Origin of the sequence: Marinicrinis sediminis (genome assembly GCF_042685085.1) — a bacterium.
In the GTDB taxonomy this organism is placed as follows: Bacteria; Bacillota; Bacilli; order Paenibacillales; family KCTC-33676; genus Marinicrinis; species Marinicrinis sediminis.
The window spans coordinates 57,672-173,014 of record NZ_JBHUMM010000023.1; the positions used below are offsets into that span (position 1 = coordinate 57,672).

Consider the following 115,343-nt stretch of genomic DNA (forward strand, 5'->3'; position numbering starts at 1 on the left):
GTGCCTCTTGCTGGATTAGACGTCCCTGTCACCACTTGAACATGGAGCCGTGGTTGATCCTGGGCGACTTTCTCCACCGCATCCAGTGCTTTCATGGTTTCTCCAGTTGGATCACTGCCTCCGTAAAACACCAGCAAACGAAACGCATCTGAATCTGATCGCGTGACATCATGAAGTTTCAATTCTTTTCTCGCTTCGAAAAATTCCTTCCTTAATAACACAAAGCCGGGGCCCAGCAACTGCATACAATGTTCAGGTACAAGTGCCTGGTAACGGTGATCGGCATTCTGATGCAAGTTCTGATCCAAAAGCAAGTCACAATCATGCTTCCGGTTAGCCAGATCATCGATTACCATGATTTTTTTCGTGAACTTTCGCATCTCAAGTTCCCATACGATATCCAGCTGATAATGATCCACGACCAACCAGTCCCATTGATTGAAGCTGTCCGGCCTCCGTCTTTCCTGCATCAGGCGAGCGGTATGGACTGCATCAGATAGTGGATCAGAGACGGCTGGCATACTGGCGACTTCAAAGCCTTGTGATTCGAGCCAATCCATCATATGACCTGGCACACGCTGACAAATAAATAGCACCCTGGCCTCCGGCATTTTGCGAAGCACATCTTGTGCAAGTGCAGCACATCGCATCACATGTCCTGAACCTATATTTACAGAAGCATCCGTACGTATAGCCATCTGCATGTCAACAGACCGGCTTTTGCTGAATATGGGCATTCAAGCGAGCGACCTCAGGATGTTCCAGCAAATATTGTACAATCTGAGCAGAAGGAACTTGAACAATATCCGGAATATGTTGAGCCAACGTCTGGCACAATTGATAATCTTCCACGGTATCGACGGTCATTCTCAGATGAGGATGATGAAGAACGTCCGGCACATGCACGTATGCGAGTTTGAACTGCTCTGGATGCTCATAGGCATAGTAGGTGACGTGTTCACGATGACGGGCTTCCGTCCCCCGTTCATGTACGGCGAGCAATGCCGAATAACGCATCACTTCCACAGCCAACCCTCGGGGCAGATCGCGATCAAGTGAGATGAGATCCGCGTCTGTATGTGCGAGTACGCCCATCATTTTGTTGGCTAGCTGAACATCAAGAAATGGACAATCTGCGGTTACCCGTATCACCCAATTTGGTTGATACAACTCCGCACACGCCGCATATCTGGACAACACGTCTTCTTCCGAGCCACGAAAACAGGCCACCTGATTCATCTGGCACCACGACGATATCGCATCATCGGCAGGCAATACAGAAGTGGCCAAGATAACTGCGTCCCCATTTATTTGTCTGCATCGCTGAACCACATGGTCAAGGATGCTGGTTTGACCAAGGGACTTTAGTACTTTGCCCGGCAATCTTGAAGAGCCCATTCTGGCTTGTATAATAATCAACTTATCTACGCTCTTTTCCATAAGCAAGCCCTCACCCTTTCTCCACTGTGATCCAGCGAACAAATCGGTCCAGTACCAGCATGCCATCCCATGGCAATTGATAATGATGGGCTTTGCCGACGGGTACGATCCGACTCACTCCTTGAAAACGGACACTGTCCAGCAATCGCAGCATATCCTCTTCCTCCAGTTTGTGAGAAATTGTCTGTATGGAAGGAGGCAGAACGTGTCCAATTTCACTCATGTCCTTACTGGGATATACATGTAAAATATGCAAGCCCTCACCTGTTAGCGGCTCTAACCGGTCGTGGAAATGCAACGTCCATTCCGCTCCTTCGGAGACAAGCAACCGCTCCCCCTTCAGCCATGCTCGCGTCCGATAATGAACCACCTTCATCGTTTCCCCGGCATCGAAAGGCTGGGACACATGGCTGCGTAACGGTTTCTGTAAGGCTTCAGCCAGTCGCCCCCCAGCATCCAGAGAAACTTGTTTGTCTCCTTTTACAATCAAGGCATGCGGAGACGAGCACGCCAACTGATTAAATAACAGCATATCTTGAGCAATCCTAGTCCAGTCTGCTGTATCCATTTGTGCAGGATCGATTACCGCACAGCTGTATTTGGGTCCGAATATCAATGTTTCACTCTCTGGCTTTCCCGGCAGAGAGGATACAGCATGCACAGCTTCCCTGCCTCCCCAAGCTACACGCACGTCGCATTGAGCGGCTACCTGTTGATTCCATATCGTATCCTTTCCAGGATAGGAGACGACCATAACAGACTCTGACATGACTTGTCCGGCTTGTCCGCACTTCGAAAGCTCAGCAAGAAAAGGGCTGATATAATCGATTTGTCTGCTGCTTAATTTCACAATCGAGTGATTTTTCGTGAGTATTGCCTGGATAACAGAGATAAGACTTAACAGAGGGACATTTCCAGCCATCCAGTGACCGATCATGCCTCTGGGAACGGCGGTAACGCTCATCCCCGTCAAGTCCACCACCTGATCAAGCACCTGCTCGTGACGCAGACCTCGTTTCAAGAAACTTCGCAAAGAATCCGGGTGGATAAAGGTTAATAAATAGGCCAGGCCCACATGGCGAAGTTGACGATGGACGGGATGTTTGGGAGATGCCAAGCGCTGATAAAGCGTGTAGAAAGCTTCGACCATGTCGTTGAACTTCAGGTGCCGCACTTGACGCGGTTGCTGTCCAAAATGCTGAAGCCGCTGCTTGAATTCCTCATCGGACAGGGGTTGTTCCTGCTGCGTTCGCCCCTCTATAAAATGAATGGCATTTACCATCCCAGCGTCACCCCTTCCACGGTTTCAAACGGCCATACAGGTGGAGGTTCCCATGCTTCAGCCTGTTTGGACAGCGGCTTATACAAGGGAGTCCACATCTCGGTTTGTGCCGGATTCTTTTCTGTCATTTTTCCACTGATTCCCTCACGGGTTCTGGCCATATAATGAAAGGTCTTCTCATTGAGCTGCACTGCTTCTGCCATGAAATCTTCAACGGGAGAAAGCAGCCATTGACTCTCTGTGAACCAATAGTGCCTTTCCTGGCCTTTCATATAATGATATCTTCTTGGAGAAGCGAGGAACCGCCAAGCTTCATAAATAGAAGGATAGTCTGAGTTTGAACAGGAGGTTTGCTGGTCCGCCAGGCTTGGAGATAGGCTTAGCCTCTCCTCTCCTCTGGCATTTCCGTTCGTTTGTGCCGCCTGATAAGTTCCGAAAGGCTGCCATCCCAGTAATCGCTTCACTGGTCCCATTTTGTTATTTGCAAACGCCATTACGGCATCCAGTTTGGCTTCATCTCGTGCCCAATGCAAAGCGTGCTCCAACATGTCAGCTATAAATGGAAGGGTCGTCCTTTCCGGATGAAAGATCCCGTCCACAGCGAAGGCTACCCTTGCTTTCGGCTTGAAAGGCATTTCAATCATGGCATAGTGAGCATAGAGGACCCCTTCTTCTTCGGCCACCCAGCTCATTTGGACCGGCGCCTGTTTCTTCCATTGAAACAAGGATGGATCAAACTGAAGTCCCCGTGCCTCATATAAGGTCCGAACTCCCTCTATATCATTTGGCATGTAGCTTCGTATCTGCACCCATTATCTCCTCCGCATACACATCCCCGCATCCGCGTGCCTCAGCCTTTGGCGCCCGGCCTTTAAATCGGAATGCTTTTCCCTTCCTTCCACATGGGCACTCATCGGTCCCCACCCATTCCCCGAGATCATCGGTCAGTACCGAAAAGTTAGGGGAAGAAAGCGGCAGCAACGAAATGAGCTGAATGAGTCCCGTTTCCCCGACTGGCAATGGTTTCAATGTGTGAGGGGCCCTGATGATGACATCAGCAAAGTAAGGAACATGTTTATTTCCTGCTGAACAATCCGGATACACGACGCCCGTTTGTTCTACTAATCCATAGAAATCAATGACCTGAGAAGGTTCAATGCCCCAAAACTGAGAGATTTGCTGGTTAAATGTTTCTTTGTGCACACGCATATGCTCCAGGCGTTTCCAGCCTCCGCTATGAATCAGAAACGTTTGGGAATCAAAGCCCTTCTGCGCCTCATACAATGTCATCAACTGCTCATGGGCCTGATGAAGCAGATAGGTAAATCCATAGGCGATGAATTGTCCCGCTTCTCTGGCTGCTTGCAGAGCCTGCTCGAATCGCTCTGGATTGAGTCTCAGCTCACCGTGTATGTCATCCATAACAAAATGAAATTCCGATGCATAACCCATTAAGGACATGATCGCAGCTCCTCGAGCGGACATTACCTGCTTGCCACGTGCAGTTTGCATGGTATCAAAGATAATATAAGGTCTGCGTTCCACGCCTATATGATCATTCCAAATGGCCTGCAACGATTGACGTTGTCTGGCAGAGGTTCTCTCATCGATGAAAACCTGTGAGGGAACACCTGAGGAAGTGCTGCTGGACTGTACCGTCTTCATTTTCACATCTTTATTCGCAGCGGTTTTTAATTCAAATTCCTTAAAGATGGATGTCGGCAGAAAAGGAAGGTCCGTCAATGCTGCATATTGTCCGTCTCGGGCCTGAGCCTCTACCAAATGACGGTACGGTTTGCAATGCTGGACATGCCACTGAAGCAAATGCCGAAATTCCTTCAACAGATAGGTTTCTTTCTCGGCCTGTTCCATTTCGTAAGGCCTGACTTGTTCCATCAAGCAATCATGTATAGACATTTATATCTGATCCTCTCCGGTAAACCACCATGTCTGCAGCCATGTGTCTAGCTCTTGTCTGGATATGTACGCAGCATTTGTACGGAAGCATGGGTCCAATTGAATACGCTTGAGCATCTCCTCGCGATTCATTTGCATCTGATCAACAGGCCGAAAGGTTCCGACTGTCTGCTTGGTTTTTTCCTCCAGCCAGGCTATCCCCTCTATGGCATCCTCAAATCCACACGCCTGCCAAATGGAATGAAATTTCTCCTCCGCCTTCGTCATATGAAAGCGTGTCACGCTTGCGATGATTCGACCACATGCTTCTCCATGCCATTGCTTTCGATGTTCAACCTGATGCGCAAGGGCATGAATCAATCCCGCAGAAGCCACACTTTGCGCCTTTCCAGCCAGCACACTATTCCACTGTAAGTCCGAACTTGCCGATTGCTTACTTTCCGGAGCAGGTTCCAATCTTGTGCTGGTCAGTTTATCCACGTGTTCTTTGCAATTTCTGATAGCATCCAGTGACAATCGCTTGCTGGCCGGCGTAGCCAGAGGAGACACATAGGACTCCAGTGCATGGGTGAATACATCCCATATCCCGTTCCACAATACCCGATCAGGAGCAGTTGCCACGATCTGCTCATCGAGCAGCACTTCATTTGGCAGTAAAGAAGCATGATGCAGCGGAACTTTTTGACCATCAATGGTCAGTACAGCCGTCTCACTGACTTCGCTGCCGCTTCCTGCCGTACTTGGAATGGCGGTTAACCGATACGGATGACTTTCATTATATGTGATCCATTTTCGCTTCCTTAACTGCGCCTTGCCCGCTTCATCCAAACGACCCAGTCTAACGGCCAGCTTGGCTAAATCAAGCACCTTGCCGCCGCCAAATGCTATGATCCATTTGCTTCGATTCTGGTACACCCATTCCTGAAGGGCTACCAAGGTGTCCCAATCTGCAGAATCAACAAGAAAACAGGATCGTTTAGCTAATACTGGATATTGATGCTGTAAGGAAGGCGAGGTAATCCATATCGCTTCTTCTACTCTCATCATTTCCACCACGACGTCTTTCACCTGGCGGATACGAGGCCATTGAATCATCGACATTTCTTTATTCTCCTCTCCATCGACTTCGAGCTTCGAGGCGTTTCGGTTTACCGCTGTCGGTAAGGGGGATGGCATCCCATGCTTGTATGGTTTTCGGAATTTTATATATTTCAAGCTGCTGTTTACAGTGTTTTTTCATTTCTACTTCCAGCTTTGCTGTCCAGATTACGCCCTCTTTTAGGACAACTGCGGATACGACTTTCTCGTGTGTCATGTTGTCCGGGACAGCAAATACAATGCACGCCTGAATAAGAGGATGCATAAGCAGGACTTTCTCTACTTCCGCGGGTGCCACTTTTAAGCCATCTACGTTTATTTGCTCTTTCAATCTGCCGCTCACGTACAAGAAACCGTCTTCATCCATCCATCCAATATCCCCTGTCGCAAACCAACCATCTGAGAGAAAGCTGTCTGCATGATTCAGGTAGCCCATCATGAGATTGCGTCCGTTCACCTGTATTTCAGAGGTTGTCGCATCCAGTCGAACGGCAACTCCCTCGGGTGCCTGGCCTGCGCTCGACAGCTTGTCAGGAAAATCCCTGTAGGAGATATAGGTGGTTCGGCTCGCCTCTGTCAGACCGTAGTACATATAGATCCGGGTATGAGGCAATACCTCCAACAGCTCCTGTACAACTTCTTCCTCGATCGGCGCGGTATTAATGATGATGTAGGACAAATGACGGCAGGTTTCTATAAATTCCTGTTTATACATAGACAGCAGCACTTTAATCAAGGCTGGTGTTGCAGGCATACCTGTGGCCCGCATGTTTTTAATCCGTTGAAGCATATGCGAGATATGTTGGGCAGATTCGTGGAGTATGATCTGCGCACCGAGCAACACATAGCTGTGAATGTGACCTAATCCAAACGAATGGGTCAGCCTTAACACGGTCAATTCCCGATCATCTCTGTTCATGCCAGACCACTCAATGATTCTCTCAGCTGTGAACAGGATGGAAGAATGGGAAAGCATCACCCCTTTAGGAGCTCCGGTTGTGCCACTGGTATACATAATTAGAGCGGGGTGATTCTGGTTGTCTCCCTCCTGAGTTGATGCATCTTCATCCCATGAAATATCCCTGTATACTTTATTGGAAGGAAAAACAGCTGTGGAGACTGCTGAATCTTCAACAAGTTGCTTTCTTGCGCTGTGCAAAATCAATTTGGGCTGCGCATCTGCCACGATTTGCACCAAAACGCGTGGTCGGCAATCGAGATCTACTGGAATCACGGTAAGACCTAAACACCAGCTTGCAAAATACGCAAGGAGATACTCCAACTCATTTCCAAAACATAACACTACCCTGTCTCCGCGTGACAAGCTAAATGTCTGTTTCAGATAGGTCGCTGCACGCCGCACTTCATCGCTGAACTGCCCATAGCTGATGTCTTCTCCCTCAAGCGCAATGAAAGGGGCATCCGGCTGATTCTGTGCCTGTTCCACCAGCTTGTGCCAAATGGTCATTAGATCTCCACACCTTTGGAGCGTAGGTACGCTTTGATATCCCCAATAGTGTGTATGCGAGTCACTTCTTCTACACTCATATGATGATGAAAGGTCTGATGAAGTGCAACCGCCATGGAAACGGTGGCCAGACTATCCCAACCTTCAATTTCCTCGGGACCATTGTCGTCCTTGTATTCTTCTTCTTCCATTAGAAATATATCCATTAAAAGCTGCTTAAGCTGTTCATCGGCTGTCAACTTGTCCATTTATTCCTTTCCTCCTGTAAGACCATATGGTTTTCTATCTATATATCGGCATCCCCGACTGAAAAATTCAGCATGAACCTTCTATGTTTCGCCCCTATTATACCACACGCATCTGCGAGACCACCCTACCTGCACCATCAAAAAAAACCAGCGACAATCTCTGTCTCCGGTTCTTCACTCTTCAAAGGAGGCCTCACAATCTCCATACCGCTTCCCTAGCTCTTTCCACTGCGTATCCAGCATTTCGAATACATAAACATCATGATAGTTCCCGTACTTGTAAATATGATCGCGAAGGATTCCCACTTCCCGACATCCTTGCAGGAGATGGATCTTTCGTACATTTTCGTTACCTTCCATCACCTCTCCCATTACTTTTTTCATTTGGAGTTGATGAAAGGCATAGTTGTATACGTATGGAGCCAACATGCCGCCGATCAGGCGATGTTTAGCTTCCCCTATATAATAAGCCCAGCTGCATCGACGATGATGCCAGTCAATATGATTCAGGGACACCACCCCAATCAACTCATTCTGAATAGAAATGAGCCAATATTTGTGAGTGGAGTCCTGTTCCACGCGATTAAACCATGCAGTATGCTTCTCCATATCAAAAGGAACGTCAGTGAACATATATTGAGTCACTTCCGGAAGTGTGCGCCATTGTAAAACCTGTTCCAGGTGCTGCTCTTTCAGTTTTATGAATCTGAGCATGACAGTTGCTCCTTGTGCACGGCATGTTTCATATACCACTCATACGTTTTTCGGACTCCGTCCTCCAAGGAAGTCTTGGCTGTCCACCCCAGCTTCTCCATTCTCGACACATCCAGCCATTTTCTTGGGGTACCGTCCGGTTTGTCTGTATTGAATACCAGATGCCCTTCATATTGAACAATCCGTTGAATCAGTTCTGCCAGTTCACGTATCGCAATGTCCTGACCTGTTCCAATGTTCACAAATCCGTCTATCTGCTTACGATCTGCATGCTGCATCAGATAGACACATGCATCAGCCAAATCATCGGCATACAAAAATTCCCTTCGAGGAGTACCTGTTCCCCAGATCTCTACCGATGGTTGATCATTGACTTTAGCTTCATGGAATTTTCTTATCAAAGCCGGGAGTACATGAGACTGCTGCAAATCGAAGTTGTCGTTTATCCCGTACAGATTCGTCGGCATTACAGAGAGGAAGTCGGTGCCATACTGCTTGTTGTACGCTTCACACATCTTGATTCCGGCAATCTTGGCGATGGCATAAGGTTCGTTGGTAGGCTCCAGGATACCCGTCAATAAATGTTCCTCTTTCATCGGTTGCGGTGCGAATTTTGGATAAATACAGGAGCTGCCCAGAAACAACAGCTTGTTCACTCCATAGGTGTAGGCGGCGTGAAGGATATGGGTTTGAATGGCCAGGTTATCATAAATAAACTGAGCCGGGTAGGAATCATTCGCCTGAATGCCGCCCACTTTGGCTGCCGCAAGGAATACATATTCCGGTTTTTCATGCTGGAAGTATTGCGTGACGGCCTGCTGATCCCGCAAGTCTAATTCAGCACGGCTGCAAGTAAGGAGATGATCATAGCCATCCTGCTGTAATCTGCGCATGATGGCTGATCCTACCAGGCCACGATGTCCCGCCACGAAAATTTTAGCTCGTCTGTCCATGATGCAGCTCCTTTACTCATAATAATTGCGAATCGGGAAACCTTCCCTTTCCACCACGATGTCTTTTTGTGCGCTTTCCAGATCAGCCTGCACCATCATTTTGACTAATTGAGAGAACGTCATTGCCGGTTCCCATCCGAGCTTTTCCTTCGCTTTCGCCGGGTTTCCCAGCAACAACTCTACCTCAGTGGGACGGAAATATCGGGGATCAACTTCCACGATAACCCTTCCGGTCTTCTTGTCTATACCCTTTTCATCTACACCGCTGCCTTGCCACTGTATGTCTATATTCAACTCGTGAAAAGCTCTGTCTACAAATTCTCGTACCGAATGCGTTTCTCCCGTTGCAATAACAAAGTCTTCGGGCGTTTCTTGCTGCAGCATCAGCCACATCGCTTGCACATAATCTCCTGCAAATCCCCAATCCCGCTTCGCGTCGAGATTCCCCAGGTACAGCTTGTCCTGCAACCCGAGCTTAATACGAGCGGCTGCGCGAGTTATCTTGCGTGTGACAAAGGTTTCCCCTCTTAACGGTGACTCGTGATTGAATAAGATCCCATTGCATGCATACATGTTGTAGGCTTCCCGATAATTGACGGTAATCCAGTAACCATATAGCTTCGCCGCTGCATAAGGACTTCTTGGATAGAAAGGTGTGGTCTCGCTTTGTGGTGTTTCCTGTACTTTCCCGTATAACTCGCTTGTTGATGCCTGATAGAATTTTACCTTCTCCGTCATCCCGAGGATGCGGATTGCTTCCAGCAGTCTCAATGTACCTAATGCATCCGAGTTTGCTGTATACTCCGGTGTCTCAAACGAAACCTTGACGTGACTCTGTGCTGCAAGATTATAAATTTCGTCTGGCTGGGCTTCCTGAATGATCCGGATTAAATTTGTGGAATCCGTCATATCTCCGTAGTGGAGAAAGAAATGAACATTCTTTTCATGACGGTCCTGATACAAGTGATCAATGCGATCTGTATTAAATGAGGAGGCTCTTCGCTTAATGCCGTGCACTTCATAGCCTTTGCTCAATAAAAATTCGCATAAATAAGCTCCGTCCTGTCCGGTTACACCGGTGACCAGTGCCCTCTTTTTCACTTTCTATCCCCTCCAACTAATGCACGAACGCGTTCAAGTACATGACTTATTTTACTTTTTGAATATACAGGCTCCCACCTGTGTTTTGCTGACATATTGGCAATTGGCTGAATAAAGCCGGAGCATGTTTTGACGCTAGGTAATGATTCCATATCAATATTCGAAACGTATCGTTATATTGCAAAAAGGCTTTTAATAAATAAGCTTCATTCCAGGCTCTTCCTTCCATGATCCATGGCTTGGGGTATTCAAATGGATAAAATATATCATGAAAATGAATGACAACCCCTTTATTTAGTCGAGGCAACACTTGAAACAAAATATCGTTCACATCGCTTCCGATTTTTGAGACATGAGAGCTGTCGATAAATAATATGTCATTCTCCTCTAACGTATCAAAAAGACTGAAGTCCGTATCCTGCAATCTTTGATTGTAGATTTTCACATGATCCTGATCCTCTTTGGTCAAGAGGGAATGAAGACGTTCAGGGTGAGGTTCAATAAAGGTTAACTGAATATTTTTCTGAAAAAAACGCTCATTTACATCCAGCATCACAGCCGAAGAAAACCCTGAACCAACCTCAATCATTCTTTTTGGTCGGAGCTTTCGCATCATGCTATATAAAAAATACGCGTCTGACTGTTCAAAATATAAATTATTGAATCGGTATCTTGTAGGCTCATCTTCAAAATAAGGAAAGTCATGATAGTAGACGCTCAGTTCACCAAGTAATTTCAATTGATTGTTCTCTTCACAATCTACACCAGGGAGAGAGGTGACAGTGTGGTCGAATAGATCTTGCTCTCTGACAATCACATCATGCAAATCAGGAATAGGAGAGTAAAAATGGCCCGGTTCAAACATTTGTGCCGACCCTGCAATTCGATTCAGAAGATGACCGTGATCAAAGTGCTTGCCTTCCATAAATCCCATCGCCGTTAATTGTTTAGAAATTTCATCAAAGTAACTGCTGCACACTAAGATAAAAATATCTTCTTTGTTTTCCTTCCCTAATTGATCTGGACTTAGGATCGGACAGTCATTCAAGGAAGTTCCCCATAATGTACGGTTATTATCTACGAAGTATGCAACGGTAAGTCCAAATGATATATGGAGATGATACAGTTTCTTGGCTAATTCTCCGGTACCGAAAAAGATAACTCGCTTATTGTTTAATTGTTGTACATTCATAGCCTACTCCTTCACAATATGGCATAGAGGGTTTAATGATCGTACGCCAACAAAACCTGTCGCAACTCTCTGGTTGTCATTTTGAGATCTGAGAAGTGTAAATGGTTCTTGTTCTCTATCTGGTGTATATTATGTGCTGCGTCCATATAACCTGGCTGCAGCTGCAAGGCTTCCTTAAAACAGGCCATCGCTTCCCTCTCGCTACCATTTAGTGCCCAAATGACGCCAAGATTGTTCATTGCCGCACCATGCGACGGGTTAATCTGCAAACATGCAACCATATGCTTTTTAGCCTTCAACAGCTCCTGCTTGTACAGATAATAAACACCTCGAAAAAAACAAATTTGCGCATGTTCTTCATGATCGTTAGAAAGTTCCTCATAGGCTTTGTCCCATTCGTCTAATCGAAATAATACCGATACATAATCTGCCACATTTTGCTCATTAGGCAGATCTCGTTTGAAGATACCTTCTCTTAATCGGCTATATGAATAACCGCGCAGAATGTCTCGTTCAGCTTCCAGGCTTTTGCTAATGTCATTGGTTGCGTTATGCTCATGCCTCCTCACCCTAACAAGAGGGTAATCAATATAATGGAAACCGCCCCGTTCCGAGAGCTTCAGCCATAATTCCCAGTCTTCGTTGATTTTCCTCTGGATATTAAATCCATTGAGCTCTAAGACGGTTTGTTTATGTACAATTACCCCTGAAGGAGAGATAACCTGATTTCGAACGATTTCATATCCAAAGGCCTCTGATGGCGAAAGCTGTTTCGCACGAATTGGATTGTGCAACGGGCTCCCCTCTGCATCAATTTGCTGATAGGCACTGTAGCTTAAAATCCAATTGTCAGTATGCACATTTAGCATGGCCAGTTTCTGTCCATGTTTCTCTACCAGCTGTGGATGGGCTGCATCATCGGCATCTAGAAAAAGGATCCACTTACTTTGAGCCATCTTTATCCCACGATTTCTTGAATAAGATACGCCCTGATTCATCGTATTTTTCCATACTTTAATCTGTGGATGCTGCAATGATAATTGCTGCGTTTTCTCAAAGGTACTGTCCGCACTGCAATCGTCAATGACAATAATCTCATCCACAGGTGATGTCTGATTAAGCAGTGATTGTATCGCCTCTTCCACATAGCGCTCGGCATTAAATGCGGGTATGACAGCAGAGATATTCGATCCCATTCCTACTCCTTCCCTCCTGCTAGACAAGCTCTTTCCATGAAATGACCTGTACAGGACCACAGACGCCTTTCAATTCATTCATTATCTGTTTATCGTTGGCGTTTTCCACCGAAACGATTACGGCATCTAATTCTGAACCATGTACCGACAGCCATTGTTGTGGAACAATGTTTATGCCTTTTAACTGCCTGCCCTGCATGTTTGTATTATTATCAATAAAACATAGCACCTCTATCCCTTCCTTCTCCAGATCCTTCAATAGATAGAGTGCTGTATTCATCGTGCCGAAAATGGCAACTCTCTGAACTCCCTGTTCTTTCAATGTACTTGTCACTCCATCCCCATCAAGCAAGAGACGTTCAAGCCACTGGCGATATCGGGCATTGTTCTCCACTTCCGCAGATGAAAGATCAGCATTTATTTGAAATCTATCCGCAATAATTCGTTCCGTTTCCCTCATTCCCATTATGCGAGTATGATAACCTGTAGACAAGCCACCGATTTGAAAGGCCGCCACAGTTCGGTTAATATATTTCATTTTCTCTTGTTCACCAAGAAATACTTCTAATATGAAATTAAAATCCCCCGAGCTCTTGTACTTCAAATTGAACAAACCATATTTATCAAACATTTCTCTGCGAACAAAAAAAGCTTGATGAGGCGGCATATACCCCCGTTTGAAATCTTCCAAAGAAAATTCTCTACCATAAACTTGATCGATTCCATTCATCGCATCGATCCTTAAGATATTTCCGTATACAGCCGCAAGATCTGACTCGTCCATATAGGTGGCCATCTCATCAACCACATCGGAATCCAATAAGTAGTCATCGGAGTTCAGAAAGTAAATAATATCACCAGTTGAAGCTGCTATTCCCTTGTTGAAAGCGTCATAGATCCCTTCATCTGGCTCAGATATAACTTTATCCAACTGTGATTGATACTGAGCTATAATTTCCATCGTTCTGTCCGTCGAACCTCCGTCAACGATGATATACTCGGTATTTGCTCTTATTTTTTGATTCAGTACACTCTTCATGGTTCGTTCGATACTGTCTTCACTATTATAGCAAGCTGTAATAATAGAGACCTTGCTCATTCGTGATCTCCTTTCTACACCTCTTCGCTACTTTCACCACTATCCCCTTAATGTGGAGAACTAAAAATCCAGGCTCTTACAAAATGTTTTCCCTCAAGAAAGCCCATACACTCCAATTGATGTTTCATCATTCCATAATAACTAGATGCAACGAGTATAAACACTTCTTCTTTATGGATGTGGGACAGCACGTCTGGAGAATTTATAGGGATTTGATCGACTTCCTGCCCCCATTTGTTCTGATCGTTATCTATAAAGCATTCAATATCCACCTCAAATTGCTCGAGTACAGGCCTTACATAGTATTGATAGCAATTCCCCGTTCCGAAAATATAGATTTGCTTCTTCTCCAAATCGAAGGAATGAATGTCACCTGATCCTGAATGCATCGCAGCAACCCAGTCCTCAAAACTAGCCGTTGATCTTGTCAGCATGTTGTTTACAAGGGTTGGCAATCGTTTTATCCACTTGTCTGTGTCACAAGCGAGCTCCCAAGATCCTTCTCCTGTCTGCTCCTGATTCGCTGGTACGGCTGTAAATATGTCTTCCCCAGATTTTAATACCCACTCCGGCAGCTTCAGCTCATTCAGTCCCCAGTTGTTATGATTAAAAGAAAATGATTGATGCTTAAACATATACTCAACCAGCGCATACATTTCAACATTGCTTAATGAAGGGATTTGATTCTCCGAAAACTTATGGAGAATCGCACGCTCCGTAGCCGGTGACCAGCTACCTTCATGATCAATATGGTAAATGTTCATATTTACATTTAAGATTTCTTCCTGAATACCGTGTTTCAAACATATAAATTGCAAAAGGGAATCCATATGAACTGGATAGATATCGAATTCTGGGTACCCTTTTGTTTCTATCCATTTTTTTCTGGACATCAACTGAAAATCGCCGCATGCATTCGTAAAGGGATGCACCATTTTTCTGCCAAGCGAGTTATGAGTCCATCCCTCTGTTGCACCAAATAATTCAGAATCTGTTGCGCATGATGTTGAAAACGTTCCCTCTTTCTTGTATTTCCGAATGACATTGTTCTTACAGTACCTCTGCTTCTCTTCAAAATTCATATTTACAGAAATACGATGATCGATATCATATCTTTCCGCTCGGTAGACTTTATCCGACTCGAGCTGTCTCTTCGCTAAATATTGAAAAAGAGATTTTGAAAATAAAATATCAATATTGGTGGCTAAGATGAAGGGTGCCCTTGCTCTTTGCACGCCTACATTTTTACCAATCATTTGATGCAAAGGAAGTTTGTCTGGCTTACGGTAATGCTTATGAATGTCTGAATTCACTTCAATGATCCTGACTTCACAGTATGAGTGTTCCTTATTCCAGTACAGTTCTTCTGCCAATTTCTTCTTTTCATCAGGTGCATTCCATTCTACAATGATGAGTTCAGTTGGCAATTGAAAAAAGGTGGAATGCTCAAATATCCCGTCGATAAACAACTGCATACGCTTAAGAAGTTCTCCACCATGATTGTCATTTCTAGAAACCGTTACGATGCTTAGATAAGGAGAGAAACCTATCACTTCAGCTCCTCCTTTACTGATAGTAGTTCTTTTTTTATAAAGAACAAATCAACTTGTAAAAGTAACCTGCCTCCATGATCATACAATGGCGCACAGATATCGACACATTTAAATCCTAACTGTTCCATGTATGTACACATTTCATAAAAATTGCGTCCTTGCTGAATTCGATTCGTGTAAGCCTCCATGATCACCACACTTGTATCTCGCAGCATATTGGTTGCTCCTTCTAGTATAGGGACTTCAAAGCCGTGCGTGTCCAATTTAAGCAAATATGGTGGTTTGCAACCGAATGTTTGTATGGCTTCATCTATCATAACCATAGGGACTTTCTTTGAATGTTCGCTCGCTCTATCCACAACAGCTCCCCCATACTTATCCTTTGTAAGAAGCAAATGGGCGCTGCCAGTATGATTGCCTGCAGCTGCAATCATATATTGGAGTTGTTCTGGATAGTGTTGCTGCAATCGTTTTAGTGCATGCTCATGCTCATCATAAGCTTCTATTAAACAGTAAGCAGCCTTCTCATAATACTTCATTGCCATCGTAGACCAGCTTCCATCCGATGCCCCTACATCTATGACCGTATTGATCGAAAATTTATATTTATTCAGTCTGTCCATCGCGGATGTAAGAGCAGGATCTAATCCCGCTTCGAGCTGCTCGAGCTGCTCGACCATTTTGAACGCATCCCAGAAATGCACATTTTCCTGGTATCCCATATCAAGTAACTGAATGGCAATTTCATTATAGTAGCTGCTAGCAACCAAAATGGATATATTCTCTTTGTTTTCATTCATCAGACATGATGGAGGATAGACTTGACGTCCTTGAAATATGGTATTCCAAACAGCTTGATTGTTATCGACGGAATACTTAATTTGAGGTGAAAGATACTGAACCACTCTTGTTGCTGCTCTTCCTGTTCCAAACATAATTACTTGATGCTCTTTAACAACTCGCAATAGACGTTTCATCCGTATCAATCCATTTCACATTTGTTTAACCGTTGTATATCCTTATGATTTTTTCTCTACTTATTCCGCTAAATTCTAATTGATCTGCAATTTGCTCCTCATAAGAGGCAGATGAAATCAATATACAATCTATGGATAATTCATGAATTCGATTAATATGATAAATGGGGATGCCCCCCAGATGCTTGTTGTCCAGTTCCTTGTTTCGATCCAAGATGCCGCATATATTGAATTTGGAAATATCTATATTTTCGATCAGATCTGTCGTATGTTTTCCTGCCCCATATATATAGACAGCATGTTGGGCATGTAAACGTAATACACCCAATATATAAGTTTGTAAATCAGCGCTCAACAGGTTCGCCCTTAGATCTAAGCTCCTGTTTATTGGCAGGTCCATTCTCTTTATTATTTGGTGTCTATGCTTTATAAAATACTTCTTTTGATATAACACTAAAAAAGGGTGAGTGCCTCGAAGCAAGGATTGCTCGTGCTCTATAAAGTAACCAGCAGATATGGGACTGTAGAATATATCGCCATCTTTTCGCAATGCCTTCATATCAAAAGTGATGACTTCCTCTCCCTTATAATTATACAACAGCATTTGGAGAGAATTTTGCTCTAGGTTCCATCCCTCTTCAATAAAATAAACAAGCTCAGCATCTTCGGCATTAAGATCTATATTGTGCATGTTGCCCATTACACATTTGTAATTCGGATACGTGAGGTTTTCGATGCTTTGATACGTTGAAGAATCTCCAATATTTTGACCTTTCGGGTCATAGGCGATTAATACTTTAGGGAGTGGGTATTCAACAGCATTCGCCGGTAATGTTTTACCTTTACTTCGGTTCTCATATAATTGGTGATAAAGATCCTCGTATAATCGAAGTGTTTTTGAGTGATCGAATCTTTGGCATGCCACTTCTCTAGCCTGGATTGAAAACATTTTCCTTAATTCGGAATCAGTGATTAGTTGCATTAAGTGACACACAAGAGCCTCTATATCCCCAGCATTTCCGATGAAGCCTGTCTTTCCATGAGCCACCAATTCAGGAATTCCTCCTGTATTAAAAGTAACTACTGGCACACCACAAGACAGAGCTTCCATTACTACCAACGGGCAATTATCCGCCTTGGATGGAAACAAAAAGATATCAAGTGTTGAATAGATTTCTGCAAGATCTTCCTCATGATCAATATATCCTGTGTTTATGAAATTTTGGTCTTCTCCCGCTTCATTGTTCGATCCAATATTTACAAAAAGGAAATTTTGTGAGCGTTGATTTAATATTTCTAGAACCTGCTTGATATAATAACCGCCTTTTCTGGGGTCCGCAAATGATCCACCATTCGCTACACAGCCAATCGTTACTTTATTTTTTGGAATTCCCCATTTTCCTCTCATTGCCTCGCGGTTTAAAGGTTTAAAAGTATCGATATCAATACCATTATAAATGAGTTCAATAGGATGATCCTTCAAAACACTCTGTTCAGCTTTCTTTTTTAACCACAAGGATGGAGTAATGATGGTCATCTCAGTCTGCGCATATATTTCCTGCTTATCCTTCCATAATTGGGAGGTGGAGTCATGTCGTATGCGAGCATATGTATCCAAATCTGGACAATGACCGCATCCTGTTTTCCATCGGTCGCAATCGAAGGAGTAAGCACAATGCCCAGTGAATGCATGCATATCGTGCAAAGTCCAGACGATGGGTTTCGCAGATGATACTTTGGCAAGTGAATAAGGATGAAAATAGCCACCATGCAAATTGTGGAGGTGTATTACTTCACTATGTTGGAACAATCTGTTATTGGGCAAGTTCATGCTTCCTCGATATTCGTAATCCAAAAGCCCATTCTCCCTAAAGCGATGTACGTTGAGTCGATCCATATCCAAATCAAACGGATACACATGATCAAGTTCACTTTCTTTATAACCAACAAGCATGTTTGAATGATATTTTAAATCTCTTTGACCTTCACACAAACGCAGGGCAACCTTGGCCGCCCCTCCTTTCAAATCATTGGTGTTGATATGGAGGATATTTTGCAATGGTCTTCTCATCAATATTTCTCCTTGGTTCCTCTAATTAATGTAATTCTTGAATCGATTCGATAAAATTCAACCTATAAGATTGAATCCTTAGATATGAGAATTATACATTACTGAATGGAACACGTATGGGAATTGCTAGACAGGCTGCGTTTCAAAAATTCAATCATTTCATTATTTTCATGAACAATCTTCTTGTTAATCATATCCCAATCACATTCCTGCTCTGTAACATATTTGTGACCGGACACACCTTCCTCGATAAACTGTTCCATGCTCAGAACGTAAGAATCCATTCCGATCTGTCTCATAAAACCACTAATTTTTCCTTGCCCATAGTGATAGTCCAGTGCAAGAAATGGAGTATTGCAGGTAGCGGCAAAAACTACGGAATGAAATCTCATACAAAATGCAAATGTAGCGTATTTAAAGTAATTCACAGCTTCCTGTGGTGTATAATCCTTTGTAATTATTTCAAGCTGCTCAGGGTAACCAAGTTGCTCCACAAGTTGTAAGTAATATTCCCTGTCATCGTCACCTAAATAAAAATTATTCATCGGAAATAAAATAATTTTCGTTCCTTTTTTTAATTCATTTTTCAATGTCATATAGACTTGATGCTCAAATTGCTTCTGTTTTTCTCCATAATCTTCTTCACTTAATCCATCGGCATACATCTTCGGCCATTTACGGAGAGCAAACAATACATATTCTCCGTTAATTAAAGGAGAATCGACCCTATCTTTCATTTTCAATAGATAATACGTAGCTGGATCAATGTAACCATTTACATCTTCTTTTAAATGAGAGAGTTTAGTTGAATACTTTTCCTTCGAAAATGTATCCCTTAACGAGATAAAATCAGCGTGCTCCAGTAATTTATCACAGGCTTTCAAATATCTTTCCTCTTGAAGAGGACCTATGCCACAACCATATACCAGGGTGCGTTTGCCTAGCTCCCGAGCTTTCATAAATATCGCAAGCATATCCACTAATTGCTCAACATCACATAATGGCCCTCCACCAAACATTATCATGTCAAATTGCTCGATTAGCTTCACATTTCTCTTTAAATCTAAGGCAGAAATCAATCTAACATCATTTAAACCCATCTCGAGTAGCGTCAGTCTGGAATAGGTGGTGTCAAAAGAGACTAAGGTTATCTGCTCAAGTGCTATTCCATTCTTCATTAACTGATCAATTATCCCTCCTAAAATGGCCTTGTCCCCTAGTGTTTCCGTACCATACCATCCAACGATCGCGACTTTGTTTACTCGATCCATGTTCATCACATTTTTTATCGATGCTTTAATTAAAATGTCGTCGTTCTCTTTTCTTATTATTCTTTCATTGACAATCGATTCATAATAATTATTCATTCCTTCATAAGTCATGGGACCGAAATAATCGTGTGTACAACGGTCACAATGATTTAATGCATCTTCCAGTATGTGATTGTTATCCCTAAGAAGCTTCAGGTCAAATGGTTCTTCCGATGAGATATTTCTTATTTTTTTACTTTTCGGAAAACAATAATGCAGGTTTCCATAAGGATCTAATGAAACACCCTCACTAGTTTGCCAATGGCACCCTACTTTTCTTTTGTCACCTTTCAGCTGACCAATCAAAGATCTATAAAAAAACTGCTTCTCTTTATTCTCTTCATAATAATAGTTAATATTCTCGAAAAACTTAATGATTATAAGTCTTTCCTCTTCCGAAAACATGAAATTATCAACCAAATCATCATTATACAGACGGTCAATAGAACTAGCTAAACGAAAGCGAATATAGACATTATTTTTCCTAGCAAATTGGTAAACATCCCACAAAGCATGACAATTCTTTTTCGTAACTGTCGTGCTAATTTCCGATACCAATCCTTCTTGATTAAGTATAGAAAAGTTCTGCCATAGCTTATTGAATGTACCTGCTACCCCACGGTTTGCATCATGAACTTCATCTACTCCATCTATAGAAATTTGAAGATTAAAATGAAGTTTTTTTTGCTTCATTTTTTCTGATATCAGTCTTACTTTTTCAACTGTCCATGGCAAGGTTGCGTTTGTAATAATAGAAACACTCTTTAAAGATGGAAGGGCATCACAAAATGCATCTATGACTTCTAGAATATCCTTCCTAACGAATGGTTCTCCTCCGCTTATGCCCACATGCTCTAGCTTTTTAAATAAAGGCTTGTTAAATAATGTATAAATTTCTGCGGGGGTTAAGTCTTTTTTAGCAGCATATTCCGGTTTCCATACATTACACATTGCACATCGTAAATTACATTTATTCGTAATTGGATAATTTACTACTTTGGGATACATGATTCTAGATCCACTTTTATTTTCATTTACATCCATCGACAACTCTACATAAATAGAATCAACGAAATGGACACCTTCAAACAGATCCATTTCATTTAACTGATGACTAATTTCATCGTAATACATGCTTGCGATGATAATGAATACTTCATTTTTCGGTATAGAAAGTACTTGATTGGGATGTAATACCGAATAATTAAGGAATGAGGAACCCCATTTTCCTTTATCGTTATCCACAAAAAACTCTATCTGAGGTTGGACTTCCATCATAAATTCCTTCGCTCGCAACCCTGTTCCAAAAACTACTATTTTTTTAGACCGCCATTCTTCATTATGCCAATTCATAATCTTTTCACTTCCCATATCCCTAACTTTTAAGGATAAAATCTCCTAGTAATTGAGGATTCATGTAGCTCACTCAATTATTTAGTCTGAAATTTATGTTAGCTTCGGGCCTCTTCTTGGATCATCCGAATTCCTTTTTAATCACCAATCTAGATTTATTAGTTTTTCTTCGGAAAACCATTTCTTTATATCAGGAACAGAGATGACCTGATCTATTGATGGAATAGTCGACTTCACGCGTTTCTGAACAAACTCCCCACTTTTTGGTATATTTTGTACAAGGTGGGAATATAGAACATACAACTCATCTAATTCGACCGCAATTTCCAACTCATCTTCCGTCATTAATTCTTCATATCTCTTCTCTCCTGGTCTTAAGCCTACTACCTCTACTTGAACTTTCTTAATTCGATAATGCTCTTCCATAAAAGTAACGATGACTTCCACCAAATCCCCTAATCGAATCACAGGCATTTTTAAAACAAAAACTTCTCCTCCTTCAGCCCTTTCATTTGCCTTTAATATCAGAGAAATAGCTTGACTAGGCGTCATCATATATCGAAGCATGTCCGGGTCTGTAACCGTTACTTTTCCTTCCTCTAATATCTGTCTTTTAAATAATGGAATAACAGATCCCCGAGAGCCCATTACGTTGCCAAAGCGGACAGAAGAAAACACCGTTCGCTTTGCTCCTTTTTGATATTCTGCTGCCGAAATGAGCCTCTCTGCTGTCAACTTAGTAGCTCCGTAGGTGTTTGTTGGTGAAATAGCCTTATCCGTACTAGTAAACAGTACTTTCTTTACTTTTGCTGCAATGGCAGCCTGAATGACATTTTGCGTACCAATTACGTTCGTCAGCACCGCTTCGAACGGGTTATACTCACAAGACGGGACGTGCTTCATGGCAGCGAGGTGAAAGACATAATCGATATTTTCCATCGCTCGCAGCACTCGATCGGCATCTCGAACGTCTCCAATCAGGAATCTCAAATTACGGTGTTCTTTTAGATCTTGCTGCATTTCCCACTGCTTATGCTCATCCCTGCTGAAAATTCGAATGACAGCCGGATCAGCTTCCAGCAGTCTGCGGGTAAGTGCATGTCCTATCGTCCCAGTTCCGCCAATAATCAAGATCTTTTTCCCTTTATACATGTTCTCGCAACCTCTTCAACGTTTCTTCATAGTACACCTGCAAGCGAGGGAAATGTCTAACCAATTGATTGACAAATCGGCCTAAGTGCTCCTTCATGAGGGAAGCTTTTTGAATGATATTTTTCTCGGTCGCAATATTCCCTACCTGTTGATCGAAGGCTCTGACGGCAGAAGGCAAAAAGGTTTGAATGATCTCGTCAAACCAGGTTTGCGTGACAATCGCTGTCCATTGCTCTTCAATTTTGACCATATCATTTGCACATTTCGAAGGCTTCGTTCGACTTCGTTCCGGTAGTTTATCCAAAAGTCTCTGAATCTGTCTCAATGAATGGTGCGCAACTGACAGTCCATCAGCAACTTCCTGACATCTCCGATAAACTTCTGCCTGCTTCGGCGCATAATCCCGATTTTCATATTCGTCCAATAGGTGTTTGATCATACGTTCATCAATGAGCGAAGGATACAAATAAGAATGGGCCTCTTCTGCCGGCAAAGAAGTTGTTCCGGCAATGACAGCACCTATTTTAGATAAATTATAAAACGTGATTTGCGGATATAGTGCAATCACATTTTCGATATCACGCAGAAGCACGGTCATGTTAAGCGTGGTGCGGTTCAATGAACCTTGCACATTTTCCACATATTGATCTGCCCCTGCATACACTTTGTCTGTTATGCTCTGGTCCAAGTGCTTCACATTCGCCGCATAAACTTGATCATTGGGATAACTCAAGTCTTGTCCTATCAACAGAACCGTTTCACAGCCAAAATAAGCTGCTGCCTGAATAGCCGTCCCTGTAACGGTGGCCGTGGAATGAAAGATCACTTCCTCTTCAGCCTCACCTAAATGATAGGCCGTTACAGCATCGCTATTAAATAACACATGGATGAGACCTGATTGTTTCTGATCAATCACGGAATAATGCACGGTAGGTGCATAGAGCAGTGGAGCTTTCCGGGTTTCCGGATCAGCATATACATTTCCATTCACTTCTCCCCCATCAATACTTATTGCCAAATGGGGCTCTATGCCGTGCTTCACCAGAGCTTGAATACTGGAGCCTGCTGATATGATTATAGCATGCTTCTTAAACTCCTTTAACCAGACAATGTCTTCCTCCAATGAAGGACCGGAACCCACGATGATGGCTGGCATGCCCGACATCCGGCCTTCCAGTTCCCGAATGGAAGGGGTCATTAAGGTGGCCTTCAGGTTATAGAGTGCATTTTGGGTCCAGTTGTGCTGATAGATGGTTCGGGTGTCCAGATTGGCCTTGTATTGGAACAAAGTTTCCCTTGCCTGCTCCAGATAATCCTCCACTTCATCGTACGTATGATCCAGATAAAAAGGCAGGGTCACAACCGACAGGCTGTCGTTCACATAAGTGTGAAGATAATGCACCATTAATCTGAACTGATTGGCATCATTCCCAACTGTCATCATTTTCAACCTGGGGTGATGAAGGATTGATGTAATATCTGTATAGGAGATAGACCGTGACATCATTTGCTCATCCGGTTCGTGTATAAAAATCCACTTCTCCGGATACCGCTCAATAAAAACGCGGACATGATATCCCAGCCCAAAACCATAGAACAAAATGTATGGATGATCTTGGACCACTTCGTCAATAGAAGATAGCCATGCTTGAAAATTAGATTCATATTCATGATCATGGTAAAAAGGCAACCCCTCCTGATTGCCTGACCCTTTTACTTGCATATATTCATTTTTACCGGCATCGACTACTTCATTTGCATCATCAGCTATATGGCTTGTCCCGGACAGCAAGTGTGGAAATCTGGCATTCACAAGCTCAATATTCTTTTGCTTCGTCATCGGTTACTCCTGTCTATTGAAAAATGAAAAAGCTGACACATCTATATCCCCTCTCGAGTCAAGTTTGGTGCCAGCTCAAAATTATATCATGCTTCTTGAAATGGTTTATTTCCTTTTATCCAGAAACATGCTTTCTCCGGTGTACATTTGATTGTACGCTTTTTTCTGGATTTTCTTTTCACTGTTCTGCTTCAGCCAGATCCCCGCTTCTGAACGCAACATGGTCATCCTGCTCAGGATAGCCTCATCGTAGGCTTGTGCCTTCTTCAGCGTCTGCTTTTCCTCAGAATTAAGTGGAGTGTACCGGATATATTCTTCTAGCTCATCCAAAACAGATTGCCGATAAGCAATGAAGTCAACAAATTCATCCATTGTCGCATTCTCAAGCCTTTTGCTAAACTCCTCTGTCTTCACAAGAAATGGATGCAGCGTCTTATGCATTCGTTTTACCTGCAAAGGCTGTGCTTTCTGCACGGCTTTGGGCACTGGCCTGAACCCATGTCTCTCTCAATTCAATTAGTTGCTGAAGCACTTCCTCAGCAGGCCCCTTTGTCTTTTTCATGTTGGCCTGAATCAGTTGGTGAAGCATATATTCATAAATTTGGAGCAGATTTTGCGAAATGGGGATGTCAAAATTCAACGTGCCAATAAATTCATGAATAATGGACTGTGCTTTGCACAAAAACGTATTCGCTTTTTCTATGTTTTTTTGCTCAATGCCTTCAATACCTAATTTCACAAAGCGAATCGCTCCATCATAGAGCATAATCAGCAGCTTGTCTGGAGATGCTGTTTGAGCTTGATTCTGTTGATATTTCTGCTGTGGAGATATCATAAGACATTCTCACTCCTCTACTGGAACATTTGGGCAAAAGATGCTGACTGAGAATTAAACCGATTAATCGCGGTTTCCATGGCAGTGAATTGCTTGTAATATTGATTTTCCAGCCGTACCAGCTTATCTAATCCATTATCAATTCGCTGGTCGAGTCTGCGCAGCATATCACCAATCTGACTGTCTGCATTGAAAGAGAAACTGATATCAGAACTGACCATTGAAGTCCCTGCTTTATTCGCGAGATCGTTCAGCGCTACATCCATCACATTGGTCAATCGACGCATCAAGCCATTGGTTTGACTGGTGGCAGAAGTATCGGATGTATCTCTTGCAGTAAATAGGTTAACCACTGCATCCAAATCGTCCTCAATGGCTTGTCGCAGCTTGTTCTCGTCCTTTAGAATCAGCTTGCCACCCTCAAACCATTGCCCCGTCTCAATACCGAGGGATGTGATGTCGATCTGATCGGCGCCTGTACCGAATAATGCCGTTGTTGCGCTCCTCATGTCTGTAGCCGCTTTTGAGAGAATAATATCATTTCGCAGCAATCCACTTTTTGCTTTCTCTTCCCACAGTTTTATGTCCGTTTCCGTCATTTCCTTCTTCTGATCTTCTGTCAGCGGCAGAAATTTTCGGTGACGTTCTTCTTTTAATTTCGAGTTGAGTGAAGTCAACACCTCATTATAATCACTAATAAAAGATTTTAGGGTATCCACAATCTTGTCCGTATCAGCAGTAGCGGTGATGGTTGCGGTTCCCGTTGCATTGACATTGATCGTATAGCCATCATAATCAACTTTATTCGAATTACTGGTTACCATCGGTCCACCCAGATCTTTGTTGATCCAATACTGAGCATCCACGCCACTTGCTGCATCTACCGCCACATTAAACGTGGAAAACAGATCCCCTGAGAAATTCAAGGCTAAAGCACCAGTTTCTTTATTGGTAACCGTAATCGATTTGGACGCGGTATCAAATGTCGCTTTCACTCCGGCCCCAGCTTCGGAACTGATCTTCTTTAATACGGTAGCCACATCATCCGTACCCGTGAAATTAATAACGGTTCCGTTAACCGTGACGGAATTATCTGCAATCCCCAGCTCGCTCATGGTAGTCGTAGATTTGACATCGACCCCGCCTGTATATTGACCAAATGCTTTCTTCGCAGTGGCCACCTGGTCTACCTGTAACACGACTGGATTGCCCGTCGCCTGATTCGTCGCTGTTACGGTTCCAACTTGGTCTCCGGTTACCACAGCTTTTTTTGCCAATGAAGTGAGCGTATTGATTTGGTTAAACATCTTCTCGTTTCGAAGTGAAACGAGCTTCGTACTAAACTCCCTATACTGCTCCCGCTGCCATTCCACTTGTTGTTTTTCCTGTTTGACCCGATCTACAGGGATGCGATGGGCCTTCATTAAATCGACAACCAGTGAATCTATATCGAGGCCAGTGGAAAAACCGCTTATTCTTAGCATATATTCATGCACCCCCTATATCTTCTCATCAATTAAAATTCCCGCAATCTCCATCATCTTGGCGACAAGATCCAATGTTTTTTCTGGCGGGATCTCGCGAATCAATTCGCCCGTATCCTTGTTCAAAACCTTCACCGTAATCGCATTCAGCTTCTCATGCCGAGAGACCTCGAAAGTGGTATTTGGTCCTTGTAACGCCATAACCGCTCGATCGATTGCTTTGATCAATTGTTCTTCCCCCACAGGAATTCTGTCCCCTTGCAGTTCAGCAAGTTTCAATTCATACCCGGTCTGGATGTTGGATGTCGTCTTGATGTTTGCGCCGGAATGCTCTGTGCTGCCTTCTGATCTTGCAATCAGACCAGAAGTGAGTGGCTTGCCTATGTTTCTGGATATGGAAACATCACCATTCATACGCTCATTCCCCCGTTAAGTCATGTTACTTCTTATATCGGTGCAGGAATGCGCAGATGTTATAGATGCCATCAATTTTTAATGATAACGGAAAGCACACTTATATCGAGAATATCATTATTCTTTAAGGCATTTGTTATCACTTTGAAAATCTGTGTATTATGCTCGTACGACTTGGCAAAAGATTGAATCAGTTTAACTAAATGTTCCTCACTAAAAAACTGCTTGTAGTGTGCGCTCATGCCAACCATGTGAAGTTTGACCAGCATAAAATGCACCACCATTTTCAAGTACACATCCATCACATCTTCATGATGATTCAATGGAAACATCGTTCTGAACATATAATTAACCAAATAATTTTCCAGTACATATTCATGTTCTGGAATGAACGAGTCATAATACTGACTTTTGGCTTGTACATACCTTTGCTCGAGTTCCATTGCTTCATTAGATCCGTTATACCCGATTCCATTGAAACAATCTTCTACACATTGAGCGTATCTGACTGAAGATACACCATATTTAATTCTCTCCACAATCAAGGGCAACACCAGGCGAATCTGGAACTCACAATTTTTATCCACCTCACCCAGGGCATCTTTCAGATCTCCCCTGTCTAAGATGCCCTTGCACTGCTCAATAAAGCCTGGAACGATCTTGTGACCATGCTGATCAGCCTGAGCCACAATGTTTTGCAAGAAGACCCCAAGCATAATCAGCCGGTCCTCAATGGAATACCTGCGATCCTGCAGGGTTTGAATAGCCAGTACTCTCATTTCCCACAAATGTCTGCGATGATCTTTAAACCCTTTCGTTTCAACTTGCAAAGTCGGTTGATTTCTCTTGTCTTCCTCTACCATCTCTTGATTAAAATCTATACCGTTTTTATTCAATATGGCCAATCTGGCTGCTTCCGGACATGACACACTTAATGACCTTTCCATGACAAAATCGAATTGGTTGGTAACACGCGGATATGTATGACAGGTGTGGGACAAATAATCCTCCCCTATTTTCAACTGAATTTTGCACAGCTTATCCTCGTTGAGAAAGGGGCAACTTCCACAGCTATCCAGCTTTACGGTAGCGTATTGTAATTGACTGCTCTCTGAAGGTTCTTTTTTGATCACGTAACTATCCATTAGAAGGCTTAGCTCTTCATCTTCTACATTCTTGTATTTATGATAGGTCTTCACATCAATCGGAACGGTCCAGCCTGCACAGCATGTATCTTCACAATCTGAACCAATACATGCAAATTGCTCGTAATAAGCAGGCGATAACTGAGTAATAGGTTTAGCTTTCATGTTCCAACCAGCCTTTCTAATCTATATTCATACGTGTCTGACGATTGATAGAAAGAGACCTTAAATTTCTAAGGTCTCTCTTTCATGATTCTTTCCAGATAGACAAGGAAAGTGATAATATGTATATCGACATATTACTCCTTTTTTTTAAGTTAAGCATTGTGTTAAATTTTACCTAAAAATAGAGTCTCAACATCACACCATTTTAGCCTCTCGCTTGCAACAAAAAGAGACCCTAGATAAACTAAGGTCTCTAATAAGTCACTGATTTGATTAACGAAGCAGTTGCAATACGCCTTGCGGCTGCTGATTCGCTTGGGCCAGCATCGCTTGTGATGCCTGCAAGAGAATATTTTTCTTCGTCAGATCAACCATTTCTTTTGCCATATCCGTATCACGAACACGGGATTCTGCAGCAGACAGGTTCTCAATGGTGGTTCCCAAGTTGTTGGACGTATACTCCAGACGGTTCTGAACCGCCCCTAGCTTCGCACGCTCAGTTGAAGTTGCTTTAATTGCCGTTTCAATGACTGATGTAGCACTTGCGGAGGTCAATCCTTTAATACTTGTAGTTGTAATTCCGCTAATTTGAATTTTAGTAGAGTCATTATCCAAAACAACAATGCTAGCACCAGTTGTGATAGCCGTACCATTAAATTTCGTATCATCAACAATGCTGTCAATTTGTTTACCCAACTGATTCAACTCAGCATCAATGTTTGCCTTGTCTTCAGTAGAGTACGTACCGCTTGCTTTTTGTACGTTCAGCTCTTTCATCCGAACGAGCATAGCAGAGACTTCGTTCATTGCACCTTCAGCGGTTTGGACGAAGGAAATTCCGTCCTGAGCGTTACGCTGTGCTTGCTGAAGACCACGGATTTGACCTCTCATCAATTCGGATACAGACAAACCTGCTGCATCGTCTGCTGCACGGTTAATCCGAAGACCGGAAGACAGTTTCTCCATGCTTTTACCAGAAGCAATGTTGTTGATGGACATGTTACGGTGATTGTTCAATGCGGTAATGTTGTTATTAATTCTCATGATTATTTCCTCCCTGAATGTGTGTTTTCCCACTTCCATGTGGTTTCAGTTTTCCAAGGTCGGCCGCCCTTGAAAAGCTTCTACTTTATTTATCGTCAAGCCATTCGTCATTGTTTATAGCTTTTTGAAATTTTTTAGCGCATCCACAGTGGCTTGTTGTTTAAAGGAAGCTTCGTTTTCTTCTTTTATCGCGATGTAGATTTCCTTGCGATGAATGCTTATGTCTCTCGGCGCGTTCACCCCCACCTTCACCACATCGCCTTCCACGGACAGGATCGTGACTTCAATGTCATTCCCGATCATGATAGATTCACCCGGTTTTCTGGATAAAATAAGCATGGGATCCCCTCCTATTTCTCTTCCTGCTGACGCAGAAGAAGATGCTTTGTCATGTAGGATGATTGATGCAACACAAGCTGCTTTCCACAGCGGGTATGCACATTCAACACCAGAGGCGCCAACAAGTTAATGGTCGATTTGGAGAAGTCATTCTGGGCAGTGACGATGCACTTCACCAGCACTTGTTGCTCATCCTGAATGTCCAGATCCTGCTTGTCCGTTTCGGGCAGTACAAAGTCATACTCCGGGTAAAATACAAATGGGTTGGTGACAATCAAGGCCAAGGCTGCTTCCTCAACGGACTGCATATACGCAAAGGGGGTTTCTTCGATTTCCACAAATACAAAACGATGAAGATGCTCAAATCCAGGAATGCCTTGGGAAAAAGTGTACACTTCCTCATCATTCACTTCTAGCACGCCAAATTGCGAGGTTTCCACACGCATCGTCTCACTCCTACCGCAGTTTCATAATTATTCCGATTTGGTTCCATTCTGAATCAGGAAACAGAAAGACTATAGACTCCATGTCTATAGTCTTTCTTTCCATTAAGCTAAGCGATTAATTTCCGGCGGGGTAATGGTCAGCGAGGCTTGTTGCTTCACATAGACGTTGACCATTCCCTCCACATAGTCTATGGTTGGTTGATTCGTTTGCCAGTCGATTTGAACCGATCCCGGCTGAACGGCAACTTCCGCTTTATGCAAGGTGAAAAAGATATCCACATTGTCATAAGAGGCCGGGCCATAAATATCTAGTTTGGTCCCTGTATCCATCGCATTCTCGTAGGCAATCTCTTCAATTGTATTTCCTGGCTTCGTAATGGCCGCCATCCGGTTTCCATCCTCTACTTTTTTGGCTATCGCCTGAAGAGCAATCGAGGGGATCTGTGAATAAATTCGTTCCATAAATGGCATGGGTTTGCCGCCTGTCAAGGCTTCATGCGCTCTGGATTGATCGATTTGCATTTCCACCCTGGCATTTTGAATTTCGAGTTTTGCTTGTGTAGTTTGAATCGATAATTCAGCCGGTTTTTGTCTAATTTCTATTCGAGCCGCCTGGGACTCGATCCCGATTCTCCCTTGAACCTGCTGCATACGAATCATCGGAAACGGTATCATCTCATTAGCCCTACCTTAAGAAATCAACCAGGGTGGGGGTAATGATTTTCGCTCCGACAGAAAGCGAGGCCTGGTAGACACTTTCTGCAATCTTGGCATTAATCAGCAGTTCTTCATACTCTGCATCTTCATTTTTTGATTTCAGCTCCATCAGATTCAATTCGAGCTCAGACAATCGGTTTTGCATCAGCTCCACACGATTCACTCTTGCTCCCACTTCCGAACGGTAAGTAAGTATTTTTTCCATTCTCATATCCAAATGCTGAATTTGCGATCCTATTCCAGCATAATTCCCACTACCCAAGTCCGTGATCAAATCATCCAGCACTTTAAAGATGTTGTCTGCATCCCCGGGATTCCCAAATACCTCATTGCCAGACATATTGACAGACACCTGAACACCCAAACCAATGGTAAAATCCACGTCACCCGAATCAGTTACAGCAAGTTTGGCGTCAAAGGAAGGATCTTGCACATTGTACGGCGTCTGGTCATACGTTTGTCCATTAAACACATACTTGCCATTGATCTGGCTATTTGCAATATCAATGAGCTGATCCTTCAACTGTTCGATCTCTTCCTTGATGCCGTCGAGGGCCACTTGCGGATTTGTTCCCGTTCCTGCTTGAATAGACAAGTCTTTGAGACGATGCATGACGTCCCCAGCCTGCCCCAGGACGGTATCGGAGAAATCCAGCCAGGACAGGGCAGAATCGACGTTTTTCTGATACTGTTCATTCGCCGCCAGTTCAGAACGGTATCGCAAGGAATAGGTGATACCTACCGGATCATCGGACGGTTTGTTGATTTTACGGCCTGTAGAAACCTGATTTTGATAGTTATCCATCTTGTATAAATTCTTGTTCACATTACGAATGAGCTGCGTGTTCATCATACTTTGCGTGACTCGAAGCATTATATCCCTCCTTTATCCATCATGGACGTTATCTGCCAACCACACCGGTAGAGTTAATAAGTTTGTCCAGGAGCTGATCATACGTGGTCATAAACCTGGCAGCTGCTGAATACGCATGCTGAAACTTGATCATGTTGGCCATTTCCTCATCCAGAGAAACGCCACTGACTGATTGTCTTCGCATATCAACCTGGTCCACAATGACCTGCTGATTATTCACCTGCCGCTGAGCTTCCTGCGTCTGCACCCCGAGCTGACCAACAATCGACCTAAAGTAATCATCTATCGTTCCTTCACTGATGGTTCCACCGGTAAAGGAGAATTTGGTTTCTCTGAGTTCCGACATTAGGGTCGCCAGGGTATTGTTCCCTTTCACCACTTTTTCCGTTCCACTGCCATCCACCATCGTGCGCATGGAAGATGCGATCAGGGTGGAATCCGCTGCAATGGCAGGATTCAAGGAAATGTTCGAGGCGGTGATGGTGCTTCCACTGCTGGCTACAAAGAATTCATCTCCAGCCTGCAAAGGGTCCGTTGTCAAATAACCGAGCTGATGCAATTGATTAAGTCCGTTCACCTGTACGGTCAAGTCACTGCTCAAGGTCCGGGCAGCTCCTGTATACGTAACCCCATCCAAAGTCGTGCCATCCGGCAATACCGACCCAGCCGGAATGGTGATGGTGATTTCTCCGGTGGCAATGCTGCTAGCCATCGTATCGAGCTGAGCCATATAATCCGCTACAAACACATCGCGGGAGCGCAACATGCCGAATACCTCTCCTCCCTGCAGATCTCCTGAAGCATAGGCACCTTCCAAACCCGCTGCATCTATCGGAGTCGCCGTATGTCCCGTCACCAATGCCGTTCCACCAATACTCACATTATATCCCTGCTCGGTGACGACAACGTCTACGTTTGCCACCTTGGACAATTCATCTACCAGCATATCGCGCTGATCCCGGAGGTCATTGGCGTGATCGCCCAATCCTTCAATCTTCTGAATCTGCTTGTTCAGATTGGCAATGCTGACCGCAATGTCATTGATTTGCCTCGCCTTTACATCAATGTTCTCTGATAAATCACCCTGCAAATCCTGAAGCTGCACGTAAGTGGCATTAAAGGTATTAACAAGAGCGAGGGCGTTCTCACGCACAATTTTACGGCTCGTTATATTGTCCGGGTCATTGGCCAGTCCGGACCATGATTCCCAGAATTGATCCAGTACAGCTCGCATACCCGTATCGGAAGGCTCATTTACAATAGCTTCCAGTTTTTCGAGCGTGTCCCGCTGAATTTCCCAGCTCCCCAATGACTTGTTTTCATTCCAGAATTGATGATCCAGGAACTGCTCGCGTATACGCGTGACGGAATCATATTCAACCCCCGTCCCCAGTTGACCTGGATAGGCACTCTTCGTCATCCCATAGGCTTCTATCGGGATTGCGCTCTGCATGTTGACGGTTTGTCTCGAATAGCCTTTGGTATTGGCATTTGCAATATTATGACCCGCTGTATGAAGCGCAGCCTGCTGGGTAAACAAGCTTCGTCTGGCGGTTTCCAATCCGTGAAATGATGATACCATCGCTTCTTCTCCTTTGCCGTATAATGACTTCTGACTTCCCTATCGCGTCCCTGTGACTTCCCTATGCCTTCGTATCAAAAATGCCTTTGCGCTTCTGATCTTTGGAAGAAGCGGCCGGATTTTGGTATACCACGTCATCCTCATCGGAGCCAGTGAGCAGGTCCAGAGAAAAATGAATGAACGCCAACGATTGCTTTAGCAGCTGCTGATTCAGATCGTTCTTCTCCTTTAGCTGATTGAGCAGAGCGGCCAACCTTTCCTGCCGCTCGCCCAGATCCGTTCTGTCCTGTTGCTGAAACACAAACTTCAAAAGTTGACTGAGGGTCATCCCTTTTGTAATCGGCAAATTCCTGCCCTGCATATACTGCTCAATCGCCTCTGATTTGTGTTGCTCAGCTTCCACAATCGCCTTCATCAATTTCTGTTCTTTTTGAACCGTCTGATTCAATGCGGTCACATCATTATTCATAATGGCCTCTTTTTTCACTTCAGCCAAAGTCATCAAAGCCTGGTGAAGTTTGATCAGTTGGTCCAGACTGGCGATAATCGCTTGCATGTTCACTGTATTCACCTAATTCCGATACGGATTTTTAAAATACTGCAGCATCTTTTCTGCGACTTTCTCAGCATCTACCTGGTACTGTCCGCTCTGCACCGCTTCTTTCAATGCTTCCATTTTCTCGCTACGGTTTGCATGCTCAGATCCCCGCACTTGCAGGAGTTCCTTGGCCGCTTCGGAAATTTGAAGAGAGTCTTTCGCTTTGCCCTTTTTCCCTGTTGCCTGTCCTTCCGTTCCTGCTTTTTGATTTTGATAGCGCTGAACCGCGCCTGTCCGATGCACATCATTGATTTTCATTGCCTACACCTCGTTCTGCCCATAATAAAAGACCGATAATCTATACTTCTCTTATCGGTCTTTGCTTGACGTATGTTAATAGCTATTTGTTGGAAGCCATGTTGGGCCGATTACTTGTCATCCTTTTCCCGGATGGTGTAACTGGCATGATCATGACTTGACGATTTCTGGCCATTCGAAGACGGATTTGCCGCTTGGGTCAGTTTTCTTACATCCCTCGTCAAACGATTGCGGCAATTGTCGCACATGCCGCCAGTTTGAATAATTTCTCCGCACACTTCGCAAGGATAACCCATATTGGGTGCATCCATAATAGAAATGCGTCCTTCCCGAATAAATTTGGAGATTTGTCTGACCGGTACTTCTGTCGCATCGCTCACTTCATATATATTAGATCCTTTATTTTCACGCAGATAATGCAAGCACTTTTCATATTGTTGTTCGATTTCACGAATACAATTTCCACACACATCTCCTGAGGCCCGATTGTACAGCCTTCCACATCGCGGACAATTTGCTGCCATTAAGTTCATTCAGGACCCTCCTTACTCTATCAATGATGAGGACTGTCTTCTGTAACACTTTCATTATACGTGAAACTCTCCATTGTTAAAAGAGGAAACTTGAAACGTCCTTCTTTTCTCCCATTTTCTGTTGCTGATTAACTGACTAAAGAACTAGGATCTTGCCAGTGTGAGGGCAAAGACCGGAATCGGGATCTTCTTTCGAAGCGTGACCGCTGCTTCATGCAGAGTACTTCCTGTTGTATAGATATCATCGATGAGAATCGCGACGGGTGGTTTCTGTCTTCTGTTACGCTTCCACCAGACAATACACCTGCGATTTTCTTGCGGGCAAATCGCAAATACACCAGACAGGGCTTGCAATCGTTCCTGCCGTGTACGACTGCTTTGCTTCTCGAGATGAACCGGTCTTTCTAACAGTGAAAACATGGGTAGCCCTTCATGGAGCGCCAATGCTTTCGCTAAATGCTCGGCCTGATTAAATCCTCTCTGCTCCAAGCGCTCTCGACTAAGCGGAATCGGAATGAGAAACCTTGGATGCTGCAGCAAGGCCGGAAAGTCTGCAATAAGCCGTTCATACGCTCGTTCCATTAAATAAGCAAAGCAGGGGCGCCACTGCTCGTTTCCAGAAAACTTGTACTGTTCGAGCCAATGCTGGAAGGGTTCTGCATAACGAACCGCACTTCGCTGAGCAGTAAGGGCATACGGCCCCACCAATCGACGACAATCCGGACATTCGATATCCCGACCACATCGCTTGCACTGGATGGCTTGCACCCAGGGAATTTCCGCAATACATGTCGTACAGAGGCCACGACTCTGTTTTTTCGCTCTGCCACATGCGAGGCACTCCGGCAACTTTTGACTCATTAGCGCTTCCATCAGTTTCTTCATCGCAGGTACCCCTTTCGCTGGGCCAGCCGATTCATATCGGTGATCTGACCGATTGCCTCTTTCATCGATGCGGTTGCCTGAGTGGAACAGAAATAGACCCTTCCGCAGGGATCTGACGGAGACCGACCTGCACGACCCGCCATTTGCACGAGAGCAGCTTCATCATATAATGAACTGTCCGCATCCAGGATGCACACATCACTTTTGGGAATGGTCACCCCACGCTCTAATATGGTTGTGGTTACGAGCACATTCAGTTCCTTGTTCCGAAAAGCGGTTACTTTCTCTGCTCGCTTCGGATCTTTGCTGGATGTACCTGCGATCGCATATTGCGGAAAGCATGTACGCAAATCTTCAACAAGATCTTCCACAAATCGAATGGCAGGTGAAAACAGAAAAAGCTGAGCACCCCGTTCCATGGATTGCATCAGGATACGAATGAGCATAGACGGCACTTTTCGAGATCCCACCCAGCTTCGAAGTGATTTCATTCTCACCCGTTGTGGAACCGGCAGCGGATGTCTGTGAAATCGGACGGGAACCCTGACGGAAGGCATTTGACCTCTCTTCGCCTGCTTCCTCATGGATGCAGGCGGAGTGGCCGAAAGGAAAATCACTTTGCCCGACGTTTTTCTCGCCTGCCTGGCTGCAAAATAAAGTCTTTCATCCTGATGATAGGGAAAGGCATCCAGTTCGTCGATAATCAGGAGATCAAATGCTTCGCGAAAACGCATGAGCTGGTGAGTTGTAGCCAGTATAAAATCTGATGAACACCAGCTATCCTCACTTCCTCCATATAGCGCAGCAATACGCACTTCAGGGAATGCCTTGTCCATTCTCGGCTTCAATTCCAGAATCACATCCCGGCGTGGAGAAGCTACCGCTACCCGGCCATGCCCGGCCAACACGGCCTCAATGAGCGGGTAGATCATTTCCGTCTTGCCTGCCCCCGTTACAGCCCAAATCAAAAAGGAAGAAGATGCAGGAGATTGCAAGAATGACAATCCTGACTGAACGGCCTCCGTCTGTGCTGGACTCAGGCTCCATTTCGCAAGTTCCACAGATGGGAGGTGAGACCACGTAACCGGCTTCTCACCTTGCAAGGTCCCTTTGATCAAGACGGAACAGGAACGGCATCGTCCCATCGTCAAGCATCCCGCACAGGAAGGACATGCCGCTTCACAGCTCGCACAGTGTGTCCACTTCAATTCTTCTCCTGCAGAACCGCATCTGGAGCAAATCAGTCGGTTGCGTTTCACCCTCCCTCGCCAACCTGTATGAGTCTGCCCAGCAATCCCTTGCTCATAGCTAATCTCTCCCCGAAGATACAGACATTGGATCCATCCTTTCCATGTCAGAGTGGTTTGCGAAACGGGGAGCCGCTCCGCGATCCATCGTTCACACTCGGTGTCCAGCAGTCCTCTGCCTGCAATTTCGCGGGCAAGTTCTTGCAAGATGCAATCAATCTGCTGGACTGTCATCGATGGCTCCACCCCCAGCAGCTTCCTCCAATCGTTCAGTAAGCTCGCTTTGCGTTGGGAACGGGTTGAATTGGTGTTCTGCAGCGATGGATGACCTGGATGAAACAGATCTGTCTGCTTCCTATCTGAAGAGACTGATGCGGGGAATGATTCCGGCATGGCGGGAACAGCCTTACGCTCACCTGTCAGTTGTGCCTGTCTCTTCAAGTAATCAGGATAAATTCGGCTCCAAGACTGTTCCTCTGCCCATATATTCATTTCCACGGCTGTATGATGCAATTGCCAGTAGATCAGGTCCACCGAGAAGCAAATACTGAGCATCGGCTTGCGATGCCCATTGCTTAGAATCAGGTCATATCCCGTCCCTCTCATGTCCTGCTCCCCCTTCTGAATGATGGCATTAAAAAAACACACCTCTGTCAGGATGGACAGAGATGTGCTTCATCTCAATTTCAATACGATACGCTCATGTAAGCGGTTCCGATTATAGGTCACGGACACACCCACTGCTTTAAATTTTCATGTGCTCTGAATTGAATCTGCACCATTTCTTCATGAGGGGTTCTGGAAATCCATTGCACCGGATAGCGCTGATCATGAATCTGATACGGAACCTGAGCCCGATTCAGTATTTTTGCCGCCATCCAGACTACTTCTTTCGTAACAGGGTGTTCATCCTGTTCCACCATCAGTGTCATACGAATGGGGGTGCCACGCGTCCAGTTCCACACCAATACCATGCGCAAAAACCACTCCAGCTGAAGCTGCTGTCTGGGTATCCATAGTAGATAATGCTTGCTTGCACGCTGCTCATGATGAAGCAAGTGATGCAAAAGGTGAACGGTCAGCATCGCAGTCCCATATATGCCAATGATCCAAATTAACCCTACGATCATGAGGCTCTACCTCCCTTTACCACCCAGTATATGCGATAGCGCAGGGGGAAGTGCCTCATGCACCTGGAAGGGTTCTATCTAGCTACTACAGCGTAACCCACCCATTTTTGACGGCGTTGATCACAGCTTGGGTGCGATCATCCACTTCCATTTTCTGAAGAATGCTACTTACATGATTTTTCACAGTTTTCTCACTAATATATAAATTCTCTCCAATCAGTTTGTTGCTCTTACCGGTGGCCATCAGACGCAACACTTCTGCTTCCCGTTTCGTGAGAGGACTTTCTTTCATAGTACTATAACCTGAACTGGCCTCTTGCACATATTCCGCTGTGGCTGCGACTCCATCACCACCGAGATAGGTCATTCGTCGGAGTTGGTTAATCAGCTTCCCGGTTACTTTGGGATGAATGTAGGCATGGCCTTGCACCACTGTACGAATCGCGTTAATAAGCTCGGAGGCCTCCATGTCTTTGAGCAAGTATCCGGTTGCGCCCTTGCGTAACGTTTCAAACACATAACTCTCATCATCATGAATGGACAGGATAATGACTTTCATCTGCGGAAAGATTTCCCGAATCTTCTCTGTCGCACTGACGCCGTTTTCGACCGGCATGTTGATATCCATCAGCACGACATCCGGTTTGAGTTCATTGCAGAGCTCCAGCACGTGAATGCCATCTCCACATTCGCCAATGACTTCAAAATCATCTTCCATGTTGAGAATGCGCTTTAGCCCTTCCCGAAACAGGGCATGGTCATCGGCGAGAACCAGCTTTACGGTATTAGGGGTATGTATCGATTTCATTCTTCTCCCGCTCCTTTCTTGCCATTTTCGGATTTTATCGCTTCTTCCTCGACTTTCAGAGGAACGTCAATCTTGATTTTGGTGCCGGTTTGCTTGCTCGACTCAATCTTAAAGGTTCCTTCCAGGAGATCCACCCGCTCTTTCATTCCCATTAAGCCGAAATTGTCTCCCTCGGATATTTTGCGTTCAACCAGCTCTGGATCAAATCCGACCCCATTATCCGCCACGCTGACCTGGACCCGATCCTGCTGGTACGTAATCCATACTTCTACGAATGTCGCCTGGGCATGCTTGAGCACATTGGAGAAGCTCTCCTGTACGAGCCTGAACAAAGCGACCTCCATTGCCGACGGGAGTCTGGCCTGCTTGCCGTGGAAATCAAACTGGGTACGGATCTTGTGCTTATCCTCAAAGTCCTGCACAAATTTCCGAAGTGTGGGGATCAACCCTAAATCATCCAAAGCCATTGGACGCAAATTAAAGATCATTTTACGAACTTCCTCCAGGTTGTCCCTTACCTGACCCTTCAGATCATGAATTTCGACCTTGGCCATCTCATAGTCCTGCTTGTTCATCATGCGCTCGGTAATTTCCGTTCGCAAGATCAGATTGGCCATTGATTGAGCCATGCCATCATGAATCTCTCTGGCTATTCGTCTTCGCTCTTCTTCTTGAGCTAAAATGATCTTTAATCCCAGCAGCTGACGATTTTTAGCGGATTCCAGGATTCTGGTCACCTGATTGAGATCACCAGACAAATATTCCAGGACCACATTCATCTGAGACGCAACGGTTTCCGCACGTTCAATCGTTTTTTCTACATTTCTAGTCCTTTTTTGCAAATCATCTCTTCTGGCTTTGAGGTTGATCTCTTTCTCCCGATAAATGAGGATGTCCATCTGAATTTTGGTCGCAGTCTCATAGGCTTGTTTAATGTCCTGCTCCTGGTAACGCCCGAAATCCCGGCTCACCTCGGACAAACGAATACGAGCCTTCCGAAAATCCAGTTCCAACTGGTCTACACGGTCAATGGTGATTTTCGTTTCCTCGATCACCTTCTCCAGCTCTTTATTCAACGAATCAAGCTCAGAGCGGGCGCTCTCGCAAATCTCAAAAATCTGATATCTGCTATTGTCCATCACTTCTACCGCATTTTTGATCACGCGGTCGATCGAATCTGCTTGAACATTCACGTCGCCCGTCTCCTCGCTCTTCATAATATGCTTTCGCACCGCGGCAGCCCCTGCACGCGGTACGAGACATAGGCAGTCCTGATTATCATGTTACCACAATTTATCGACATCGGGGTATGCTAAAAGGACTAATTACTGCAGGGTAACGGCTTTAGTCGCCTGGTCCCATCCGACTTTCCACCCAAATGTTTCGGCAATGAATCGCAGCGGAACCATCGTACGTCCACTCATAATTTCAGGGGCAATCGGAGCTTCAGTCGCGATACCGTTTTTCACCATTAAGCGGTTGTCAATCCACATATCCAGCAAGTGTTCCCCCTTGATCACGGTGATTTTGCTCGTCTTAGGGTCCCACCTCACCTGTCCACCCAAGGCGTCCACGATAAACCGAATGGGAATTAGCGTATGACCGTTTTTGACAACTGGAGCCTGATCCAGCACCATTTGCTGGCTGTCTACCTGCAAGCTCTTCTGGTTAATCTTTACATAAACCTTCGGGTATTGCATAGCCGGCAGTTGGCCCTGCATCATCCAGACGAGGTTGTCGAAAGCGATGGTGCCCTTGAGCCCCCGGCTGTCCTGTCCATTTTCCGGGTTAACGACATACAGTCTTTTCAATTTAATCGGATAGGTGACATTCAATTTACTTAAATCTGCCACCGCACTTTTCCAGCCACTCCAGTCCAGATTTTGGGTGAATTCCAGGTAATGACTCTTGCCACTGGCATCTACGATCTCGCCTCGTACCCAGTTGTAGCTCTGATCGCCATAGATGCTTGCTTTTAATTGAAGGGGCTTGCCATCAATCTGGACACCCTTGTCTTCGTTGAAGGAGGCATAGACGGCTTTAGTCCCTTTGCCTGCCGTAAAATCATAGTCAATTCGCAGCGCATCGGTCGGGTTGCTGCCGACAGGCCCATTAGCTGTGACGGAACCATTCACTTCAGATGGCGTTACGAGCTTGGAAATACCAGGCGTCGGACCGTCAAAGTCAAGAAACGGCTTCTCCACTCCGGTCGGCAAGGTCAGCATGGTACTGAAATCATCATACCTGGCGATCACACGTCCCACACCTTGATTGTCTGAAATGGTGTTCACCTTAAACCCATTTGAAGTCGTCTGGCCATCAAATCCGATCCACTCCCATTGCACTAGGTGATTCGGAATCGTTTTCTTGATGCCGTCTTTTGTCACGGCCTCGAGCGACACTTGATAAGCATTCCCTTCAGTCAGGACATAAGCACTGGCTGGCTTGAGCTTGACGGAAGCGAGGTCCTGTTTGCCAATGACACGGATCTGCTTGGTTTGCACGGCATTTCCTGCCTTGGCAGAAATCGTGGTGGTGCCAGCTTTGGTCGCGGTAAAGGTTTGCCCAGAGAGACTGCCGATAGGCTGGCTCTGCGACCACTGGACGGTTGTTTTTGAAGTATCAATCGGGTTGTAATATTGATCATAGGCCCGATATTGATACTGGCTGGACTCCCCGATGAACAGCATTTGGCTGCCGTCTATGAGGATTCCGCTCACTTCACCGTCAGGTGCTTCTGTATAGACGCCAATCCCGTTAATGACAGAACGTTGGGAGCTGAATTCCGGTGTGTTGGCCAGCTTGGGATCGAACGTACCGAGCGGTCTGGACACCAGCGTAGTGGACCCGCCACCATCCAAATTCATGCCTTTCTCAATGCCCATTTCCACCATGAGCTGCTGGAACTCTCTTACGTACAGACCTGCGCTATCTCCCGCATGATCAGCTGTAACCAGGTACACGTATCTGCGATCCGCAGAGTACCCGATACCAGAACGTGAGCGATTGCCGTCTATGCTGGAGATGTCTCTGGAAAACGCCGACGGCTTTCCTCCTTCAACCAACAAGGTATGCCCGCCAATCAGCATCTCGAAATCGGCTGCATCATACAGATTTTTGGGATTGGTTGATTTCATGGCATAATCAATTTGAATCGCTTGCCCGACCTGGAGACTGGTTTTCACATAATCGACCGCTGTTCCGGCCGCTCTCAGAATGTAGCCATCCTTAGGTACGAGCATCTCCAGTTTTTTTCCAATGGAGATTTGCTCAATCACTCCATTTCGTACGAGTACTTCTGTCGGCGTTGTGGCTCCATCATTGCCTCGATCGATCTGGCCCCAATCAGACGTATAGAGATGAATTTTATTCTGATGACTGTGCTCGGTGACACCGCTGACGTTTTTATACCAGGAATAGGTCTGATTGATTCCTGCGAGCGGAAAAGCCGTTCCATTCGCAGCTTTGACGGTTCCGGTAAATTGATACTGGTCAATCACCGGTTTGCGGTCCTCTGTCAGACCGAACGTGTAAAGACCCTGAACCGGAGAAGGACTGGTGATGACCTCTCCATTCGAGATGGAAGGACCCAGCGGTGAACCTTCCGCAGAAAAGGAAAAGAAATCTGCGTTCATGCCAGCAACGGCTGAGGTTTCCTTGGCCATATTCAACACGGTATTCGTTTTGGTCAGTTGCCCTTGTCGTCCTGTCATAACATCCAGTTTGACATGCGGATTCTGCAGGTCCACGACGACGACGTTGGCTTCAGCCTGTACGTTTTTGCCGTTTCTTTCAAATGTTCGCACATATTTTTTCAATACAGCGCCTGCCGTAATAGGCGATTCTTCTACGAGTTGAAGGACAGGCTGCTTCGCGGCTGCTTCTGCCTGCGTTGCAGAAAACAAGCTTCCCCGGAGGATGCCTTCTGCTCCTGGACCTGTCGTTTGCAAGGCAATCAGGGTGCTTAAGGCAATCACGGCACCCTTCCTCTTCCATTTTTGATTGTTGTGCATGTATGATCTTTCTCCTCCCGTTTTTCCTTCCAAATCTGATATCGGACTGCACGATGAAATATGGGGCCTCTATCTCTCTACTCATATAGACTATAGAATCTATGAAAAGGTTTCGTGCAAAATTCAGGAATTGTGAGGGAAGAGGAACGAGAAAATAGACTTGGCTCATTCTGACCAAGTCTATTCTCTCATCTATTAAATTTGGAACGAAGCTTTAAGGAAGGAGCTGCTGAATAACTTGAGCGCTTTCTGCACGCGTGGTCCACGCTTTTGGATTAAAGACTTGCTCCCCTTGTCCAACAAGCAATCCCAGTTCTACAGCCTCATTGACCGCGACCATGGCCCATGGACTGATGGACGTTCGATCTGTGAAGGCATTATCATCACCAGATAGCGTCTGCTGTCCATATTTTCGCTCATAGGCTCTCATCAGCATAACCGCCATCTCTTCTCTGGTAATTTTCTCCTGAGGAGCGAACTGGTCCGCTGCTCGGCCTTCAACCAGTCCTGCCTGATAAGCTGCTGCTACATCAGCCGCGTACCACGCGGTATCCTTTACATCCTGGAAAGGATGATCTGCCACATATTTCAGTTGGAGGGCTCTCACCAACAAGGCGGTGAATTCCGCACGCGTCACAGCGCGAGAAGGAGCAAACTCCGCATCACTTACGCCATATACAATTTGTTGTGCCGTTAATTGACGAATGACATCATAGGCCCAAAAAGAACCTTTAACATCCACGTAGTCTTTTTCATATGTGAAAATGCCATATGGGCTAAAATGAGAGACCTTTGCCGTCAGCCAACCATCTTTTTTGTCACCTGGCACATAGGTGGCATTGCCCATCTCATTGATCGTATACATGTACGTCAGCCTGTCCTCCGTATCCATGTCGATTCGCATAGAAAGGGTAAGGGCTGGTGTGAAACCGGTCAGACGGAGTGGGTCCCCTTCGTCCGTTTCTACGAATAGTTCAAAGTCAATCACTTCTCCAGCTGGCGTCATCTCTGTATTTCCTTGATTTTCCGCTGCTGTTACCACACTGATTTGTTCATCTTGCAACGATTTCATCTGAAGTACAATTTCTGCCTGGCTCCATTCATTTGAATGTAGGAGATCCAGATGTTCGAGCAACAGTTTCCCTGGGATGGTCAATTGAAAGGCCGTTCCCTGAATCACCCATTCTACATTTTCTGCAATGGCATCTGTATCTGCCGGAATGCGCAACACTTCCGTTGAATCATCTAATTCAAGTGTAATGCGGCCGTTGCTGTCAGGCTGAAGATCTTCCTCGGTCAATATCCACTCTGCACCCTGCGGGTCACTTTCCTCACCTTCTGATCCTGATCCATCCGGGATACTTCCCCCTGTAGAAGGAGATCCATTTCCGTTACTGCTTCCATTTCCTCCGTTATTTCCTGTATTGCTCTCAGGCTTCTCATATACATACTGATAGACGGAACCTGTCACAGTGTCCAGTCCGGCAAATACCGAGTTATCATCCATCCAATGAAACCCATAAACATCTTCTGTAACGCCTGTGCTGCTGAGATCACCTTCAAGCGAATAATAGAGACCGTTTCCATTCGTGTGACTCGTCATTGTCAAGAGGTTCGTAATGTCAATCTGCGTGCCTTGTGGTGATTCCACATAGACCGCTTTCGTTACAGATGGATCTGCATCATTGGCATCGTCATAGTAAACGGCTCCGGTTACGGTTTGCGAGGTCTTGTCAAAGTGAAATACGACACGATCTGCCGCAAGCGCCAGTACAGGCAAAGCCAGACTGATCACAAGCATCACAGCAACCGCGCCACTCAATCTCTTCCATTTTGCAGATGCATTCACTCCTGTTCCTCCTCTTCCATGATTCATTCAGTTTAACTTCTCCTGGAAGTCTCCCCATACATACCCCGCAAGAAAAAGTTTGAAACGGGAAACACAAAAAAAACACCAGTCTATGAACTGGTGTGAACGAAAAGATTCCTAGTATGTTCGTTTTTCCAAGTCGGATTAATGTTCACTTTGATGATAGGTGATATACCAGTCTACAAAACGTTTCAAACCTTCATACAAGGAGGTCTCTGGCTTGAATCCCGTTCGCACGGTCAAGCTGTCTATATCAGCGATCGTCGCCCTGACATCGCCAGGCTGCATGGGCTTCATTTGCTTCTGAGCAGGAAGACCGATAACTTCTTCCAGAGTCTGAACAAAGTCGATCAACCGCACGGCTCTCCCGCTTCCAATATTGTAAATGCGAAACGGCGCAGTGCTGATATCCGGTGCCCATGTGTCCGACTCGAGCCCTTCATAGTGGGTTGACGGATACGGTGACAGCAAGGATGACTCTGGAGGCAGTGGCAGCAAACGAACCATTCCCTCCACAATGTCATCGATGTAAGTAAAGTCTCTCACCATATTCCCCTGATTGAACAATGCAATGGGCTCCCTGCGCAAAATGGCTTTTGTAAATAAATAAGGGGCCATGTCCGGTCGTCCCCATGGTCCGTATACCGTAAAAAAACGGAGACCGGTTGTCGGCAATTGATAAAGATGACTGTATGTATGTGCCATGAGCTCATTGGATCGTTTGGTTGCGGCATACAAGCTGACCGGATGATCGACCGGTTGGGCTGTAGAATACGGTAAAGAAGAATTGGCTCCGTACACAGAACTGGAGGAGGCATAGATGAAGTGCTTCACCTTGTGCTGTCTGGCATGCTCCAGCATGTGAACAAATCCGGCTACATTCGCTTCGATGTAGGTGTGAGGCTGTTCCAAACTATATCGCACCCCTACTTGTGCAGCCAAATGAATGATAAAGGAGATGGCATGCTGTTTAAATAAATCAGTCATTCCTTGCGCGTCATTGATATCCCAGGGAAAGAAGTGAAACTGAGGATGCTTTCTTAGTCTTTCCAGCCGAGCCTGCTTGAGCTGCGGATCATAATAGTCATTGAGATGATCGATGCCGACGATCTTCATACCCATTTCAAGCAATCTCTCTGAGACATGCATGCCAATGAAACCAGCACAGCCTGTTACGAGCACGGTTGATGGAATAATAAGCACGCCCCTTCCTTCTCAAGTTGCCTTTGTATCCATCATATCATTGATCTGCCTTTGTCTACAAAGTATAGCTGTGACATATGGAGGTGGCATGCATATGTCATTATGAATACGTGTTCTTGTATGTTCCTTTTCAAAAATAAATGCCGCCAGTTGTTGAACTGACGGCATGGCTAAAATGTGTTATTGAAGCAGATTGTAGACTACTTGCGCGCTCTCGGCTCGCGTTGCATGCCCTTGCGGGTTAAAGTGCTGTTCACTGTGACCATTCATCAGACCGAGTGAAACAATGGTTTGTACACTTTCTGTAGCCCATGAACTGATTTGGTTCACATCGTCAAATGTCAGCTCCGCTGCTGACACAGAGGTGTGGCCCGTCCGTTTTTCATAGGCACGAAGCAGCATAATCGCCATTTCCTGACGTGTGATGTTCGCATCCGGAGTAAAGGTACTCGTCGATGTCCCCGTCACAATGCCAGCCTGGACAGCTGCTTCTACCGATCCTGCGTACCATGCTCCCTCCGCTACATCTGTGAAGGAGGAACCTTTGCTCTCACTCTTCAAGCCCAAAGCTCTGACCAGCAAGGATACGAACTCGGCACGGGTAACTTGCTCGTTTGGCGCAAAGCGATCTTCACTTTTGCCGGAAATGATCTGTTTGGCTGCCATGGATTGAATCACCTTTTGGGCCCAGTGTCCCTCCACGTCCGTAAACTGCTTGTTTAATTCCAGTACTGCGTACTTGCTGAAATGATTCACTTCAACCACTAAGGTATTCCCTTCCCACTTGCCGCCTACATACTCCAGTTCTCCATCATCACCGATGTAGTAGACGCCTGCTACATCTTTATTCGCTCCAGGCTTGGCCTTTAGCTTGATGGTAATCGGTTTCGAGAAGGTAGACAATTTCTTTTCCTGGCCTGTTTTTGTCAGAATGGACAGGTTCAGCTCATAGACATCTCCTGCCGCCTTGATTTGGGTATGGCTGTTCTGTTTATCTTTAAGCAATGCTTGCGTCTGTTCTTCTGCCACAGGTTCGAACGAAAAGCTGATTTGTGCATCCTGCAGCTCTTCTTCCGTCACCATTCCCTGCAGTTCTTCCAGTACTTCTCCCGGTATATCTGCAGCGAATTCATCGCCTTCGAAGGACAGTTTGCTGTTTTTATTCAGGCTTTTTGCTGCCGCCGGAAGCAAGACTTTCTTGTCTCCCTTTCCAAGGCTCACTTTTACTTTCCCCTGATCATCCGTTTGAAGACTGTCTTCCTTGACCAGATTCGTGCCTTCTTCCTTTTCTTGCTCTTTCTCCTCATTAACTACTGGAGGGATGAAGACTCCAGTACCTCCTCCTCCACCACCACCTGTGGAAGTTTCAGGTTGGATGGAGATATTGTTGATCTTCCTATAGTCAGTCAGATAAGTGTGAGTAGGGTAGACCACATATTCAGATATCGCTACCTTCATTGTATAATCATGACCTTCACTGGCTGGCAATATGATCTCAGAACCACTTGAATCCTCAGACATCACTAAAGTATATTCAACTCCAACTTCCAATTCTGTCGTGGTATCAAATGAAAAGTAACTCAAACCCTCTTCCGTTGTAGAGTAATAAAAATGGACCATCGTATATTCATTTCCGAATTGATCTGTCAAAGTAAGATCATCTGCTGTGAATTCTGAATCGATTTGAGTAGAATCGTCATCGCTGTATGGCAGTTCAATTTGTACTCTCGATCCACCGAACGTTTGTACAGAAGGTACGAAACGTACAATTTCATCACCTTTATGAAGCTGATATTGGTTTTTTCTCATATGCTCACTAATCTGAAGCTCCTGAAAGTTTCCTGCTCCATATAAGTACTGAATACCACTTTTTTCAGATTCCTGACCCGCTTCATCCACTGCAGACACTTGGATTTTATTTTTTTCGCCTTTAATAATCGGGACGGTGCTGAAGTCAAAATAACCTTCTTGAATTCCCTCTGCCACTCTTTCATCATTGACGTAGACATGGTATCCACTGATGTCTTCCTCACCTGAGCCTATCCACTCCATAACCATCCCTATCAATGGTCTATCAATAGCCTGATATTCTCCAGACAGCAGGGACGGATGCAATGGAGCAGGGTTTCCGATTGTAATGAAGTTGTATAGGTAATCTGTCGCGTAAAAAACTCCATTTGAACTTATATCCTGTACGATGATTGCAATAAAATATTTCTGGCTCGCTTGTAATGGAAGGGTAATCTCATTACCTTCACTCACTTCTGACATTTTTACCGAGTAAGTAGTACCTGCAGTGATTTCATCATCTATCCTAAGCGTAATCATGTTGTCCCCGATACGCAGTTCTATAATTTCATATTGACTTCCATTCTGATCTTCAATTACAAGATCATCCGCAGTAATGCTGTTGTTGATAATTGTGCAGTCTATCTGATTCTCACAAGGCATCCACATCGTGATGCTAGAACCGAAATCTCTCTCATCTAAAGTCGAGATAGAAGCTGTGAATGTAATAAGTTTCTCTCCAGGCTGAAGCTGATGGCCGGCATCATATCCATCCATATGAAAATCTACCGATTCAAATTCATTACTGATAAAAATAGATAAATCAGATGGCTCCGATTCATTACCGCCATAATCAATGGCAGTAATTTCAAAATAATACCATTGTCCCTGCTCAATCCCGTAATATCGATAATCCAAGTTTTGAATCGTATCCGCTACTTTTTCTCCATTGACGTACACATGATAACCAGCGAGATCAAACTCCGGTGACTCTTCCCAAAATACGCGAATATGATCAGTATAAATGTCATGTGTATCTGATAGTTGAGGCGGTGCGGGCTGAGGGTCATGGTTATATGTATAAACATTTTCGGTAACACTGGAATTCAAGACGGTTCGTTGATCTTGTAAATCCTCAACAATAAACGCATCTATTCCATACTGATCAACAAGTGTCTTATCGTATACCGTGCCTGAGACTGTATAGAATGCTTCTTTTCCTAACTCTTCCGGAGTCAAACTGAGATCATGAATCTCATTTTGTTCTCCATTAACCAGATAACTGACACTCGGTACTCCTGAATCACGATAAATGTCCTGATAGATCGCACCGTGAATTTGTCCGGTATGGCTATCGTAATATAACTTAACTTTCTCAACCGCCAAGGTAAGGATCGGCATAGCGAGCGTAAGCAATAGCAATACGGATAACGCTGCACTTAGTTTCTTTACATTTAATATCCTTCGCAATCTGTTCTCCTCCTAGGTTAGTGTTCTTCTGTTCCACATATAAACACGTTGTCACAAAATGACTAATCCATGTTACATGCGTCGTATTTCCTATTATACACAATTCACATGCACATTCTACTTCTTTTTATAACATATGCCATTTTTACGAGAATTGAGATTTTCATTCTGTATCTGTTCAATTTCAACAGCATTCACTGAATGGCGGATACAAATGAAACTGATTTTATGAATGGTATCTCGCTGTTATTTTTTCTTGCGCCACGATACTTCGTTCTCTAATGTTAATTCATATAAACACATAAGGAGCATCATCATCAATAAGGGATAAGCAAGCGGCAGGTCCATCCAGGCATGCATCAAGAATCCCAGCGAAATAAGCGACAAACAGGAGTTAAATAGATCCGAAGCTTCATGCTTGTTTTCTACCTGTTTACGTAGTCTTCTCCACCATCCTGATAGGACATGGACAAGTGGGATTGTAATTAACGCAACGAAACTCAATATCGCAAGCAGACCTGCGTCAATCCACGTCTGCAAATAAAAATGATGTAGGTATTTGACATAATACCAATCAGGCTGCAAGGATATCCATCCATCCGCACCCACACCCCACAGCCAATTGTCCTGGATCATACGCCATCCATCCTGCCAATAGCTCCAGCGAGTAGACCATTCATGATTAGCAGTGAAACTTTGTCTTAGACGAGCCCCAAACCAATTTTGATAGAGCACACTAATCGCAAGAATCATAACCGGCAAGCTCGTAAGCAGGACAACTGGTTTCCGTTTACGCAAGTTGGAATAGTCGATGATGAGCCATGCAACCAACAGAAGACATAAAATCAACCAGACTCCACGCGATGATGTCCAGTATAAACCGAATCCGTTCCACAGAATAAGCAGCCCATCTCTCCATCTTTTTGTACGAATCCATTGATACATGCTGATCATAAGGCTGGATAATAACAAAATAGCCAAAGCATTTGCATACTCTAGCGTTGATTCCAATCGATGATCCCGCATTAGCCCAAATAAAAATCCCCACAGCACAAACACAGCGCCTAACCAGGGCCATTGATAAAAAAGGCGTCTTCGATAGACGGGCGTTAAAAGACTAAAGAGCATGATCATGGGCAAATAAAATGTAATCTTTAGCGCTTCCAAGACGGCGCTATGTCGATCCAGTGCGAAAATCACACTCACCCAGTAGCTTGTCATCCATAGCAACAAGAGAAAGTGAAATAGGTGAAGTTTTATTCTTATCAGGTAATAAGAGACTATACTGAAAAGGCTTATCCCCAACAAACTACCTGCAACGATATATGGCATGGGTTCATAATACCCCTTCGACCAAATTCCGACCCAAAAATACACCGTTAATATGATAAATATATACTTGTCCTTCACTTGTACACTAAGTTTATGATCCACCCAGGCCAATTCCTTTCGCCGTTTTATACAGTTTACCACAGAGCCACCACTCTTTTGCTAGACAGGACATTAACAAAAAGAGAAATACGAATAAAAAGACATGCCCATTTGAACTGGACATGTCTCTGATAAGAAAAATTTGAGTGATGCGGTTATTAAACTCCCGCGTCTGCTTTTAGTGCTTCAGCCTTGTCTGTACGCTCCCAAGGGAGGTCAAGATCGTTGCGGCCAAAATGACCATATGCAGCCGTTTGCTGGTAAATCGGACGGCGAAGGTCAAGCATCTTAATGATGCCGGCAGGACGAAGATCGAAGTGATGGCCAACCAGCTCAACAAGTTTCTCTTCACTCACTTTTCCGGTACCAAAAGTATCAACGCTGATGCTGACAGGCTGTGCAACACCAATGGCGTAAGCAACCTGCACTTCACACTTCTCGGCAAGCCCAGCGGCTATGATGTTCTTGGCCACATATCGAGCTGCATAAGCGCCAGAACGGTCTACTTTTGTAGGATCCTTGCCCGAGAATGCTCCGCCTCCGTGACGAGCATATCCGCCGTAAGTGTCGACAATAATCTTGCGGCCTGTTAAGCCTGCATCCCCTTGAGGACCACCGACGATAAAGCTGCCTGACGGGTTAATGAAATATTTGGTGTTCTCGTCAATCAATTCTTCCGGTACGATTGGACGAATCACCTGCTCGATCATATCTTTCTTGATCTGATCAAGGGAAATCCCCTCATGGTGTTGAGTAGAGATAACAATTGTATCTACACGCACTGGTTTGTCGTGCTCATCATATTCAATTGTAACCTGTGTTTTTGCATCTGGACGCAGGTATTCGACAATTCCTTCTTTGCGTGCTTCTGTGATTCGGCGAGCCAGTCGATGCGCAAGCGAGATCGGAAGAGGCATTAGCTCTGGTGTCTCGTTGACTGCGAAACCGAACATGAGACCTTGGTCACCAGCTCCGATCGCTTCAATTTGGGCATCAGACATTTTTCCTTCACGCGCCTCAAGTGCCGTCGTAACCGCATTCCCAATCTCCGGTGACTGCTCATCTATAGATGTAAGCACGGCACAAGTCTGATAATCAAAACCATACTTGGCACGAACATATCCGATTTCTTTAACCGTATTGCGAACAATCGACGGGATGTCGACGTAAGCAGACTTGCTTGTGATCTCTCCTGCAACAAGTACCAATCCGGTCGTTACGGAGACTTCACAGGCCACACGTGCATTTGGATCATTTTTCAAAAATGCATCCAATACGGCATCAGAGATTTGATCACAGATTTTATCCGGATGTCCTTCAGTTACAGACTCTGATGTAAATAAACGGCGACTGCGTGGTAAAGCCATTATTTTAACCTCCTATACCTGTACGGTTTTTATTTTATGTAAATCTTCGATGTCTAAACAAAAAACGAACCTTTTCCAGCTGGAAAAGGTTGACGTCTCCACGTGCATTGCCTTCAAATCAACAGTTTATATGAAATGTCGAGCACTGTCAATGCGATGAAAACATCCTGAAACCCGCGTTATTACTCATTCAAAGCAAGCTTTCTTGCGCGCGTTGGATCAGTCTGGCGGTAATGGTTCCTCCTACCGCTCCTGCATCTCGAGCGGTTAAATGCCCCCAATGATCTTTTTGCATACGTGGCGTCATGCTTCCTGCCGAATACCCAGAATGAGTACCCAATTCATCTGCGAATTCAGAAGAATAATCAGAGACCGATTTGGGTTGTGGTTTGTGAACAGGAAGACCTAACTCAGCAGCGATTTCGTATTTCAAATCATACAGCGCTTGCGCGCAATCGGGAACCACCTTTGCATTTGCCATGGGATTCATCTCCTATCGATTGGTGGAATGACAAGCATATTAAGATGCTTGATCTTAGGGTGGGATGATCGACAAGCAAATAATCGGTTTAAATGCTGGCACCACCTCAAATGAATGCCAGTTAAGTGAATGAGATGAATGAGTGCGAATTGCAAACGGGAGAATGAAGATGTATATTCATAATTTATTGCAAATAAAAAAAGCTCTGCAGTTTTATGTGCAGAGCTTTACCCCGGTCAACATGATGGCTCTACTTTGGATTACCTGATGCGTCCAGATGCAAGTAGCTACCTACCACCATGACGATAACCTGATTCTTGTCTCCTTCATCGGCGCGAATACCACGGCCTTCTCTTGGAAATAACAATAAATGATCCCGGGGGATGACAGAACCCTTTTCAATATTTTGCCCCTCTGTAACATCGGGAATGCCATTGGTATCATTGCTCACGGCTTTTGCCTTGCCAACACGAAGCGTAAACTCCGTTCCTTCTCCTGCATAAAGTGTCTCACCAGGCTGTAAGGTGATAATTTCCAGTGACGCAGATCCTCCTCCACCTTGTCCCATTTTTTTGACGATTTCATCCACTTGGTCTTGCACGAGTTTTTCAACTTGTGTATCCACATAGCCTTTTGTAACCAAGGGATCATTGACAGACCCTGGTGTCTGTGCGCTGCCTTCTGCCTTGGAAATAATGTTGGAGGACCCGATCCATACACCCATACCGATTAACACAGCTCCGATTACGGTTTTTCCAATCACCTTTTTCAAACGAATTCCCTCCATCATAAGGAATAAACAAGCTCTATCCAATGAGACGTCTTCTATCGGCTGATAGTTGCGCTCCTATCTACAAATACTTGTCCATTTTCTGATTGCGCAGTTCCTTGAGTAAGGATTTAATGTCCTGGGCTTTCTCTTTTGTACAGATTAACGTAACGTCTTCGGTATCGATGACAATCAGATCTTCGATGCCTAGTGTGGCGATCAGCTTGCCGTTACCTTCAATAATGCATCGTTTTGTATCCACACTGAGAATATGATTGCCTTTCATGACGTTCCCATTTTCATCTGTATCATTGATTCTTTCTAGCGCCGTCCAACTGCCGACGTCATCCCACCCATGATCATAAGGAATGACAAAGATATGAGGTGCCTTCTCCATGATGCCATAGTCAATAGACTGAGAGGGCATTCTCTTGAATTCAGCTTGAACGATAGATGCCGTAGATTTATTCCCCTCAGAGATGGCGATTTTCATCGATTGCAGGACTTCATGCACTTCAGGCATCAACTGCTGGATATAGCTGCGAATGACGGCGGTACGCCAAATGAAGATGCCACTATTCCAGAAAAAATGGCCTTTCTGGACATAAGACTCTGCTGTTTCTTTGTCAGGCTTCTCAACAAACTGCTTGACTCTATGAATCTCAATCTCTTGATGTTCTTCTACTTCCAGACTGCTCTCTATGTATCCGTATCCGGTTTCTGGATAGGTGGGAGTAATGCCGAGCGTGACGAGAAAAGGACCGGATTGCGCCTTTCTTGCAGCAGTCTCAATAATATCAATGAATTGATCTTTTTTATCAATAATGTGATCCGAGGGCAATACGACCATAATGCTGTCCGGATATTTCTGTTCAATGATCAGTGCCGCAAGACCTACACAAGGTGCTGTATCTCGCCCAACTGGCTCAATGATGAGGTTTTCTTTGGGCAAATGCGGAATTTGTATGCGAATCAATTCGGCATACATTTCGTTGGTTACGACGAAAATTCGAGATATATCCAGCAGTTTGCTCAGTCGTTCCGTTGTCTGTTGAATCATCGATTTCTGACCCGAGATATTTAGAAACTGTTTGGGTAAACGGGTTCGACTCTTGGGCCAAAACCGCTCGCCTTTTCCGCCTGCCATGATCACAGCCGTTAAATTCATAGAAACCTCCACCTCACTCATCCCCATAAGCCTGACGTGATGTATTTACCGGGTTTGGGTGTTAGACTCATCTCGAATCATAATCGATTGAGAACTGTTCACATACCATTCGAGTTGCCCGTCCGAGTTTTCTCTTTGAGCCAGCTCGATCTTTAATGTATAGTATCTCATTCCTGATTGGAGAAAAGCAATGTACATATTTTCCTCATTTTGGACGCGATCAATATAGTAGATGGTACCAAAGCCTGGCTGTTGTTCGTATCGAATACTGCCGTCGGGCTGCCGCACTTCAATAACGGCGAGTGGTCTGTAATTCTGTAGCAGTTTGATTTTCTCCGAGTTGAATTCTCCCGATACCAACGGCCCGGATTGCATAGGGTATTGCAAATCTAACGAGGTCATCAAGGTTTTTGCTTCAGCGTAGCGCACATACCATTGTTCTGTCTTGCTTTCCTTTACGAGCTGTAACCCCTCGATATCCACGCCTAGCCTCTCCAGATCGGTAGCACGGACGTACATTTCATACTGCATATCATGCATGGTTAGAACGGGATACTGTCTCCCGGAAAAAGAGGTCACCATTCCTTGAAAATAGGAGGCCTCGATCGTTTCGTATTCGGTCATATCCGGGATGGAAGTGGGCGGTGCAGAGGTCATATTGGAGACATAAATGGTTTTGGTCGAACCTTCCCAAACTACATCCGAATGAAGAAGCTCTCCAATTCTGGAGATAGGCAAATAGGTTCGATTTTGATAAACGAGAGGCGGCTCCTGCAATTCCACCTTCTTGCCATTGACTTGAATCGTAAAATCAGGTCGCAAATAAGCTTCTATTTTATCCAGGCCTTCCTTGGCATATGCGCCTGCGGTAAAGGCAAGGATGATAGGGATGACGAACAAGCCTCTCTTTTTCATAGGTTTATGCCTCTCTCTCCTGAAGCGATCTATTGATAATTGACAATAAAGTGGTCGTTCACTAATGAACGTTTATTATAGAGAAAACGGTTTCCCTGTAAATCTTTAACGGTACCTCCTGCTTCCTCTACAATGATTTGTCCAGATGCGGTATCCCACTCCATCGTGGGCCCAAGACGAGGATACATGTGGGCTTGTCCTTCTGCTACTGCACAGAATTTTAAGGAGCTCCCTCGCTGGATACGAGTAAACGTTACATGCTGTTCTGATAGCTCATTCATATACGCCTCTAATTCTGGAGAAGGGTGGGAGCGGCTTTCTACTAGTATCCATTTCTTCTGTTCCTCTGGCTGCTTCGTACGAATTCGAACAGGCTCTCCTTTTTCATTCCACCGATAAGCGCCTTTCCCCTCTTCCGCCGCATAGGTCACATTTGTCACCGGCACATAGATGACTCCCAATACCGGATAGCCCTTGTCAACAAGCGCAATATTGACTGTGAAATCCCCATTTCGCTTTATAAATTCTTTGGTGCCATCAAGGGGATCTACAAGCCAAAAGGTATTCCAATTACTTCTTTCCTCATAAGAGATGTTGTTCCCTTCTTCTGACAGAATTGGAATATGAGGATATTTTATCGAAAGACTTTCCGCAATAATTTCATGCGAGGCTTTATCTGCAATCGTGAGGGGAGATTGATCTCTCTTTGATTCAATTTGAAAGTCTCTTTCTCCGTATATGTCCAGGATTGCCTCTCCTGCCTTTTTGGCAATATCTATTATTTCTTTCTGTTCAATTGCTGACATCATGTCCCCCTCCAGGCTCACTGGGTATGAGGTTTTTTATACGCAGGTAGTCCATGATTTGATGAATTGCTTCCTCTACCGTGCATCGATCTGTCTCTATGATCAACTCTGGTTCCACCGGTTCTTCATAGGGCGCTGAAATGCCGGTAAAATGGTTAATTTCTCCCCTGCGGGCTTTCTGGTACAGCCCCTTCGGATCACGCCTCTCACATTCATCGAGCGAGCATTTGACATACACCTCGACAAATTCATTTGGACTGAATCGCTCCCGAACCATTTCCCTGTCTTCTCTATAAGGAGAAATAAAGGCAGACAATGCAAACAAACCTGCTTCAACAAACAGCTTGGAAACTTCCCCGATCCGTCTAATATTCTCCTTGCGATCTTCAGGTGTAAATCCCAAATTATTGTTTAGCCCGTGGCGTACGTTATCGCCATCTAGCACATAAGAACGAATCCCGTGCTGATACAATCTTTTTTCTAGTGCAGTAGACAGTGTTGATTTCCCAGCGCCAGACAAACCCGTGAACCAGACCACACAGCTTTTATGCTGATTCAACTGGTGCCGGTCCTCTCTCGAAACCTGATTTTGGTGCCATACAATATTTTTGAACTCTATTTTCATGCTGAAACCCCTTTTCTGTTCTACCTTCAATATGCATTTCGATTCCGAAAGCCATTGCGTATGGTTTTACATATAATTCGTACGTCAAACAGGAAGGACCAATTTTCAATATAAAACAAATCATACTGTATTCTTTCTTCAATAGAGGTATCCCCGCGAAAGCCATTGCTTTGCGCCCAACCCGTAATCCCCGGTCTGATCTGATGCTTCACCATATACTTCGGTATTTCTTCCTTAAACTGATCCACAAAGTACGGTCTCTCAGGTCTAGGGCCAACTACACTCATATTGCCAAGCAATACATTGAAAAACTGCGGCAATTCATCAAGACTGGTTTTTCTTAAAAGAGTGCCAAACCTGGTTACGCGCGGATCGTTCTCCACCGTCCATTTCGTATCAGAGTGAAGCTCGGTTTGGATTTTCATGGTGCGAAATTTAAGCATATGGAATTTCCTTCGATTATGCCCGACTCTCTCCTGTCTAAAGAACACCGATCCCCTTGAGGTCGTCTTCACACCTATTGCGATCATGATGAGAAGCGGCAGTGTGACGATGATGGCAGCCAGACTAAATCCGATATCGAAGGCTCGCTTGAGAAACCGATTTTTCAATTCATCTAGCGGAATATCCCGCACACTAATTAAGGGGATGCCAGCGAAATTAGTAAAATATGGCCTGGCGGGTAAATAATCATAATAGTCAGGAATAATCAATACCTTGACGCCTGATTTTTCACATATTTCGATAATTTGCCCGTACTTATAATGAGCTTCTAGCGGAAGCGCCACCACTACTTCATCTATCAACTCTTCTTCAATAATCGTTGACAGCTCATCCACTTTGCCCAACAGGCTTGGATATCCTTGCTCCTCTAAGCGCACAGCGTAATCGTCCAGAAAGCCGACCACTTCATAACCAAGCTCCGGAAATTTGCTGAGGTTGTGATAAAAGCGCTTGCCTAGCGAGCCTGCCCCCAGAATCAACACAAACTGTTTGTTGTAGCCTTTCACCCTGGCCCTGCGCAGCATGACTTTGAGGACATATCGATAGATGGTAATAATGAGTATATTGCCTGTCAAAAACATCCCCAGAAACTGCCTGGACAGGTTGAGTTGCTTAACAAAAAACAAAAGGCTGAGTAGAACCAGGAAGCTTAGCACATGAACCTGGATAATTTTATATAGCTCATATGAGAATCTTCTCTTGCGCTTGGGCAAATAAAAATCCACTAAAAAACCCGTTACCACTGCGATAATCCCGTATACCACCGACCATGCGAAGTACACCGAAAACGGAAGAGGATTCTCGAAAAACAGGAAGCCGCTTTTGAATTTGAGCCACCATGCGAGCAAGAATATAAACTGAATGGCTATGAAATCGACTAAAGCATAAATTTGAGACAGAAATCGTGAGCTCTGCCTGATCATGAGCATCCCTCCCTTTCACAGCTAGCTGGAGACGGATTCTCCTGCCTTATTCGCTCTTCATTAATCAGAACATTTTTTGTCGTTTAAATCAATAGTTTTTATACTTTCCTGATATACGAAGTCGATGTTTGACAACTCTATGAAACTGATTTTTTAGGTATCTTGAACAGGTTGCCTGCCATCGACAGGGCACATTTCAGGATGATCGCTGTATAGACGGCAGCTGTGACAGGAAAGGAATACTTCCGGGCCATATTTTTTTTGTAGAATAACAGCATGGCGCGGTGAAACTCCCAAATAAGCTTATAACGTTTCTTTTTAGAGCTGGCGCCTTTGTAATGCACGACTTGTGTGGCAGGATGATAGCAGATTTCCCATCCTGCTTGCTGGATCTGATAACACCAGTCCAGATCCTCTCCATACATGAAATAATCCTCGTCCAGCAAGCCTGCTTGTTCAATAACTGAGCGTCTCACTAACATAAACGCTCCTACCAGCGCGTCTACGGAATGCGTCGAATCTAAATCCAGGAAAGATAGATGATAGCGTCCAAAGCTATGTCGATTCGGAAATAAGCGATCCAGCTTCAACATGTAAGTCAAAGAAGCAAACGGAGTGGGGAAGCCGCGATGGCACGCTTGATCCAGCTTGCCGTCCGGCAGTATGACTTTACAGCCAGACGCTCCCGCTCCAGGGTGGTTTTCCATAAATGCTACCATAATCTGCAGGGTATCTGGCTGAATCACCACGTCAGAATTGAGCAGCAAAATATATGTTCCACACGCCCTCTCAATCCCTATATTATTAGCTTTGGCAAAGCCTAAATTCTGCTTGTTGGCTATGACAGTGAAATTAGGGAAGGCCGCCTGAATCCGAGGAACGGACTGATCCGAGGACGCATTATCGACGAGCAGCACTTCATACTGGTATTCGGTCTCTGACTGTGTCACAGACTCCAGTGTTTTCATCGTCATTTCACAGGTATTGTAATTCACCACAATAATACTCAGGTCCACGGTTCCCTCTCCTTCATCTTGATTCTTCACACATACTCCTGCGCATTGTGTCTATTTCTGATACATCCGCTCGTCATAATTTGTATATTCTCCACTTACGATTTCATTCACCCAATCCTGATTGTCCAAATACCAACGAATGGTTTTCTCGATACCCAGCTCGAACGGTGTCTCTGGATACCATCCTAATTCGGTGGTTATTTTGGTCGGGTCAATGGCATAGCGCAAGTCATGTCCCAATCGATCCTGTACATAAGAAATCAAGCTATGATTGATGTGGTTAAGGTCCGTTTTGAGCAACGTCTGATATTTCGGTTCCCGCATCATAATGTCAGAAATAGTGTCAATGATCCGTCTTACAATCTGAATATTCTCTTCTTCATTAAATCCGCCAACATTATAGACCTCCCCGCTCCTCCCTTTATGGAGTACCAGGTCAATCGCTTTGGCATGGTCTTCGACATACAGCCAGTCCCGCACATTCTTTCCTTCTCCGTATACAGGCAGCGGTTTGCCCTCCAGCACATTTTGGATCATAAGCGGAATCAGCTTCTCCGGAAAATGATAAGGACCGTAGTTATTGCTACACCGTGTAATATTAACTGGCAAACGATAGGTTTCCGCATATGCCTGCACAAAAAAATCTGCGCTGGCTTTGGAGGCCGAGTATGGACTTCTTGGGTCAAGCGCAGTTTGTTCTGTGAAGAACTGGTCCCCATAGGTCTTCATGCTCACACGATCCTTGACTAGCCGCTTCATTTCAGCATCATGCAGCACAAGCTCGCGGGCTTCATCAAAAGTTTTGGCAAGCGACCCATATACTTCGTCTGTCGATACCTGCAGAAACTTGACACCTTCGCGGTATACGGGATAACCGTCTTTTTCTTTGCCTGCTGTCCATGCAGATTTCGCCGCTTCCAGAAGATTCTGTGTACCCCGTATGTTCGTTTCTAAAAATACTTGAGGATTCGCAATGGATCGATCCACATGGGACTCCGCAGCAAAATTGACGACATAGTCGATCTCATGCTGTTTGAAAATTTCAGCGATGCATCCTTGATCCTGAGTATCCCCTTTAATAAAGGTAACTCTGGGATCGTTGAGCTCATCCTGAATCGTGCTCAGATTCCCTGCATACGTCAGCTTGTCTACAATCACGATTCGAATTCCTGCCGTATACTTGGCGAGCATGTACTTTACAAAGTTGGCTCCAATAAAGCCGGCTCCGCCTGTTACCAGGTAACGTTTCATATCCATTCCCCCCTTTGTTTCATTTCTTCCAGAAACCGAACAACGGCATCCTGCCAGTGCGGCATTCTCCTGCCGATCCTATTTTCTGCTTTCGTACTGTTCAATTTGCTGTATGGCGCCCGCTTAGCAGGGAGCTTGAAGTCATCTGTTTTACCGCGTTGAATGATGCCCTGCCACCCAATTTGCTCAAGTACATATTTGGCCTGGTCATACTTGCTGGCCTCTCCCTGATTGGAGAGATGATATAGCCCGTATGCATCCGATTGGATCAAATCCCAAGAAAAAGCAGCCAGATCCTTGGAATAGGTTGGAACCGATACTTGATCATCCACCACGATTAACTCTCTCCTGCTCTTGGACCAATTCAGGACAGATTTGTTGAAGTTATGATTACCAATCCCAAATACCCACGAAGTGCGAATAACAAATACTCGATCATAGCTGCTCAATACAGCTTGCTCACCTGCCAGCTTGGATTGTCCGTACACGTTAAGCGGATCTGTTGGGTCGGTTTCCACATATGGCTTCTCGGTTGTTCCATCAAAAACAAAATCAGTGGAAAAGGTGACGAACACAGTTTTCGTGCTCTCGGCAAGACGAGCTAACTGCCTGGGGACTTCTCTGTTCAACAGAAATGCTCGATCTGATTCTTCTTCTGCCAGATCGACATTGTTATATGCCGCACAGTTTATGATGTGCGTAACAGGATATTCTCTTACTATTCGCTCAGCCTCCGCTATATCCGTAACATCGAGGGTCATATATCCATCAAAAGCCTTATAATGAGTCGGTATAAAGGGGATGTTGTTGTCTACGAACAACTGCTGAAAATCGCGGCCAAGTTGTCCATTTGCTCCTGTTAGTAATATCAATGACGTTTCTCCTTCTTCTGCTCTATCAACTGAGCAAGAGTTGGCAATTGCTTGTCTTTATGAGATAATCGCAACTCTTCTTCAGTGAGATCATACTGCTCGAGCGGCCAATTAATGCCAATTTCCGGATCACGATATGTAATCCCTGCGTCATAATCAGGGCGGTAATAGTCAGTGCATTTATACAGAAATTCCGTATCATCCTCTAATGTCAAGAAGCCGTGAGCAAAGCCATCCGGCACATAGAACATACGTTTATTTGCTTCAGATAAAAGGACGCCACGCCAATTTCCATAAGTGGGGCTGCCTTCTCTCAGATCTACCGCTGCATCCCATACACTCCCTCTTGTTACTCTCACGAGCTTGCCTTGTGGGTTCTTGGTTTGAAAGTGCAATCCCCGCAATACGCCTTTCTTGGATTTAGAGTGATTATCTTGGACAAATTCCACATGGAGACCGATCTCCTCAAAATCTTCCTTATTATAAGCTTCCATGAAAAAGCCGCGATGGTCCCCAAATACGGTCGGCTCAATGACAACCAGTCCGTCGATACCTGTTTCAATTCTTTTAAACTTTGTCATGCATCACACCTCATCCATTCCTTTTGCAGCTGTGATCTCATAATAGTCATTGCTGATCCTCTCAAGCTCTGTATCTCCAGCTAATGCCTTTAAATACTGACCATAGGCTGTTTTCTCCAACGGGCCAACAAGATTGAGCAATTCTTTTTTTGTGATATATCCCATTCGGAAAGCTATTTCCTCAATGCAAGCAATATAAAGCCCCTGTCTTTTCTGTACAGCCGCAACAAAATTGGACGCGTCAAGCAAATGATCATGTGTACCCGTATCCAGCCATGCCATGCCTCTTCCCATATTGCATACATGAAGTGTACCCTCTTCCAAATACATGCGATTCAAATCGGTGATTTCTAATTCCCCTCTGCCGGATGGCTGCACTTTTCTTGCCTTGTCCACGACGGTCTTATCATAGAAGTAGAGCCCTGGAATCGCGTAGTCGGATTTCGGTTGATTCGGTTTCTCTTCCAGGGAAATCGCCTTCCCGTTCTCATCAAATTCAACTACCCCATACGCAGTAGGATTTATCACGTGATAGCCGAAGATCGTAGCTCCATGCTCTCTGCGTGCAGCCTCCTGAAGCATGCCGGTCAAACCATGACCTTGAAAAATATTGTCTCCAAGTACCAGCGCGCAGGAATCATCACCGATAAAATCCGCTCCGATGATAAATGCTTCCGCTAATCCATTGGGATTATTTTGCACAGCATAGGAGAACTTCAGTCCATACTGCTCTCCATCACCAAACAGATCCTCGAACAAAGGGAGGTCTCGAGGTGTGGAGATAATTAAAATTTCTGTAATCCCCGCAAGCATCAATACAGATAAAGGATAGTAGATCATTGGTTTGTCGTATATGGGAGTCAACTGTTTGGAAATTGCCTTTGTTATCGGGTACAGTCTTGTCCCACTTCCACCTGCTAAAATGATGCCCTTCACAAGGACGCCTCCCCTAATTTATTTGCTCCGCTTCCATAATAGAATCGTTATGATAAACCCAAGGTTACGTAAAAAACCATGTTTTTTGAAGCCATATTTATATAGTAATCTCATTCTAGCAACTCTGCTTTTCTGAGGAAGATATATATAGTTTTCTATACACTTTATTTGACCCTCATTTAGTTTCCCTCCAAATCTCTTAGACAAACATTTGCCCTGAGCAAGCGTTCGTTTTATCGACTCGCTTGCGTTCCTAAACTTCGTCATAAATAATTTTATCCCATACTTCTTCGCCCCAACACTATTCCTCCCGTGCTGTCGATATAAAATAGTGGGACAATTAATATAATATATCCTGCCGAAAATACTTGCTGTCAAGGCGAGCCACCAATCATGCATAATTGCTTGATTTGGAATCGGATGTGCCCGCAGTTTCAGCGGTCTGTTAATCATCAACGTACAGCCCGTAACCACATTTTGTATGAGAATTTGATGAAGCTCGCTTAATTCCGGATTCAATTTCTGATATTTCAAAAACGAATTGGATAATAAATGTAATTTTTCATTTACGACCATCAAATCAGTATGAAGCAATAGTGGTTGATTAGGAGCTTCGTTTTCAAGCTGGAGCATCTTCTCTAATGTCAGCTCCACTTTATTATTTAACCACACATCATCCTGATCACAAAACAAGATATACTTGGCATCAGAGCTGTTCATTAATCTAGAGAAGCTTTGACTAGGTCCTAACGTATTCTCTTCATCTTGTAGATACAATACCTTTTCCGAATATTGTTTACAAAAATCGTTAACTATACCCGTGGTTCCATCAGTGGAACCATCATCCCGGATAAGCAATCTCCAGCCCTGATAGGTCTGCATTAGAATGGACTCAAGAAGCTCTGGCAAGTATTTAGCTCCGTTATAGGTGGATAATAATATATCCACCCTATGCTCTCTATTGCAAATCCAATGACACTCTTTGATTTCATCGCTCATATCCAATTCTACCTTCACTGATAGTCTATATCCCGCTTTCATAATTGATAATTTTTGTCCACTAGCCAGATAGTTTTGCTTCAATTAAACCTAAATCTACTCTTTCACTATTAGGCAGTCTTATGCATCTAGATTCCATAATGGAAAAGCCCAGCTTCCGAAGCTCGTTTTCAATATCAGGCATTGTCCCGTGTAGATGAGCGTCTTCAACCATTTTTCCTTCAGAGTAGTTCCACAGCCTATTTGAGTTTTTTTCTAGGTCAATGGTGAGGAGCAAACGTCCATTTTTCTTTAGAGATTTCCTCATATATAATAAAATTTCTCTTCTAATCGAAGACGGCATATGCTCAATGACACTAATTGAATACCAAACATCCATACAATGGTCTGGAAACGTTTTTTCATTCATGGTTACATTTAGTGAAGTGATGTTTGGATTTAATTGGGAATAATCAAAATATCCCCACTCATTAGTGTCGAATAATTCATTTACACTTCTCAAAAGAGTATGATTATCAATCGTTGTGACAGTCGCTTCTTGTTCTGCCAGCAAAACAGGGAGCGGCGAAAGCCCCGCACCAAAGTCAGCAACTTTCTTTCCCTTTGTATAACCTCTGAGTTTATTAATTAGCCATGGATATTCATATACTCTTGGAAAATGCTTCGTGTACCAACCGAATAATTCCCGAGATGATTGAACAACCTTATTAAATTCTCTTGGAAATTCAACACTCCCTACTGCTGCAAGAATGATTTCAGAAGACATATCGTTAGGAGCTTCTGTAGAGATAAGCAAGCTTTCTTTGAGTAATTTTCTTACTTCTCGTTCATTATAAGGTGGTCTGCCTTCCTTTTGTCCATAAAGGATATAATGTACAAAAGGATTTAAACCTTCTCGAAGCACGTCTTGGTTGCACGCTAAATAATAATCTGTATCAAAATACTCAGATGGGTTGCGTTTTTCTTTCACCCCATGTCTAATATAATGAACAATGCGATTACTTCCTGACGTTTTCACATTGGGATTCATAATCTGATAGTATTCTTCATCGAAAAGACCCGATTGCTTAATTATGCGATAATCATGTATGAAGCGAAATATTCTTCTTAAAGGATTCCGATTAGAATTTTTATTCGTGCTAGAAGCCGAGCTCTGGTCCATTTGGTTCCCATATAAATCTTCATTTTCTTCTATGTCGAATAAAGCGTCTGAGACAGCTGGCCATTTTTTTGCCACCCATGCCATTCCATCGCTATATTCCTTTTCTAAAGATTGTTTTATTTCCTTATTCACATAATTCGAATTCACTTGTTCACCTGTAAATACACTTTTCACTTCTTCTACAAGCATTTTCTGTGCATTGACATCTAAAAACGCATTACATCTCCTTATTAGCTCCACTGCAGCAATGGGTAGACTCGTATTCTGTCTGTCAATCCCTTTTAATTCCGACTCGTCTATATTTACAATTTTCAAAAAGTCACCGATAATATCGGCTTTATATGGTCGTACAATTACGTTCTCTTCTCCCGCTATTCGACACCATACCTTCAGACTAGACGCATAATCAATATTCGCCTTCACTCTCTCATGTTCCAGAAAGTCTGAGATACACAAATTCTGGCCATAGATGGGATCTCCGATACGGCTATTTTCGACCTTAGGATTAATAACACATTGCCTGTAAAAGGACTCCAGGAACTCATCATGTTTACGAAGGTAGACAATGATCTTTAAGTTCACAACTTTGGCCATAGCCTGCCAAAACAATTTCCCGACTTCACTAAACTGAGAGGTATAATTATAGAATCCCTCGCTTGAGACTAAGATTGTATCCGAATGAACTAGAAGAACAGCTATATTTTCGAAAAATCGCATGAAACTCAACCAGTCATGATTCAGCACCGCTTGCAATAAATTTTGATGGCGGTTCTCTATCACATCTTCTGGGTATATAAATCCTTGCTTTATTAGTGTTGTCCTATTCTCAAATAAGTACTTCTGAAGAGAACTGCTCCCTGTTTTAGGTGTTCCAATATGCAAGTATACTTTTTTCTCTTGAAGATCCGGTATTTTATCTATTAGCAGTTTAGCAAAAAAGTCCTTCCAAAAATCCATATCAAACTCTATGTCACACGCATAGTAATCTGTGTCGCTAATTTTAAAAAGCTTAATGACACTTTCGAATTTACCACTGTTACTAAGAACATGAGGTAAAGATTTATGAAATGCCAGCATATGATTGGTATCATGATGCTCTTGCTTATTCGAATATCCAGAGACAAGCAATCTCTTCTTAGTTTTACTGATCATTAAATCAATAAGATTATTGAAATCCTCAGCATTATTCTGATGAATCAACACATCGAAGCAGGTTACATATTCCTGAGAGGGAATCTCATTATTTAACACACTTCCCACTCGAAGAAATTTCCAGCCGGGCCTTGTTTGTTGTGCAATATTTAGCGCTTCTTCACTGGAATCCAATCCAACATATGATTTAATCTCTAGATCCTTCATTAACTCTAGATCACCGCAACCGATGTCGAGGACGCTGTGATGTTCGATTTCTAATCGCTGTAAATAATCCCTCTTAGTACGTAGATTATCTCCTCTGCTCCCGATCCCAGATCCTAGCTCTGGAAATACACTGTAACGGTAGTTCCAAAAAATTAAATTATCAAAATGCTTCTGAATAAATAAATTTGCTTTCCTCACCATTTGTTTATACTCAGCTGTTGAGTTTGGATCGAGATTAAGCAGCCCTACCGTACTTAACTCTGCATGATAGTGGAAAACAATAGGAACACTATCCTTGGTGAAATTTGCGTGTATAGGATAGTTAAACTTTCTGTCTAAATGTTCAATAGGAATGTTAAGTTCATGAATAGCCATACAGAAGCTAACTTGATCTACGTGTACACCCCTGCCCACTTCATGCAGAAACTTATGTTCCAAGAGCCACAATGCCCGTTTTTTCCACGTCTGAAATATTTGCTTAATGAAATGACGAGGAATGACATATAATCCACCATTAAAGTTAGCGGAATAGGTCCATCCCTTATCAAGATCCGTTAACCTATTTTCAAACACAGTGAAAATACCTGCTGCAGAGAAGATTTTATCCAATATACTTATTTCAGGATTAGAGAAGTCAACAATTTTACCGCTCACACAATTTGGATCCATCTCGCAACTGAAATCTTGTGTAACAATCATGTCAGTATCCATTAGGATAATCATATCCGCTTCCATCAATGCTTCATTCGATAACTGTGAAATCTTATTGCAATACTTACCATCACCAAACTTATCTATTTTTTTTAACCGAACCCCTAATGACCCCAACTTACTTAAAAAAGCCTCATCGACCCCCTCTATATACTGCACCCAGATATGAGAGGGCGGGACGCTCGCCATTTCAAGAAGTGAATGAACCCACAACCAGCATTGGTAATGAAATCTAGGGTTAATATCTACTACACATGAGTAAAATGTTTTCACGCTCTGGACACCTTCTTTTATTATCAAATGCTTAATTCGTGCTAATCATAAATAGTGGGTTGAGGAAGTCAAGCTATATTACTAATTTAATATTCTATGCTTCTTCATATAGTCAATAATTATAGACGTTCTATTAGACCAACTATTCTCATTAATGAAACACTTTGTTTCGCTCTCTGTAAATGGATAATGATAACGAGTTTCTCTCGATTTCTTAAGGATATCATTTAATTCTTTATCGTTAGTATATAAATTAACTTTTCCCTCAAATCTACTAGTTTCAGTACTTGAGACAGCAATAACGGCTTTATTAAAACTCAAATAATCATAAATTTTTACCGGGTCAATTGTGTCTAATAAATCCCCTTGTTTAAAAGGATATAGACCAAAGTCAAACTCCTTAATAATCAAACCCAGTTCATCCTTGGGAACAGCATCAAAGTAGAAAACATTTGGATGGTTTAATACTGGGAGTTTATTATGTCCAACTATAACAACTTTATTCCTATCATCGTGATTGACTATCTGCTTAATAACACTAAAATCAAACCAATGATCTATCGTACCAACATAACCAAATATGAGGTTCTTATCATTCTCTTTAATCTTTTTTATTTCATGAGACAACCTATTATTAGCGGCATTTGGATCAATCATGCATATCGATTGATCCAAACCATTTCTCACTAACTCCACTGACTCTTCAATTAATTGAATCTGTTCATAAAGATATCGCGAGGATGCCAATATAAGATCAGCTCTTTTAAGCAGCTTTTTTTCATTTTTTTCGATTAATTGCTTCATTAAATAATTTTCAACTAACTTCCCGTGTTCATCCATTTTATCGTAAATAATACTTTTTTTCGTTTTCTCAATTAAGCTGTAAAAAATGGGACTCCCCAGCCATATTAAGTCTGCTTGTTCCATTATCTCCTTCAGATAAATTTTCTCATAGATTAAATTAAAACCCACAAAATCAACAAGCTCAAATATTTTGGGTAACCTAAACTTCCCACTCGGTCTCAGTACTCGTAGGTTCTCACTAATATTAAAATCTCTTGGCTTGTAATCATCGTTTTTGTAAACGAGTGAGTTAATAATACTAATAGATGGTTCTACAAAACAAACCTTATAGTATTGTGATAATTCCTCGGCAATATGCTGTGGACGCTGCTTGAGGAAATCCCATCTTATGGGGGCGAAATAAACTATATTCATAGAATCCCCCTACTGAATTCCATCTCTATATTTATGAGGAACCCATGTTGTTTTCCATTTTTCCTCAAAATACTGTTTATTATCTTCAAATATCTTGCGGTATTCCTTATTTTCCAGTTTATCGAAAGATACACTGCCAAAATGATGAATAAATACGTCCTCAGCACAAGCAATCTCATAACCATAGTTTAATGCTGCAAAAGAATAGTCATCATCTTCAAACATTCCAACTTTGTAATTTTCATCTAAGAATCCAATATGCTCAAATACTTTCTTAGGTATAACCAAACAATACATTGCTAATGCCTTAATATGATCGTATAGTTGCCCCATATGTTGTGCGGTATATCGATATGCGAACTCATCCATCTCTTCAATTGAATAATAATCTGTATTGATCATAGCTTCATTACCAATTGAGTTAGTTACAGGCCCTACCAATCCAAGGGCAGGATTATTATCAAAGTGCTTCAATAAACCTGTTATCCATCCTCTAGTCACTACAGTATCATTATTGAGCAGGATATAATAATCTCCATCAGCGTGTTTCAAACCAATATTATTACCGCCCGCAAATCCATAATTACTATTATTAAGAATTACTTTCACCTTGCTGTGCTGCTGTTCGATTTGTTTCAAATATTCTTTTGTATGATCCTGTGAATTGTTGTCAACAATAATCAATTCATAATTTGGATAGGCAGTTTTATTCAAAATACTATCTATACATTGTTTTGTATACTCAAGCTGGTTGAAGGCGAGCACAACAATTGATACTTTCGGGAATGCCTTTGTTGAATATTCTAGAAATAACTTCCCTCTATGTTCCCAATCGTTCTCCTTAGCAAACTCAGCACAGTCGATATCAGATGCTAGGCTATCTCTACCCTCTAGGCACATACTTACATACTCCAAAAATTCCTCATTCTTATTGGAGAGATAAACATACTTATCTTTATATGGCATCAACTCAGGAATTTCTGTTGCTACCACTTTCTTCTTGGCGCTTAAATACTCGTAAAATTTAACAGGGTTGGTTGCCTTAATTAGACTAGTCGATGTGTCGAACGGAATTAAACAAACATCAAAGCTATCAAGATACTTAGGAAGTTGTTTATATGGTTTCTCACCTAATAATTTTATATTAGAGTGTTGACTTAGCCTATCGTATCCTTCTGTAACATTCCCAATAATAACAATCTCTACATCCGATAGATTCCGTGCCAGATATTCAACTTTATCAAAATCAAACCAATGAGCAACAGCTCCATAGTATCCCACCACTTTTTTCTTTTGGGCATACGATTTTCTTCTAAACGATTTATGAAAGAACTCATACTCCGTTCCATTTCGAACAATTTGCACACAATTATTAAATTCCCCCGCTTTTTCAGCAAGGTAGTCTGAACTTGCTATAATACTGTCACTGATATTCAACAGTTCTACACTATTGTTGCTAAGTTGTTTATTAGTAGTGTCTTTGAAGCCCGTAAAATCATCCAAATAATCAGTAACAATTTTAAATCCGTATTTTTCCTTTAGTAGCTTTGCACCTATTACCCAGTTCGGGTATTCTACCACAACAATACAATCTCTTATTGCATGCTCAATCACTATTCTTTCAATTTGATCATACACATCTATTGAACTTAATGGATTTAACTCATAAATATTTTTATATTCATCGCTTGAAATATTAAATATTTTCAAAAACTGATCGTTACTTTTTTCAATCTGTTCTTGTGTGTGAAAATTTGCGTTAAAGTAAAAAACCCTATGTCCATCTTGGGCAAATGCATTTGCTAAATGCTGAGGCCTCTGATAGCGAAAATCATAATTAATAATAGAAAGTAGAATCACATCATACTTCTCGTACCTCCCCTTAAGATCGACTGACTGGGAGCTAGGATATACAATTTGATTATCTGAAAATGGCTCGATTGTCTGCAACTTAGGTATTTGATCAGTCTCATTAGTTATATATTTACTTATGTCCTTTTTATTATTGAAATGATTACATTCCTCTAGAATATCTATAATCTGATACAATGGATTGAATCGATGTTCCTGAATATAAATATTTTTGTTACGACGCTTTAACAGCCATTTGAAGAAGCCTTTCTTCTCATTCATATCCCCTTTAAAAACCTGGTGTTTTATTCTATAATTGAGATGCACTAACTTAAATAGTTTTGTTCTAGAAAGGTTAATTAATTGAGCCAATGCCCGTTTAACGGTTTCTTCAATGAAATTCATTTGTTTCAACAAATCTTCATACTGCATTGTAATATTTGTATTACTTCCCTTTAAATTATCGATCACTTCATAAGTCTGTTCTATACTTGTGACTATTTTTTCTAGCTCTTCACTTTTGTGATTAGTCTCTTTCTTTATCTTTTTTAACTCCATGTTTTTCTTCAGTATTTCATTTTTGGCATCCCGTATTTCTTCTTCATTTGTTTCTAGTTCAGCTCTTACTTTATCTAACTCCTCACCAGCCTCAGCAATCTCCGACTGCTTATTTTCCATTTCAGTTTTGATTCTAACTAGATCTTCATTCTTTTTAGATATTTCCTTTTTAATATTACTTATCTCAATATCCTTATCCTTTATCTCATTCTTTGCGTTCTCTAACTTTATTTGTAGAGATTGAGATTCCGTTTTTATTTGAAGCAATTCTGTCTCTTTTAATTTTGACTCTTCACTTAACTGCTCCAACTCGGTCATTATTTGTTCATTCAGGGCACTTCTTTTTTCCAATTTTTCTAATTGAAATAATCTAGTGTAAAAATTATAGCTATCAATACAGTATGTTTCACTAGAATTTCCTTCTAACATGTCTTTTGTGTTTTTGTAAAATGATGCTACTCTCTCGTCAGTATACAATAACAATTCATTATATGACGACTTACTATGTCTGAGGGATGGCTTGATACTGTTTATGATTTTAGTAACTCGATCCTCATCGTAGTTAAGTCCAATAAAATCAGCAAGCTCTTTAATAGTACTCTCTGTATTTTCTATCAGTGCATCATACTCTACTGGTTTATTCCTACATCCCTTCGTATACTCCAGTACATTCATCATGTAGTAATACCATAATGCAATTCCGTACTCCTTATTTATTTCATTTCTCTTATGTAACGAATTGGCGACATCAAGCGGATTTCTTAAGGAAATAACATAACTAACGTCAATATCTAATATTTCGAATATCTCTTGCCACAAGGGTAACAATATACAAGTTCGTGGATCTTTCCACCCCCAAACAATGGCATCACTAAATTCCTTTTTCACCAGCTCTACAAGCTCTTTTTTATACTCAATAATGCTTGGTTTTCTTAACCAGTCCTGTTGCATGGGTGCTATACTATCCCAACCACGATTCATTTCTTGTAATATCTTTTCATGGATTTCGACAATTCCTCTGTGTTCCCAAAATCCTTCTGGATTATCTTCTCCATACGAAACAATATCTTCATCTCTACCTATCTCTAGTCCTAGCAGATGTAGTATTCTCATCAACATTGATGTGCCGCTTCTATGCATGCCGAGTATACATATTGCTTTTTTCATCGAGAATCTCCCTTCAAATGGATCTAACTTATCTAACTATGTCTTTGATCTTTCTCATAAAGGTGTACAAGTGGAATTTCACCAGTTAAAACAATCTCTGGGTTATCACGAATGTACTCCTTGGTAGTAAATTCTTTACATGGATTTTTACCTTCATATGCCCCATATAAAAAATAGTGTTTCAATGGCGTTATTTGGGAGGGGCCAGTTTCTAAATATATCTTTTTATAATAATCATTATCAAAAAATTTCAGGTTTTTATTTTTATATTTAAAATAAAGTAATAAATTTTTGATTTTTTTAATTTTACTGTGACCATGGCTATTATATAGATTAAAAATACTTTCTTGGTCTACCAATAAATTATCATTATTTATTGTTAAATCTGGGTAAAATTCTGTTGAATGGTTGTATTTTCTCAATATATTTTTTAATGCTTTATTCTCTGATTGCAAATTATTTATTTTAAAATTATTTCTCTGTTCTAATGACACAAACCCATCTATTTTTGTTAACAGCCGATCGAGTTCCTTATTGTATTCATTAACCAATTCTATATAAAAATCTATAGATATCTTATCGCTGTCTGGAAGTCGGATAGGTTCATCACTCACACTCACTTTTTGGAAATGTTCTTCACTCTTTAGGTGATTATTAATGTATTCGATTTCATTATTTACCTCATTGGTATCATCTTCGTTAAACTTCATTTCTATACTAAACTTCTTTTTGTTAATTTTGTTTATCACGTTATAGAATACGTGAAGTCGATATGGGAGTCCTCTACTTTCATTAATAACACCATTAAGGTATCTAGGGAACCGTCTATTGTACTCCAATAAAAACATGACAGCACTCTCATCTAAAGATTCATTAGCTATTGAATGATTTAAGTCTTTTACATCCAACTTTATTCCACAAGTTTGAAAAAAATCTTCAAATAAGTCCCCATTCTTAAAGTTTTTTCTATCGAAAGGTCTAACTTTAACTTTATCTGAACCGTACACATTTATATACTTCTGTAATCGAAAACTATATAACGGGAACGTCCTAGAATAATTCTGATGCACGATGTTCTCACCACCATGCTTTACATATTCGCTCAATACACTTGGAAAAAATGAATTTGGATTCCTGGCATACATAATAATCAATACATCATCAAAATGTTCATCTGTAAACTTTTTAAGGTTCCTAACACTACTTTCATCAATAAGAGTTAATTCTTCACCTGAAACAATGAAATTATGACATGTACAATTCTGAATTTCTTTTATCCATAGTTCCTTTAATTTATTCTGCTCTTCTATAGCTCTTTGCTTATCATATATACCACGTTGCCTGAAAATTTCATATTTGCTTGGATCATCTAAAAAGATAGGGGGAAAGCTAGTACTATGGTTATATGGTTTGATTTCTGGGTAGTACACATCATTTTTCAATAGTTTATTTCGAGAATTACCTAGTACTTGTTGTATAGAGGTAGTTCCTGTTTTATGCATACCGATGTGTAATATCAATCTTGTCATGGATACAATCACTCCTATGATTTTTCTTTCACCTTTCTCATCTCATTCATATAACAATCACAAATGGATTGAGTGTCGCCGATTCCTCTTATGGTCCCTTTCTCGAGCCATATAACTATATCAGTTAGTGTTCTAATATTGTTAATGCTGTGCGAGACAATAATAACGGTCTTCCCACTCTCCATCATTTCCTTCATTTTCTCTGAGCTTTTTATTTTAAACTGCTCATCTCCAACGCCTAATATTTCATCCACAATTAATATATCGGGATCAATCTGAGTCGCTATTGAAAATCCGAGTTTGGCCCTCATTCCCGATGAATAGTTCTTCACTGGAGAATGAATAAAATGCCCTAGCTCAGAAAACTCCACAATCTCATCAAATTTGTTATCCAAATACTCTTTAGATTTACCGAGAATAGCACCATTAAGATAAATGTTCTCCGCCCCTGAGAAGTCAGGATCAAACCCTGCTCCAAGCTCCAATAAGGGAGCTACTGCACCATTCACCTGTACTTTCCCCTGAGTTGGCTTCATAACCCCAGAAATAATTTTTAATAACGTGCTCTTACCGGCTCCATTATGACCTATAATTCCTATACGCTCTCCACGCTTGATTTCAAAACTTACAGAATCAAGTGCACAGAAATTAGAGTAGCGCATCTCTTTTTTCAGCACTCTAACAAAATACTCTTTGAGATTGTCCACTTTTTCATTCGAGAGTCGAAACTGCATCGTAACGTTTTCAACCTTCACATCTACATTTGTCATATCGTATCCTTCTTATATGTGTAGGATAAATTTATCTTGATTTTTTTCAAATACAATAACCCCTATAATCATACTAATCAATGCCAAAACCAAACAAATAGTAAGATTTGCAATCTCAATAGATGTGCCATCGTATACGACTTGTCGAAATCCATCTATGAAATAATACACGGGATTTAGTACTAAGATAAACTGATATTTATCTGGTATAATTGTTGGAGGATAAAAAATAGCCGACGCATACATAAGTGCAGTGATAATTACCCCATACAAATGCTCAATATCCCTGAAAAACACCGTAATGGTCGCAAGGATTAGGCTGACACCACAGCAAAAAAAGAACAGCAACATTAAATATATTGGAGCATACATGAGATACAAGGTTATGTCCGCGCTTGTGACAAGCATAATTAATATTAGCACCAATAGTGAAATTAAAAAAAAGATAAAGTTAGACAATACTTTCGACAATGTAATAATATATTTCGGGATATATACTTTCTTGAACAGATTTGCCGAAGATATTATGGAGTTCATGGACATGGTAGTACTTGTAGAGAAAAAACTAAATAGCAATGCTCCACTTAATAAATAAACTGGAAAGTTATCAATCGTTCTCGCAAACAACGTAGAAAACACAACCGTCAGAATAATCATGTTAAGTAAAGGATTGATAAAACTCCATAATATTCCTAAAACAGACCCTTTATATTTCTTTTTTACATCCTTTTTAACAAGAATCACGAGCAAATAGTAGTACTTTATGAAAGTTCTTATATAATTTATATATTTATACATTATAGTTTCCACATTTCTTCTCCCCTCTACAGAAAATCACAAAATCGTATATGATCCGCATATATATTTATTCTAGCATTTTATCTGAGGTGAAGAGCAAGACTATTTGTCCCCTTCTTGTTGGTCTCTAACAGAATCCCATACGAGTTACTTCCATCTTAGCATAATCGAACAAAGACAACTATACCTCTATTCCATTCATCTAAAGATGAGTTATCAATATCCATCATTGCTGTTCTAAATAACGACTTACTTTGTAACTGGCTATTTTTTACTCTCTTTTGAGTCCTCGAGTATGGTAGAATATTGGTGGACTACAATTGAAGGGAAGAAGTAAATTGTCGAAAAAAAAGCAACCGTTTGCTGAACCTGTTCCGGGAATGTTGTGGGTAATCCTAGTCCTTTCCGGGTGTTTTTTTATTTGGTCACCATTTCAGATTGCTCTATTCAATGGAGGTTCTATCAATTTTGAGGGGCCTATCTCTTATGCCGTAATATTTACTTCAATCATTTGTTTTGTAACTGGAATATGGATACCGCTGAAGCAGCTGCCTCTGTCTCCCAGTCATTTAGGACTGGCAATTGCATCATTTCTGCTTCCACTTTCCTATCTTTTATCGAAGCTGAATGCGGCTTCACATTATTTATCAAATACGTTAGTACTCATTATGCTCAGCGCTACCTTTTTCTATATCATTGCAATTACGGTAGCTAGTCATGAGAAAGCAAATCGTCTCATTCAACATCTTCTAATCTCCAGCTTCTATCTGATCGTCTGGTTTGGTTTATGGCACTGGTTTGGAAACGGTCCATTGGCCAGATTCTTTTTCGGATGGTTTGCAGCCTTCAATGATTTGGGCGTTTATGTAGATGCGGTAATGACAGACTCCAATGGACTCCGATTAACTTCCGTATTTCAATACGCCAATACATATGCAGCGTTTTTAACTGTCGTATTATTTGCCTGCCTTCATTTTATTACCAAAGCAAAATTATGGTGGGTTCGCGCTCTGCATGGATTCATGCTCGTGCCCATCTTTATTTCATTTTGGTTGACTTTATCCCGCGGTGGATTGGTCATCCTGCCTGTTGTGCTTGTTATTTTGTTAATGTTTCTGAAACCGGCAAAACAAATCGTATGGATCCTGCAGCTCATGATCAGCCTGATTTCTACTGGGCTTATTCTAAAACCCGTTACTGAGATTGGCCTTGCTATGAATAATCAATATAGCGGGGTTGAATTTCTCAAAGGCTACACATACGTATTGGGCCTGTCTATTCTCGTCGGATTTTGCTGCGCCTGGCTTATGGAAAGCAAATTTGCGAGACTGACTCAAAAGTGGTCCAACCTTAAATGGTCTTCACTCTATTTACCTTTGGGCACCGTCCTTTTTGGCGGATTATTGCTGTGGGTTATCCTGAGTACCGGACTGAAGACCGTATTGCCTGACAATGTGCAGACCAGATTGAAGAATATCAATTTTTCCCAGCATAGTGTGCTGGAACGTGCTACTTTTTATGAGGATTCTCTCAAGCTGGTCGCCGATTATCCGATGCTGGGCGCAGGCGGCGGTGCCTGGAGTGTTCTTTATGAGAAATATCAAAACAATCCATATACAAGCAGACAAGCCCATAATTTTTATTTGCAGTATTTAGTGGAGACGGGTTGGGTTGGCTTCCTCATCTTTCTGAGCTTTGTCAGCTATATTCTATATCGTTATATACGGATGTACCGGCATCAGGAAGAAGCACACCGCAATGACTATTTTCTCTATTTTATTATCGTGGTTTCATTGCTTGTCCTAAGTCTCATTGATTTTAATATGACCTATGTGTATTTGTTGATTCTCGTATTTTTCTCTCTAGGCGGGATTACAGCTTCATTTAGCAGTACGAAAGCGAATGTACAGGTTGCCTCTTACAAGAAATATAATTACATGCTGACTGCTATAATGGTCATTGGCAGTATCGCAGCCACTATTACGGCAGGATTGTTCTTAAAGGCAGAGCAATCATACTATCAGGCAACCGAAATACTTAAGAGCGGCCAAGTATCCATTCAGGAAGTTACTTCTCACGTTGATAAGGCGCTATCCATTCGCTCTTCTCATCCTTATTACGCATCTTTAAAAGCTTCGTTCTTGCAGCAGGTATACGAACAGACTGCAGATCCTAAATATATTATTGAGGCAAAGTCCTTATTGCTGGAAGTGCAATTACTTGAACCGTACAACAAAATGTTATTCAAGCAAACGATGTCGATATTAATCAGTCAGGAAAACTACAGAGAGGCGTTGGCACTGAGTCAGGAACAGAGATCCAATTACCCATGGGACATCTCCTTGTATGAACAAGAGCTAGAACTTTTGTACAAGCTTGGGTCAACCGCTTACGACCAGGGCCAAGAAGAAGAGGCCTATCCATATTTTGAGCAAGCTTTTATACTTAAAGCAACCATTGAGAAGAAACAAGCCCATCTTGACCAACTTCCTGAAGAACAAATGCAAGGCAGACCATTTGAATTGTCGCAAACCACAAAGAATGTGCTGGGCAAAATGTATTATTTCACAGGCCAATATGCCCTAGCTGAAGCCATACTCGTTCAATCGTTTGATACACCGCTCTCATCAAGCAGCAATCTGGACGGAGCCCTATGGTATCTGGCAGCTCTTTTGAAGCAGGATAAAGAAAACGAAGCGCTGGAGGAAGCATTTATCGAGATGAATTATAATTATGAACAGCAAGTCAATAATTTACTAGAACTAAAGCCCCTAGACCCTTAATGAGTCGTTTTAATAAGAATTAACTAATAATCCCAAATTATGAAGATGAATTCGGTTGTTAATCCTATGCTGGTAATACAAAGTGTTTTAGAACAGAAGACAATTACTTCAGATCTATACTGGCTCTTCGCTCTATCAGGTGGGTTAACAAGACTATCTCTTACCGCTATCAAGAGAATCTCACATGGCTCGGACAGCCACAAGAATATTGCTTGACCGCTGTCCGAGCCATGTGAGGCTGGGTAACTAAGCGGTAAGGTTTAGTATGCTCGACGCGTCGCGAGTTCTGGAATACACAGCTTGTTAGCGGTCATGTACACCATGGAGATCAAGTTATCTACATTACGTTTGCCACGTGCCCTAGGCTTAGCAGCTTGAACCAGCCTTTTTATGCTTTCCAGCAGTCCATTTGGCATTTTGGAATGGAACCATCGAAGTATACACTCTTTATGTTGTTTCATTGTCTTGGCCACTTGTACCATCGGTGGTAATTTGGGAGCGCGTAGCCCAACCAATCCATTCCTGCAGGTACATATCTGCAAAGATGTGCCGAAGATGCCAGAATTCCTGTAGGGCCAGTTTTAGACGGTACGCACGTCCTGTCTGCAAATTTCCGTCCCTGAGGCGCTCCAAAGTGTTCTTTTGTTCTTCGTTTAACTTGTTTCCGTTTTTCAACCAGATATATTTGCTTTTATTTAGTGCCGGATGCTGCTTCTGCTCAGTAATGCGCACATCATCAAACGCTTCATTGATCAACTTCATGATGTGGAATTTATCGAATGAAATCTGTACTTGTGGGAAGTAGTCCTGGATGCCTCGAATGTAGGCCGGAGACATGTCGCAACACACTTCCTCAACTTGTGCGGTATCCCTGCCTTTTCCAACAAGGAATACCTTGAAGCAGACGAGCGTATCCATCCCTTTACCTTCTGTTGCGAATAGAATCATCTTTGTATCGACATCCACAAAAAGGGTGATATATCGGTGTCCACGACGGTAGGAGGTTTCATCAACGGCTATGCGCTTTACTTTGCCATATAGACACTCAACATCGCCTTATCCACGTAGTGGTGCAAGATACGCCACATCCGGGTATTGTATTCACGCACTTCCCGTGCAGCAGCATTTACAGGCATCCCAGCCATCAATCGCATGGCCCAGGCTTCAAATTGGTGGGTAAAATGAGAAAGGTGACACGGGGACCCGTGTCACCTTTTTACCTGCATTTGTGGTACTGCATGTTTCGCATTTTACTCGCGGTACAAGTGCATGCATATAGGTTTTCCAATCCCAGAGGTCCAGATGCCCCACCGGAAGCCACAGGGTTGGGCGAGGGAGGTACATAAAAATTTTGCGCCGCGCAGACCGTTCAAGATTATATAACTTTATACTTAAAATAGTAGCTACAATGAAGATGTAAACGTAATAGATACCCATGATCAAACTGGAGGAATCCCAATTCATTAAAATTGTTTCACCGAAACTTTTCACTCATTTCCCCTCGTCTTTTAACTATAGCGTATAAAATCAATCAGGAGGAATGAATCGAGTCATGTCCACGAATATAACAAAAAAATCAGCCATCTCCAGCTTGCTTTTTATCACACTTATCGTCACGATGATGCTGTCTTTTTCTATAATGCTACATAGAATCTAGACAGCAAAAGGAGTATTCATAGTTGTATGACGAATAGAAGAAGGTTTCCTCGCTATACTGCATGGGGGGAAATAGACTGTGATTTTATATGGAGAGGCGGACATGATAAGCTGGTTAGCAACGCGAAGTCCTTATGCTGCGCTGCTTCCGCGAGTACTCATGCCCGCAGAGGCTCCAAGTCAAATCGCTCTATCAGTCTTTAAAACGTTATTTTAACCCTAAATATAGCGAAGAGCCAAAATAAGGAAGTTCACTCCCTAAGAGAAAGCTCGTCTAGTACTGGAAATGTTGAAGGAAAAAAAGTCCGTTTCCCAGCTGGCATCGGAACAGGGTATTCACTCGAATGTCTTCAACCGGTGAAAAGCTGATGCCATTCAGAACCTCTCTCAGCTCTTCGTAGATGATCGGAAAGGCATCACGAAAATGAAGCAAGAATACGAGAATCATATCAAAGAACTCTACGCCGAGGTCGGGATACTGACGACTCAATAGTCGTCGCTCAAAAAAATTTGGGCAATGAACGTCCCCGTAAGAACGTATAGATCTCATAGACTGGCATCACCCCAACCTGCCTATCACGATACAAGCAGATCTACTCAGCCTCAATCGTAGCAGCTTGTACTACAAACCGGTGCCTCCCTCCCCGGAGGAAATCCGCCTCAAACACCGGATTGATGAAATATATACACAGCATACGTTCATGGGTTATCGAACGATTGTAACCATTATGAATCGTGAGGGGGATGTCATTCATAACAATACGGTAAGGATCTACATGCGGGAAATGGGCATCATGGCTGTATATCCCGGTCGAAATCTGCAGCACCGAATATATCCCTATTTACTCAGAGGCTTGAAGATCACCGAACCCAATCAGGTCGGTCTGGAGTGTAGATATTACCTACAGTACGCCCATCTAACAAGTTCCCTCAGTGGAATAAAGTTACTTGAACATGTTTGTAATAAATGTAGTTTTTATACAGACATGTCCTTTCCCTGCTGCGATGGGGAGTGAGCCGAAGCGGCGGTGACTTGCCGACACTGGCAAGGTGACGTAGTCCGTGGGAAACGGGACTTGCGGCGAAGCGATTACGCCAAGATGAGTCTTTAGACTGAGCATGGGAAGGTTGAGGAACACGAACCTATTAAACCGCATCTGAGGGTTGAAATGTCACCCCTGCCTACATCGCTTAACAGGCAGTACACGGACTTAATTTCCGTTAGCCGCATTGACTGAATTCACAAATGTCGGTTAAACATCTAGGTTAATTGACAGGGATTCATGAGGAGTGCACCGCTAGATCGTGATGTCCGCGACGACTTGCAGAAAGCAAGGATAAAGACTGCGATAGGCAGCCTAACCCTTGTGTGAAGTCCAGCATGTGAATTTGGGAAAGTCTGCATGGATGCCAAGGGAGTGAGTTCCCCGATGCTATGCAGGATGACGGAGCCTCCGTAGTAGTCCGAGATCGGGAAAGCCGGTTACATGGCGAAGGGAGGCAGTTTAAGTGGTTTGCTCGGCCTATTAACTGACCCTAGTGAGGTGAAGACCTTTGATAATCAGTGAAATGCAAAGCAAACTGGCGACATGGGCAACAGAAAACAAAGAACGTAAGTTCGACCGACTCCTAAGACTTATTGCAAACAAGACTTGGCTCAACGAAGCGGCTAGCATTGCTCTGGCCTCAAGTGGTGCCCGAACACCTGGTGTAGATGGCATCAAGATGAACAGGATGGAAGAAATGCTTGATCTTGAACTAGACAATCTACTGCATGAATTGCTGACGGGAACGTACTGTCCGCGACCTGCGCGGCGCGTATATATCCCAAATGCTAACGGCAAACTTAGGCCGTTTGGCATTCCTTGTCTTCGAGATCGTATCGTGCAACGTGCGATGGTCATGGTTATGCAACCGATCTGGGAGAGCGACTTTCACCCTCAATCCTACGGATTCAGGCCTGCGCGAAGCGTCCATCATGCCATTCGAACGATCAAGATGCAACTACAGGATGGAAATGATCGTACAGATGCAACTGCAGGTCGATGGGTCATAGAAGGCGATTTGGCCAGCTACTTGGATACCGTTCATCATCGGTTGCTGATGAAGGCAGTCCGTAAACGCATCTCCGATCATCGCTTCCTTGCATTACTATGGAAAATCCTAAAGACAGGGTGTGTAGATCGCGGATTATTCCGAGCCTCTAGTGAAGGAATTCCACAAGGCGGTGTCATATCACAGCTCCTATCCAATATTATGTTACACGAATTCGATCAGTGGATGGAAGCGAGGAGTGTTACGGAGACGAACACAAGTCAGTGACTGACAAAATGTCGAAAGCGTAGGGACGTCATCAAAACCAGAAGGGAGTCGTTGGTCTAGGATAAGTCTGGAGGAAACCTGCCTACTGTCCAGATGGTGACCGGCATGAAGGCCGCGTGAACGTAGCACAGGCTTTTGTACGGAACGTGGGAACCTACGACTCTGATGCTAATGGAAAAATCCAAGTGGAAACCCCGTAAGGATGAAAGTACAGATGCAGAGTATAGGGCGGGATAGCCCGTAGTAGCAATGAACCCACTGAAAAGGTGGCGGAGCCAAGGGGCTGTGTTATCCAGTTCTGAAAATGAGTCAACCGCGAAAGTGGGAGGAACAAATGGACAAAGCAAAGTCGTATGAAATCTCAAAGCACAAAGTATGGGAAGCATATGAGCTCGTCAAAGCCAATAAAGGTTCGGTAGGTGCCGATGAGGAATCGATCCAAAAGTTTGAAACCAATCTGAAGAAAAACCTCTATAAAATTTGGAACCGTATGTCCTCGGGAAGTTACTTTCCTCCGCCAATCAAAGCGGTAGAAATACCGAAAAAGAATGGCGGCGTAAGGATATTGGGAGTGCCGACCGTTTCGGATCGCATTACGCAAATGACAGCTAAACTGTATTTTGAACCGATGGTGGAGCCGATTTTCCATCCAGACTCCTATGGGTACAGACCGGGAAAATCCGCTATTGATGCCATACGAGTCACAAGAACCCGATGCTGGCGATACAACTGGGTGTTGGAGTTTGACATCAAGGGTTTATTCGACAACATCGATCATGAGCTACTTATGAAAGCAGTAAAGAAGCATACGGACTGTGTGTGGGTTATTCTCTACATCGAAAGATGGTTGAAAACTCCGTTTCAAATGAAGAATGGAGACATCATAGAAAGAAACTCCGACACACCGCAAGGCGGAGTCATCAGTCCGGTGCTTGCCAATCTGCTCATGCATTACACGTTTGATAAGTGGATGGGTATTGAACATCCAAGGAATCCGTGGGCAAGATATGAAGATGATGCAGTCATTCACTGCCGGACGAAAGAAGAAGCTGAACAACTGCTAGAGAAGCTCAAAGAGAGGTTCGCTCAATGCAAACTTGAACTGCATCCGGAGAAAACCCGAATTGTCTATTGTAAGGATGATGACCGTAAAGGGGATTATCCCGAGATCAAGTTTGACTTCTTGGGATACACCTTTCGACTAAGAAGGTCGAAGAACAGGCATGGCAAGTTCTTCATCAACTTTACACCGGCAGTAAGCAACAAGGCGTGTAAAGCGATGAGGCAAACGATAAGGGGTTGGCGCATGCATATGAAACCCGATATCACGATACACGATTTGTCGAGGATGTTCAATGCATCGATAAGAGGATGGCTCAACTATTACAGACACTTCTACAAGTCACAATTGTACCCTGTATTTCGTCATATGAACATGGCGCTTGCCCACTGGGCTAGAAGGAAGTACAAGAAACTGGCGAGACACAAGACGAGGGCGATACATTGGCATGGCCGATTAGCACAGAATCTTCCTGAACTATTTGCGCACTGGCAGTTAGGTGTACTGCCTGCGGCTGGATAATGGGAGCCGGATGAGCCGAGAGGTTCAAGTCCGGTTCTGAGAGAGCCTGAGGGTGCGATTCCCTCGGGCTACTTACCTAGTGGTGGTGGTCAAAGGAACTAAGGCACACGCTGACGAAGTGCGAGAAGCATGTCGTTCATTTCTAGAAGATCGGCTGAAAGTCAATCTGAATATGGATAAACACTTATTACGCACGTGAATGACGGATTTTTTTTCCTTGGTCACTGAATTATTCGCAAGCGTGGAGCCAAAGGACGAATGCGACCTGTATCTTCTATTCCTTGGGATAAATACCGCCGTTTCACAGAGAAATTAGTCAAGCAACTGTCAGGGAATTTCGGTATAAACACCATGGATTTGGTCGAAAGCCTGAACCGACAACTTGCGGGATGAGCAAACTTCTTTCTATACACAGACCATACCGCGACGATATACAGTAAAGTAGATCGCTCGGCTTTCTGGAAACTCTGCTATTGGCATGCACGAAAGTACAAGCGCGGATTCCGATCATTGATGAGAGAATATGTCCGATCCCCAGAGAAAGCAAGGCTAAAATCTGGGTAATGCAAGGTTGAAACAGCCTAGGATTCTATGGAGAACTACCGCTGAGAAGTCTAATAACTAGCCGTAAAAGCTGGTTCACATGGCGCACTCCTGCGGAGAACCCATACATCCTGCGTTCAGAGAAACATCGTACAATTGAATCCTATTATGACGTAGTCTCCTCTGCATTGAGCAACACTTAAATGGAGAGCCGGATGCGCTGAGAGGTGCAAGTCCGGTTCGGGAAAGAAAGATGGGGAAATAGTCCGACTACGCCCCATCTCTTATTCACTTCGCATGAAGCGCGGTTGGATGAATCTATAAGCCGTCATGGACTGGTTTTGCCGTTACATCATCGTTTGGCAGCTAGATCAAAGCCTGGAGATCGGATTCGTCATGGAGACGATGAAACGGGCATTTAGCAAGGGACAGCCCGCAAGAAACAAGACGAGGCGTAGAGAAGTATATTAACTTGCACAATCATTATTTGCCTCATCAATCGCTCAATGAGAATACGCCATTTGATGTGTATAACCGTCGAGTAGCATTATCCCCAAGTGAATAAGCTCCCGCGCCTCCGCTTGGACTGCGTCCTCCATGAGAGGACATCAATAAGATGCACTATAATCCATTAATCCCATCTAATCTGATCATTGATGTTACACAATCTGTACCTACTCAAATAACATTGTACCTTTTTTCACATCTTAGCTTTATTAAAAAACTGTCTTGACATCTTGTAGCACCATAACTATATAACATCCTGCTGGACATGAAGAACCTGGAGAAACGATCCATTAACCTAACCAAACTCGCTGCTTATATAAAGACTAATGATGATGAGATGCTTCATCTAATCGGATTTACAGTTGCCAATTGCAGTTGCTAATGTAAAAACACCTACAAAGATACTCCCAAATCTTACGAGATGGTGTTAGTATCTTGAAGGTGTTTTGAGTTGTCTCCTGCTATGTAGTCAGTCCTAACCTTAGTACTCTACAGCCAATCTACTGTACGCTCTCCAATTAACCGCTTATAGCCATTCAATTCAATGTGAACTCTAAATTTAAATTGACTACTCGAATCCATTTTAGAATACAGATCTGCAACGTCTAATACTAATGTTTCCTTCATTAAACCAAATTCCATGTCTTCATGAATATTATAGGACTTCGAATATTCTGCCGCTCCTTGTTTGAATTCAACCGTAATTTTACTTTCTTCTGGAAGAACCTGATAGTATTCAAAGCTCTTCCACTCCATATTGAAGCTAATCGTCTTTCCAGGAAGGTCACCTTTAATGTTATACACGCTCAATGTATTAGGAAAAACATCCATATTTACCATGATGTTACTAGCGACTTTACCGCTTATCGGAATCAGCATTGCGCTTGCATTTAAATACGTTCCTTTATCATCAAGCTTTTCACCTATAATAATCGCCGTATTTGAGGTTGTCAGACCATCCGGAACAACTGTCCACATTCCAAGAAGCACTTTGCTAAGGGGATTTACCTTTTCCTCTACCTTACTAACTTGCATAGGGAAGTATAATTCATCGTTGGTCATTAACTGTGCTGCAAGCGTCGGAATATTAGATTGTCTGCGTTCTAAATTCTCCACCTCAACTAATGCATAGATAAGTTTGCTATTTCCTTTAGTCAAAGTATTAACTGTCTTCACCGTTACATTTGCTCGGCTTCCGATATTATCAATTTTTAATGTATCTCCAAATTCAATCGAGTCAAATTGTGTGACAACCGTAGAGGATTTGAAGTTTTGTATAAGTGCCTCCGTCTCCTCAAGTTTTTCGTTAAGTGTCACCATGATCTCATTAGCATTGTAGGTATACGGTATTTTGGTATACAGAGATACTTTTACGTTTTGTCCCGGTTCAATTCCAACAATACTGTCATGTTGTACAAGCACCGTTTGATCATGATTGACACTCACCTGATTTAATTTGAAGGATCCTGTAAGCTGTGGGATAGGCAAGTACTGAACATCTTTATTCTCTATTGTGAAGCTTGCATGTACTATGTCTTCATCGGCAAGCGGCAAACGCTCTACTTCAGCTAAAGTAACTCCATATACACCGTTTTGATTCGTGTATTCATACTCTATGCCAGCTGCAATTGATTCGGTTGTCACTCTATTTGACACCATTGTTTTGAATTTCGCTACGGTATAGTTCTCACTTTGGTTTTCGTTTACCGTTTGAATGAGAATTTGGACATTCTCTGTCTTCACTTCATTCGGTAGCTCTGTCTTGAGTATCAGCCTCTGAGTAACTAGAGGAGATACCGAGGTAATATCTGCTTCTGCTTCAAGCACATACATTAAGCCAGTATCAGACTTCAAAATATATTTATATTGTGGAAACTTTAAATTTTGCTGACCAATGTTCTTAACATCGAGGCCAACCTCAACCTGATCCAGCTTATCTGTCATTATTCGTCGTGTTACACCAGAAACCCAAGCTTCCATTTTACCGTTATCCATACTTATAACTTTCTTGTCAGAAATAGGATCCTGTATTTCCTTCTTTAACTCGATCTGCATCGTAGTCAACGGCAGTTCTACCTCACCATCTTTCCGTGTAATCACCAACCTTGATTGTGCATGATGAATATTAGGTGGAGTTGAACCCGTCAAAATGAAGTTTTCCGTCATCATTGGCTGCAGACTCATATTCATTTCTCTATCTGGTGTTAAGTCATACAATAATCCTGCTGTTGTCTGTATGTAGAATTTCATTTCAGGTAGCACAACACTGCTTTTTCCATTATTCTTGGCACTAAGCTTAATTTGAACCGCATTTTTGGACTCCAGGCTAATAATTTCGCTGCTTGTTACCTTAACATCAAATTTTCGGCTTTGATTAACAATTGTAACAGCTTGTTTTAACGGCATAACAGTTGCATATTTATTAGGGATCGCCACACTTCCCAACACACGCTCATAATTGGCCATTGAGAAATCCCACTTGATAAACTGAACTTTTAAATTTTTTATATTTACAGAAGAATCAGTGTAAGCATAAAAAGTAAATACTTGACTTGATTTAGGGTTTATTACATTCTTGTTTTTGTCAGATTCGATTAGTGAAACCGGATAATTCACACCATCCATTGATTTTAATTTCACCCAATAATCAATAAAGTTAATTTCCTGGTTAGAGAAGTTCTGAATTTCTGCATTGAAGCTGACGATTTGTTTGTTTTCTGCTTGAAAAGCTAACATATTTGTAAAGATAACTTTAGCTTTCTGATTATTGAATAAAATTGATCCTAATTTTAGTGTGTCTGAAGCCGAATAAGCCTGCTGTGCGACACTAAATGATCCAAGTAAAGTGGTTGCTAATAATATAAGCACAATTGTAATACTACTAATCTTATTCAATAGTCTATAATTGCCTTGTTTTATTCTATGCTTTCTAGAAACTCCTGTGTTAACATACTCTCTAATCATTAAATGTGCCTCAAACCTCTCCAACTGATTTTCTTTGTTTCGCATTTCCTCTTTCATCTACGACTCTCCTTTTTATTCACTTATATGTAATAGACGCTTAAGTCATCTATTATGTTTCTGCTTATTTAAATCTTTATTAGTTGAGAGTAAGTTGGCTAGATGAAACTTCTATTATTCACCTATAAGTTTTCTAGTCAATCTATAGGATTAACAACTATCTATACTATTTATATTATTAAAGCACAAAAAATCCCCGGTACCAACCGGGGATTTTTTACTACTTGATTTTAATTATACTGATGGGTTAACTTTTACAGTTACTTCCATTTGTTTGTCGCCAGCAACAACTGTTACCTTATACTCTTTACCAGCTTCAAAATTATAAGTTCCTGTAACTTTAGTCAACACATTAGTCTCTTTATTAGTTACAAATACAGCTGCATTGTTTACTACATCGCTGTAGTTTTCAACACCAAACTGATCTTTAATGATGAAGGACAATGAGTTGTCTGTATCAAAGAAGTCAGCAAAGCTGTAAGATGCATTTGCATTGATAGCAATCTCAGTCTTGTCATCTTTCGACTTCAACTCAACTGCTTTTGGAGCATCTTTAGATACTTTTACTGTTACTTGCTTGTTCAACAGATTTCCAGTTGGAGTCTTAATACGAACATTTACAACTGTTTCTTTGTTTTCATCCGTATCTTGTGCAGCTAATTTCCAATCAGATCCATCCACAGCTGCAACAACAATGCTAGTGTCGACTGGAACTACTTCTACAATTGGATCTTTGAGTGCAACTTTATTTCCGGAAGCGTCAGTACCCATTACAACCACTTTTTTAGCATACTCGTTTGAGACAATACCAGCGGCTTCGTCAGCAATAGTACCAACTTCTTCTACGGAGTAAGTCAATGCAGCATCATTTTTAACAGTCGTCAAAGTTACTTCTCTGCTATCAATTACTTGATTGCTTGCATTTTTCAGCTTCACAGTAATTTTCGAACTGCTGTTAGCTTTCAACGCAGTGAACGTAACTCCTGCATCGGCAAAAGTTGTAACATCTGTATCGTTCGGTGCAGCATACGCAGTAGCATCGGAAGTTTCAAATACTACATCATTGTCAGAAGTTTTGATTTCTTCGCCATATTGATCCGTAAACTTACCCTTAAGAGTCAAGTCTGCGTTATAAACAGCATGCGTTACGCTAGCGTCAAGTGTAAATGCAGTCGGTTTCTGAGCTTCAACCACGTTAACTGTTGTAGAAGCAGTTTTTCCTGATTTGTTAACAGTTACCGTTAATACTGCAGAACCTGTTTGACGCTCTGAGCTTATATTGACAGGTAACAACCTAACAACTGCTTTTTCACCGTCTTTCTCGACACCAGCTACAGTAAACTTGCTAGTATTTCCAGAAGACAAAGTAAATTTATTGTTAGTATAAGCCGTTACAATATCTTCTGCCTTCATGTCATTACCATATTGGTCTTTTACTTGAAGCTGAACTTTATAATCAGTTCCGCTAAAACGACCTTCAGGCAAAACTAGAGTAGGAACTTCTGCTGTAGCAGTACCGTTAACTGTAAATGTAACACTGGAGGACTCTCCAGAGCGATTTACAATTACAGTCAATTTTACTTCTTGAGGTCCTTCAAATGAAGGGAAATCAATAAGAATGTTTTTATCTGCATCTAAGGTAATATTTGTTGTAACGTCTGGAGTAAACGCTGTGCTGTTTGAAGAGATAAAAGTCAATTTACTCAAATCAGTAACTTTAATGTCATTACCAAATTGATCTTTAGCAGTGTAAGGAAGTTTATAATCATTCACACCAGCTTCAAGAGCAGTTTTTCCGTCTTTCAGTTCCGGAGCTTGAATCGTTACATCCTCAACTACTTTTTGATCTTTTACTTGAACAGTTTTACGAGCACTGTTTCCGTTTACTTTATCCACAATAGATACTGTAATTTCTTCTTTAGCTTCTGGCAGATCGGAGATTTCTAAAACTCCATTCGCTTTACCGCTTGAATCGCCAACTTCAATCGCTCCTGAGCTAGTAGTCGCAACAAGATCGGATTTGTTAATAGAAGATGTAATATCTTCGCCATACTGGTTTACAAGCTTATAGGCAACTTCAGCATCTACAACTCCACCAGCTGGAAGTGTAGTCTTGTATGCTACATCTTCCAAATTAACTGCGTCGATTCTTTCTGGTGCTACAGTGAAGGTTTTAGTAGTGTCTTCAACGTTCGCCACTCCTGAAACTGTCACAGTATATTCACCAGCATCCAGGTTAATGCTGCGGCTTAGAGTCAATACGTTTTTCGCTTCATTCCATTCGGATTTAAGCGCTACAGTATTGTCGCCCTTTTTAACTGTTGCTTTCACATTAGCAGTATCCACAGCTTCAGTGAAACTCACTTCAAACTTCTTAGCTCCTGCAAGAGTAATCGCTACAGCTTGCTCTGGATTCTGAACTTCGTTTACTACATAGGAAGAAGATACAAGCTCAGAACGAAGAGCTGGTTGTGTGTAGTCATCAGAAGAATCGATAATGCCAGCTTTGATTGCAGCTGCAACATAGCCTTTTGCCCAATCAGAAACTTTACCTGTTACTTCAGCATCAGCGTCTACTTCAAGACCAAGAATGTCAACCAATACTCTTGCCATTTCCTCTGTCTTTACGTTGTCACTTGGAAGGAATTTGCCGTTGCCGTAACCTTGCATGAAACCAGCAGCATTAGCAGCTTCGATTTCCTCGTAGTACCAAGCGTCAGCGCTTACGTCTGTGAAAGAATTTGTAGAAGGCTCAGCGTCTACATCAAGACCTTTCAAAAGACCACCTACGCGAGCGAACTCAGCGCGAGTCATTTGAGCGTCAAGATCTGCATCACCGTTCGCTCTACCTGCGAAGATACCTTGTGCTTTCAGTGCTTCAAACTTTTCCATTGCAGTCATTTCGCTTGCTGCGCTAGCGGAACCAGCGAATGCGGAAGCTACTAGGGATGCTGCAAGTACCAGAGATAAACTTTTTTTCATAACCTTTCTTTCTCCTCCTCGTATATCTTTCGGTTTGTGAGAGTCTTTCTTAGATAAATCAATTGGATAGCTCGGTTCTCTCATTGTCGAGTCACCCCCTTTCCAGAGTTGAGCACCATATATATTGTAAAAGAAGTCTGCAACAGCGTGACCGTTACAGAAACTAGTTAACTAGATTCATAGACCGATGAACACCACTATAACATTATACAATGGCACTTATTCATCGTAAAGAGTTTATTGAAAACTTTTCCTAACCCTCTTTGTTTTCATTCACATCTTATTAAACGCGCCGGTTTCGAAAAAGTTGCGGAGGTTCCAAAAAAGTTTTTAGTTACCGATTAAAAGATTCTTTTTCTTACCCCAGATATCTGCCAGAAACCCGTTTCCAAGTCCTAACACGGTTACCCCTTGGCAACACCTCAGTCTCTTTCTTTTCCCGACTACGATTCCTAGTATACACGTTGCCTTAGATTTCGTCATTGTTAAAGATTTTCCAAGCCTGTCGCAATCTACCCAATCAATCCCTGTTGACAATAGCAAATGGAGTCTCATTTCTTGTACAACCTTATTGTTCCTCCAGCCAACGTTCGGCCACATAAGAACTGACGACTTTCGCACCTTCCGGGTTCACATGATTCACATCGCGAAAATGATTTGGGTATGTGAGCAGTTCCTGGGGTAGTACCACACTGACCGCTCCTGTGAGCTTCGCAGTTTCCGCTACGTGAGATTGGAAAGCTTGCTGCTCATCCGCATAGTGCACAGCCGTATACGTTTCGAAGGCCTCACTTCTTGGCAAACGGATGACCACCACCTCCAGGTCTCGCTCAGACATGGCTGCCAGCATCTCCCCGAACTTATCGGTTCGGATTCCCTCGATCTCATAATTTTCAAACCAGCGCTGTGCGACTTTCTTTGCATACGCTGGCTCACGATATTCCTTTGGAGACCAGGTGACGGGTGGCAGCCCGCCTTCATACACGGGAGCCGCTTCACGCAAATCCCCGCTCTCATACTTCTCCAGCATCTTCTTCCAGATGCTGCGCATATCATAGGACTTCAACATCCAACCGAGCAAGAGATCGCCATAATTTTGCGTATTCATGACATCCAGACGATCCTGGAGGCCTGCGAAAAATTTAAACTTGATATCCGAAGCCGCTTCCAGGTTGTTGAATTGATGCTCATTTACTACGATTAAAACTTTTTTCAAGCCGGGCATCGACGCTTCATAGTGATGGTACAGCTTGGCCATATCATAGGCAGAACCCCCGCTGATGCTGAAGTTGAAAATTTCTTCTTCGTTCATACCAGCCGCATCCGCCAGTAAATCCGGACGTAATGCATCCAATCCGAGCGAATCTCCAAAAATAGCCACTTCAATGTTTGGTGCATGCGTCGCTTCAAAAGAAGCTTCCAGCTCTGCCAACTGTCCGATAAAGCCTGGCGATTTCCCGTAGAAAGCCAGATTGCGGAACAAAGTCAGCTCCAGCAGAACGAGCAGCACCAATACACCGACTATTCCCAATAGACTGCGCAGCCTCCATCTTCGCAAGGCCCGTCCCTGGCTTGAAGCAACGGTTTGTCTAACCACGCCATCATCAGGCCCATCCTCATGATAAGTGTGTCTGTTCTCTTCATCATGCGACTTGCTAGAATTGGAAGTAAATGAATTCATACGTTTCTCCCCTCTGCAAGTAAAATAACAGCAACAGCAAGGCCGTATATACCGCACTGCGGATAGGGAATGGAGCAAAATGCCACCACTTCGAAGCGAGCTTTTCATGATGGCGCACCCCATATTCCACCACATGCAGCACAGACAGCGCTGCAACACCGATCATAAATGGATGCTGAACTAACGCCACTGGGTTCACCTGGAGCATCAGTCTCGTCATCTCCATGGCCTGACCAAAGCTCTCCGCCCGGAAGAACACCCATGTCCACATGATGATGTGGAAAAAGACAAACACGGCTGCGATCCGGTACACGCCGTTTAACCGCATCTTTTGGACACCGTGCCATCTGTTGAGCTTCAATGACCAGCGATGGACAATGAGCAACACCCCGTGCAAGCCACCCCATAAAACAAAGGTCCACATGGCACCATGCCACAATCCTGAGATCAGCATGGCAGCCAGCAAATTCAATTGAACGCGAACCGGTCCCTTTCGATTGCCGCCGAGTCCAATATATATATAGTCACGAATCCAGCGAGACAACGAAATATGCCACCTGCGCCAGAACTCAGACGGATTTGCACTTATATAAGGGCTGTCAAAGTTAAGGATAAGGCGAATGCCCATCATCCACGCCAGTCCCAAAGCCATGTCACTGTAGGCAGAGAAATCAAAATAAATTTGAAAGCCAAATCCGTATGCAGCCAGCCACGCTTCAACAGCAGTCATCGTTTCTTTCGCAAATAACGGATTCACATAACTGGCCAGTGGATCAGCCAAAGCAATTTTTTTGAGCAGGCCAACCATAAACAGACCCATCCCGTATTTCATGTCGGCAAAACGGATGCGTTTATCCTTCAGACCTTCCAATTGAGGCACCAACTCATCTCCCCGCATAATCGGCCCTGCAATGAGCTGAGGGAAGAACGATATGTATATCCAGAAACGAATAAGCGAACGGGTCGGGATGAGCTGTCCTCTTCTCACATCGATTAAATAGGAGAGAAACTGGAACGTATAAAAGGAGATGCCGACTGGCAGGACAACAGAAGTCGCCCACGCATCATACACCCACACTGACACACCGGTAAGCTGCTCCCACGTATCAAATAACAGAAGCGTATACTTAAACAGAACCAGATTGCCCACGTTCAGCACAATGCCGACCCAAAACCAGCCTTTCCAGCGCTTCATGCCATGTACACAAACGAAAGTCAGTATCGTCATACTCACGAATACCACCAGCATGCCAAGCCCCGAGGCCGCATAAAACAGCAAATTGCCAATTACCAAGAGCGGCAGGCGAATCGACCGGAACGCATAATAAAGCAAGAGAAGCACCGCAAAAAAAACAATGAAATTAGGGGAATGAAAGACCATCTGCGTCCTCCTTGAAAAAAACCTCACGCTCAATGAAAGCGTGAGGCCGATCTTCATCTTCTATTTGTTCTTCATGCTTTTCATTTGCTATTTCATTAAGCGAGTACCGATAAACTGACTTGTTTTAATACCCGCTTTTCTGAGCAAATTCAGTATCGGCTTTCGCGTTTTGCTGAAAATGCCAATCGCTTCTGCGCCAATATGAAGCGCCAGTATCAAGATGGGAAGTGCGATCAAGGAAATCCACAACGCCAGTTGACTTAATACAATCGCGGACAAGCCGAAGAAGATGGCAATGCCATAAATCAGCAATACGGTCGAACGATGGCTGAAGCCTAACTGCAACAGGCAGTGATGGAGATGGCTTTTATCTGCTACCGAGATCGGTGTACGATTTAAAATCCGACGAATAATGGCAAAGAACGTATCCGAGAGCGGCACACCAAGCACGAGAAGCGGTACGACGAAAGATACCAAAGTCGCTTGCTTGAAACCGAGAATGGACAGGGTCGCCAAGCTGAATCCAAGAAATAGCGATCCGGAATCACCCATAAAAATCTTGGCCGGGTGGAAATTGAAGAGAAGGAAGCCCAGAATACTGCCCAGCAGCAATGCGCAAAGGACAATCACCGTCACATTGCCCATCATCACAGCCATGACCAGCGTTGTCGCTGTCGCAATAGCGGACACCCCCGCAGCCAAACCATCCAGCCCGTCAATCAGGTTGATGGCATTGGTCACACCGACAATCCAGAAAATCGTAAGTGGAATACTCAGCCATTCACCCAAATTTTGAGAAGATGCAAATGGAATATTGACAAAATCCACCTTGAGATCAAATCCGAATACCACAATCAGCGCAGCAGCGAGCTGGCCGAGCAGCTTCACTTTCGGTGACAGCTCCATTTTGTCATCCAGCGCACCCACAACTACAATAATGAAACCTCCAAGCAGGACCGCCCAGGCGGCATTCGCCTTATAGCCATCCAAGGCTGGTATCATCATCAGAAACGAGGCAGCAAAAGCAAGATAAATCGCCACACCGCCAAGCCGAGGCATAATTCGGGTGTGCACTTTCCGGTGATTCGGAGCATCGACTGCACCGACCCATACTGCGAACCTTTTTACAAAAGGCGTTAAAATGAGCGATACCGCAAAAGCAGCCGCAAAGCCTAACACATATAATAAAACATTCATTTCTCATCCACCTCTAAATTTTCTCCGGTTTGAACAGGAATGGTTCCATCTCATCTGTACCTGATCGTTTATCTGTCATTTATACCTGACAAAATCAGATTATACGCTCCTTGAGACAGAAACTCCACATTCATTTTGAGGGTTTTTGGCGGTTTTCAATCGATTTTCATGCAAATACTCACTGCTTTTTCATGTTCTCTTTCTCGCGGATGACTTTCACAGCAAATTTCGGTAAAACAAGCATGCGCTTATACCGCTTTGGCTCCTGCAGCAACCGGTACAACCATTCCAGCCTCAGTCGCTGAAAAGGCTTTGGTGCCCGCTTCAGCTTGCCGGCAATCACATCAAAGCTTCCGCCTACTCCCATCATAACGGGCACAGCGAGCCTTGACTTGTACTTGGCGATCCAGGGTTCCTGATTGGCTGCCGCTCTGGCCACAAACAACAGATCAGGTTTAGCCGATTGAATTTGCTCAATGACCGCTTCATCCTGCTCATCTTTAAAATAACCATCTCGTACCCCTGCAAAACGCACGTTAGGATATTTTTCTTTCAGCTTTCGCTCTGTCTCCATCACAATCTCAGGTGCAGCGCCAAGCAAGAATACGCTCCACCCCTTATCGTTCCCAACCTGCATCAATTCATGGAGTAAATCAAATCCAGCGACCCGTTCCGCGACAGGCTGTCCAATTTTTTGCGAAGCCCATACTGCGCCTGCGCCGTCTGGCACCACCAGATCAGCCTGTTGCATAATTCTTAAAAACGCCGGCTTTTCCACCGCTTCCATAATCATGATCGGGTTGGCTGTAATGATCTGATGCGGATCTCGTTTCTGCACAGCCTCCGTTAAATAAGCGACCGTTTGCTCCATACCCCATTTGCAAAAGGGGACGTCAAATATGCGTACCTGTGGCAACTCACTTCTCATGTTATCATAACCCTCACTTCATTAGACGAAAAAAATGGTAAATTTGTTTCGCTGGCTGTCGAGATTTTTCCCTTAACTCTTCCAGCACAGGTTTCCTCTTATGCTTCCAATCGCCTTGAGACCTGAGCAGATCAGCACTGTTCCCCGCAAATTGACCTGCATCAAATGCATCGGTACGAGCAAAGGGTGCCATGTCAATTTGTGAAAGGAAATGGCCGATTTTCGGGTCATAGGAGATGCCTGCCATTGGGACATGTTGGGAAGCCGCATAGATGAGTGCATGAAGCCGCATACCGATGACCAACTGACAAGCCGCCACCTGCCTGACCATCTCCTCAGGGTGTTCGGAACCATGGAACATCTCGACTTCCCTGGCCTTCACATCTTGTGCCTGACATATCCGGTAATAGGCATCCCGCACGTATTCAGACGCCCGTTCATCTGAAGGAAGATGAAAAGGCAGAAAGCGATACTGCAAAGGCTGGGGCACCCGCTTCTGAAGCTCGAACATGCTCTGTGCCAGCTGCTCCAGTTCCGATCGGTCCTCATTCCAGTACCGCACGGAAATCCCAATCGTGTAACTCCCGCTATCAGCCTTCAAGGAACGATCGTCGATATTCTCCTCCGTAACGACTTGCTCCTTCATCAGCGGCATGCCCATCACCGGATCAGGTACGATCTCGATATCTCGACGCACCCCGAATTGTTCAAGCAACTGCGCAGAGGCCGGATCACGCACAGAGATATAATCTGCCTTATTAAACGCGTTTCGAATCTGCTTTTGAAATAAAGGCCGTCCAACCGGACCAATTCCTTGCGAGTAAATGAATACAGGCTTTTTCAGCCATTTCGCCAACCGCATGATCATCAGATAATAAGGAATCGTCTTCCAGCCCGTCACATCCTGTAGCAGGCTGCCTCCCCCGCTGATCAGTCCGTCAGATTGCTTCATCGCCTTCCACAGGGCTTTCGGATTCATTCGCGGAATTGCCTCCACCCCATATAAACGAGTCGTTTCCGCTGGATCATTGGACAGAACGACCGGAATGACGCGCAGGCTGTCGCTTTCCTGCTCCTTCAGCGCATAGAGGATTGAGTGAAGAACTGCCTCGTCCCCGCTATTTTGAAAGCCGTAATAGCCAGAAATCAGGACTCGCCTAGTTTGAGCTTCCATTGCTTCCACCCTTTCACCACAATCAGCTCCCATGCGAGAATCAACAATAGACTCACGAGCGCTCCAAGCAACATGCCATACCCGACTCGAATGGCCGAGATATGAAGAGGTGTATGCAAATGCGTGAATGTATTGACCATCGATAGCTGGCCAATGACCGCAAATACGAACAAATACAGCCCGCTGCGATATTTCATGACCATATAGGCCGCAAAGATAAACAACGGATGTGCAATGAGAAATTCCTGAGTACGCGGACGCACTTGCAAGGTATTCTCCAGGAACGTACGGAACTGCATTTCAAACGGCAAAGTCTGGCCTGCATTGCCTGCACGAGACAGGTAATACAAGATCACCACGCCCAACAAGCCGGCAGCCACGACATAGATCACTTTGATATTGGCAAACAGAATACGCTTGAGCTGGGTCATCGTCTGTGCCGTCCCTCGCTGATGAGCGAAGCCTACATAATACACACCGACAATCGCGATGGGGGCCAGCTTCAGCAAGCTGACACCGCGGAACAAATCAATCCGCAACCAGTAGGTCATACCGCTAAGCAATCCGGCCATATAAAAGAATGCCGTACCCGTCAACATGCAGGCAATTAAGAACTTGATGAACGCTTGCACGTAAATAGAGGCCGAGGAGCGGTTTCCGCTGCTTTGTCCGTGATGCTCACGATTCATTTGTAACGAACGCATGATCAGAATGACACTTAACGAAGGAGCGGCAATACCCACACCGAGTGCCATCGCCTGTAACAACAGTTTGGACGACAAAACGTACAAGCCTGCTGTACCCACCAAACCAATCATAAACACAGGCAAAGCGAGCACGGAGAAAAAGCTTCCTGCCAGCAGACTGATGAGCGCAATGCCTCCAATGAGCAGGATCAACTTCAGCGGCTTGTCCCACTTGGAAGACTGTCCTTCAAATGGCTCAGCCTGTCCGAGCTCGAATCCGGCTGACTCCAGTCGTTTTACTGCGCCATGTTCCCCGGAAAGGGCAGTTTGAAGGTTTTCCAACGTATTTTTATAAGTGGCATTGTCGATATCTCTGGATACATCGGCATTCAAATAGATCATTCGAATATTCCGATCTTCCACTGCAAGTACGATACGGTCTGCCAATCTTTTCGCTGACTGGCTTGTTTCTCTCTCCATAATGGAATGAAGGCGCACAACCTCATAATCGGTCAAATAAGCCAGCTTCTCTGTCCCTTTTTGACCTGGCTTCGAGGGGTCGGTCTCAATCAGGCCAAATCCAACCCCGTACTGTGCCATAAAGGTGGCCAACGAAGTGAGCGTACCTTGCTCAGCTTCCCCCTGATAACCGGTTACCGCATCGCCACCAAACACAATCCAGTCGATCTCATAGCGAGCCAGTTTCTGCACCAACTGCTCCAATTGGGCCGTGTCCAGCATACGATCATCACTCAGACGCATCACAATCTCAAACCCGGCAGACTGAAGGTCTGATACGAGTTGAAAGTCCGGTGCCATCGGTACGATTCGCGCAGATTCCAGTGTTTCCTCAATGATGAGTCCCGGTGTGCCATTCGGCCACTCCCAGGGACGGGTATCAATGCCCCGGTTCCCGAAAGCTTCCTCGATCACAGGCAACAGCCTCTCGTAGCTGGCTTCATCCTTGAACAGGACGTACGTAGACTGTGTCGCTTCAATGCGTGGGTCTCCGAACATATCGGTTACCTGTTCCTGACTGTAGACCTTTAACAGATGCTGATTCTGGAAATCGGTCAACGAGTTTTCATACAGTGCGAGGGTGGTGACACCGGATTGCTTCAGTTCCACCAGCTTGTCCGCAATGAATGGCTCAGGATTCGATTCAAATTTGGCAATGGTAAGCAGATCGGTATAGTCAAAGACGATCTCTACCCCTTTGGATGACTGTTCAACATTTAACCGATTCGCAATCAGCGGCAGCGAGGCGATCATCCCCAGGATGACCAGCCCCCATAACAATCGCTGTACAGGCTTGTTCCACTTTTGAAGCATTGACACGATTTCCACTCCTATCATTCCCTATTGATACCGATGGACGCGCATGGTGAAGGCTCATTCATGCAAAACCTCTTCGAAGACACGACCCTGAGGACGGCCTTCAAAGAGGTTGCATCATCACTTTGTCCTAATAGACGACAAGTGCTTTCATATAGTTGAGCGGATTGGGCATTATGTGCTTGTTGAAGTCATATCCGTGACACGCTTCATCACATAATCTTCGAGCACCTGCATCGTTTTTGCACTGTCCGCTTCTGAATCTCGACATACAGAAAAATAAATTTTGATTTTTGGCTCCGTACCGGATGGACGCAGGCAGAACCAGGAACCATCGGCGCACTTGAACTTGAGCACATTCTCACGCGGAAGACCATGAAGACCCTGCGCATAATCTTCGACCTGTGCCACTTGCAGAGGACCGATTTCAGCAGGCTGCTGCTGGCGCCAGTCGTCCATAATCTGCTGAATCAGCTCCATCCCGCTCTTTCCTTTCAGCGTGATGGATTGCAGCTTCTCCTTATAATACCCATGCTGCGCATACAATTCGTTCAATACATCGACCAAGCTTTTCCCCTGTGCCTTATAGTAGGCAGCGGCCTCTGCGATGAGCATCGATGCAATAATTGCATCCTTGTCACGCGCGTATGTCCCGGCCAAATATCCGTAGCTTTCCTCATATCCAAACAGGAAGAAGTATGATCCATCCTGTTCAAACTGTGTCATTTTCTCGCCAATGTATTTAAATCCGGTCAAAGTGTCCATCGTCTCAACCTGGTAATGCTTCGCAATGCTGGCACCCAGTTCACTGGTTACGATCGTTTTAATCAGCATGCCGTTCTCAGGCAACGTGCCGCGCTCCTTCATGCGACTGAGCAAATATTCTGCCATGATTGCACCGGATTGATTGCCACTTAGAATTTGATAAGCACCGGACTGATCTTTGACTACAGCACCCATCCGATCTGCATCCGGGTCCGTCCCAATAATCAGATCGGCATCGTACTCCTGAGCATCACGCAGTGCAATCGCAAAGGCGTCCCGTTCTTCCGGGTTTGGAGACTTGACCGTGGAGAAATCCGCATCCGGATCGGCTTGCTCCGCAACAGAATGTACCTGTTTGCAGCCAATGGCCTTCAAGATAGGTGGCACAAGCGTACTCCCTGTCCCATGAAGAGCGGTAAACACCACCTTGAGATCTTCGAGTGCAGCGCGATCCTGATCGGTCATCAAACTGACTGACGTAACCGCCTCTATGTATTTCTCATCCATCTCCTCGCCAATCCAGTGCAACGATCCCTGTTCCTCGGCCGCTTCCCTGGACAGCTTCTGGATAGAAGAAAATGCTGCAATCTGCTGAATCTCTGCAATGACCGCTTTTGCTTCATCCACAACAAGCTGACCACCATGCTGATTGTACACTTTATAGCCATTGTATTCAGGTGGATTGTGACTGGCTGTAATGACAATGCCAGCCTGAGCCTTCAGTTCCCGCACGGCGAACGAAAGCTGTGGAGTTGGTCGAAGTGCTTCAAATACATACGCTTTGATGCCCCCGGCGGCCAAAACTAACGCAGCCTCCAGTGCAAACTCCGGCGACTGATGTCTGGAATCATATGCGATCGCAACTTTCGGCGTCTCGACATGAGCGAATTGCTTGTTCAGATAGTGGGTCAAGCCCTGGGTTGCTTTTCCAACTGTATATTTGTTCATACGGTTCGTCCCGGCTCCAATAATTCCGCGCAGGCCGCCCGTTCCGAACTCAAGTTCCTTAAAAAAACGATCTTCAATTTCTTTCTCATTGCCTTCGATACGGCGAAGCTCCGTTTTGGTTTCTTCATCAATCGCAGGGTCATTCATCCACTGTTGATATTGATCCACAACCGTCATGGACATACTCACTTCACTCCCTCTATATATTTAAAGCCCGAGGCTTCTGAGCTCACGGCTTTAGAGCTCATACCTTCTGAGCCCGCGGCATGAGAGCTCCCTGCACCCTTGCAGGGCATTCCCGATCCGCTGCTACGTTCGATCATAGAGCGCAAACATAAGCTCTCCTTCTGCCACTACTTTATCTTCGACTTTAGCCACGGCTTTTCCTTTGCCTACCGGACCTTTCACCCGCGTCATTTCCACTTCCAGTCTCAGCGTGTCCCCAGGGACGACCTGTTGACGGAAACGGGCCCCATCAATGCCTGCAAACAAGGCGAGCTTGCCTTTATTTTGCTCCATGCTCAAAATGGCAACCCCACCAACCTGAGCCAGCGCTTCTACGATCAATACACCGGGCATCACCGGATGTCCAGGAAAATGACCTTCGAAAAACGGTTCGTTGATCGTTACATTTTTAAGACCGACTGCCCGCTTGCCAGGATCCACCTCTACAATGCGGTCTACAAGTAAAAAAGGATAGCGATGGGGCAAAATCTCCTGAATTTGCTGTGCATTTAGCATACTTGCTCATCTCCTTCGTTTTTTTAACAGAATTTAATTTGGATTTTATACGAATGACTGAACGGACAAGGGAAGCTATGTTACAGATCCTTGCAGGCTGTCGCATAATTTCACAACAGGACTGTTACACTATACCTGTCCCCCTCATGACCTGCAGTAGTGAGGGTTGATATAAGAGAGCATATTTATAGGGCGATCTGGCATCACGCATAGATGTGCAAGTCATTGCAAGATCTGTACAGGGTACTCCCTATAAATATGCTCCTTAGCTTATTTTAAGCCAGCTTGCTCCGTCATGGGCTGTGCTTCTCTGTTTGAGTACGATTCATCTGCTGTACCTGGTTCCAATACCGATATGAGGCGAAAAAGGACAGTCCAATGGCTGCCCAGAGCACGATTACGCCCCATAGGGGCTGAATCAGAATGAGCACAATTGCCGTATACAGCAACACCGTCGTTGCCTTCCCAAGCTGATTGGCAGCAGCCATCCGCTTGCCCTGAACATGCAGCAATAGTGATCCGACAATCATCCCGGCATCTCGAATGAAAAAAGCAGCTGCTGCCTGCCATGGAATGAACTCACCCATGAACAGGGTAAATACGATCGCCAGCATCATACACTTGTCTGCCAGCGGGTCCAGCATGCTGCCCACATATGTAATCAAACCATACTTTCTGGCCACGTAGCCATCAGCCATATCAGTCAGGACCGACAGCGCGATCGTCATGATCGCCAGCCAGTAGGCTTCGAAAAAAAACAACCCGATATATACCGGAATCAACAGAAAGCGGACGAGAGTCAATAAATTAGCTGCATTCATGGCATTTCTCTCCCGGGTAAGCTTCATTTTCTTCTAACATTATACATGTCCCTAAAATAAAAGAAAACTCCCGCGACATCCATGATGTACACGCAGGAGTTTGGTTTCACCTTCATGCTTGCTGTCAATCGGCAAAAATTAGATCGAAAACATGCTTCCATGTACTCATCTTCCATACATCTCCCGCATCGCCAGCTCCGATCACCACGTAGCCGACATACAGCCCCGCCATCAAAGCAATCAAGCACAAAGTCGGGACAAGCAGCCGCTTTCCCCATTTGATGCCCGGATGCACCCTCTTCCGCTGTTTCTGAGTGCCATCACTCTTCTTGTCTGCTTTTTGCTTTCCCTGTACTTTCTGTTCTCCCTGATTTTCCTGTCTTCCCTGCTTATCTTGCATTTCTTGCTTTTCATGGGCGGTAGACTTCTGTTCAGGCTTTACCGTTTTTTGTTCTTGTTCAACCATGACTTCAACTTCCTTTTTCAACCTTACGCACGTAAGTTGTTTGCTAAGTTCATCAATGTATCGGACGAGGACAAAGCTCTCGCATTTAACTGATAAGCTCGCTGTACAGAAACCAGCTCCGTCATCTCCCGGGTCAAGTCTACATTAGATTGCTCCATAAAGCCCTGGTGAATACGAAGTCCCTGCTGATTCATCCATTCAGACTGGGGGAGATTCAATAATGCAGCTTCCGTTATGACCCCGGCCATGGGCCCATTCGTCTCTGGATCTTCAGGCAGCACATACAGATTGTCACCCGAGGCAATCAGACGCTCCGGCTTCTCCACCTTCACCATCTTCAGCTGACCCACCTGAACAGGCGGTTGACCGGATGCATCATCGTACGCTTCAATTCGACCACTGTCGTCGATGACGATTCTTCGGTCAGCGGGCAATACGATCGGGTTGCCGTCTATGCCAACGACAAAGTGTCCATTCCCGTCGGTTAACGCTAGACCCTGATTCGTATCGGTGATTTGCAGATTGCCGCCTCTGACGAAGCCTCTCGTATCTTGCCGATTGCCATCAGCATCAAAGCCCACCACCTGCACTTCCAGCATGCCCGGCCCTTCAATCGCGAGATCAAAAGGCTGATCCGTCTGTTGCAGTGTTCCCTGGCTAAAGTCTGTCCAGTCCACACCCAGGCGGCTTCCAGACCCCATATTCAAGCCAATTGGGGTCATTCTTCCCGCTTTCTCAAAATCATCCGTCTGACTTTGATAACGAGTGAGCAGATCATGGAAAGTAGCGTCTTTTCGCTTGTATCCAGCTGTGTTTACATTGGCAATGTTATGGGACAGCAGATCAAGCTTTCGCTGCAAAGCATGCATGGATACTTGCGCGTTAATGAGTGAACCATTCATATCGATATCCCTCCCGTAGGATGCTCGGTGTTAGACCCGTCCGATTTCACTGACTGTCTTTTCCAGGCTGCGATCATAGAACTGAATCATCTTCTGATTGGCTTCATACGCTCTAGTCGCCTCCATCATCTCGACCATCGAGCGAGCGGCATCCACGTTCGATCGCTCTGAATATCCCTGCAGCACCTGCACCTGACTCGTGTCTGCTACAAATGCAACCTCTGCATCCTCGCTGTCCAACCGGTACAGTCCATTCCCTTCCAACACCAGCTCGTTCGGATTGTTGATCTGTGCGATACCGAGCGCAAGGGGATCTCCGTTCTCATCATTGATAGCTTGTCCCGTCGCTTTGTCAACGAGCAGTCCGCCTTCAGATACCGCAACTCGATCCATCGTATAGGCGATTCCGGCTGCATCAGCACCTAACACGACCGATTCCCCATTCCGATTCAGAACAGGCGCACCACTGGCATGAACCAGCATCCCTTCATTCGTCAGTTGGAACTGGCCGTTGCGAGTATAACGCTGCGTACCATCTCCTGCTTCTATTGCAAAAAAGGCCTGTGGCTGATAAAGCGTATCTCCATCTTCCGTAACAGCTTGTCCCGAAGCATCGAAGGCATATGCCGTACCGTCCACTTCTGTCATATGCGAGACGAGAGCAAAATCAGTCGGACGTCCTGTTTGTTCCAGATCGCCCTGCATAAACTGATGCACCAGTTCTTCTGCATATACCCCATTATGAAGCGTGCCAATCGTCGAATTGGCTCGCGAAGCCGGCTCATCCCCGATCAAGTGAAGAAGCATCTCCGGAAAAGAGCGCACCATTGTGTTCTGTGCCTTGTATCCGGGCGTTTGGATATTCGAGATATTCGTGGTAATGGTGTCATGGCGTCTTTGTTGGGTAACCAAGCCGGATGCAGCGGTATACAGTCCTCTCAGCATATGCGGAACCTCCTACTTCTTTTTCGATACTTTGTCCAAATTGTCCAGCATCAGTCCAGTCCCTTTGACCACACAATGCATCGGATCTTCAGCAATTAATACCGGTACCTTGAGTTCCTCTGCCATCAGCTGATCCAGGCCATGCAGCATGGCACCTCCGCCAGTCAGAATCACACCGCGATCAATAATATCTGCCGACAGCTCAGGCGGGGTTCGTTCCAGCACACTTTTGGCCGATGAGATAATAGAGGAAATCGGGTCCCATAGAGCGTCCCGAATCTCGTTGGAATAGATCGTCACCGTTTGCGGCAGGCCGCTGACCATATCACGGCCGCGGATATCCATTTCCTCCTTGCGGTCATCCGAGTAGACGGTCGCGATTCTAATTTTGATATCCTCTGATGTCCGCTCGCCAATAAGCAGCTTGTATTTATCTTTAATATATTTCATGATCGACGTATCGAACCGGTCTCCGGCTATTTTCAGAGAGGAAGCCGTCACAATGTCCCCCATGGACAGCACGGCTACATCGGTCGTTCCGCCACCGATATCCACGACCATATTTCCGCTGGGCTGAAAAATATCCATTCCTGCTCCGATGGCAGCAGCCTTGGGCTCCTCCTCCAGGAATACTTCCTTCGCCCCGCTCCGCTCGGCAGCCTCCCGAATCGCCTTCTGCTCCACAGAAGTAATGTTGGTTGGTGCACAGATGAGAATGCGCGGACGGCTGTACCACTTCTTGCCGCCCACTTTCTGGATAAAGTGCTTCAGCATGATTTCTGTAATCTCGAAATCGGCAATGACCCCATCCTTCAGCGGTCTGATCGCTACAATATTGCCAGGTGTTCGCCCCACCATCCGGCGCGCTTCTTCCCCGACTGCAAGCACTTTCTTCGTCTCGCTCTCAATCGCCACAACGGAAGGCTCGTCCAGTACAACCCCCTTCCCCTTCACGTGGATTAGTACATTTGCCGTCCCCAAGTCGATTCCAATGTCATTTGCAAACATCCATCTTATCCTCCCTATCTATCCCTCAGCCCTTGCTGCCTATGTATTCAGCTTCCATGGTCACAGTCCACTTCGCTTTATCATCCGTTCGTATCGCATTTCCATTATGTATAAACGCTGATTTCTGCTGCTCGTCCCTTTGCTGCATGGAAACGGGAAAGTATAAGCAGCTTCCTTATACTTTCCTACATCATAACCTAAAATTCGATATGTTTGTCAATAATCCTCTTATTTTCTCGCAAAAACTTTGTACGGTGTTCAACCCATGTTCAAAATGAGGACATGAGACCCGAAAGCATCAAGGAAGCGGTATGTGGAGCGATGAGTATCCTCTGGAAGAGAACGGTCTGCACAGGCCTGCATTATTTGAGTACGAGGCTTTCATCTTTGCTCGGCGTCTTTTTCTTGTACTTGATCTTCGTTGCTTCTCCTCCCCTAAGATGACGGATAGACTTGTGGTATTCCAGAATGGTCTTGACCTGGTTGGCTAATTCCGGGTTGATCTCGGGCAATCGTTCAGTCAGGTCCTTGTGCACCGTGCTCTTGGACACTCCAAATTCCTTGGCAATGGTTCGGACCGTATGCTTGGTTTCCACTAGGCAGCGGCCGATTTTTATGGTCCTTTCCTTGATGTAATCGTGCACTCCCCTCGCCTCCCTACTCGAAGATATTTGCTACATTATATGAGTAGGAAGGCTAGATATTCTTTGTTTCCAAGCCTGACAAGCTTTTTTTCTTTCATTTATGGCTGATTTCTCACGCTTATACCTCATCACTGCGTCATCGTGATGGATACCGGCCTATCAAGACATCTATCTGTTGATCTATCTTTGTTTCTATCACAGCAAGACAAGCTTTTGCTATACGCAGGTGCATCGAAGAATCCGAAACAAAAAAAAGACTCCGGAAAAGTCCAGAGTCTGATTATGCCTCGCGAATGCCTCACGTAAGCTCGTGAATGTCTCATGCAAGCTCGCAAATGTCTCGCGGAGGACGTTACATCGATTCTTCTTGCGATGCGGAAGCGATATAAGTTTCCGGATTGACGGGCTGACCGTCCTTCAGGATTTCGAAGTGCAGATGAACCCCCAGATCCTTCTGCAGTTCATTGCGTCCCGCAGAGGCCAGCACCGTACCCTGATCTACCTGCTGATCTCTCTCAACCATAATGTTGGCCAGACTGGAGTAAATGGACTTGACTCCGTCTTCGTGTGTGATTTCCACCAGGTTGCCAAGGTATGGCACCTGATCCACTCTGGTCACGGTACCACTCATGGCGGCGATGACTTCAAACTCAGTGTCATCCTTGCTTGTCAGAGAGATGCCGGAGCTGGGCATAAACGTATCGTCCAGCTGAATCATCGCGGACTGTTTGACCTCGGCTTGAGCGGCAGGATCATAAAACGGTGTCGCCACCTCCATGATCGTCATGTCGGTAACCGGATACTGCATCAGCTCCGCTGGTGTCGTGACAGGCAAGGCCTCATTTTCACCCGGCGCGGTCACATCCAGTTCCTCGTTTTCTACCAGATTGAGACCGAACTCATTCTCTGTCATGCTGTTAGGCTCCGAGCTTTGATAGGCCCACATGATGCTTAAGATGATAGCTGCGGCTGCCATGTAAGCTGCCGGGAATGCCCATTTTTTCCCGAAAAACTTCTTCCATGCAGATGCAGTCTGAGGTCTTGCATCTTTTTTCGTGGCTGTTTCTTCCGCTTGCTTCTCTACCTGTTTTTGTTTTTGTTCATTCATGTTTATATCACCTCAGCAATCATTGTTGCCACTCGGTGATCTTTTATACCTTTGCCCTGCTAGAATTTTTGCAGTTCGGTCCCCTGATAGTAGTACTTCAGAATCTCCTCCGCACTCTTCCCAGCACGTGCCATACCTTCTGCACCATATTGACTCATACCGATACCATGCCCGTATCCGAATGAGGTAATCTGTACATGATTCTGATCATTTTTCCATTCAAAATCCGTGGAGGGCAATCCCAACTGTTCACGTACCTCTCTGGCTGTGAACGTCTTCCCTTCAATCCGGATTTCACGAATCCGGTGTCCGGCCGTCTCAGAGAGAACCTGGTAATCAGGAGCGGCCACTCCTCCGCGCTGTGTCAGCGGCAGACCGAGTTTCTCTCTCACCTCTTCATACGGAAGACTGAGCTGCTGTTCATACTTTGGGGATATGTCCACATCCCATGGACTGGCCACGCTTTTCAGATAAGGGACTGCCTGACTCCAGTAATCCTCTGCATTTTCCGTATAGCCATTGCTGGTCGAGAAAAAGGCCGCTTCAATCGGCTGATCCTCATAGGTGGCAATCCAGCCTCTCGTTTCATTCACGGCCCGGGTCAGCTTGTTCATGTGAGCCGTATATTGCGTTCCCCACCTTTGCTTTAGTTCCTCCTCACTCACAAAGGCTTGATGCCAGACCGTATCGGTCACGATTGCGCCTTCCACCGGAACCTGACTGTTATCCTGATGATGTAATCTGCGAATAATATACGTTCTCGCCGCGATCGCTTGCGCTTTCATCGCTTCCAGCTGAAATGAAATCGGCATTTCAGCTGCCACGACCCCTCTGACATAGCGTTCCAGGGACAATGTGTCGATGCGTTTTTGTTTGGTTACATAAACGGTCACCTCTGGGTCGCGATCTTCCTCGATGAGCACCATTTCCGTGACAGCTTCCTTCGCTTGCTTCCCCTGTATACCGGTCTTTCCTTGCTCGAACGGATCGGTATGCTGGACAATCAGAAACGGAACCCCAATCGAGATCGTCATCAGGAGCAAGACCCATATCCATCCCAGTCCATGCAGACCAAGGCGACGCCGTTTTCGCCATTTGCGTTGTCTTGACGGTCTCTTCCATTTCATCGCGTATTCACAGCTCTCATCCCTATTCCCTTTCTCCTCTATCCAGCTTCTCTACTCACGGTATGCAGTCTGGTCTGTCTTTCTTCCTGCTTGATTCTGCATGGCCGAGGTAGTATCCATTTTATGTACACCGCTGATAGACTAGAACGATCTTTCGTATGTTTATAGATTCAGGAGGGAGGAAGGTACAACAAAAAAACCGCCCCCATGGACGGCTTCCATTCACATTCTGATACAGTTGTCGTTCAAGCCCAGGAAGGCTGTGGCTGCAAAATAGCCGGGGTTTCCAGCAGCTTCGCAGTCTGCTTCTCCCGTACAGGTTCTGCCCGCTCCACTTTCCCACCGAGCGCCTGAAACTTTTCGCATATCTGTATATATCCTCGGTCAATATGATAAATGTCGCTGATTTCCGTCTTTCCTTCCGCCACGAGTCCAGCCAGTATCAAAGCTGCACCAGCCCTCAGATCCGTTGCACAGACCTTCGCACCAGTCAGACGCTGATTGCCGGACACAATCGCGGTATTGCCCTCGACTTTAATTTGCGCATTCATGTTCTTGAACTCAGTCACATGCATAAAGCGATTCTCGAAGACGGTTTCCGTCATCATGCTCGTGCCATCTGCAATGAGCTGCAAAGCCATCATCTGGGACTGCATATCCGTTGGGAATCCTGGGTAAGGTAATGTCTTGACATCAATCGGCTTTAACGACTGATGCTCATCAACGCACACCCGGATACCATTCTCATCTACCTCGACGGTAATGCCCATTTCCTGCATCTTGGAGACAACCGGCTTCAGATGATCAGCAATGGCTCCTTCCACATATACATCTCCACGTGTAATGGCCGCTGCAATCATAAAGGTACCTGCCTCAATACGATCCGGAATGACCGTATGCGTAATGCCATGCATTTTCTCGACACCTTCAATGCGAATCATGCCGGTTCCGGCTCCGCGCACTTTGGCCCCCATCCCGTTCAGGTAATTGGCCAAATCCACAATTTCCGGCTCCTTGGCTGCATTTTCAATCAGTGTCGTTCCCTCCGCAAGCGAAGCGGCCATCATAATATTTTCTGTGGCACCGACACTTGGCACATCGAGGTATATTTTAGCGCCTTTCAGGCGACCTTCTACCTTTGCTTCAATATAGCCATGACCGAGGTCAATCTTGGCACCCATGGCTTCAAACCCTTTCAGATGCTGATCAATCGGTCGTGTCCCGATCGCACATCCGCCAGGGAGTGGAATCTTTGCGTGTCCTTTTCTGGCAAGCAGCGGACCCAATACAAGAAATGAAGCTCTCATTTTGCGAACCAGTTCATATGGGGCTTCAACCGTTTCCAGGTGTGAGGCATCTACAGTGACGGTCTCATCTTCATATGTAAGATGTACCCCAAGGGATGTTAGAACCTTGCTAATTGTCATGACGTCATCTAGTGGCGGTGCTTCATGGATAACACTCGTTCCTTCTTCGCCTAATAGAGAAGCCGCAATAATCGGAAGCACTGCATTTTTCGCACCACTGATCTTGACCTTCCCTGTTAGTCGGTTACCGCCGCGGACGATGATTTTGCTCATAGTCGTTCCCTCCGCGCAAGTTTTTTATTTCCAGTTCATTTTTTTGCAATGTTAAAGCTTTCGTTGGTTTCCATACGTATGAGAGGGTGTTACTCCTCATTGTTCTCCTTTCAATGCCAATCTATTCCTGCTCGGTTCATTTTGCGACTCGCGGAGGAAACCGTATGATGGATTGAAAGTGAACTATTGAAACAACCCTTTGATCGACGATGACCAGTCGGCGTAGCCCAGGACAAACTGAGCAAATTGATAGCCTATGATCACCGCCAGCATCACCTGTAGCATCTTCGCCTGTGCTCCCTTCGGATTGCGAAGGAAGACATCGAAGCGCACAGACAGGAGGGCCCACCACGCGCATACAATGGAAACCAGATGGACGAGGATATACAGAAGGCCGACCTGTGCAGCCTCTCTTGCCAATGTTTCAGCCATCTGTCTCACCTCTGTCCATGACCTTGCCTGCTCTTAACCTTTTCCCATGTAAAACAGTGATCTTATGCATCTTCGTTCACCAGCCTGTAAATAAGGGCTGAAAACTCGGCACGCGTCGCATTGGCATTCGGCCTGTAGGTACCATCCTCATAGCCGGAAACCCAATCCTTGCTCTTTAATTCCGTAATGGCTTTAGCGGCCCAGTGGCTCACAGATACATCTTTAAATGGTTTTTTTGAAGCGGTTTTCCCTTTCAGGTTCAGGGACTTCATCAGCATGATGGACATTTCAGCCCGCGTAATGGGTTGATTCGGTTTAAAGCTCGCATCCGGATAGCCGGATATCAAGTTGGCCTCGACCGCTCTGCTCACGGAGCTATAGGCCCAGTGGGTAGGCGAGAGATCGCGGAAGGCGATCGTCGTTGGCTTCTGCAGATTCAGTGCTCTCGCGAAAAACACGACTGCTTCTGCCCGCGTTACCTGTCCGTTAGGCTTGAACTGATAATTGTCATACCCATTTACAATATTACGCTTCGACAAGTCCGAGATATAAGCTTCCGCCCAATGTCCCGAAATGTCTCTAAAACCACCTACCATTTTCGCCGTCGACAGCTTCAGGTAATACGTCTGATTGGAAAAGGACTGACTCGACGTAAGACGTATCGTGTAAGTTCCCTTATTTAATACCCTTTCAAAGTTTAATTGACTCATCTTTTGATCAGATAATTGCATAGACAACTGATTCTGACTGCTGTCATACACGCGCATGGCCATCAATCGATCGGTCGGAATGTTCGACAAATTCAGCTTTACATAGCTTTTTTCCTTCAAGGAAAACTCGAAATAATCCACGTCATTTTGCGGGTCAATCGTACCTTCATAGCGATAATTGGCCGTCAACTTCGTCGCCTGGTAGGATCTGTCATTCGGCTCATTGGGATCGACGACCTTTTGATTATATTCGACAGCAAAGATATATTCTCCTGCGACAGGATAGGAGTCCTTGGAGTAGGTGACATTCGTGATTTTGACATAATATTTCCCCGGCAATACATCTTCCAGCGTCTTGTATTCCCCTTCGCCGTCGTTGCCAAAGTCCCGATAGTCGAACTTTTCCCCTTCTCTTGCCACGGAAAAGGCCACATCCATTCGATACGTATCTGGCAGCAACTTCAGCTTCAATGTACCCGGCTGATCGACATTGATGACAAACCAGTCGACATCATTCATTTGATGGAATGTGCCTTTAATCGTCATATTTCGCGCGGGCATGGAGTACGCCTTGAATTGCTGGTCATTGTTCTCGAACTGGTCGCTGTAGATGTTGAACTCCGGGGTGAGGTGATAGACGATCGATTCATTGAGTTTCGCGTTCTTCGCCCTGACCTCTACGTACATGTCATACGTAATGGAGAAGGACATGGGCTTCGTGACATCCTCAAACAAATGAACGGTTTGGCCCGCTGCTGAAATGACCCGAACCTGAATTTGACTCAGGTAGGACGGTGAGGCTGTCTTCAGCTTCAGGCTCACCTTGCCTTTATAATCCGAACGGATATGATACCAGTCTTTGTCTGATCCTCCGGACAGCACGGCCGTAGACATCGTCGACATGCGCAGACGCTTTGCAGACTGAATCGTCTCATTTTCCTCGAAAATATCCGCTGCCTGTTCGGCCACAAGCGCTTGATCCACACGAAGCAAGCCATAACCCGTTCGCTTATCCCAGCCTGGATCTCCAATATCTTGCGCGGTCTGCTTCAACAGATTACGTACCTGATACGGACGTAACTGCGGGTACTCGGCCCAGATCAGCGCAGCTGCGGCCGCTACCTGGGGCGCTGCCATGGACGTACCGGAACGCTGTTCATATTCCCCGCCCAAGGCAGTGGAATACACATGGTAGGGTGCAACCAGATCCAGCTCATCCCCGAAGCTCGATTCTGCCAAGATGCCGTTGCTGGAGCTTACCCCTCCTACAGCCATGACCGTCGGATAGGCAGCGGGGTATTTAATATCATCTCCGTCATTACCGGAAGCCGCCACCAGCAGCACGCCCGAGCTTTCCGCATATTGCGTAATGTCTTTCAGAAAAGGCGAGTATTTATATAGACCGAGAGACAGTACAATGATCTTGGCCTGGTTTTCCACCGCATAGCGTATACCTTGACCGAGCTTGTTCTCATCACCAGATCCGTCGGCTTCCATCACCTTGACTGGCATAATTTTCGTGTTCCAGAGGATGCCGGTCGTCCCCTGTTTATTATTGCCCGCAGCGGCAATAATGCCGGCTACACTCGTGCCATGACCGTTATCATCCATCGGCTGGGCACCTGCGTCGACCAGGTTTACCCCGGGCGCCAGTCTGCCGCTCAGCTCAGGATGGTACAGATCTACGCCGGTATCCACCACTGCGATCTTGATCGACGTGTTAGATTGAACCGTGTCCCAAGCTTTTTCCATTCCGATCTGTTTCAAGTAGGATTGCTTGCTGTACAAGGGATCATTCGGTTTGCCCAAAATTTCTACGGGATGATTGGGCTGAATGTATTTCATCTGTTCTGCATGCAGCCACGTATACAGCCATTCCTTGCGCTCTATGTCTGACTGCAGTTTCACCGTGTAAGCCCCAATCTCCGGAAAAGAGTCTATCAGTTCAACCTCAGACCAAAATGCCTCCGGAACGTCTCCTTCCCAGCCAACAATGAACTCCTCGGCTTCCAGAAGAGCCGTCGGAAGCTCTTGAGGTATCGCCGATACTTGACGTCCGACAGATGACAGCAGAGTGGAAAGCGCTAAAGTCAGTACCAGCGTCCAGACTACGGTGATTCTTTGTTTCATTCTATCCATGATGGCATGCCTCTTTTATTTTGAAGTACGTAATGCTCTGATTCCGTGCATGGCTCCACATTCAACCCGCACACTCGATGCATATTCATTGTATATTTCACAATCCCAAACAGCAATGACATTTTAGTGGCAATTCCGTGGCCATAACTTTCCCTCTCGCATCAAAATCTCATCTTATCTCATCTTGCATTTGTTATGTAGCGGATCATCTCTATACCTTTTACTTCAATTGCTTACAAAAGGTTTCGATTTTTTTACAGGTCATTTTTTCCAGTAGCCGTAAAATTCGCTCTGAGTAAGTGTACCACGGGCTTTCAAAAAGAGAAAAGTTGATATTCGCCTAATTTGGCGCGTGCCGGGGCTTATTGGATAAAATAAAAAGCAAGGTCAAGCCTTTACACATCGTGAGACCTCCGCACCAGCGCTGGCGAGAGCTTACGAATATGTTCATGACTGACCTTGCCTTTTTAACGGTTGGATTTAATTGTCATTCATTATCGGTTCGTAAAGAAATCAAAGGATAGCTGAAAGATATCTGAGATCCAGCCAATGATCCATTGCGGGAAGAGCCCCAGCAAGACCGTCGCGGCTGCACAGAACCAGATAACGGTCTGTAAATACCCATTGCGAGCCACATCCTGTCGCTCACTGTTCGAGCGCATGAACATCTGTCTGGCAATGCCAAAATAATAAAAGTAGGAGATGACGCTCGTTACAATCATAATGACCGCCAGCCAATACGTCTTCGTATGCAGGGCACCGAGCAAAATGTACAGTTTACCGAAAAATCCGGCTGTAATCGGCAACCCGGCCAAGGACAAAATGAGAACCAGGGTCGCAACAGCCGTCCATGGCGCGCGGTAGTAGAGTCCGGAGAAACCACGCAGTTCCCCGTGTCCCACCGACTGGCTCATCAGCATGATCACGGCCAGCATTCCGATATTCATCAACCCGTACGCGACGAGATAATAGATGAGCTCACTCACTCCGGAGTAATGAAGCCCCTGAAACTGAACCGCAAGCGGAACGAGCAGATAACCTGCATTGGCGATTCCTGAGTAGGCCATGAGCCGCTTGCTGTTATGCTGACGCAGCGCCATCGTATTCCCGACAATCATCGCCACCGCAGCCAGAATGAGCAGACTCAGGAACAAATCATCAGAGATCATCGGCTCCTCTACACCCCGATACCCTACACCGAGGTAAGCGTTGTATACGATCCGAAACAGCATGGCAAAGGCTGCGCCCTTGGAGATCACCGCCAGAAATGCCGTGACTGGCGTCGGTGCACCCTGGTATACATCCGGTGACCATGCATGGAAAGGTGCGGCCGCAATCTTCACTCCGAAGCCGGCCAGCATCAGGAAAAAGCTCAAATAGATCATCGCATGGAATGATTCATCCAGCTTTTGCAGATGGACCGACAGTTCAGCCAGACTCGTGCTTCCCGTCATGCCGTAGAGAAAAGACATACCGTACAGAATAAAGGCTGAAGCTATACCGCCCATGACGACATATTTAAAAGCCGCTTCATTGGACCGCTTGTCAGATTTCTTCATCGCAACGAGAATGTACGAGGTGATGCTCAGCAGCTCAAGTCCGACGAAGAGCGTGATCAGATCGCCCGATGAGGCCATTACGAAGGCACCCAGCACTGCCGGCAAGTACAGATAATAATATTCTCCTTCATGTCGAATGCCTTCCTGCCGGATGCTGCCCATGCTCATCAGCACAATCAACACAGTCCCAGACAGAAACAGCAGCTTGAACAAATGGGCGAAATCATCAATCCGGTAACTCTGTCCGAGCAATATGATGGCTTCTTTCGGCTCATTGCCCCCGAGAGACAAGATGGACATCACGGTGAAGATACCCGAGACGAACAGCGCACCCAGTGTGAGCCAGCCTAGCCATTTTCGAGACATCCGACCCGGCATCAGCAGATCGATCAATGAAATCAGCACGGCTGCGATAATCAGTGTCAGCTCCGGGCCCAAATACGTTAAATCAGATGCTTGTAATCGCACAGGCTTACCCTCCTATCCCTGATAACATCGTTTGGATGGCTGGTTCCATGACATGGATAAGCCAGTACGGATAAATCCCGATCAAAATGATCATGCCAGCCAGTATAATCATCGGCAGCGCCTCAGCAAAGCGAGCGTCCTTCATTCCCTCTGTAGCTGAGGATGTTGGTCCGTACGTGATCGCCATGATGGCTCGCAGCACATATACGGCAGCCAGCACAATACCAAGCGCTGCGATAATCGCCAACACCCGCATTTCTCCGAACAGTCCGATAAAGGCCAGCAATTCCCCGACGAACCCGGACAGTCCCGGCAATCCGAGAGAGGCCAGACCCGCCAGCAGTAGCAGT

94 protein-coding genes and 1 pseudogene (2 of these 95 cut by a window edge) are annotated in these 115,343 nt (G+C 44.3%); 4 read left to right on the forward strand and 91 right to left on the reverse strand.

The features are described 5' to 3' along the window. The 64 genes from pseG to ACFSUC_RS10445 all read right to left on the reverse strand — a co-directional run. Positions 1–704, reverse strand: the 5' portion of a protein-coding gene (gene pseG / locus ACFSUC_RS10130) for a UDP-2,4-diacetamido-2,4,6-trideoxy-beta-L-altropyranose hydrolase (protein WP_379929434.1). It extends 394 nt beyond the left edge of the window; the window shows 704 of its 1,098 coding nt (coding positions 1–704); it begins with the start codon at positions 702–704; its stop codon lies beyond the left edge, outside the window. Between the two features lies 1 nt (position 705). Continuing rightward, complete coding sequence (locus tag ACFSUC_RS10135; RefSeq protein WP_379929436.1) at positions 706–1,440, reverse strand: cytidylyltransferase domain-containing protein; 735 nt, start codon at positions 1,438–1,440, stop codon at positions 706–708. 10 nt (positions 1,441–1,450) lie between these two features. Further along, a complete protein-coding gene (locus ACFSUC_RS10140; RefSeq protein WP_379929437.1) occupies positions 1,451–2,722 on the reverse strand; it encodes an acyl-CoA reductase in 1,272 nt (423 codons plus the stop codon). Then, positions 2,716–3,531: a hypothetical protein gene (locus ACFSUC_RS10145; RefSeq protein ID WP_379929438.1), complete on the reverse strand. Its 816-nt coding sequence runs from the start codon at positions 3,529–3,531 to the stop codon at positions 2,716–2,718. Before ACFSUC_RS10145 ends, ACFSUC_RS10140 begins: the two co-directional genes overlap by 7 nt. Beyond that, positions 3,503–4,639, reverse strand: a complete 1,137-nt coding sequence (locus tag ACFSUC_RS10150; RefSeq protein WP_379929440.1) for a LuxE/PaaK family acyltransferase — start codon at positions 4,637–4,639, stop codon at positions 3,503–3,505. Before ACFSUC_RS10150 ends, ACFSUC_RS10145 begins: the two co-directional genes overlap by 29 nt. Next, positions 4,640–5,740 carry an iron-containing alcohol dehydrogenase gene (locus tag ACFSUC_RS10155; RefSeq protein WP_379929441.1) on the reverse strand — a complete coding sequence of 367 codons (1,101 nt, stop codon included), beginning with the start codon at positions 5,738–5,740 and terminating at the stop codon, positions 4,640–4,642. A gap of 4 nt (positions 5,741–5,744) precedes the next feature. Next, entirely contained in the window at positions 5,745–7,205 is a 1,461-nt protein-coding gene (locus ACFSUC_RS10160; RefSeq protein WP_379929442.1) for a class I adenylate-forming enzyme family protein, read from the reverse strand. Continuing rightward, positions 7,205–7,453 carry an acyl carrier protein gene (locus tag ACFSUC_RS10165; RefSeq protein WP_379929443.1) on the reverse strand — a complete coding sequence of 83 codons (249 nt, stop codon included), beginning with the start codon at positions 7,451–7,453 and terminating at the stop codon, positions 7,205–7,207. The genes ACFSUC_RS10160 and ACFSUC_RS10165 overlap by 1 nt, the downstream gene beginning before the upstream one ends. A 174-nt stretch (positions 7,454–7,627) precedes the next feature. Next, positions 7,628–8,167, reverse strand: a complete 540-nt coding sequence (gene pseH / locus ACFSUC_RS10170) for a UDP-4-amino-4,6-dideoxy-N-acetyl-beta-L-altrosamine N-acetyltransferase (protein WP_379929445.1) — start codon at positions 8,165–8,167, stop codon at positions 7,628–7,630. Continuing rightward, complete coding sequence (fcl, locus tag ACFSUC_RS10175; RefSeq protein ID WP_379929447.1) at positions 8,152–9,120, reverse strand: GDP-L-fucose synthase; 969 nt, start codon at positions 9,118–9,120, stop codon at positions 8,152–8,154. Before fcl ends, pseH begins: the two co-directional genes overlap by 16 nt. A 12-nt stretch (positions 9,121–9,132) precedes the next feature. Then, positions 9,133–10,221 carry a GDP-mannose 4,6-dehydratase gene (gene gmd, locus ACFSUC_RS10180; protein ID WP_379929448.1) on the reverse strand — a complete coding sequence of 363 codons (1,089 nt, stop codon included), beginning with the start codon at positions 10,219–10,221 and terminating at the stop codon, positions 9,133–9,135. 46 nt (positions 10,222–10,267) lie between these two features. Continuing rightward, positions 10,268–11,413: a class I SAM-dependent methyltransferase gene (locus ACFSUC_RS10185; RefSeq protein ID WP_379929449.1), complete on the reverse strand. Its 1,146-nt coding sequence runs from the start codon at positions 11,411–11,413 to the stop codon at positions 10,268–10,270. A gap of 32 nt (positions 11,414–11,445) precedes the next feature. Continuing rightward, positions 11,446–12,609: a glycosyltransferase gene (locus ACFSUC_RS10190; protein ID WP_379929451.1), complete on the reverse strand. Its 1,164-nt coding sequence runs from the start codon at positions 12,607–12,609 to the stop codon at positions 11,446–11,448. 19 nt (positions 12,610–12,628) lie between these two features. Further along, the gene (locus ACFSUC_RS10195) at positions 12,629–13,708 is read right to left on the reverse strand and encodes a glycosyltransferase (protein ID WP_379929452.1); all 1,080 of its coding nucleotides are present in this window, start codon (positions 13,706–13,708) and stop codon (positions 12,629–12,631) included. A 47-nt stretch (positions 13,709–13,755) separates the two neighbouring features. Further along, complete coding sequence (locus ACFSUC_RS10200; protein WP_379929453.1) at positions 13,756–15,261, reverse strand: hypothetical protein; 1,506 nt, start codon at positions 15,259–15,261, stop codon at positions 13,756–13,758. Then, entirely contained in the window at positions 15,258–16,238 is a 981-nt protein-coding gene (locus ACFSUC_RS10205; RefSeq protein WP_379929454.1) for an FkbM family methyltransferase, read from the reverse strand. The genes ACFSUC_RS10200 and ACFSUC_RS10205 overlap by 4 nt, the downstream gene beginning before the upstream one ends. Before the next feature lie 25 nt (positions 16,239–16,263). After that, positions 16,264–18,309: a glycosyltransferase gene (locus ACFSUC_RS10210; RefSeq protein ID WP_379929455.1), complete on the reverse strand. Its 2,046-nt coding sequence runs from the start codon at positions 18,307–18,309 to the stop codon at positions 16,264–16,266. A 98-nt stretch (positions 18,310–18,407) separates the two neighbouring features. Further along, positions 18,408–20,972, reverse strand: a complete 2,565-nt coding sequence (locus tag ACFSUC_RS10215) for a polysaccharide pyruvyl transferase family protein (protein WP_379929456.1) — start codon at positions 20,970–20,972, stop codon at positions 18,408–18,410. Between the two features lie 141 nt (positions 20,973–21,113). After that, positions 21,114–22,124 (reverse strand): SDR family NAD(P)-dependent oxidoreductase, encoded by a 1,011-nt coding sequence (locus ACFSUC_RS10220; protein ID WP_379929458.1) that lies wholly within the window; start codon positions 22,122–22,124, stop codon positions 21,114–21,116. Continuing rightward, positions 22,117–23,964, reverse strand: a complete 1,848-nt coding sequence (locus tag ACFSUC_RS10225; RefSeq protein ID WP_379929459.1) for a motility associated factor glycosyltransferase family protein — start codon at positions 23,962–23,964, stop codon at positions 22,117–22,119. The genes ACFSUC_RS10220 and ACFSUC_RS10225 overlap by 8 nt, the downstream gene beginning before the upstream one ends. Before the next feature lie 105 nt (positions 23,965–24,069). Next, a complete protein-coding gene (locus ACFSUC_RS10230; RefSeq protein ID WP_379929460.1) occupies positions 24,070–24,405 on the reverse strand; it encodes a hypothetical protein in 336 nt (111 codons plus the stop codon). Then, positions 24,398–24,799: a flagellar export chaperone FliS gene (gene fliS, locus ACFSUC_RS10235; protein ID WP_379929462.1), complete on the reverse strand. Its 402-nt coding sequence runs from the start codon at positions 24,797–24,799 to the stop codon at positions 24,398–24,400. Before fliS ends, ACFSUC_RS10230 begins: the two co-directional genes overlap by 8 nt. 17 nt (positions 24,800–24,816) lie before the next feature. Next, positions 24,817–26,283, reverse strand: a complete 1,467-nt coding sequence (gene fliD / locus ACFSUC_RS10240; RefSeq protein ID WP_379929463.1) for a flagellar filament capping protein FliD — start codon at positions 26,281–26,283, stop codon at positions 24,817–24,819. A 15-nt stretch (positions 26,284–26,298) separates the two neighbouring features. After that, positions 26,299–26,697: a flagellar protein FlaG gene (locus ACFSUC_RS10245; protein ID WP_379929464.1), complete on the reverse strand. Its 399-nt coding sequence runs from the start codon at positions 26,695–26,697 to the stop codon at positions 26,299–26,301. 71 nt (positions 26,698–26,768) lie between these two features. Beyond that, positions 26,769–28,007 carry a flagellin lysine-N-methylase gene (gene fliB, locus ACFSUC_RS10250; protein ID WP_379929465.1) on the reverse strand — a complete coding sequence of 413 codons (1,239 nt, stop codon included), beginning with the start codon at positions 28,005–28,007 and terminating at the stop codon, positions 26,769–26,771. A gap of 273 nt (positions 28,008–28,280) precedes the next feature. Beyond that, entirely contained in the window at positions 28,281–29,051 is a 771-nt protein-coding gene (locus ACFSUC_RS10255) for a flagellin N-terminal helical domain-containing protein (protein ID WP_379929466.1), read from the reverse strand. A gap of 114 nt (positions 29,052–29,165) precedes the next feature. After that, positions 29,166–29,390: a carbon storage regulator CsrA gene (gene csrA / locus ACFSUC_RS10260; protein WP_379929468.1), complete on the reverse strand. Its 225-nt coding sequence runs from the start codon at positions 29,388–29,390 to the stop codon at positions 29,166–29,168. 11 nt (positions 29,391–29,401) lie between these two features. Further along, on the reverse strand, positions 29,402–29,836 hold the full coding sequence (fliW, locus tag ACFSUC_RS10265) for a flagellar assembly protein FliW (protein WP_379929470.1): 435 nt from the start codon (positions 29,834–29,836) through the stop codon (positions 29,402–29,404). A 102-nt stretch (positions 29,837–29,938) separates the two neighbouring features. Continuing rightward, a complete protein-coding gene (locus tag ACFSUC_RS10270; RefSeq protein WP_379929472.1) occupies positions 29,939–30,511 on the reverse strand; it encodes a DUF6470 family protein in 573 nt (190 codons plus the stop codon). 10 nt (positions 30,512–30,521) lie between these two features. Beyond that, the gene (gene flgL, locus ACFSUC_RS10275; protein ID WP_379929474.1) at positions 30,522–31,427 is read right to left on the reverse strand and encodes a flagellar hook-associated protein FlgL; all 906 of its coding nucleotides are present in this window, start codon (positions 31,425–31,427) and stop codon (positions 30,522–30,524) included. 28 nt (positions 31,428–31,455) lie between these two features. Next, positions 31,456–33,009: a flagellar hook-associated protein FlgK gene (gene flgK / locus ACFSUC_RS10280; protein ID WP_379929475.1), complete on the reverse strand. Its 1,554-nt coding sequence runs from the start codon at positions 33,007–33,009 to the stop codon at positions 31,456–31,458. Between the two features lie 61 nt (positions 33,010–33,070). Beyond that, positions 33,071–33,565, reverse strand: coding sequence for a flagellar protein FlgN (locus tag ACFSUC_RS10285; RefSeq protein ID WP_379929476.1), 495 nt, complete (start codon positions 33,563–33,565; stop codon positions 33,071–33,073). A 15-nt stretch (positions 33,566–33,580) separates the two neighbouring features. Then, positions 33,581–33,865, reverse strand: a complete 285-nt coding sequence (gene flgM, locus ACFSUC_RS10290; protein ID WP_379929477.1) for a flagellar biosynthesis anti-sigma factor FlgM — start codon at positions 33,863–33,865, stop codon at positions 33,581–33,583. A 110-nt stretch (positions 33,866–33,975) separates the two neighbouring features. Beyond that, positions 33,976–34,398, reverse strand: a complete 423-nt coding sequence (locus ACFSUC_RS10295) for a flagellar protein (protein ID WP_379929478.1) — start codon at positions 34,396–34,398, stop codon at positions 33,976–33,978. 144 nt (positions 34,399–34,542) lie between these two features. Then, positions 34,543–35,283 (reverse strand): ComF family protein, encoded by a 741-nt coding sequence (locus ACFSUC_RS10300; protein ID WP_379929479.1) that lies wholly within the window; start codon positions 35,281–35,283, stop codon positions 34,543–34,545. Next, positions 35,280–37,136, reverse strand: a complete 1,857-nt coding sequence (locus ACFSUC_RS10305; RefSeq protein ID WP_379929480.1) for a DEAD/DEAH box helicase — start codon at positions 37,134–37,136, stop codon at positions 35,280–35,282. The genes ACFSUC_RS10300 and ACFSUC_RS10305 overlap by 4 nt, the downstream gene beginning before the upstream one ends. A gap of 119 nt (positions 37,137–37,255) precedes the next feature. Further along, positions 37,256–37,660 carry a hypothetical protein gene (locus tag ACFSUC_RS10310; protein WP_379929481.1) on the reverse strand — a complete coding sequence of 135 codons (405 nt, stop codon included), beginning with the start codon at positions 37,658–37,660 and terminating at the stop codon, positions 37,256–37,258. An 85-nt stretch (positions 37,661–37,745) separates the two neighbouring features. After that, on the reverse strand, positions 37,746–38,468 hold the full coding sequence (locus tag ACFSUC_RS10315) for a response regulator (protein WP_379929482.1): 723 nt from the start codon (positions 38,466–38,468) through the stop codon (positions 37,746–37,748). Then, positions 38,465–39,661: a sensor histidine kinase gene (locus ACFSUC_RS10320; protein WP_379929483.1), complete on the reverse strand. Its 1,197-nt coding sequence runs from the start codon at positions 39,659–39,661 to the stop codon at positions 38,465–38,467. The genes ACFSUC_RS10315 and ACFSUC_RS10320 overlap by 4 nt, the downstream gene beginning before the upstream one ends. A gap of 132 nt (positions 39,662–39,793) precedes the next feature. Continuing rightward, entirely contained in the window at positions 39,794–42,481 is a 2,688-nt protein-coding gene (locus tag ACFSUC_RS10325) for a stalk domain-containing protein (RefSeq protein WP_379929484.1), read from the reverse strand. A gap of 214 nt (positions 42,482–42,695) precedes the next feature. Continuing rightward, positions 42,696–44,330 carry an S-layer homology domain-containing protein gene (locus tag ACFSUC_RS10330; RefSeq protein WP_379929485.1) on the reverse strand — a complete coding sequence of 545 codons (1,635 nt, stop codon included), beginning with the start codon at positions 44,328–44,330 and terminating at the stop codon, positions 42,696–42,698. 165 nt (positions 44,331–44,495) lie between these two features. Then, entirely contained in the window at positions 44,496–45,554 is a 1,059-nt protein-coding gene (locus ACFSUC_RS10335) for an SDR family NAD(P)-dependent oxidoreductase (protein ID WP_379929486.1), read from the reverse strand. A gap of 180 nt (positions 45,555–45,734) precedes the next feature. Continuing rightward, entirely contained in the window at positions 45,735–48,728 is a 2,994-nt protein-coding gene (locus ACFSUC_RS10340; protein WP_379929487.1) for an S-layer homology domain-containing protein, read from the reverse strand. 330 nt (positions 48,729–49,058) lie between these two features. Continuing rightward, positions 49,059–50,144 carry an O-antigen ligase family protein gene (locus ACFSUC_RS10345; protein ID WP_379929488.1) on the reverse strand — a complete coding sequence of 362 codons (1,086 nt, stop codon included), beginning with the start codon at positions 50,142–50,144 and terminating at the stop codon, positions 49,059–49,061. 257 nt (positions 50,145–50,401) lie between these two features. Next, complete coding sequence (gene metK / locus ACFSUC_RS10350) at positions 50,402–51,610, reverse strand: methionine adenosyltransferase (protein WP_379929489.1); 1,209 nt, start codon at positions 51,608–51,610, stop codon at positions 50,402–50,404. Positions 51,611–51,800: 190 nt separating this feature from the next. After that, positions 51,801–52,091 carry a small, acid-soluble spore protein, alpha/beta type gene (locus ACFSUC_RS10355; protein ID WP_379929490.1) on the reverse strand — a complete coding sequence of 97 codons (291 nt, stop codon included), beginning with the start codon at positions 52,089–52,091 and terminating at the stop codon, positions 51,801–51,803. Between the two features lie 250 nt (positions 52,092–52,341). Next, on the reverse strand, positions 52,342–52,863 hold the full coding sequence (locus ACFSUC_RS10360; protein ID WP_379929491.1) for a hypothetical protein: 522 nt from the start codon (positions 52,861–52,863) through the stop codon (positions 52,342–52,344). Between the two features lie 79 nt (positions 52,864–52,942). Beyond that, positions 52,943–54,028 (reverse strand): mannose-1-phosphate guanylyltransferase, encoded by a 1,086-nt coding sequence (locus ACFSUC_RS10365; protein WP_379929492.1) that lies wholly within the window; start codon positions 54,026–54,028, stop codon positions 52,943–52,945. Positions 54,029–54,073: 45 nt separating this feature from the next. Continuing rightward, on the reverse strand, positions 54,074–54,943 hold the full coding sequence (locus tag ACFSUC_RS10370; protein ID WP_379929493.1) for a stalk domain-containing protein: 870 nt from the start codon (positions 54,941–54,943) through the stop codon (positions 54,074–54,076). A 29-nt stretch (positions 54,944–54,972) separates the two neighbouring features. Continuing rightward, positions 54,973–55,749 carry a 3'(2'),5'-bisphosphate nucleotidase CysQ gene (gene cysQ / locus ACFSUC_RS10375; RefSeq protein ID WP_379929494.1) on the reverse strand — a complete coding sequence of 259 codons (777 nt, stop codon included), beginning with the start codon at positions 55,747–55,749 and terminating at the stop codon, positions 54,973–54,975. Further along, positions 55,736–56,374, reverse strand: a complete 639-nt coding sequence (cysC, locus tag ACFSUC_RS10380) for an adenylyl-sulfate kinase (RefSeq protein WP_379929495.1) — start codon at positions 56,372–56,374, stop codon at positions 55,736–55,738. Before cysC ends, cysQ begins: the two co-directional genes overlap by 14 nt. A 26-nt stretch (positions 56,375–56,400) precedes the next feature. After that, positions 56,401–57,801 carry an undecaprenyl-phosphate glucose phosphotransferase gene (locus tag ACFSUC_RS10385; protein ID WP_379929496.1) on the reverse strand — a complete coding sequence of 467 codons (1,401 nt, stop codon included), beginning with the start codon at positions 57,799–57,801 and terminating at the stop codon, positions 56,401–56,403. 137 nt (positions 57,802–57,938) lie between these two features. Beyond that, complete coding sequence (locus ACFSUC_RS10390) at positions 57,939–58,817, reverse strand: glycosyltransferase family 2 protein (RefSeq protein ID WP_379929497.1); 879 nt, start codon at positions 58,815–58,817, stop codon at positions 57,939–57,941. Between the two features lie 51 nt (positions 58,818–58,868). Beyond that, complete coding sequence (locus tag ACFSUC_RS10395) at positions 58,869–60,068, reverse strand: dTDP-glucose 4,6-dehydratase (RefSeq protein WP_379929498.1); 1,200 nt, start codon at positions 60,066–60,068, stop codon at positions 58,869–58,871. Further along, positions 60,065–60,940 carry a dTDP-4-dehydrorhamnose reductase gene (gene rfbD, locus ACFSUC_RS10400; RefSeq protein ID WP_379929499.1) on the reverse strand — a complete coding sequence of 292 codons (876 nt, stop codon included), beginning with the start codon at positions 60,938–60,940 and terminating at the stop codon, positions 60,065–60,067. The genes ACFSUC_RS10395 and rfbD overlap by 4 nt, the downstream gene beginning before the upstream one ends. Further along, entirely contained in the window at positions 60,937–61,521 is a 585-nt protein-coding gene (rfbC, locus tag ACFSUC_RS10405; protein WP_379929500.1) for a dTDP-4-dehydrorhamnose 3,5-epimerase, read from the reverse strand. Before rfbC ends, rfbD begins: the two co-directional genes overlap by 4 nt. 3 nt (positions 61,522–61,524) lie before the next feature. Then, entirely contained in the window at positions 61,525–62,457 is a 933-nt protein-coding gene (gene rfbA / locus ACFSUC_RS10410; protein WP_379929502.1) for a glucose-1-phosphate thymidylyltransferase RfbA, read from the reverse strand. 18 nt (positions 62,458–62,475) lie between these two features. Beyond that, positions 62,476–63,456: a glycosyltransferase family 2 protein gene (locus tag ACFSUC_RS10415; RefSeq protein ID WP_379929503.1), complete on the reverse strand. Its 981-nt coding sequence runs from the start codon at positions 63,454–63,456 to the stop codon at positions 62,476–62,478. A gap of 61 nt (positions 63,457–63,517) precedes the next feature. Continuing rightward, entirely contained in the window at positions 63,518–66,961 is a 3,444-nt protein-coding gene (locus tag ACFSUC_RS10420; RefSeq protein ID WP_379929505.1) for a hypothetical protein, read from the reverse strand. A gap of 81 nt (positions 66,962–67,042) precedes the next feature. Beyond that, on the reverse strand, positions 67,043–68,179 hold the full coding sequence (locus ACFSUC_RS10425) for a hypothetical protein (RefSeq protein ID WP_379929506.1): 1,137 nt from the start codon (positions 68,177–68,179) through the stop codon (positions 67,043–67,045). A 9-nt stretch (positions 68,180–68,188) separates the two neighbouring features. Further along, complete coding sequence (locus ACFSUC_RS10430; protein ID WP_379929508.1) at positions 68,189–71,755, reverse strand: glycosyltransferase; 3,567 nt, start codon at positions 71,753–71,755, stop codon at positions 68,189–68,191. 32 nt (positions 71,756–71,787) lie between these two features. Then, positions 71,788–73,284 carry a hypothetical protein gene (locus ACFSUC_RS10435; RefSeq protein WP_379929509.1) on the reverse strand — a complete coding sequence of 499 codons (1,497 nt, stop codon included), beginning with the start codon at positions 73,282–73,284 and terminating at the stop codon, positions 71,788–71,790. Positions 73,285–73,298: 14 nt separating this feature from the next. After that, positions 73,299–74,054, reverse strand: a complete 756-nt coding sequence (locus ACFSUC_RS10440; RefSeq protein WP_379929510.1) for an ABC transporter ATP-binding protein — start codon at positions 74,052–74,054, stop codon at positions 73,299–73,301. Between the two features lie 12 nt (positions 74,055–74,066). Continuing rightward, entirely contained in the window at positions 74,067–74,852 is a 786-nt protein-coding gene (locus tag ACFSUC_RS10445; RefSeq protein ID WP_379929623.1) for an ABC transporter permease, read from the reverse strand. A 320-nt stretch (positions 74,853–75,172) separates the two neighbouring features. On the opposite strand from ACFSUC_RS10445, the gene ACFSUC_RS10450 reads away from it, so the two are divergent. After that, complete coding sequence (locus ACFSUC_RS10450) at positions 75,173–77,635, forward strand: O-antigen ligase family protein (RefSeq protein WP_379929511.1); 2,463 nt, start codon at positions 75,173–75,175, stop codon at positions 77,633–77,635. Between the two features lie 260 nt (positions 77,636–77,895). Here the strand turns inward: ACFSUC_RS10450 and ACFSUC_RS10455 are convergent, their stop codons facing one another. The 4 genes and pseudogenes from ACFSUC_RS10455 to ACFSUC_RS10470 form a co-directional block, all read right to left on the reverse strand. Next, entirely contained in the window at positions 77,896–78,117 is a 222-nt protein-coding gene (locus ACFSUC_RS10455; RefSeq protein WP_379929512.1) for a transposase, read from the reverse strand. Further along, positions 78,083–78,655 carry a transposase gene (locus tag ACFSUC_RS10460; RefSeq protein WP_379929624.1) on the reverse strand — a complete coding sequence of 191 codons (573 nt, stop codon included), beginning with the start codon at positions 78,653–78,655 and terminating at the stop codon, positions 78,083–78,085. Before ACFSUC_RS10460 ends, ACFSUC_RS10455 begins: the two co-directional genes overlap by 35 nt. A gap of 5 nt (positions 78,656–78,660) precedes the next feature. Further along, positions 78,661–78,810 (reverse strand): annotated as a pseudogene (locus ACFSUC_RS10465) (transposase family protein); the annotation flags it as partial. Between the two features lie 755 nt (positions 78,811–79,565). Continuing rightward, on the reverse strand, positions 79,566–79,841 hold the full coding sequence (locus ACFSUC_RS10470) for a hypothetical protein (RefSeq protein ID WP_379929513.1): 276 nt from the start codon (positions 79,839–79,841) through the stop codon (positions 79,566–79,568). An 82-nt stretch (positions 79,842–79,923) separates the two neighbouring features. On the opposite strand from ACFSUC_RS10470, the gene ACFSUC_RS10475 reads away from it, so the two are divergent. From ACFSUC_RS10475 to ltrA, 3 genes are all read left to right on the forward strand, one after another. Continuing rightward, complete coding sequence (locus tag ACFSUC_RS10475; RefSeq protein ID WP_379929625.1) at positions 79,924–80,307, forward strand: IS3 family transposase; 384 nt, start codon at positions 79,924–79,926, stop codon at positions 80,305–80,307. Between the two features lie 709 nt (positions 80,308–81,016). Then, the gene (locus ACFSUC_RS10480; RefSeq protein WP_379929514.1) at positions 81,017–81,613 is read left to right on the forward strand and encodes a reverse transcriptase domain-containing protein; all 597 of its coding nucleotides are present in this window, start codon (positions 81,017–81,019) and stop codon (positions 81,611–81,613) included. Positions 81,614–81,947: 334 nt separating this feature from the next. Beyond that, positions 81,948–83,195 carry a group II intron reverse transcriptase/maturase gene (gene ltrA, locus ACFSUC_RS10485; protein ID WP_379929515.1) on the forward strand — a complete coding sequence of 416 codons (1,248 nt, stop codon included), beginning with the start codon at positions 81,948–81,950 and terminating at the stop codon, positions 83,193–83,195. Between the two features lie 1,539 nt (positions 83,196–84,734). Here ltrA and ACFSUC_RS10490 read toward each other — a convergent pair. From ACFSUC_RS10490 to ACFSUC_RS10600, 23 genes are all read right to left on the reverse strand, one after another. Next, positions 84,735–87,266, reverse strand: coding sequence for a hypothetical protein (locus tag ACFSUC_RS10490; protein WP_379929517.1), 2,532 nt, complete (start codon positions 87,264–87,266; stop codon positions 84,735–84,737). A 234-nt stretch (positions 87,267–87,500) separates the two neighbouring features. Beyond that, the gene (locus ACFSUC_RS10495; RefSeq protein WP_379929519.1) at positions 87,501–90,332 is read right to left on the reverse strand and encodes an S-layer homology domain-containing protein; all 2,832 of its coding nucleotides are present in this window, start codon (positions 90,330–90,332) and stop codon (positions 87,501–87,503) included. Positions 90,333–90,816: 484 nt separating this feature from the next. Further along, positions 90,817–91,929 carry a hypothetical protein gene (locus tag ACFSUC_RS10500; RefSeq protein ID WP_379929521.1) on the reverse strand — a complete coding sequence of 371 codons (1,113 nt, stop codon included), beginning with the start codon at positions 91,927–91,929 and terminating at the stop codon, positions 90,817–90,819. Then, entirely contained in the window at positions 91,904–93,310 is a 1,407-nt protein-coding gene (locus tag ACFSUC_RS10505) for an MBOAT family O-acyltransferase (RefSeq protein WP_379929522.1), read from the reverse strand. Before ACFSUC_RS10505 ends, ACFSUC_RS10500 begins: the two co-directional genes overlap by 26 nt. Positions 93,311–93,397: 87 nt before the next feature. Then, the gene (locus ACFSUC_RS10510) at positions 93,398–94,507 is read right to left on the reverse strand and encodes a glycosyltransferase family 4 protein (protein ID WP_379929524.1); all 1,110 of its coding nucleotides are present in this window, start codon (positions 94,505–94,507) and stop codon (positions 93,398–93,400) included. Between the two features lie 178 nt (positions 94,508–94,685). Continuing rightward, complete coding sequence (locus ACFSUC_RS10515) at positions 94,686–95,435, reverse strand: WecB/TagA/CpsF family glycosyltransferase (RefSeq protein ID WP_379929526.1); 750 nt, start codon at positions 95,433–95,435, stop codon at positions 94,686–94,688. Between the two features lie 13 nt (positions 95,436–95,448). Next, positions 95,449–96,609 (reverse strand): polysaccharide pyruvyl transferase CsaB, encoded by a 1,161-nt coding sequence (gene csaB, locus ACFSUC_RS10520; RefSeq protein ID WP_379929527.1) that lies wholly within the window; start codon positions 96,607–96,609, stop codon positions 95,449–95,451. Beyond that, on the reverse strand, positions 96,582–98,627 hold the full coding sequence (locus tag ACFSUC_RS10525) for a DUF5693 family protein (RefSeq protein ID WP_379929626.1): 2,046 nt from the start codon (positions 98,625–98,627) through the stop codon (positions 96,582–96,584). Before ACFSUC_RS10525 ends, csaB begins: the two co-directional genes overlap by 28 nt. Positions 98,628–98,804: 177 nt before the next feature. Continuing rightward, complete coding sequence (locus tag ACFSUC_RS10530) at positions 98,805–100,526, reverse strand: phospho-sugar mutase (protein WP_379929528.1); 1,722 nt, start codon at positions 100,524–100,526, stop codon at positions 98,805–98,807. A 126-nt stretch (positions 100,527–100,652) separates the two neighbouring features. Next, positions 100,653–101,084 (reverse strand): 3-hydroxyacyl-ACP dehydratase FabZ, encoded by a 432-nt coding sequence (fabZ, locus tag ACFSUC_RS10535; RefSeq protein ID WP_379929529.1) that lies wholly within the window; start codon positions 101,082–101,084, stop codon positions 100,653–100,655. A 293-nt stretch (positions 101,085–101,377) separates the two neighbouring features. Beyond that, the gene (locus tag ACFSUC_RS10540) at positions 101,378–101,905 is read right to left on the reverse strand and encodes a CDP-alcohol phosphatidyltransferase family protein (RefSeq protein WP_379929530.1); all 528 of its coding nucleotides are present in this window, start codon (positions 101,903–101,905) and stop codon (positions 101,378–101,380) included. A 124-nt stretch (positions 101,906–102,029) separates the two neighbouring features. Further along, complete coding sequence (locus ACFSUC_RS10545) at positions 102,030–102,371, reverse strand: DNA-directed RNA polymerase subunit beta (protein WP_379929531.1); 342 nt, start codon at positions 102,369–102,371, stop codon at positions 102,030–102,032. Between the two features lie 23 nt (positions 102,372–102,394). Continuing rightward, on the reverse strand, positions 102,395–103,273 hold the full coding sequence (locus ACFSUC_RS10550) for a flagellar hook-basal body protein (RefSeq protein ID WP_379929532.1): 879 nt from the start codon (positions 103,271–103,273) through the stop codon (positions 102,395–102,397). A 30-nt stretch (positions 103,274–103,303) separates the two neighbouring features. After that, positions 103,304–104,218, reverse strand: a complete 915-nt coding sequence (locus ACFSUC_RS10555; protein WP_379929533.1) for a flagellar hook-basal body protein — start codon at positions 104,216–104,218, stop codon at positions 103,304–103,306. Positions 104,219–104,230: 12 nt separating this feature from the next. Continuing rightward, a complete protein-coding gene (gene mreB / locus ACFSUC_RS10560) occupies positions 104,231–105,226 on the reverse strand; it encodes a rod shape-determining protein (protein WP_379929534.1) in 996 nt (331 codons plus the stop codon). A 362-nt stretch (positions 105,227–105,588) separates the two neighbouring features. After that, a complete protein-coding gene (gene spoIIID, locus ACFSUC_RS10565; protein WP_379929536.1) occupies positions 105,589–105,870 on the reverse strand; it encodes a sporulation transcriptional regulator SpoIIID in 282 nt (93 codons plus the stop codon). Positions 105,871–106,222: 352 nt separating this feature from the next. Beyond that, on the reverse strand, positions 106,223–106,978 hold the full coding sequence (locus ACFSUC_RS10570) for a peptidoglycan DD-metalloendopeptidase family protein (protein ID WP_379929538.1): 756 nt from the start codon (positions 106,976–106,978) through the stop codon (positions 106,223–106,225). A 59-nt stretch (positions 106,979–107,037) separates the two neighbouring features. Next, positions 107,038–108,105, reverse strand: coding sequence for a stage II sporulation protein D (gene spoIID, locus ACFSUC_RS10575; RefSeq protein WP_379929539.1), 1,068 nt, complete (start codon positions 108,103–108,105; stop codon positions 107,038–107,040). 245 nt (positions 108,106–108,350) lie between these two features. After that, positions 108,351–109,685 (reverse strand): UDP-N-acetylglucosamine 1-carboxyvinyltransferase, encoded by a 1,335-nt coding sequence (gene murA / locus ACFSUC_RS10580; protein ID WP_379929541.1) that lies wholly within the window; start codon positions 109,683–109,685, stop codon positions 108,351–108,353. A 183-nt stretch (positions 109,686–109,868) separates the two neighbouring features. Continuing rightward, positions 109,869–110,117 carry a DUF1146 family protein gene (locus ACFSUC_RS10585; RefSeq protein WP_379929542.1) on the reverse strand — a complete coding sequence of 83 codons (249 nt, stop codon included), beginning with the start codon at positions 110,115–110,117 and terminating at the stop codon, positions 109,869–109,871. Positions 110,118–110,179: 62 nt separating this feature from the next. Continuing rightward, positions 110,180–112,966, reverse strand: coding sequence for a S8 family serine peptidase (locus ACFSUC_RS10590; RefSeq protein ID WP_379929543.1), 2,787 nt, complete (start codon positions 112,964–112,966; stop codon positions 110,180–110,182). Positions 112,967–113,460: 494 nt separating this feature from the next. Next, on the reverse strand, positions 113,461–114,993 hold the full coding sequence (locus ACFSUC_RS10595) for an NADH-quinone oxidoreductase subunit N (protein ID WP_379929545.1): 1,533 nt from the start codon (positions 114,991–114,993) through the stop codon (positions 113,461–113,463). A 4-nt stretch (positions 114,994–114,997) separates the two neighbouring features. Beyond that, positions 114,998–115,343, reverse strand: the 3' portion of a protein-coding gene (locus ACFSUC_RS10600) for a complex I subunit 4 family protein (RefSeq protein WP_379929546.1). The gene runs 1,304 nt beyond the window's last position; 346 of the gene's 1,650 nt are visible here — the last part of the coding sequence; its start codon lies beyond the right edge, outside the window; it ends in the stop codon at positions 114,998–115,000.

Excerpts from the sequence above, each read along its gene's own strand:
- ACFSUC_RS10245 (WP_379929464.1), bottom strand. The coding sequence starts at position 26,697 with ATGAATGGTGATGTTTCCATATCCAGAAACATAGGCAAGCCACTCACT.
- csrA (WP_379929468.1), bottom strand. The coding sequence starts at position 29,390 with ATGCTTATTTTATCCAGAAAACCGGGTGAATCTATCATGATCGGGAAT.
- ACFSUC_RS10385 (WP_379929496.1), bottom strand. The coding sequence starts at position 57,801 with ATGATCAGGCAGAGCTCACGATTTCTGTCTCAAATTTATGCTTTAGTC.
- ACFSUC_RS10315 (WP_379929482.1), bottom strand. The coding sequence starts at position 38,468 with ATGAAATCGATACATACCCCTAATACCGTAAAGCTGGTTCTCGCCGAT.
- ACFSUC_RS10230 (WP_379929460.1), bottom strand. The coding sequence starts at position 24,405 with ATGCATAAGACGCTGCATCCATTTCTTGTGAAGACAGAGGAGTTTAGC.
- ACFSUC_RS10435 (WP_379929509.1), bottom strand. The coding sequence starts at position 73,284 with ATGACAAGATTGATATTACACATCGGTATGCATAAAACAGGAACTACC.
- ACFSUC_RS10500 (WP_379929521.1), bottom strand. The coding sequence starts at position 91,929 with ATGAATTCATTTACTTCCAATTCTAGCAAGTCGCATGATGAAGAGAAC.
- ACFSUC_RS10430 (WP_379929508.1), bottom strand. The coding sequence starts at position 71,755 with ATGAAAAAAGCAATATGTATACTCGGCATGCATAGAAGCGGCACATCA.
- ACFSUC_RS10185 (WP_379929449.1), bottom strand. The coding sequence starts at position 11,413 with ATGAATGTACAACAATTAAACAATAAGCGAGTTATCTTTTTCGGTACC.
- ACFSUC_RS10440 (WP_379929510.1), bottom strand. The coding sequence starts at position 74,054 with ATGACAAATGTAGATGTGAAGGTTGAAAACGTTACGATGCAGTTTCGA.
- ACFSUC_RS10570 (WP_379929538.1), bottom strand. The coding sequence starts at position 106,978 with ATGAATGAACAAAAACAAAAACAGGTAGAGAAGCAAGCGGAAGAAACA.
- fcl (WP_379929447.1), bottom strand. The coding sequence starts at position 9,120 with ATGGACAGACGAGCTAAAATTTTCGTGGCGGGACATCGTGGCCTGGTA.
- ACFSUC_RS10590 (WP_379929543.1), bottom strand. The coding sequence starts at position 112,966 with ATGGATAGAATGAAACAAAGAATCACCGTAGTCTGGACGCTGGTACTG.
- ACFSUC_RS10325 (WP_379929484.1), bottom strand. The coding sequence starts at position 42,481 with ATGCACAACAATCAAAAATGGAAGAGGAAGGGTGCCGTGATTGCCTTA.
- ACFSUC_RS10210 (WP_379929455.1), bottom strand. The coding sequence starts at position 18,309 with ATGAGAAGACCATTGCAAAATATCCTCCATATCAACACCAATGATTTG.
- ACFSUC_RS10190 (WP_379929451.1), bottom strand. The coding sequence starts at position 12,609 with ATGGGATCGAATATCTCTGCTGTCATACCCGCATTTAATGCCGAGCGC.
- ACFSUC_RS10365 (WP_379929492.1), bottom strand. The coding sequence starts at position 54,028 with ATGAATTTAACGGCTGTGATCATGGCAGGCGGAAAAGGCGAGCGGTTT.
- murA (WP_379929541.1), bottom strand. The coding sequence starts at position 109,685 with ATGAGCAAAATCATCGTCCGCGGCGGTAACCGACTAACAGGGAAGGTC.
- ACFSUC_RS10220 (WP_379929458.1), bottom strand. The coding sequence starts at position 22,124 with ATGTATAAAGGGAAAAAGATCTTGATTATTGGCGGAACTGGGACGATA.
- ACFSUC_RS10555 (WP_379929533.1), bottom strand. The coding sequence starts at position 104,218 with ATGCTGAGAGGACTGTATACCGCTGCATCCGGCTTGGTTACCCAACAA.
- spoIID (WP_379929539.1), bottom strand. The coding sequence starts at position 108,105 with ATGAAATGGAAGAGACCGTCAAGACAACGCAAATGGCGAAAACGGCGT.
- fliD (WP_379929463.1), bottom strand. The coding sequence starts at position 26,283 with ATGCTAAGAATAAGCGGTTTTTCCACTGGCCTCGATATAGATTCACTG.
- ACFSUC_RS10370 (WP_379929493.1), bottom strand. The coding sequence starts at position 54,943 with ATGAAAAAGAGAGGCTTGTTCGTCATCCCTATCATCCTTGCCTTTACC.
- ACFSUC_RS10515 (WP_379929526.1), bottom strand. The coding sequence starts at position 95,435 with ATGAGAAGTGAGTTGCCACAGGTACGCATATTTGACGTCCCCTTTTGC.
- flgK (WP_379929475.1), bottom strand. The coding sequence starts at position 33,009 with ATGGTATCATCATTTCACGGATTGGAAACCGCCAGACGAAGCTTGTTT.
- ACFSUC_RS10215 (WP_379929456.1), bottom strand. The coding sequence starts at position 20,972 with ATGAATTGGCATAATGAAGAATGGCGGTCTAAAAAAATAGTAGTTTTT.
- ACFSUC_RS10525 (WP_379929626.1), bottom strand. The coding sequence starts at position 98,627 with ATGCTTCAAAAGTGGAACAAGCCTGTACAGCGATTGTTATGGGGGCTG.
- ACFSUC_RS10480 (WP_379929514.1), top strand. The coding sequence starts at position 81,017 with ATGAACAGGATGGAAGAAATGCTTGATCTTGAACTAGACAATCTACTG.
- ACFSUC_RS10545 (WP_379929531.1), bottom strand. The coding sequence starts at position 102,371 with ATGGTTGAACAAGAACAAAAAACGGTAAAGCCTGAACAGAAGTCTACC.
- ACFSUC_RS10345 (WP_379929488.1), bottom strand. The coding sequence starts at position 50,144 with ATGCCATATATCGTTGCAGGTAGTTTGTTGGGGATAAGCCTTTTCAGT.
- ACFSUC_RS10540 (WP_379929530.1), bottom strand. The coding sequence starts at position 101,905 with ATGAATGCAGCTAATTTATTGACTCTCGTCCGCTTTCTGTTGATTCCG.
- rfbC (WP_379929500.1), bottom strand. The coding sequence starts at position 61,521 with ATGACAAAGTTTAAAAGAATTGAAACAGGTATCGACGGACTGGTTGTC.
- ACFSUC_RS10135 (WP_379929436.1), bottom strand. The coding sequence starts at position 1,440 with ATGGAAAAGAGCGTAGATAAGTTGATTATTATACAAGCCAGAATGGGC.
- ACFSUC_RS10305 (WP_379929480.1), bottom strand. The coding sequence starts at position 37,136 with ATGAGAGGGACGGGATATGACCTGATTCTAAGCAATGGGCATCGCAAG.
- ACFSUC_RS10295 (WP_379929478.1), bottom strand. The coding sequence starts at position 34,398 with ATGAACTTAATGGCAGCAAATTGTCCGCGATGTGGAAGGCTGTACAAT.
- ltrA (WP_379929515.1), top strand. The coding sequence starts at position 81,948 with ATGGACAAAGCAAAGTCGTATGAAATCTCAAAGCACAAAGTATGGGAA.
- ACFSUC_RS10255 (WP_379929466.1), bottom strand. The coding sequence starts at position 29,051 with ATGAGAATTAATAACAACATTACCGCATTGAACAATCACCGTAACATG.
- ACFSUC_RS10225 (WP_379929459.1), bottom strand. The coding sequence starts at position 23,964 with ATGACGAAGCAAAAGAATATTGAGCTTGTGAATGCCAGATTTCCACAC.
- ACFSUC_RS10150 (WP_379929440.1), bottom strand. The coding sequence starts at position 4,639 with ATGTCTATACATGATTGCTTGATGGAACAAGTCAGGCCTTACGAAATG.
- ACFSUC_RS10510 (WP_379929524.1), bottom strand. The coding sequence starts at position 94,507 with ATGAATGTTTTATTATATGTGTTAGGCTTTGCGGCTGCTTTTGCGGTA.
- ACFSUC_RS10165 (WP_379929443.1), bottom strand. The coding sequence starts at position 7,453 with ATGGACAAGTTGACAGCCGATGAACAGCTTAAGCAGCTTTTAATGGAT.
- fabZ (WP_379929529.1), bottom strand. The coding sequence starts at position 101,084 with ATGCTAAATGCACAGCAAATTCAGGAGATTTTGCCCCATCGCTATCCT.
- ACFSUC_RS10160 (WP_379929442.1), bottom strand. The coding sequence starts at position 7,205 with ATGACCATTTGGCACAAGCTGGTGGAACAGGCACAGAATCAGCCGGAT.
- fliS (WP_379929462.1), bottom strand. The coding sequence starts at position 24,799 with ATGATATCTCCACAGCAGAAATATCAACAGAATCAAGCTCAAACAGCA.
- ACFSUC_RS10455 (WP_379929512.1), bottom strand. The coding sequence starts at position 78,117 with ATGGTACAAGTGGCCAAGACAATGAAACAACATAAAGAGTGTATACTT.
- ACFSUC_RS10415 (WP_379929503.1), bottom strand. The coding sequence starts at position 63,456 with ATGAGCGATGAAATCAAAGAGTGTCATTGGATTTGCAATAGAGAGCAT.
- ACFSUC_RS10300 (WP_379929479.1), bottom strand. The coding sequence starts at position 35,283 with ATGAAGAAACTGATGGAAGCGCTAATGAGTCAAAAGTTGCCGGAGTGC.
- ACFSUC_RS10355 (WP_379929490.1), bottom strand. The coding sequence starts at position 52,091 with ATGGCAAATGCAAAGGTGGTTCCCGATTGCGCGCAAGCGCTGTATGAT.
- ACFSUC_RS10490 (WP_379929517.1), bottom strand. The coding sequence starts at position 87,266 with ATGAAAGAGGAAATGCGAAACAAAGAAAATCAGTTGGAGAGGTTTGAG.
- ACFSUC_RS10495 (WP_379929519.1), bottom strand. The coding sequence starts at position 90,332 with ATGAGAGAACCGAGCTATCCAATTGATTTATCTAAGAAAGACTCTCAC.
- csaB (WP_379929527.1), bottom strand. The coding sequence starts at position 96,609 with ATGGAAGCTCAAACTAGGCGAGTCCTGATTTCTGGCTATTACGGCTTT.
- cysQ (WP_379929494.1), bottom strand. The coding sequence starts at position 55,749 with ATGTCAGCAATTGAACAGAAAGAAATAATAGATATTGCCAAAAAGGCA.
- ACFSUC_RS10205 (WP_379929454.1), bottom strand. The coding sequence starts at position 16,238 with ATGAAACGTCTATTGCGAGTTGTTAAAGAGCATCAAGTAATTATGTTT.
- ACFSUC_RS10395 (WP_379929498.1), bottom strand. The coding sequence starts at position 60,068 with ATGAAACGTTACCTGGTAACAGGCGGAGCCGGCTTTATTGGAGCCAAC.
- fliW (WP_379929470.1), bottom strand. The coding sequence starts at position 29,836 with ATGCGTGTGGAAACCTCGCAATTTGGCGTGCTAGAAGTGAATGATGAG.
- ACFSUC_RS10310 (WP_379929481.1), bottom strand. The coding sequence starts at position 37,660 with ATGATCGTAGGGTTAATTTGGATCATTGGCATATATGGGACTGCGATG.
- ACFSUC_RS10140 (WP_379929437.1), bottom strand. The coding sequence starts at position 2,722 with ATGGTAAATGCCATTCATTTTATAGAGGGGCGAACGCAGCAGGAACAA.
- flgM (WP_379929477.1), bottom strand. The coding sequence starts at position 33,865 with ATGAAAATCAATGATGTGCATCGGACAGGCGCGGTTCAGCGCTATCAA.
- ACFSUC_RS10585 (WP_379929542.1), bottom strand. The coding sequence starts at position 110,117 with ATGGCTGAAACATTGGCAAGAGAGGCTGCACAGGTCGGCCTTCTGTAT.
- ACFSUC_RS10270 (WP_379929472.1), bottom strand. The coding sequence starts at position 30,511 with ATGATACCGTTTCCGATGATTCGTATGCAGCAGGTTCAAGGGAGAATC.
- mreB (WP_379929534.1), bottom strand. The coding sequence starts at position 105,226 with ATGTTTGCAAATGACATTGGAATCGACTTGGGGACGGCAAATGTACTA.
- ACFSUC_RS10445 (WP_379929623.1), bottom strand. The coding sequence starts at position 74,852 with ATGTATAAATATATAAATTATATAAGAACTTTCATAAAGTACTACTAT.
- ACFSUC_RS10285 (WP_379929476.1), bottom strand. The coding sequence starts at position 33,565 with ATGCAAGCGATTATCGCCAGTCTGGACCAACTGATCAAACTTCACCAG.
- metK (WP_379929489.1), bottom strand. The coding sequence starts at position 51,610 with ATGGCTTTACCACGCAGTCGCCGTTTATTTACATCAGAGTCTGTAACT.
- ACFSUC_RS10470 (WP_379929513.1), bottom strand. The coding sequence starts at position 79,841 with ATGAGATCTATACGTTCTTACGGGGACGTTCATTGCCCAAATTTTTTT.
- flgL (WP_379929474.1), bottom strand. The coding sequence starts at position 31,427 with ATGCTTCGAGTCACGCAAAGTATGATGAACACGCAGCTCATTCGTAAT.
- ACFSUC_RS10155 (WP_379929441.1), bottom strand. The coding sequence starts at position 5,740 with ATGTCGATGATTCAATGGCCTCGTATCCGCCAGGTGAAAGACGTCGTG.
- ACFSUC_RS10530 (WP_379929528.1), bottom strand. The coding sequence starts at position 100,526 with ATGTCCATGACGGTTGTGGATCAATATCAACAGTGGATGAATGACCCT.
- cysC (WP_379929495.1), bottom strand. The coding sequence starts at position 56,374 with ATGAAAATAGAGTTCAAAAATATTGTATGGCACCAAAATCAGGTTTCG.
- ACFSUC_RS10505 (WP_379929522.1), bottom strand. The coding sequence starts at position 93,310 with ATGGTCTTTCATTCCCCTAATTTCATTGTTTTTTTTGCGGTGCTTCTC.
- ACFSUC_RS10425 (WP_379929506.1), bottom strand. The coding sequence starts at position 68,179 with ATGAATATAGTTTATTTCGCCCCCATAAGATGGGATTTCCTCAAGCAG.
- pseH (WP_379929445.1), bottom strand. The coding sequence starts at position 8,167 with ATGCTCAGATTCATAAAACTGAAAGAGCAGCACCTGGAACAGGTTTTA.
- fliB (WP_379929465.1), bottom strand. The coding sequence starts at position 28,007 with ATGAAAGCTAAACCTATTACTCAGTTATCGCCTGCTTATTACGAGCAA.
- ACFSUC_RS10550 (WP_379929532.1), bottom strand. The coding sequence starts at position 103,273 with ATGAATGGTTCACTCATTAACGCGCAAGTATCCATGCATGCTTTGCAG.
- ACFSUC_RS10195 (WP_379929452.1), bottom strand. The coding sequence starts at position 13,708 with ATGAGCAAGGTCTCTATTATTACAGCTTGCTATAATAGTGAAGACAGT.